The sequence below is a fragment of the Nocardioides maradonensis genome (assembly GCF_054777115.1).
This window is the reverse complement of record NZ_BAAHAZ010000005.1, coordinates 112,317-224,743: the sequence shown is the minus strand read 5'-3', so window position 1 is coordinate 224,743 and position 112,427 is coordinate 112,317. Positions and strand designations below refer to the sequence as shown.

104 protein-coding genes and 2 tRNA genes (2 of these 106 cut by a window edge) are annotated in these 112,427 nt (G+C 72.1%); 68 read left to right on the top strand and 38 right to left on the bottom strand.

Annotation, left to right across the window (positions count from 1 at the left end; genetic code table 11):
* On the bottom strand, positions 1-658 hold the beginning of the coding sequence (locus tag ACYVAQ_RS07785; RefSeq protein WP_460787944.1) for a sensor histidine kinase. 1,493 nt of this gene lie to the left of the window's left edge; only the first 658 of its 2,151 coding nucleotides appear in the window; it begins with the start codon at positions 656-658; the stop codon falls past the left edge of the window.
* 257 nt (positions 659-915) lie between these two features.
* Here ACYVAQ_RS07785 and ACYVAQ_RS07780 point away from each other — a divergent pair, with 257 nt between their 5' ends.
* From ACYVAQ_RS07780 to ACYVAQ_RS07760, 5 genes are all read left to right on the top strand, one after another.
* A complete protein-coding gene (locus tag ACYVAQ_RS07780; protein WP_460787943.1) occupies positions 916-2,655 on the top strand; it encodes a serine/threonine-protein kinase in 1,740 nt (579 codons plus the stop codon).
* Between the two features lie 47 nt (positions 2,656-2,702).
* The gene (locus ACYVAQ_RS07775) at positions 2,703-3,848 is read left to right on the top strand and encodes an acyl-CoA dehydrogenase family protein (RefSeq protein WP_460788103.1); all 1,146 of its coding nucleotides are present in this window, start codon (positions 2,703-2,705) and stop codon (positions 3,846-3,848) included.
* Positions 3,849-4,141: 293 nt separating this feature from the next.
* A complete protein-coding gene (locus tag ACYVAQ_RS07770; protein ID WP_460787942.1) occupies positions 4,142-4,882 on the top strand; it encodes a VIT1/CCC1 transporter family protein in 741 nt (246 codons plus the stop codon).
* Positions 4,882-5,454, top strand: a complete 573-nt coding sequence (thpR, locus tag ACYVAQ_RS07765; protein ID WP_460787941.1) for an RNA 2',3'-cyclic phosphodiesterase — start codon at positions 4,882-4,884, stop codon at positions 5,452-5,454. The genes ACYVAQ_RS07770 and thpR overlap by 1 nt, the downstream gene beginning before the upstream one ends.
* 97 nt (positions 5,455-5,551) lie before the next feature.
* Complete coding sequence (locus ACYVAQ_RS07760; protein ID WP_460787940.1) at positions 5,552-6,904, top strand: cytochrome P450; 1,353 nt, start codon at positions 5,552-5,554, stop codon at positions 6,902-6,904.
* A gap of 187 nt (positions 6,905-7,091) precedes the next feature.
* On the opposite strand, the gene pntB is transcribed toward ACYVAQ_RS07760, so the two are convergent.
* The 3 genes from pntB to upp all read right to left on the bottom strand — a co-directional run bounded on the left by pntB (position 7,092) and on the right by upp (position 10,805).
* On the bottom strand, positions 7,092-8,507 hold the full coding sequence (gene pntB / locus ACYVAQ_RS07755; protein WP_460787939.1) for a Re/Si-specific NAD(P)(+) transhydrogenase subunit beta: 1,416 nt from the start codon (positions 8,505-8,507) through the stop codon (positions 7,092-7,094).
* Between the two features lie 2 nt (positions 8,508-8,509).
* Positions 8,510-10,042, bottom strand: a complete 1,533-nt coding sequence (locus ACYVAQ_RS07750; RefSeq protein WP_460787938.1) for a Re/Si-specific NAD(P)(+) transhydrogenase subunit alpha — start codon at positions 10,040-10,042, stop codon at positions 8,510-8,512.
* A gap of 121 nt (positions 10,043-10,163) precedes the next feature.
* Positions 10,164-10,805: a uracil phosphoribosyltransferase gene (gene upp / locus ACYVAQ_RS07745; RefSeq protein WP_460787937.1), complete on the bottom strand. Its 642-nt coding sequence runs from the start codon at positions 10,803-10,805 to the stop codon at positions 10,164-10,166.
* Between the two features lie 142 nt (positions 10,806-10,947).
* Here upp and ACYVAQ_RS07740 point away from each other — a divergent pair, with 142 nt between their 5' ends.
* Positions 10,948-11,439, top strand: a complete 492-nt coding sequence (locus ACYVAQ_RS07740; protein ID WP_460787936.1) for a tRNA adenosine deaminase-associated protein — start codon at positions 10,948-10,950, stop codon at positions 11,437-11,439.
* A 23-nt stretch (positions 11,440-11,462) separates the two neighbouring features.
* Positions 11,463-11,894 carry a nucleoside deaminase gene (locus tag ACYVAQ_RS07735; RefSeq protein WP_460788099.1) on the top strand — a complete coding sequence of 144 codons (432 nt, stop codon included), beginning with the start codon at positions 11,463-11,465 and terminating at the stop codon, positions 11,892-11,894.
* On the opposite strand, the gene ACYVAQ_RS07730 is transcribed toward ACYVAQ_RS07735, so the two are convergent.
* From ACYVAQ_RS07730 to ACYVAQ_RS07720, 3 genes are all read right to left on the bottom strand, one after another.
* The gene (locus ACYVAQ_RS07730; protein WP_460787935.1) at positions 11,878-12,255 is read right to left on the bottom strand and encodes a DUF779 domain-containing protein; all 378 of its coding nucleotides are present in this window, start codon (positions 12,253-12,255) and stop codon (positions 11,878-11,880) included. The genes ACYVAQ_RS07735 and ACYVAQ_RS07730 overlap by 17 nt on opposite strands.
* Positions 12,255-13,778, bottom strand: a complete 1,524-nt coding sequence (gene exaC / locus ACYVAQ_RS07725; protein WP_460787934.1) for an acetaldehyde dehydrogenase ExaC — start codon at positions 13,776-13,778, stop codon at positions 12,255-12,257. The genes ACYVAQ_RS07730 and exaC overlap by 1 nt, the downstream gene beginning before the upstream one ends.
* A 94-nt stretch (positions 13,779-13,872) precedes the next feature.
* Positions 13,873-15,072: a GAF domain-containing protein gene (locus ACYVAQ_RS07720; RefSeq protein ID WP_460787933.1), complete on the bottom strand. Its 1,200-nt coding sequence runs from the start codon at positions 15,070-15,072 to the stop codon at positions 13,873-13,875.
* A gap of 141 nt (positions 15,073-15,213) precedes the next feature.
* On the opposite strand from ACYVAQ_RS07720, the gene ACYVAQ_RS07715 reads away from it, so the two are divergent.
* The 4 genes from ACYVAQ_RS07715 (at position 15,214) to ACYVAQ_RS07700 (ending at position 18,424) form a co-directional block, all read left to right on the top strand.
* Positions 15,214-15,303: transfer RNA gene (locus ACYVAQ_RS07715), tRNA-Ser, on the top strand.
* 251 nt (positions 15,304-15,554) lie between these two features.
* Entirely contained in the window at positions 15,555-16,514 is a 960-nt protein-coding gene (locus ACYVAQ_RS07710; protein WP_460787932.1) for a hypothetical protein, read from the top strand.
* A complete protein-coding gene (locus ACYVAQ_RS07705; protein WP_460787931.1) occupies positions 16,468-17,391 on the top strand; it encodes a class F sortase in 924 nt (307 codons plus the stop codon). Before ACYVAQ_RS07710 ends, ACYVAQ_RS07705 begins: the two co-directional genes overlap by 47 nt.
* Before the next feature lie 88 nt (positions 17,392-17,479).
* Positions 17,480-18,424, top strand: coding sequence for a matrixin family metalloprotease (locus ACYVAQ_RS07700; protein ID WP_460787930.1), 945 nt, complete (start codon positions 17,480-17,482; stop codon positions 18,422-18,424).
* Between the two features lie 160 nt (positions 18,425-18,584).
* Here ACYVAQ_RS07700 and ACYVAQ_RS07695 read toward each other — a convergent pair whose 3' ends face one another.
* Together ACYVAQ_RS07695 and ACYVAQ_RS07690 are read right to left on the bottom strand one after the other, a co-directional pair.
* On the bottom strand, positions 18,585-19,985 hold the full coding sequence (locus ACYVAQ_RS07695; RefSeq protein WP_460787929.1) for a sensor histidine kinase: 1,401 nt from the start codon (positions 19,983-19,985) through the stop codon (positions 18,585-18,587).
* The gene (locus ACYVAQ_RS07690; protein ID WP_460787928.1) at positions 19,982-20,674 is read right to left on the bottom strand and encodes a response regulator transcription factor; all 693 of its coding nucleotides are present in this window, start codon (positions 20,672-20,674) and stop codon (positions 19,982-19,984) included. Before ACYVAQ_RS07690 ends, ACYVAQ_RS07695 begins: the two co-directional genes overlap by 4 nt.
* 101 nt (positions 20,675-20,775) lie before the next feature.
* On the opposite strand from ACYVAQ_RS07690, the gene ACYVAQ_RS07685 reads away from it, so the two are divergent.
* Genes ACYVAQ_RS07685 through ACYVAQ_RS07670 form a run of 4 tightly spaced genes read left to right on the top strand, consistent with a single transcriptional unit; the run spans position 20,776 to position 23,952 of the window.
* Complete coding sequence (locus tag ACYVAQ_RS07685; RefSeq protein ID WP_460787927.1) at positions 20,776-21,387, top strand: DedA family protein; 612 nt, start codon at positions 20,776-20,778, stop codon at positions 21,385-21,387.
* Between the two features lie 36 nt (positions 21,388-21,423).
* Positions 21,424-22,374 (top strand): ABC transporter ATP-binding protein, encoded by a 951-nt coding sequence (locus ACYVAQ_RS07680; RefSeq protein ID WP_460787926.1) that lies wholly within the window; start codon positions 21,424-21,426, stop codon positions 22,372-22,374.
* Positions 22,371-23,177, top strand: a complete 807-nt coding sequence (locus ACYVAQ_RS07675) for an ABC transporter permease (protein WP_460787925.1) — start codon at positions 22,371-22,373, stop codon at positions 23,175-23,177. The genes ACYVAQ_RS07680 and ACYVAQ_RS07675 overlap by 4 nt, the downstream gene beginning before the upstream one ends.
* A gap of 1 nt (position 23,178) precedes the next feature.
* Entirely contained in the window at positions 23,179-23,952 is a 774-nt protein-coding gene (locus ACYVAQ_RS07670; protein WP_460787924.1) for a hypothetical protein, read from the top strand.
* A 1-nt stretch (position 23,953) separates the two neighbouring features.
* On the opposite strand, the gene ACYVAQ_RS07665 is transcribed toward ACYVAQ_RS07670, so the two are convergent.
* Positions 23,954-24,250, bottom strand: coding sequence for a metal-sensitive transcriptional regulator (locus ACYVAQ_RS07665; protein ID WP_460787923.1), 297 nt, complete (start codon positions 24,248-24,250; stop codon positions 23,954-23,956).
* Between the two features lie 51 nt (positions 24,251-24,301).
* Complete coding sequence (locus ACYVAQ_RS07660; RefSeq protein ID WP_460787922.1) at positions 24,302-24,664, bottom strand: hypothetical protein; 363 nt, start codon at positions 24,662-24,664, stop codon at positions 24,302-24,304.
* Between the two features lie 153 nt (positions 24,665-24,817).
* On the opposite strand from ACYVAQ_RS07660, the gene ACYVAQ_RS07655 reads away from it, so the two are divergent.
* A complete protein-coding gene (locus ACYVAQ_RS07655) occupies positions 24,818-25,687 on the top strand; it encodes an AAA family ATPase (protein WP_460787921.1) in 870 nt (289 codons plus the stop codon).
* 1 nt (position 25,688) lies between these two features.
* Positions 25,689-27,122, top strand: coding sequence for a VWA domain-containing protein (locus ACYVAQ_RS07650; protein ID WP_460787920.1), 1,434 nt, complete (start codon positions 25,689-25,691; stop codon positions 27,120-27,122).
* A 49-nt stretch (positions 27,123-27,171) separates the two neighbouring features.
* Here the strand turns inward: ACYVAQ_RS07650 and ACYVAQ_RS07645 are convergent, their stop codons facing one another.
* The 3 genes from ACYVAQ_RS07645 to ACYVAQ_RS07635 form a co-directional block, all read right to left on the bottom strand.
* The gene (locus tag ACYVAQ_RS07645; protein WP_460787919.1) at positions 27,172-28,086 is read right to left on the bottom strand and encodes a hypothetical protein; all 915 of its coding nucleotides are present in this window, start codon (positions 28,084-28,086) and stop codon (positions 27,172-27,174) included.
* A gap of 94 nt (positions 28,087-28,180) precedes the next feature.
* Complete coding sequence (locus ACYVAQ_RS07640) at positions 28,181-29,350, bottom strand: aminotransferase class I/II-fold pyridoxal phosphate-dependent enzyme (protein WP_460787918.1); 1,170 nt, start codon at positions 29,348-29,350, stop codon at positions 28,181-28,183.
* A gap of 4 nt (positions 29,351-29,354) precedes the next feature.
* Positions 29,355-30,818 carry an FAD-binding protein gene (locus ACYVAQ_RS07635; RefSeq protein ID WP_460787917.1) on the bottom strand — a complete coding sequence of 488 codons (1,464 nt, stop codon included), beginning with the start codon at positions 30,816-30,818 and terminating at the stop codon, positions 29,355-29,357.
* A 117-nt stretch (positions 30,819-30,935) separates the two neighbouring features.
* Here ACYVAQ_RS07635 and ACYVAQ_RS07630 point away from each other — a divergent pair, with 117 nt between their 5' ends.
* Positions 30,936-32,435, top strand: a complete 1,500-nt coding sequence (locus ACYVAQ_RS07630) for a potassium/proton antiporter (RefSeq protein ID WP_460787916.1) — start codon at positions 30,936-30,938, stop codon at positions 32,433-32,435.
* Position 32,436: 1 nt separating this feature from the next.
* Here the strand turns inward: ACYVAQ_RS07630 and ACYVAQ_RS07625 are convergent, their stop codons facing one another.
* Together ACYVAQ_RS07625 and ACYVAQ_RS07620 are read right to left on the bottom strand one after the other, a co-directional pair.
* Complete coding sequence (locus ACYVAQ_RS07625) at positions 32,437-32,958, bottom strand: LytR C-terminal domain-containing protein (protein WP_460787915.1); 522 nt, start codon at positions 32,956-32,958, stop codon at positions 32,437-32,439.
* Between the two features lie 9 nt (positions 32,959-32,967).
* Positions 32,968-33,264 (bottom strand): type II toxin-antitoxin system VapB family antitoxin, encoded by a 297-nt coding sequence (locus ACYVAQ_RS07620; RefSeq protein ID WP_460787914.1) that lies wholly within the window; start codon positions 33,262-33,264, stop codon positions 32,968-32,970.
* Between the two features lie 37 nt (positions 33,265-33,301).
* On the opposite strand from ACYVAQ_RS07620, the gene ACYVAQ_RS07615 reads away from it, so the two are divergent.
* Positions 33,302-34,870, top strand: coding sequence for a helicase HerA-like domain-containing protein (locus ACYVAQ_RS07615; protein WP_460787913.1), 1,569 nt, complete (start codon positions 33,302-33,304; stop codon positions 34,868-34,870).
* A gap of 116 nt (positions 34,871-34,986) precedes the next feature.
* On the opposite strand, the gene ACYVAQ_RS07610 is transcribed toward ACYVAQ_RS07615, so the two are convergent.
* A complete protein-coding gene (locus tag ACYVAQ_RS07610; RefSeq protein ID WP_460787912.1) occupies positions 34,987-35,178 on the bottom strand; it encodes a hypothetical protein in 192 nt (63 codons plus the stop codon).
* A gap of 178 nt (positions 35,179-35,356) precedes the next feature.
* On the opposite strand from ACYVAQ_RS07610, the gene ACYVAQ_RS07605 reads away from it, so the two are divergent.
* The 5 genes from ACYVAQ_RS07605 to ACYVAQ_RS07585 all read left to right on the top strand — a co-directional run bounded on the left by ACYVAQ_RS07605 (position 35,357) and on the right by ACYVAQ_RS07585 (position 41,007).
* On the top strand, positions 35,357-36,154 hold the full coding sequence (locus ACYVAQ_RS07605) for an esterase/lipase family protein (protein WP_460787911.1): 798 nt from the start codon (positions 35,357-35,359) through the stop codon (positions 36,152-36,154).
* Positions 36,151-36,939 carry a lysophospholipid acyltransferase family protein gene (locus tag ACYVAQ_RS07600; RefSeq protein ID WP_460787910.1) on the top strand — a complete coding sequence of 263 codons (789 nt, stop codon included), beginning with the start codon at positions 36,151-36,153 and terminating at the stop codon, positions 36,937-36,939. The genes ACYVAQ_RS07605 and ACYVAQ_RS07600 overlap by 4 nt, the downstream gene beginning before the upstream one ends.
* On the top strand, positions 36,936-38,537 hold the full coding sequence (locus ACYVAQ_RS07595; RefSeq protein WP_460787909.1) for an AMP-binding protein: 1,602 nt from the start codon (positions 36,936-36,938) through the stop codon (positions 38,535-38,537). The genes ACYVAQ_RS07600 and ACYVAQ_RS07595 overlap by 4 nt, the downstream gene beginning before the upstream one ends.
* A 119-nt stretch (positions 38,538-38,656) precedes the next feature.
* Complete coding sequence (locus tag ACYVAQ_RS07590) at positions 38,657-40,084, top strand: wax ester/triacylglycerol synthase family O-acyltransferase (protein WP_460787908.1); 1,428 nt, start codon at positions 38,657-38,659, stop codon at positions 40,082-40,084.
* A complete protein-coding gene (locus ACYVAQ_RS07585; protein ID WP_460787907.1) occupies positions 40,081-41,007 on the top strand; it encodes an alpha/beta fold hydrolase in 927 nt (308 codons plus the stop codon). Before ACYVAQ_RS07590 ends, ACYVAQ_RS07585 begins: the two co-directional genes overlap by 4 nt.
* Positions 41,008-41,038: 31 nt before the next feature.
* Here the strand turns inward: ACYVAQ_RS07585 and ACYVAQ_RS07580 are convergent, their stop codons facing one another.
* Positions 41,039-42,217 (bottom strand): flavin monoamine oxidase family protein, encoded by a 1,179-nt coding sequence (locus ACYVAQ_RS07580; protein ID WP_460787906.1) that lies wholly within the window; start codon positions 42,215-42,217, stop codon positions 41,039-41,041.
* Between the two features lie 59 nt (positions 42,218-42,276).
* Here ACYVAQ_RS07580 and ACYVAQ_RS07575 point away from each other — a divergent pair, with 59 nt between their 5' ends.
* The 5 genes from ACYVAQ_RS07575 to ACYVAQ_RS07555 are packed head-to-tail and all read left to right on the top strand — an operon-like array spanning position 42,277 to position 45,486.
* A complete protein-coding gene (locus ACYVAQ_RS07575; RefSeq protein WP_460787905.1) occupies positions 42,277-42,678 on the top strand; it encodes a phage holin family protein in 402 nt (133 codons plus the stop codon).
* 3 nt (positions 42,679-42,681) lie between these two features.
* On the top strand, positions 42,682-43,392 hold the full coding sequence (locus ACYVAQ_RS07570) for a prolipoprotein diacylglyceryl transferase family protein (protein WP_460787904.1): 711 nt from the start codon (positions 42,682-42,684) through the stop codon (positions 43,390-43,392).
* The gene (locus ACYVAQ_RS07565; protein WP_460787903.1) at positions 43,389-44,975 is read left to right on the top strand and encodes a radical SAM protein; all 1,587 of its coding nucleotides are present in this window, start codon (positions 43,389-43,391) and stop codon (positions 44,973-44,975) included. The genes ACYVAQ_RS07570 and ACYVAQ_RS07565 overlap by 4 nt, the downstream gene beginning before the upstream one ends.
* A complete protein-coding gene (locus ACYVAQ_RS07560) occupies positions 44,972-45,130 on the top strand; it encodes a hypothetical protein (protein ID WP_460787902.1) in 159 nt (52 codons plus the stop codon). Before ACYVAQ_RS07565 ends, ACYVAQ_RS07560 begins: the two co-directional genes overlap by 4 nt.
* Complete coding sequence (locus tag ACYVAQ_RS07555) at positions 45,115-45,486, top strand: hypothetical protein (protein WP_460787901.1); 372 nt, start codon at positions 45,115-45,117, stop codon at positions 45,484-45,486. The genes ACYVAQ_RS07560 and ACYVAQ_RS07555 overlap by 16 nt, the downstream gene beginning before the upstream one ends.
* 9 nt (positions 45,487-45,495) lie before the next feature.
* Here the strand turns inward: ACYVAQ_RS07555 and ACYVAQ_RS07550 are convergent, their stop codons facing one another.
* The 3 genes from ACYVAQ_RS07550 to icmF all read right to left on the bottom strand — a co-directional run bounded on the left by ACYVAQ_RS07550 (position 45,496) and on the right by icmF (position 51,440).
* A complete protein-coding gene (locus tag ACYVAQ_RS07550) occupies positions 45,496-47,016 on the bottom strand; it encodes a sulfatase-like hydrolase/transferase (RefSeq protein ID WP_460787900.1) in 1,521 nt (506 codons plus the stop codon).
* A 155-nt stretch (positions 47,017-47,171) separates the two neighbouring features.
* Positions 47,172-48,146, bottom strand: coding sequence for a formylglycine-generating enzyme family protein (locus ACYVAQ_RS07545; RefSeq protein WP_460787899.1), 975 nt, complete (start codon positions 48,144-48,146; stop codon positions 47,172-47,174).
* A gap of 129 nt (positions 48,147-48,275) precedes the next feature.
* A complete protein-coding gene (icmF, locus tag ACYVAQ_RS07540) occupies positions 48,276-51,440 on the bottom strand; it encodes a fused isobutyryl-CoA mutase/GTPase IcmF (protein ID WP_460787898.1) in 3,165 nt (1,054 codons plus the stop codon).
* A 92-nt stretch (positions 51,441-51,532) separates the two neighbouring features.
* Here icmF and ACYVAQ_RS07535 point away from each other — a divergent pair, with 92 nt between their 5' ends.
* Positions 51,533-52,033, top strand: a complete 501-nt coding sequence (locus ACYVAQ_RS07535; RefSeq protein WP_460787897.1) for a MarR family winged helix-turn-helix transcriptional regulator — start codon at positions 51,533-51,535, stop codon at positions 52,031-52,033.
* A 13-nt stretch (positions 52,034-52,046) separates the two neighbouring features.
* Here the strand turns inward: ACYVAQ_RS07535 and ACYVAQ_RS07530 are convergent, their stop codons facing one another.
* Positions 52,047-52,556: a low molecular weight protein-tyrosine-phosphatase gene (locus ACYVAQ_RS07530; protein ID WP_460787896.1), complete on the bottom strand. Its 510-nt coding sequence runs from the start codon at positions 52,554-52,556 to the stop codon at positions 52,047-52,049.
* Positions 52,557-52,645: 89 nt separating this feature from the next.
* Between ACYVAQ_RS07530 and ACYVAQ_RS07525 the strand changes: the two genes are divergently transcribed.
* From ACYVAQ_RS07525 to ACYVAQ_RS07485, 9 genes are all read left to right on the top strand, one after another.
* A complete protein-coding gene (locus ACYVAQ_RS07525; protein ID WP_460787895.1) occupies positions 52,646-53,527 on the top strand; it encodes a DUF2510 domain-containing protein in 882 nt (293 codons plus the stop codon).
* Positions 53,528-53,539: 12 nt separating this feature from the next.
* Positions 53,540-54,400: a hypothetical protein gene (locus ACYVAQ_RS07520; protein WP_460787894.1), complete on the top strand. Its 861-nt coding sequence runs from the start codon at positions 53,540-53,542 to the stop codon at positions 54,398-54,400.
* Positions 54,401-54,566: 166 nt separating this feature from the next.
* Positions 54,567-55,748: a pyruvate dehydrogenase (acetyl-transferring) E1 component subunit alpha gene (gene pdhA / locus ACYVAQ_RS07515; protein WP_460787893.1), complete on the top strand. Its 1,182-nt coding sequence runs from the start codon at positions 54,567-54,569 to the stop codon at positions 55,746-55,748.
* Positions 55,745-56,737, top strand: coding sequence for an alpha-ketoacid dehydrogenase subunit beta (locus ACYVAQ_RS07510; protein ID WP_460787892.1), 993 nt, complete (start codon positions 55,745-55,747; stop codon positions 56,735-56,737). The genes pdhA and ACYVAQ_RS07510 overlap by 4 nt, the downstream gene beginning before the upstream one ends.
* A 54-nt stretch (positions 56,738-56,791) precedes the next feature.
* A complete protein-coding gene (locus ACYVAQ_RS07505; protein WP_460787891.1) occupies positions 56,792-57,979 on the top strand; it encodes a dihydrolipoamide acetyltransferase family protein in 1,188 nt (395 codons plus the stop codon).
* 165 nt (positions 57,980-58,144) lie between these two features.
* Positions 58,145-59,170, top strand: a complete 1,026-nt coding sequence (locus tag ACYVAQ_RS07500; RefSeq protein WP_460787890.1) for a serine/threonine-protein kinase — start codon at positions 58,145-58,147, stop codon at positions 59,168-59,170.
* Positions 59,171-59,281: 111 nt separating this feature from the next.
* Positions 59,282-62,764 carry a (Fe-S)-binding protein gene (locus ACYVAQ_RS07495; protein ID WP_460787889.1) on the top strand — a complete coding sequence of 1,161 codons (3,483 nt, stop codon included), beginning with the start codon at positions 59,282-59,284 and terminating at the stop codon, positions 62,762-62,764.
* Positions 62,765-62,982: 218 nt separating this feature from the next.
* Entirely contained in the window at positions 62,983-63,801 is an 819-nt protein-coding gene (locus ACYVAQ_RS07490; RefSeq protein ID WP_460787888.1) for a helix-turn-helix transcriptional regulator, read from the top strand.
* A 57-nt stretch (positions 63,802-63,858) separates the two neighbouring features.
* Complete coding sequence (locus ACYVAQ_RS07485; RefSeq protein WP_460787887.1) at positions 63,859-65,478, top strand: AMP-binding protein; 1,620 nt, start codon at positions 63,859-63,861, stop codon at positions 65,476-65,478.
* Position 65,479: 1 nt separating this feature from the next.
* Here ACYVAQ_RS07485 and ACYVAQ_RS07480 read toward each other — a convergent pair whose 3' ends face one another.
* The gene (locus tag ACYVAQ_RS07480; protein WP_460787886.1) at positions 65,480-66,259 is read right to left on the bottom strand and encodes an IclR family transcriptional regulator; all 780 of its coding nucleotides are present in this window, start codon (positions 66,257-66,259) and stop codon (positions 65,480-65,482) included.
* A gap of 139 nt (positions 66,260-66,398) precedes the next feature.
* Here ACYVAQ_RS07480 and ACYVAQ_RS07475 point away from each other — a divergent pair, with 139 nt between their 5' ends.
* From ACYVAQ_RS07475 to ACYVAQ_RS07440, 8 genes are all read left to right on the top strand, one after another.
* Positions 66,399-67,805: a malic enzyme-like NAD(P)-binding protein gene (locus tag ACYVAQ_RS07475; protein WP_460787885.1), complete on the top strand. Its 1,407-nt coding sequence runs from the start codon at positions 66,399-66,401 to the stop codon at positions 67,803-67,805.
* 55 nt (positions 67,806-67,860) lie between these two features.
* Positions 67,861-69,450 (top strand): malate synthase A, encoded by a 1,590-nt coding sequence (aceB, locus tag ACYVAQ_RS07470; protein WP_460787884.1) that lies wholly within the window; start codon positions 67,861-67,863, stop codon positions 69,448-69,450.
* A complete protein-coding gene (locus ACYVAQ_RS07465) occupies positions 69,447-70,721 on the top strand; it encodes a DUF6986 family protein (protein WP_460787883.1) in 1,275 nt (424 codons plus the stop codon). Before aceB ends, ACYVAQ_RS07465 begins: the two co-directional genes overlap by 4 nt.
* 126 nt (positions 70,722-70,847) lie before the next feature.
* On the top strand, positions 70,848-71,315 hold the full coding sequence (locus tag ACYVAQ_RS07460; protein WP_460787882.1) for a helix-turn-helix domain-containing protein: 468 nt from the start codon (positions 70,848-70,850) through the stop codon (positions 71,313-71,315).
* A gap of 102 nt (positions 71,316-71,417) precedes the next feature.
* Entirely contained in the window at positions 71,418-71,927 is a 510-nt protein-coding gene (gene uraD, locus ACYVAQ_RS07455; RefSeq protein WP_460787881.1) for a 2-oxo-4-hydroxy-4-carboxy-5-ureidoimidazoline decarboxylase, read from the top strand.
* Positions 71,924-72,253: a hydroxyisourate hydrolase gene (gene uraH, locus ACYVAQ_RS07450; RefSeq protein WP_460787880.1), complete on the top strand. Its 330-nt coding sequence runs from the start codon at positions 71,924-71,926 to the stop codon at positions 72,251-72,253. Before uraD (ACYVAQ_RS07455) ends, uraH begins: the two co-directional genes overlap by 4 nt.
* A gap of 2 nt (positions 72,254-72,255) precedes the next feature.
* Positions 72,256-73,161 (top strand): factor-independent urate hydroxylase, encoded by a 906-nt coding sequence (gene pucL / locus ACYVAQ_RS07445; protein ID WP_460787879.1) that lies wholly within the window; start codon positions 72,256-72,258, stop codon positions 73,159-73,161.
* 11 nt (positions 73,162-73,172) lie between these two features.
* Complete coding sequence (locus ACYVAQ_RS07440; protein ID WP_460787878.1) at positions 73,173-74,582, top strand: nucleobase:cation symporter-2 family protein; 1,410 nt, start codon at positions 73,173-73,175, stop codon at positions 74,580-74,582.
* 89 nt (positions 74,583-74,671) lie between these two features.
* On the opposite strand, the gene ACYVAQ_RS07435 is transcribed toward ACYVAQ_RS07440, so the two are convergent.
* From ACYVAQ_RS07435 to ACYVAQ_RS07410, 6 genes are all read right to left on the bottom strand, one after another.
* Entirely contained in the window at positions 74,672-75,976 is a 1,305-nt protein-coding gene (locus tag ACYVAQ_RS07435; protein WP_460787877.1) for a guanine deaminase, read from the bottom strand.
* Complete coding sequence (gene xdhC / locus ACYVAQ_RS07430) at positions 75,973-76,812, bottom strand: xanthine dehydrogenase accessory protein XdhC (protein WP_460787876.1); 840 nt, start codon at positions 76,810-76,812, stop codon at positions 75,973-75,975. Before xdhC ends, ACYVAQ_RS07435 begins: the two co-directional genes overlap by 4 nt.
* Positions 76,809-79,115 carry a xanthine dehydrogenase molybdopterin binding subunit gene (xdhB, locus tag ACYVAQ_RS07425; protein WP_460787875.1) on the bottom strand — a complete coding sequence of 769 codons (2,307 nt, stop codon included), beginning with the start codon at positions 79,113-79,115 and terminating at the stop codon, positions 76,809-76,811. Before xdhB ends, xdhC begins: the two co-directional genes overlap by 4 nt.
* Positions 79,112-80,593: a xanthine dehydrogenase small subunit gene (locus ACYVAQ_RS07420; protein ID WP_460787874.1), complete on the bottom strand. Its 1,482-nt coding sequence runs from the start codon at positions 80,591-80,593 to the stop codon at positions 79,112-79,114. Before ACYVAQ_RS07420 ends, xdhB begins: the two co-directional genes overlap by 4 nt.
* Positions 80,590-82,506 (bottom strand): 2-oxo-4-hydroxy-4-carboxy-5-ureidoimidazoline decarboxylase, encoded by a 1,917-nt coding sequence (gene uraD, locus ACYVAQ_RS07415; protein ID WP_460787873.1) that lies wholly within the window; start codon positions 82,504-82,506, stop codon positions 80,590-80,592. Before uraD (ACYVAQ_RS07415) ends, ACYVAQ_RS07420 begins: the two co-directional genes overlap by 4 nt.
* 148 nt (positions 82,507-82,654) lie before the next feature.
* A complete protein-coding gene (locus ACYVAQ_RS07410; protein ID WP_460787872.1) occupies positions 82,655-84,187 on the bottom strand; it encodes a PucR family transcriptional regulator in 1,533 nt (510 codons plus the stop codon).
* Between the two features lie 171 nt (positions 84,188-84,358).
* Here ACYVAQ_RS07410 and ACYVAQ_RS07405 point away from each other — a divergent pair, with 171 nt between their 5' ends.
* The 14 genes from ACYVAQ_RS07405 (at position 84,359) to ACYVAQ_RS07340 (ending at position 99,192) form a co-directional block, all read left to right on the top strand.
* Entirely contained in the window at positions 84,359-85,081 is a 723-nt protein-coding gene (locus ACYVAQ_RS07405) for an aspartate/glutamate racemase family protein (protein ID WP_460787871.1), read from the top strand.
* A gap of 65 nt (positions 85,082-85,146) precedes the next feature.
* Positions 85,147-86,718, top strand: coding sequence for an NCS1 family nucleobase:cation symporter-1 (locus ACYVAQ_RS07400; protein WP_460787870.1), 1,572 nt, complete (start codon positions 85,147-85,149; stop codon positions 86,716-86,718).
* Between the two features lie 202 nt (positions 86,719-86,920).
* A complete protein-coding gene (locus ACYVAQ_RS07395) occupies positions 86,921-87,742 on the top strand; it encodes a hydroxypyruvate isomerase family protein (protein WP_460787869.1) in 822 nt (273 codons plus the stop codon).
* A 22-nt stretch (positions 87,743-87,764) separates the two neighbouring features.
* Complete coding sequence (locus tag ACYVAQ_RS07390; protein ID WP_460787868.1) at positions 87,765-88,667, top strand: 2-hydroxy-3-oxopropionate reductase; 903 nt, start codon at positions 87,765-87,767, stop codon at positions 88,665-88,667.
* Between the two features lies 1 nt (position 88,668).
* A complete protein-coding gene (gene gcl / locus ACYVAQ_RS07385) occupies positions 88,669-90,444 on the top strand; it encodes a glyoxylate carboligase (protein ID WP_460787867.1) in 1,776 nt (591 codons plus the stop codon).
* Positions 90,445-90,454: 10 nt separating this feature from the next.
* On the top strand, positions 90,455-91,588 hold the full coding sequence (locus ACYVAQ_RS07380; RefSeq protein ID WP_460787866.1) for a glycerate kinase: 1,134 nt from the start codon (positions 90,455-90,457) through the stop codon (positions 91,586-91,588).
* Complete coding sequence (locus ACYVAQ_RS07375) at positions 91,585-92,442, top strand: fumarylacetoacetate hydrolase family protein (protein WP_460787865.1); 858 nt, start codon at positions 91,585-91,587, stop codon at positions 92,440-92,442. Before ACYVAQ_RS07380 ends, ACYVAQ_RS07375 begins: the two co-directional genes overlap by 4 nt.
* 84 nt (positions 92,443-92,526) lie before the next feature.
* Positions 92,527-93,867, top strand: a complete 1,341-nt coding sequence (gene allB, locus ACYVAQ_RS07370; RefSeq protein WP_460787864.1) for an allantoinase AllB — start codon at positions 92,527-92,529, stop codon at positions 93,865-93,867.
* Entirely contained in the window at positions 93,864-94,697 is an 834-nt protein-coding gene (locus ACYVAQ_RS07365; protein WP_460787863.1) for a bifunctional allantoicase/(S)-ureidoglycine aminohydrolase, read from the top strand. The genes allB and ACYVAQ_RS07365 overlap by 4 nt, the downstream gene beginning before the upstream one ends.
* A 1-nt stretch (position 94,698) precedes the next feature.
* Positions 94,699-95,433 carry an SDR family oxidoreductase gene (locus tag ACYVAQ_RS07360; protein ID WP_460787862.1) on the top strand — a complete coding sequence of 245 codons (735 nt, stop codon included), beginning with the start codon at positions 94,699-94,701 and terminating at the stop codon, positions 95,431-95,433.
* A 221-nt stretch (positions 95,434-95,654) separates the two neighbouring features.
* Complete coding sequence (locus tag ACYVAQ_RS07355; RefSeq protein ID WP_460787861.1) at positions 95,655-95,885, top strand: hypothetical protein; 231 nt, start codon at positions 95,655-95,657, stop codon at positions 95,883-95,885.
* Between the two features lie 119 nt (positions 95,886-96,004).
* Entirely contained in the window at positions 96,005-96,523 is a 519-nt protein-coding gene (locus ACYVAQ_RS07350) for a toxin-antitoxin system HicB family antitoxin (RefSeq protein ID WP_460787860.1), read from the top strand.
* Positions 96,524-96,533: 10 nt separating this feature from the next.
* Positions 96,534-97,247, top strand: a complete 714-nt coding sequence (locus ACYVAQ_RS07345) for a DUF4097 family beta strand repeat-containing protein (protein ID WP_460787859.1) — start codon at positions 96,534-96,536, stop codon at positions 97,245-97,247.
* A gap of 70 nt (positions 97,248-97,317) precedes the next feature.
* Complete coding sequence (locus ACYVAQ_RS07340) at positions 97,318-99,192, top strand: CocE/NonD family hydrolase (protein WP_460787858.1); 1,875 nt, start codon at positions 97,318-97,320, stop codon at positions 99,190-99,192.
* Positions 99,193-99,210: 18 nt separating this feature from the next.
* Here the strand turns inward: ACYVAQ_RS07340 and ACYVAQ_RS07335 are convergent, their stop codons facing one another.
* Both ACYVAQ_RS07335 and ACYVAQ_RS07330 read right to left on the bottom strand, forming a co-directional pair.
* Complete coding sequence (locus tag ACYVAQ_RS07335) at positions 99,211-99,591, bottom strand: VOC family protein (protein WP_460787857.1); 381 nt, start codon at positions 99,589-99,591, stop codon at positions 99,211-99,213.
* A 106-nt stretch (positions 99,592-99,697) separates the two neighbouring features.
* Positions 99,698-100,333: an NAD(P)-dependent oxidoreductase gene (locus tag ACYVAQ_RS07330; RefSeq protein WP_460787856.1), complete on the bottom strand. Its 636-nt coding sequence runs from the start codon at positions 100,331-100,333 to the stop codon at positions 99,698-99,700.
* Between the two features lie 104 nt (positions 100,334-100,437).
* Here ACYVAQ_RS07330 and ACYVAQ_RS07325 point away from each other — a divergent pair, with 104 nt between their 5' ends.
* Positions 100,438-101,292 (top strand): helix-turn-helix domain-containing protein, encoded by an 855-nt coding sequence (locus ACYVAQ_RS07325; RefSeq protein WP_460787855.1) that lies wholly within the window; start codon positions 100,438-100,440, stop codon positions 101,290-101,292.
* Here the strand turns inward: ACYVAQ_RS07325 and dcd are convergent.
* Complete coding sequence (gene dcd, locus ACYVAQ_RS07320; protein ID WP_460787854.1) at positions 101,285-101,860, bottom strand: dCTP deaminase; 576 nt, start codon at positions 101,858-101,860, stop codon at positions 101,285-101,287. The two genes, ACYVAQ_RS07325 and dcd, sit on opposite strands and share 8 nt — an antisense overlap.
* A gap of 17 nt (positions 101,861-101,877) precedes the next feature.
* Between dcd and ACYVAQ_RS07315 the strand changes: the two genes are divergently transcribed.
* On the top strand, positions 101,878-102,639 hold the full coding sequence (locus tag ACYVAQ_RS07315; RefSeq protein WP_460787853.1) for an SGNH/GDSL hydrolase family protein: 762 nt from the start codon (positions 101,878-101,880) through the stop codon (positions 102,637-102,639).
* Positions 102,640-102,641: 2 nt separating this feature from the next.
* Here ACYVAQ_RS07315 and ACYVAQ_RS07310 read toward each other — a convergent pair.
* Together ACYVAQ_RS07310 and ACYVAQ_RS07305 are read right to left on the bottom strand one after the other, a co-directional pair.
* A tRNA-Gly gene (locus tag ACYVAQ_RS07310) sits at positions 102,642-102,717 on the bottom strand.
* Between the two features lie 96 nt (positions 102,718-102,813).
* Positions 102,814-103,626, bottom strand: coding sequence for a class I SAM-dependent methyltransferase (locus ACYVAQ_RS07305; RefSeq protein WP_460787852.1), 813 nt, complete (start codon positions 103,624-103,626; stop codon positions 102,814-102,816).
* A 23-nt stretch (positions 103,627-103,649) separates the two neighbouring features.
* Here ACYVAQ_RS07305 and ACYVAQ_RS07300 point away from each other — a divergent pair, with 23 nt between their 5' ends.
* From ACYVAQ_RS07300 to ACYVAQ_RS07290, 3 genes are all read left to right on the top strand, one after another.
* Complete coding sequence (locus tag ACYVAQ_RS07300) at positions 103,650-104,456, top strand: isocitrate lyase/PEP mutase family protein (RefSeq protein ID WP_460787851.1); 807 nt, start codon at positions 103,650-103,652, stop codon at positions 104,454-104,456.
* A 38-nt stretch (positions 104,457-104,494) separates the two neighbouring features.
* Positions 104,495-105,559 (top strand): winged helix DNA-binding domain-containing protein, encoded by a 1,065-nt coding sequence (locus ACYVAQ_RS07295; protein WP_460787850.1) that lies wholly within the window; start codon positions 104,495-104,497, stop codon positions 105,557-105,559.
* A 141-nt stretch (positions 105,560-105,700) separates the two neighbouring features.
* Complete coding sequence (locus ACYVAQ_RS07290) at positions 105,701-106,330, top strand: DUF2461 domain-containing protein (RefSeq protein ID WP_460787849.1); 630 nt, start codon at positions 105,701-105,703, stop codon at positions 106,328-106,330.
* 11 nt (positions 106,331-106,341) lie between these two features.
* On the opposite strand, the gene ACYVAQ_RS07285 is transcribed toward ACYVAQ_RS07290, so the two are convergent.
* Positions 106,342-107,133, bottom strand: a complete 792-nt coding sequence (locus ACYVAQ_RS07285; RefSeq protein ID WP_460787848.1) for a class I SAM-dependent methyltransferase — start codon at positions 107,131-107,133, stop codon at positions 106,342-106,344.
* A gap of 92 nt (positions 107,134-107,225) precedes the next feature.
* On the opposite strand from ACYVAQ_RS07285, the gene ACYVAQ_RS07280 reads away from it, so the two are divergent.
* Positions 107,226-107,987: a helix-turn-helix transcriptional regulator gene (locus ACYVAQ_RS07280; protein ID WP_460787847.1), complete on the top strand. Its 762-nt coding sequence runs from the start codon at positions 107,226-107,228 to the stop codon at positions 107,985-107,987.
* 7 nt (positions 107,988-107,994) lie between these two features.
* Here the strand turns inward: ACYVAQ_RS07280 and ACYVAQ_RS07275 are convergent, their stop codons facing one another.
* Positions 107,995-108,447: a nuclear transport factor 2 family protein gene (locus tag ACYVAQ_RS07275; protein WP_460787846.1), complete on the bottom strand. Its 453-nt coding sequence runs from the start codon at positions 108,445-108,447 to the stop codon at positions 107,995-107,997.
* A gap of 94 nt (positions 108,448-108,541) precedes the next feature.
* Between ACYVAQ_RS07275 and ACYVAQ_RS07270 the strand changes: the two genes are divergently transcribed.
* A complete protein-coding gene (locus ACYVAQ_RS07270) occupies positions 108,542-109,204 on the top strand; it encodes a hypothetical protein (protein ID WP_460787845.1) in 663 nt (220 codons plus the stop codon).
* On the opposite strand, the gene ACYVAQ_RS07265 is transcribed toward ACYVAQ_RS07270, so the two are convergent.
* Both ACYVAQ_RS07265 and ACYVAQ_RS07260 read right to left on the bottom strand, forming a co-directional pair.
* A complete protein-coding gene (locus tag ACYVAQ_RS07265; RefSeq protein WP_460787844.1) occupies positions 109,201-111,825 on the bottom strand; it encodes a hypothetical protein in 2,625 nt (874 codons plus the stop codon). The genes ACYVAQ_RS07270 and ACYVAQ_RS07265 overlap by 4 nt on opposite strands.
* Positions 111,826-112,004: 179 nt before the next feature.
* On the bottom strand, positions 112,005-112,427 hold the 3' portion of the coding sequence (locus ACYVAQ_RS07260) for an RrF2 family transcriptional regulator (RefSeq protein WP_460787843.1). The gene runs 36 nt beyond the window's last position; 423 of the gene's 459 nt are visible here — the last part of the coding sequence; the start codon falls outside the window, past its right edge; its stop codon occupies positions 112,005-112,007.

The following is a 112,427-nucleotide window of genomic DNA, read 5'->3' as shown; positions in this document are numbered from 1 at the left end:
CACCCACCGCCAGGGCGATGAGCGCGGGGATCACGTCGTCGTGCAGCGCGGACGTCGCCTCGATCTCGGCGCGGGTCTGACCCTCGGCGAGGTGCCGGTGGCTGCGCAGGGTGGCGTCCGCGTGCTCCCAGGCCGACCTCACCTGGTGGACGAGGACCACGACGGCGAGGACGGTGCCCGAGATGAAGACGGCCTCCTGGACGCCGTACTCGAGGCCTCGGGAGCCGCCCGTCGCCCAGCGCAGGCCGACGAACAGCAGGTCGAGCGCGGCGATGAGCACCCACGGGTGCCGCCGGGTGACGACCGCGAGCAGCATCGGTTCGACCAGGTGCAGGATCGGGGAGTCGGCGGCGCCCGGGAGCGGGACGTGGTCGCGCGGCAGGACGGATCCGGCGACGAGCGCCAGCGTGGCCAGCGCCACCGCGATCGGCCCGGCCCGGCCGAGCAGGCAGAGGACCGCCGCGGTGCCGAGGCAGAGGACCACGATGGTGGCGAGCCCGAGGACCGAGGAGGTGCGGTCCCCGCGGGCCGCGATCTCGAACCCGAACACGACCGTCTTCGCCGCGATGACGAGACCGACCACCAGCTGCAGCCCGCGCTCCAGCGAGGAGCCGTTGGTGGGCGTCCGGTGCGCGGTGCTCGCCCGTCGTCCCCCCATGCTCGGAGGGTAGGCCCGCCGGCCGGCCCTCGTCCGGCGTACGGCGATCTCCACCGGCTGTCCCCCGATCCGTGGACTGTCGTGGCCGGTCGGTCGGGCGTTTCATGAAGATGGGCACGTGTTGTGGGGATACGGCCCACCCGGGATGCGTCCCGCCCGGTCTGGCTGGTTCCCGTTCTGGGGGGCAGGAGCCCGGCGGCCGGCGGGACGCCCCCTCGGCAGGCATGAAGGCCCGCCTCTCGGGTAGGAAGGTCGGCGTGACGTCCCCGCCTGGCTTCCCGGTCGCCGGCTCCCGCATCGGGCGTTTCCTGCTGCTGGAGCAGATCGGGCTCGGTGGGATGGGCATCGTCTTCCGCGCGCGGGAGGAGAACCTCGGCCGCGACGTCGCGCTCAAGGTGATAGCTCCGCTGTACGCCCACGACCCCGAGTTCCGCGAGCGGTTCACCCGTGAGGCGCGGGCCCAGGCCTCACTCGAGTCGGCCCACGTGGTCGCGGTCTACGCCCACGGCGAGGAGGACGGCTACCTCTACCTGGCCAGCCAGCTGATCCCCGACGGCGACCTCGGAGCGCTGATCAACCGCGCCGGCGTACCCCCGCTCGCGGATGCGCTCGATGTCATCGAGCAGACGGCGAGCGGCTTGTACGACGCGCACACCGCCGGGCTGGTCCACCGCGACATCAAGCCGGGGAACGTGCTGGTGCGGTTGCGCGCCCACGGCGTGCGCGCCTACCTGTGCGACTTCGGGATCGCCCGCCGGATGAACGCCGCCGCGACGCGGTTGAGCCGCTCCGGGGTCGGTACGCCGAACTACATGGCCCCCGAGCTGCACGCCGGCGCGCCCGCGGGCGTGGCCACCGACCTCTACTCGCTCGGCTGCGTGCTCTGGGCGGCGGCGACCGGCACCACGCCGTACGCCGGAGACACCGAGTTCCAGGTCATCAACGGCCACCTCCACGAGCCGCCGCCCCAGCTGCCGGGCGCGGACGCGATGACCCAGGCGACTAACCGGATCCTCCGGATCGCGCTCGCGAAGGACCCGGCGGCCCGCTACGACTCGGCCGCCGCGATGCGCGACGACCTGCAGGCGGCGCTGCGGATGCCCGCGCCGCGGTCGGCGCCGGTCCGCACGATGGTGCGCAGCGCCGACGTACCGAGCCGGAGCCCGAGCCCGCCGTCGCCTCCCGCGCCTCCCGCAGCCCGGCCCGCTGCCCCGCCCGCGCCGGCGCCGGCACCGCGCGGCCCGGCCGGCCGGCGCAGGCTCTGGTGGGCGCTCGGCGCCCTCGGCGCGCTGGTCGCCGTCGGCGGCGGCTCCGCGGCCGCACTCCTGACCGGCCACCACCCGGCGCCGCGGGCGTCGGGCTTCGCCGACCTGGCGCCGCGCGCGATCGTCATCGCGGCCGACAAGGAGATGGCGGTCCTCAACTCCGCGCGCGTCACCGGCGAGGTGGCCACCAGCACGCACGGGAAGATGCAGGTCGACATGATCGCCACGGGCGACGGCGACTGCCGCGGCTCGATGACCCAGCAGGACGGCGGCAGCGCCGAGGTCATCGCGATCGGCCGCGACTTCTACGTCAAGCCGAACGCGAAGTTCCTCGAGGGGGACAAGCCCGGTTCGGCGGACGCCCTGCTGCGGCTGGTCGGCGACAAGTGGCTGCTGATGAACAGCCTGCGTGGCACCTTCGACGACGTCTGCGACCTCGACAAGCTGCTCGAGCGCGACGGTCGCGACCACGCCACCGACACCAACGAGGGCATCGTCCAGGTCAACGGCGAGGACGCGGTCAAGGTGCGCGAGGAGGACAACCGGAGCGACGCGTGGGACATCGTCTACGTGCGCGTCGCGGAGCCCCACTACATGGTCCGCACGACCGACGACCAGGACGACACCTTCACGTTCTCGGAGTTCGACGCGCGACCGGCGATCACCGCTCCGCGCAAGGGCGAATTCATCGATCTGGACAAGCTGCTGAGGCGTCTGCACAACGGTGGCTAGCGCGGTTCGCCGGCAGGCTACCGGCCGGTAGAGTGCGCCGCATGAGCATGAAGCGCGACATCTACGACGAGGACCACGAGGCGTTCCGCGAGTCGGCGCGGACCTGGATCGAGCGGTCCGTCCTCCCGCACACCGACGAGCACATCGCCGCCAAGGCGCTGCCGCGTGAGTTCTGGCTCGACGCCGGCAAGAACGGCATGCTCGGCCTGCAGATCCCCGAGGAGTACGGCGGCTCCGACGCCGGCGACTACCGCTTCCAGGCGATCCTCCAGGAGGAGCTGGCCCGGGTCGGTGCGGCGTACCCCACCTGCCACGGCATCCACGCCGACATCACCGTGCCCTACATCGTCGAGCTCGGCACCGAGGAGCAGAAGCAGCGCTGGCTGCCCGGCTGTGCCTCCGGCGAGATCCTGACCGGCATCGGCATGACCGAGCCCTCCGGCGGCTCCGACCTCGCCGCGCTGAAGACCACCGCGGTGCGCGACGGCGACGAGTGGGTCATCAACGGCTCGAAGACCTTCATCACCAACGGCTACTCCGGCGACCTCTTCGTCACCGCCGTGCGCACCGACCCCGAGAAAGGCCCGAAGGGCATCACCCTGTTCGGCATCGAGGCGACCATGGAGGGCTTCAGCCGCGGTCGCAAGCTCGACAAGGTCGGCATGGAGGAGTCCGACACCGCCGAGCTGTTCTTCGAGAACGTCCGGGTGACCGACGCCGAGATCATTGGTGAGCTCAACATGGGCTTCATCCACATGATGCAGAAGCTGCCGCAGGAGCGCCTCGGCTGCGCGGTCGCGAACGTCGCCCACGCCAAGCAGATCCTGGTCGAGACCCTGCAGTACGCCAAGGAGCGCCAGGCCTTCGGCGCCCCGATCGGCACCTTCCAGCACAACAAGTTCCTGCTCGCCGAGCTGTTCACCAAGATCGAGGTGGCCGAGGCGTACATGGACAAGTGTGTCCTGGCGCACTCGAAGAAGGAGCTCACCGCCGTCGAGGCGGCCAAGGCCAAGTGGTACTCCTCGCAGATCCAGTCCGAGGTCCTCGACCACTGCGTGCAGCTGCACGGCGGCTACGGCTTCATGAACGAGTACCGCGTCGCCCGCGCCTGGCGCGACGCCCGGGTCACCAAGATCTGGGCCGGCTCGAACGAGATCATGAAGGAGCTCATCGGCCGCGAGCTCGGCCTGTAATTCTGCGCGAGCGCGTCGCCGCTGGTCGACGTCTCCCGGGGTTCACCCGCGCCCTCGCTCCGCTCGGTTGCGGGTGAACCCCGGCTCGACATCGGCGGCGCCGCGCTGCCGCGCACGCGGTCGCCTCGCGTAGGTGGCAGCTTCGCGTGGCGGCAAGCCTTGCGCGCCCGCGTCGTACCTGACGAAGTGGCCCCGAATTCGTTCGAATTCGGGGCCATTTCGTCAGGTACGACACGGCTCAGCCCAGCCTCACCTTTCTTGCGAGGGCCGTGCGCGCCGACGACGATGGAGCCATGACGTCCGCCCCCACGACCGACCCGACCGGCCCGCACGAGGTCGTCCACGAGCACGGCGACACCGAGGGTCTCGGCAACCGCCTCAACTGGCTGCGCGCGGGCGTCCTCGGGGCCAACGACGGCATCGTGTCGACGGCCGGCATCGTGATGGGTGTCGCGGGTGCGACGAGCAGCCGGTCGGCGATCCTGATCGCGGGCGTCGCCGCCCTCGTGGCGGGTGCGCTGTCGATGGCGGCGGGCGAGTACGTCTCGGTCTCCACCCAGCGCGACGCCGAGCTCTCCCTCATCGAGAAGGAGCGCCACGACCTCGAGCGGATGCCCGAGGAGGAGCTCGAGCACCTCACCTCGATCCTCGTCGACAAGGGCCTCTCGCACGACGTCGCGCGCGAGGCCGCGGAGCAGCTGACCGAGAAGGACGTGCTGCGGGCCCACGCGGAGTTCGAGTTCGGCATCGACCTCGACGACGTCACCAAGCCGTGGAACGCCGCCCTGGCCTCGATGGTGTCGTTCTCTATCGGCGCGCTGCTGCCGCTGCTCACCATCCTGCTGCCCTCCCCGGAGCGGTTCTACATCACCGGCGTCGCCGTCGCCGCCGCCCTCGCTGCCACCGGCTTCGTGTCGGCGAAGCTCGGCTACGCCCACCCGCTCCCCGCGGTGATCCGCAACGTCCTCGGCGGCGTGTTCGCCATGGTCGTGACCCTCGCGATCGGAAGCCTGCTCGGCACCAGGGTCGGGTGATGACCAGCCGTCTCTTCGCGGCGATCGTCCCGCCCGAGGACGCCGTCGAGCACCTCGACCACTTCCTCGACCCGCGTCGTGACACCGACGACGGCTTGCGCTGGACCCGGCCCGAGCAGCTCCACGTCACCCTGGCGTTCATGGAGTCCGTCGAGGACCACCTCGTCGATGGGTACGTCGATCGGCTGGCCGACGGCCTGAGCGGTACGCCGGTCCCCGAGCTCCGTCTCGCCGGCCCGGTCGCCTTCCCCGACGTCGCGAGCGCCCGGGTCCTGGCGCTCGGCGTGCAGCCGGTGAGCGAGGCCGCCGACGTCGTGCTCGAGCGGCTGGCCGGCCGCGCCCGCAACGCCGCGGTCGTCTCCGGGATCGAGGTCGACGGTGGCCGCTTCCGCCCGCACCTCACCGTCGCGCGGCTGCGGCACAAGGCCGACGTCACCCGGTGGTTCCACGTCCTCGAGACGTATGACGGCCCGTCGTGGCCGGTCTACGAGGTCGCGGTCATCGCCTCGCACCTGGGCGAGGGCCCGAACGGCACGCCGCGCCACGAGGTCCTGGCCGAGATCCCGCTCTGAGGCGCGGAACCGAGGGTGCCAGCACCCTTGTCCCGCCGGTTTTGACGGCTCTACGCTCACGAGGCGCTCGCGCGCCACGACGCAGAGGAGACGTCCCGTGACAGCTGAGGCCATCGCTCCGCCGCTCCACCCGACGCGGGGGCTGAACCGCGGCGTCGGGGAGTTCCTCAACGACCGGGTCGGCTTCCTAGCAGCGACCCGCGCGACCGGTCCCGTCGTACGGCTCGAGGTCGGTCCGCCGGTGCTGCGCAACTCGATCTACGTCGTCCACACGGCCGCCGCGGCCGAGACGGTGTTCAGCGCGAGGACCGCGCCCAACTTCCGCAAGGACAACACGCTCTACCAGGAGTTCCGCCAGGTGCTCGGCAACGGGATCCTCACCGCGCAGGACGAGGACTGGCTCCGGCAGAAGCGCTTCGTCCAACCGGTCTTCACCAAGGCTCGCGTTGACGGCTACCTGCGGATCATGCTCGAGGAGGTCGAGGCGCTCGCCGCGCAGTGGCGCACCCGTGACGAGGTCGAGCTGCACGCCGCGATGACGCACCTGACCCTGCGGATCGTCGGGCGGGTGCTCTTCGGCGAGGAGCTGGACGAGCTCGAGGAGGTCATCTCGGTCGAGTTCCCGATCGCCCAGCACGGCATCCTGAAGCGGGCCGCGCTCGGTGGGAAGGTGCCGCTGTCGTGGCCGCTGAGCATCAACCGAGCGACCAGGTCCGCCCAGCAGGGCCTCTACGACGTCGTCGACCGGATCATCGCCTCCCGGCGGGCCAGCGGGGAGCGTGGCGACGACCTGATCTCCCTGCTGCTCAACGCCCGCGACGGCGACGAGCGGCTCACCGACTCCGAGGTCCGCGACCAGATCCTGATCTTCCTGCTCGCCGGTCACGAGACCACCTCGGCCGCGCTGACCTTCGCGCTGCACCTGCTGGGTCGACACCCGGAGGTCCAGCGGGAGGTCCGCGGCGAGGTGCGCGCGGTCGCCGGCGGCGCCCCGTTGACGGCGGCCCAGGTCCACTCCGAGCTGCCCGTCGCGACGGCCGTCCTGCAGGAGGCGATGCGGATGTACCCCGCCGCGCCGTTCGTCGGCCGCCGGCTCTCGCAGGACTGCGTCGTCGACGGCTACGCCATCCCCGGTGGGGCCGACACGGTCGCCTCGATCTGGTCGATCCACCACGACCCCGCGCTGTGGCCGGACCCGGACTCCTTCCGCCCCGAGCGCTTCCTCGAGGGCGAGCCGGCGAACCGCTACGCCTGGATGCCGTTCGGGGCCGGCCCGCGCGCGTGCATCGGCCAGCACTTCTCGATGCTGGAGTCGGTGGCGGCGCTCGCGATGCTGGCCGGCGAGTTCGAGATCGAGTCCCGGATCGCCTCGGACCACGTCCCGGTCAACTCCGCGGTCACGCTCTTCCCGACCCGGCCGGTCCTCGCCGGCGTACGGGCTGCGGGCTGAAAAGCACATCGCACCTGGCGCTCTGGTCGGGATCTCGGGGAGATCCCAGCCAGATTGCCAGGTGCGATGAGAGCCTGGTCAGCCCAGGTGGCGGGTCTCGATACACCGAGGGCACCTGCAGCGCTTCGCTCGCAGGTGCCCTCGGCACTCGACCTTCTCGCTCAGCTTGCCTGAGCTCGTTCCTCGCTCAGCCGAGCGCTCGAACGATGTCCTCGACCCGGTCCTTCGCGTCGCCGAACAGCATCTGGCTGTTGTCGCGGAAGAACAGGGGGTTCTGGACGCCGGCGTAGCCGGGGGCCATGGAGCGCTTGAAGACGATGACGTCCTTGGCGTTCCAGACCTCGAGGACCGGCATGCCCGCGATGGGGGAGCCGGGGTCCTCGGCGGCGGCCGGGTTGACGGTGTCGTTGGCGCCGATGACGAGGACGACGTCGGTCTCGGGGAAGTCCTCGTTGATCTCGTCCATCTCGAGCACGATGTCGTAGGGCACCTTGGCCTCGGCCAGCAGCACGTTCATGTGGCCGGGCAGGCGACCCGCGACGGGGTGGATGCCGAAGCGGACGTCAACGCCCTTGGCGCGCAGCTTGGCGGTCAGGTCAGCGACCGGGTACTGCGCCTGCGCCACGGCCATGCCGTAGCCGGGGGTGATGACGACCGACTTGGCGTTGGCCAGCAGGTCGGCCGCGCCCTCGGCGTCGATCTCGCGGTGCTCGCCGTAGTCCACGGCGTCGCCACTGGGGGCCTCGATGCCGAAGCCGCCCGCGATCACGGAGATGAACGAGCGGTTCATCGCCTTGCACATGATGTAGGACAGGTAGGCACCGGAGGAGCCGACGAGCGCGCCGGTCACGATGAGCAGGTTGTTGTCGAGCAGGAAGCCCGAGGCGGCCGCGGCCCACCCGGAGTAGCTGTTGAGCATCGACACGACGACCGGCATGTCACCGCCGCCGATCGAGGCGACCAGGTGCCAGCCCAGGAACAGCGCCAGCGCGGTGATCACCGCGAGGATGATGCCCTGCGTCGGGTGGTCGCCGTCGACGACGTACAGGACCGTCAGGACCGCGAACGCCACGAGCGAACCGAGGTTGATGAGGTTCTTGCCCGGCAGCATCATCGGGGCGGACTTCATCCGGGCCGAGAGCTTGAGGTTCGCCACGATGGAGCCGGTGAAGGTGACGGCACCGATGAAGATGCCGATCGCGACCTCCGCCTCGTGGATGTTGACCAGGCTCGAGGTGGCGACGTAGTCCTCTAGATGGCCGTTCCAGCCGATGAGAACTGCCGCGAGGCCGACGAAGGAGTGCAGCATCGCGATGAGCTCCGGCATACCGGTCATCTCGACGATGCGGGCGCGCCACAGGCCGATCGCGCCACCGATGACGACGGCGCCGATCATCAGCCCGATGGCCAGCCCCGGGCTGTCGGAGATCTCGCGCTGCTTGATGACCAGGGCGATGGTGGCGACGAGGGCGATGCCCATGCCGACCATGCCGTAGGTCAGGCCGTTCTTGGCCGACTCGTGCTTCGACAGGCCCGCCAGCGAGAGGATGAACAGCAGGGAGGCGACGATGTACGCCGCGCCGGTGATCGAGAAGACATCCATGGTCAGTGCCCCTTGCTGAACATCGCGAGCATGCGACGGGTGACGGCGAAGCCACCGAAGACGTTGATCGACGCGAGCAGGATCGCGATCGTGGACAGGACCCGGATCGGGGTGTCGTTGGCGGTCACGGTCAGGAGCGCGCCGACCACCACGACGCCCGAGATCGCGTTGGTCACCGACATCAGCGGCGTGTGCAGCGCGTGCGCGACCTTGCCGATGACGTAGTAGCCGATCACGATCGAGAGCATCAGCACGTTGAAGTGTGCAGGGATCGGGTCCGGAGCGGTCGCGTTGACCAGCCAGAAGAGCACGATGCCCGTGAGCACGAGGCCGACCTTGGTGCCCGCGGAGAGCGGGGCCTTCTCCGGCTTCGCCTCGACCGCGGCAGCGGCCGGAGCGGCCGGGGCGGCGGAGACCTGCACCGGCGGCGGGGGCCACATGCCCTCGCCGTTGCGGACCACGGTGATGCCGCGCTGGACGACGTCGTCGAAGTCCAGCGTCAGGGCGCCGTCCTTTTCCGGGGTCAGCAGCTTGAGCAGGTTGACGATGTTGGTGCCGTACAGCTGCGAGGTCTGCGCGGCGAGGCGACCGGCCAGGTCGGTGTAGCCGAGGATCGTGACGCCGTTGGCGGTCACGACCTTCTCGTCGGCCACGGTGCCGGCGACGTTGCCGCCGTTGGCCGCGGCCATGTCGACGATCACCGAGCCGCCCTTCATGCCGGCCACGGTCTCGGCCGCGATCAGCTGCGGGGCCGGGCGTCCGGGGATCAGCGCGGTGGTGATGACGATGTCGGCTGCGCGCGCCTCCTCGTCGTACATCGCGGCCGTGGCGGCGACCTGGGCCTCGGTCATCTCCTTGGCGTAGCCGTCGGAGGAGACCTCCTGCTCCATGTCGACCGACACGAAGCGGGCGCCCATGGACTCGACCTGCTCGGCGACCTCGGGACGTACGTCGAAGGCGAACACCTCCGCACCCATCGCGGACGCGGCACCGATCGCGGCCAGACCGGCCACTCCGGCACCGACGACGAACACGCGCGCCGGCGGGATCTTGCCGGCCGCGGTCACCTGTCCGGTGAACATCCGGCCGAACTCGTGGGCGGCCTCGACGACCGCGCGGTAGCCCGCGACGTTCGCCATCGAGGACAGCACGTCCATGGACTGCGCGCGCGAGATCCGCGGCACGGCGTCCATGGCCAGGGCGGTCACACCCTGGGCCTCGAGCTTCGAGACCAGCTCGGGGGAGCGCGCCGGAGCCATGATCGAGATGACCGTGGCGCCCGGGCGCAGGCGGGCGATCTCCTCGTCGGTGGGGGCGTTGACCTTCACGACGACGTCGGCGGCCCACACCTCCTCCGAGCTGCCGACACGGATGTCGGCGGCTTGGAACGCGCTGTCAGGCTGGTCAGCAGCGTCTCCGGCGCCCGACTCGACGATGACGTCGTAGCCGAGGCCCGTGAGCTGGGTCGCGGTTTTCGCGGTCGCAGCGACGAGGGTCTCGCCGGCCTTCGACTCGCGGGGGATGCCGATGAGCACCGATTCCTCCAGGTGGCAGGGGCACAAGTGCGCCTCAACCTACACAGGACTGGGCCTGTTGAGGACCTGTCTTACGTGTGACGTGAGCCCGTGAGCCAGGCCACATCTTGTTACCGCACGGTCACTGGGCCAGGCCGTAGAGGCGGTCGCCCGCGTCGCCCAGACCGGGCACGATGTAGCCCTTGTCGTTGAGCCGCTCGTCCATCGCGGCGGTCACCACGGCGATCGGGATGTCGAGGTCGGCGAGCTCCTGCTCGAGCCGCTCGCAGCCCTCCGGTGCCGCGAGCAGGCAGAGCGCCGTGATGTGGTCGGCCCCGCGGTCGATGAGGAAGCGGATCGCGGCGGCGAGGGTGCCGCCCGTGGCGAGCATGGGGTCCAGCACGTAGCACTGGCGGCCGGTCAGGTCGTCGGGCAGCCGCTCGGCGTACGTGACGGCCTCGAGGGTCTCCTCGTTGCGGACCATCCCGAGGAACCCGACCTCGGCCGACGGCAGCAGCCGCATCATCCCGTCGAGCATGCCCAGGCCCGCCCGCAGGATCGGTACGACGAGCGGGCGGGGGTAGGACAGCTGGGTACCCGTCGTCGTGGCGACCGGGGTGACGACCTCGGCGTCCTCGACCCGGACGTCGCGCGTGGCCTCGTAGGCGAGCAGGGTGACGAGCTCGTCGGTCAGCAGCCGGAACGTGGGGCTCGGGGTGGACCCGTCGCGCAGGACGGTGAGCTTGTGGGCGACCAGGGGGTGGTCGACGACCTGGATCCGCATGCACGCACCCTATTCCCCGCTGCTCGCGCTCCGCGCTCGCTGATCCGATGTCGAAAGCCTCTGGCCCGGGGGCCTTCCGCATGTCACGCTGGACACCAGCCGTGCAGTGTCCGATGCAGTACCCCCGCTGGAGGAGGCCGTGGTGAGCGAGACGTTCAGCGACGAGCTCGACTTCGCGGTCGCGGCGTACCAGGACCACGACGGCTGGCAGGTCGCCGAGATGATCCCCGAGCACCTCGCGGACGTCGAGGCGCTCAGCCACGCGTTGCGCCGGTTCCCCAGCGAGTCCGGGGCGGTCGGGATGGTCGCCGTGGACGAGGACTTCTTCGTCATCGTGCGCGTCGACGCGCACGAGACCCGGGTGCTGCTCTCGGACGTGACCGCCGCGACCGACTGGGAGTTCGCGGCGTCGGTCGTCTCCTTCCTGGGCCTGCCGCTGCCTGAGGACGGCGAGGACGACCCCGAGCCGGCCGGGGACCTCCACCTGCTCAGCGACCTCGGCGTCGACGCCGCCGCCCTCGCGGAGCTGCTCGACGATGACGAGGCCTACCCCGACGAGCTGCTCTCGGACGTGGCACGGCTGCTGGGCTTCGGCGAGCGGTTCGACGACGTCGTGGGGCTCGCCTCCGCGTGAGCCACTCGGAGTGGGGCGCGGCCATGGGTGCCGCGCTGGACGAGGCGCGCGCCGCGCTGGCCACCGGCGACGTACCGATCGGCGCCGTGGTGCTCTCGCCCGAGGGCGAGGTCATCGGCACCGGCCGCAACGTGCGCGAGGCCGACGCCGACCCGACCGGCCACGCCGAGGTCGTCGCCCTGCGGGCTGCGGCCCGGCACCGGGGCGAGTGGCGGCTCGAGGGCTGCACCCTCGTCGTGACGCTGGAGCCGTGCACCATGTGCGCCGGTGCCCTGGTCCTGGCACGCGTCCAGCGCCTCGTCTTCGGTGCGTACGACGACAAGGCCGGCGCGGTCGGGTCGCTCTGGGACGTCGTGCGCGACCGTCGGCTGAACCACCGACCGGAGGTGCTGGCCGGGGTCCGGGCCGAGGAGTCGGCCGCCCTGCTGGCCGACTTCTTCAGCGCGCAGCGCTGATCGCCTCGGCCTCGACGTCGGTGAACAGCCGGGACCGGATCAGGAAGCGCACGCCCTCGGGAGCCTCGAGCGAGAACCCCGCCCCGCGGCCCGGGACCACGTCGATCGTCAGGTGGGTGTGCGACCAGTAGCCGAACTGGGCCCGCGACATCCACACCGGCACCGGGCGCTCCAGCCCGATGTCGAGGTCGCCGAGGTGGATGTCGGCGTCGCCGGTCAGGAACTCGCCCTCCGGGTAGCACATCGGCGCCGACCCGTCGCAGCACCCGCCGGACTGGTGGAACATCACCGGCCCGTGCCGGCCGACGAGGCGGCGGAGGAGCTCCGCCGCCTCGTCGGTGACCGCCACGCGATCGGGCATCAGAAGAACCCCAGTGCGTTGTCGTCGTACGAGACCAGGAGGTTCTTGGTCTGCTGGTAGTGGTCGAGCATCATCTTGTGGGTCTCGCGACCGATGCCGGACTGCTTGTAGCCGCCGAAGGCCGCGTGCGCGGGGTAGGCGTGGTAGCAGTTGGTCCAGACCCGGCCGGCCTGGATCTCCTTGCCGGCGCGGAAAGCCTGCGAGCCGTTGCGCGACCACACGCCGGCGCCGAGGCCGTAGAGCGTGTCGTTGGCGATCTTGAGGGCGTCCGCCTCCTCGTCGAAGCCGGTCAGCGAGACGACCGGGCCGAAGATCTCCTCCTGGAAGATCCGCATCGAGTTGTCACCCTCGAAGACGGTCGGCGCGACGTAGTAGCCCTCGGCGAGGTCGCCCTCGAGGATCGTGCGCTCGCCGCCGGTGAGCACCTTGGCGCCCTCGTCGCGGCCGATCTCCAGGTAGGAGAGGATCTTCTGCAGCTGGTCGTTGGACGCCTGGGCGCCGATCATCGTCGTGTCGTCGAGCGGGTTGCCCTGCTGGATCTGCTCCACGCGCTTGATCGCGTCGTGCACGAAGTCGGAGTAGATGGAGCGCTGCACGAGCGCGCGGGACGGGCAGGTGCAGACCTCGCCCTGGTTGAGGGCGAACATCGTGAAGCCCTCGAGCGCTTTGTCGTAGAAGGCGTCGCGCCGGTCGGCGACCGACTCGAAGAAGATGTTCGGGCTCTTGCCGCCGAGCTCCAGGGTGACCGGGATGATGTTCTGGCTGGCGTACTGCATGATCAGTCGGCCCGTGGTGGTCTCGCCGGTGAAGGCGACCTTCGCCACCCGCGAGGAGGAGGCGAGCGGCTTGCCGGCCTCGACGCCGAAGCCGTTGACGACGTTGAGCACGCCGGCGGGCAGCAGGTCGCCGACCAGCTCGACGAGCTTGAGGATCGACCACGGGGTCTGCTCGGCGGGCTTGAGCACGACGGCGTTGCCGGCGGCGAGGGCGGGCGCGAGCTTCCACACCGCCATCAGGATCGGGAAGTTCCAGGGGATGATCTGGCCGACGACGCCCAGCGGCTCGTGGAAGTGGTAGGCGACGGTGTTCTCGTCGATCTCGCCGAGGGTGCCCTCCTGGGCGCGCAGCGCGCCGGCGAAGTAGCGGAAGTGGTCGACCGCGAGCGGCAGGTCGGCGGCGAGGGTCTCGCGGACCGGCTTGCCGTTCTCCCAGGTCTCGGCCACGGCGAGGGACGGGAGGTTCGCCTCCATCCGGTCGGCGATCTGCAGCAGGATGTTCGCGCGCTCGGTCACCGAGGTCCTGCCCCACGCGGGCGCGGCGGCGTGGGCGGCGTCGAGCGCGGCCTCGATGTCCTCCTCGGTGCCGCGGGCGATCTCGGTGAACGGCTTGCCGTTGACCGGGGAGATGTTCTCGAAGTACTGACCCTTGACCGGGTCGGCCCACTGGCCACCGATGAAGTGGCCGTAGCGGGGCTGCACGGTGACGAGGGAGTCCGGCTGTCCGGGGGCTGCGTAGACGGTCATGCGACGCTCCTGAGAGTCGTGGAACGGTCACTCCTTGTGACCACGCTCACACGCTAGGAAGCGCCACGTTGCAGCGACGTTGCGGAAGCCCGGATCAGCCGAGCTCGCGGTCCAGCCGGTCCAGCTGACCGTCGACGAGGGCGCGCAGCGGGGAGGACGCCGGGACGGCGCGACGCTGGGCCTGCCACATCTCGTAGTCGTCGCGCCCCCACGCCGAGCGGGTCCACGCCGACATCAGGTCGGCCGCGCCGCTGCTGAGCACCGCGCGCCGCAAGGTCGCCTCGAGCTCGTCGCGCATCGCCACGACGCCGGGTGCGGTCGAGCGGGGGAGCAGCGGACCGCCGTACGCCCGCATCGCCGCGCGGACGTCGCCCGCCGCGAGCTGCGCGCTGACCGCGAGCCAGTCGCCGGTGAGGCTGCAGGTGAGCCGGTACGGGCGGGACGCCAGCATCTCGTCGCCGAGCAGGCCGCGCAGCCGGTTGAGCTCGGCGCGCAGCGTGGACGAGGCGCCGTCGTCCTCGTACAGGAGGACGCCCAGCTCATCGCCGCCGAGCCCGGTCGGAGCGGCGGCGAGCAGCGCCATCAGCTCGCTGTGCCGGCGCGAGAGGCGCAGCCGGCTGAGCTGACCGTTGCCGTCGTCGACGGTGAGGATCGCCTCGGCCCGGCCGAGCAGCTCCAGCACGAGCCGTACGCCGGAGGCGGGCCCGCCCTCCGGTGCGGACGGCGTCGCGCGGGCCAGCTCGGCCTCGGCCAGCCGTGCGGCCGCGCGCAGCATCGCCATCGTCTGCGGCACCACGATCTTGTCGTCGCCGGTGACGTCGAGGACGCCGAGCAGCTGGGTGGTGCCCGGGTCGTGGATCGGCGTCGCGGCGCAGGACCAGCCGCGCACCGAGGACCGGAAGTGCTCCGCGCGGGTCACCGTGGAGGGTCGCCCGGTGGCGAGGGTGAGGCCGGGGGCGTTGGTGCCGGCGATCCGCTCGTCCCAGTTGCTGCCCTCCACGAACCCGATCCGCTCGGCCTGGCGCAGCGTGCTCGGCGACCCGCACACCCACAGCAGGTTCCCCTCGACGTCGGCCAGGGCCATGACGGCGCCGCAGTCGCGCACCGCCTGGCCCAGCACGTCGTCGAGCAGCGGATAGACCCGGGCGAGGGGGTGAGCCTCCCGCCGGCCGCGCACGTCGGCGGTGTCGAGGGTGATCGGCGCTTCCGGACGGTCGACCTCGACCCCGGCGGCGGCGGACCGCTCCCACGACGCCGCGACATCGGCACGCATCGCGGGTCGGTCGGTGGTCATGGCTCCAGTAGACATCGGCGGCTCCGGGGTGGCCAGGGTGTGACCTCCGACGGTTCCTCCGCGAACGTTGCAACCGCGTTGCACGCCGTCGCCGGGGGCTCGATTCGGAGCGGGAGAGGCCGCTCCGGTAACCTCAACGACGGTGCTGTGTCCGAGCGGCCTAAGGAGAACGCCTCGAAAGCGTTTGTGGGCGCAAGTCCACCAAGGGTTCAAATCCCTTCAGCACCGCCAGCGCGAGACCCCGTCCGGAGCGATCCGGGCGGGGTCTCGTCGTGTCGACGTCAGTGGGGGTCGCCACACGATTGACGTCCGCTGCGGGCGGTTGAGGACTTTCCGGGTAAAGAATCGGCGTACCAGGTAAAGAAATCCCGGTTTCGCGCTGCCGTGCCGGATTCGGGGTAACGCTGGAGGAGAGAAATTTCCCGGTCCGGGTCCGGGCGTTCCGATCCAGCTTCCCGATCGCCGACAGAAGGACCTGACCGATGGCTGCCAACTTCAGCCGCGTGCGCGCGTCGCGCCGCGCCAGCACCACCTCGGGCGTACGCCGGGGCTTCGCCGCCGTCGCCCTGACCGCCGGGATCGCCGGCATGGCGGCCCTCGGCATGGCCGGGATGATGAACTCCGCCTCGGCGACGCCCGGCACGCCGCACAAGACGAGCATCTGCCACCGCACGGCGTCCGACACCAACCCGTACGTGTTCGAGACCGTCGATGACGCGTCCCTGCAGGCGCACCTCAGCAACGGCAAGGGTCACCCCCCGACCCACTGGAAGAGCGACGGTACGTGGCGCGGGGTGCATCACAACGCGGGTGACCCGAAGAACGACTACCTTGCCTCCTCGCCGGCCGACTGCGAGGACACCATGCCGACCACGCCGGCCACCACGCCGCCGACCACGCCGGCCACCACGCCGCCGACCACGCCGCCGACCACGCCGGCCACGACGCCGCCGACCACGCCGGCCACGACGCCGGCCACGACGCCGCCGACCTGTCCGACCGCGACCGACACGGTGACCACCACCGTCACCGCGACGGTGACCGCCCAGCCGGCCGCCCCGCGTGCCGCCGTGGGCTGCGTCGCCACCGAGACCGTGACAGTGACCGACACCGTGACGGTCACGCCCACCGGCCCGACGAGCGCGCCGACCAGCGCGATGACCGGTACGCCGACCGGCGGCAGCCCGACCATCCCGACCCAGACCGGCGGCGGCAACCCGGAGAGCGTGTTCACGCCGACCGCCAGCGCCACCGAGTCCAGCTCGCCGCAGCCGGGCCACGTCGTCCCGACGCGCATCGAGTCCGGTCTGGTCACCCTGCCCACCTCTGCGAGCACGTCGCAGAAGACCGACCGCTGGCCGCTCTTCGCCCTCTCGGGCCTGTGCGCCCTCCTGGGTGGTATCGGCCTCCTGCCGCGGCGCCGCACCTCGCGCCGGAGCTGACCTGACCAACGCAACGCGCCGCACGATCGCCGCGATCGCCCTGATCCTGCTCTCCGCAGGCCTGGCGGTCGCGGCGATCATGCTGCCCGGACAGCCCGCGAACCGGCCCGTCACGGCGGCGACGCAGCTTCCGATCGAGCCCTTCGACCCGCCCGCCACCGGCGCCCCGATCGCACCGCTGCCGCACCCGTCGCGGCCGACCGGGCTGATCATCCCCGCGCTGGGGATCCGCGCGCCCGTCGTACCGCTGGTGGCGGAGGGTGAGGTCCTGACCCCGCCCGGAGACGTCAGCGAGGTCGGGTGGTGGCGGGCCGGCCGCAGGCCCGGGGCGCGGAAGGGCAACGTGCTCATCACCGGCCACACGGTGCACACCGGCGGCGGCGTGTTCGACAACCTCGGCCACCTCAGGATCGACGACCAGATCCAGGTCGACACCCGGACCGGGCCGATCGTCTACCGGGTCGTGGAGGTGCGGTACCTGAGCGTCCCGCAGCTGGCCGAGGAGGCCCCGGACCTGTTCGCCCACGACGGTCCGTCGCGGCTCGTGCTCGTGACCTGCGCGGGCTGGGACGGCGCGCAGTTCCAGTACCACGGGAACACGGTGGTGATCGCGGAGCCGATGGTGACCACGCGGCACGCCCACCTGCACCCCTCGCACAGCCCCGGGACGGCGCACGCGGCGCCGACGCGTACGCCGTCCGCCACGCCGACCCCGACGCCGACGCCGACCCCCACCCCCGCGCCGGAGGCCACCCCGAGCACCACCTCGCCGAGCGTGCTCGAGCCGCCGGGGCTGCCCTACTGGTACCCCTGCCAGGAGTGCTCCTCGACGGCTCCGAAGCGCGCGGACAAGGGACAACCGGCCGGTTCGGGCTAGTCCGTCGGGACCAGGTCCCGGAATCTTTGCGCCAGTACCGTGTGACGGATGCCACCGACCGGCATCTCAGCCCCTAGGCTGCGGCGCGATGAAGCGCTTGATGATCCTCCTGGCCGCACTGGTCCTGGGCTGCGTGCTCCAGGCCGCCCCGGGCCACGCCGCCTCGAACCTGGGTCTCCAGGTCAATCCGCTCCCGGCCTCGACGGAGGCGTTCTCCGGCCTTTACCTGACCGGCACCGCACCGAGCGGCCGCGTCGCCGTCATGCAGGTGCTGCGCGGTGGCAGGTGGCTGACCATCTCGGGTCAGTCCGGCGCTGGAGCGGCCTTCAGCTTCCGCGTGCCGACGGGCTACTACGGCATCCGGACGGTGCGCGCGATGTCTCCGCAGTCCGGTCTCACCGGAGAGATCGACGGTGACGCGATGACGGTCCAGGTGCTCCCGACGTACACGCCGAAGGGGACGCGGGGCCAGAGCATCACCGCGGACAACGGCTACCGCTGGAACCCGTGCGCGGTCATCCGGTACCGCGTCAACCTGGGCGGCCTGCCGAGCACGAACCTGAAGCTGATCAGGGCCGCCCTGCAGAAGGTGCACGTCGCGACCGGCCTCAGCTTCGCGTACGCAGGCAGCTCGCGGGTCGCGCCGTTCGGTGGCGGCTGGAACCGCAGCGTGCCCGGCTCCGGCCTCTACTTCGCCTTCGTCACCGCCAAGAACGTCCCGGCCATCCGCGGCATCGCGGGCCTGGGCGGCGAGGGCGCGCTGGTCACCACCGGGTCCGGCTCGAAGGTCATCGCGTCCGGCGGCGTCTCGCTCGAGAAGGGCTGGTGGAAGAAGCTGGACGCCGGCTTCAAGAACGGCCCGTCGCGCGGCTCGCTGCTGCTGCACGAGATCGGCCACGCCATGGGTCTCATGCACGTCGGTGCCAAGCCGGAGGTCATGTACCCCGTCCTCGGCCCGTGGTCCTACGGCCGCTACGGCTGGGGCGACCTCACCGGTCTGCAGCAGCTCGGCGCCGACCAGGGCTGCCTCTAGTGGTGCGTCCGAGAAGTTCTGAAGCGCTTCGCGCACCCACAGCACGCACCTCGCGGCGTTGCCGGCGCTTGCGAGACGACCCGGTATGGCTGCGCACCGGCGCCTTGCGATCCACGCACCGTGAGCACGCCAACCGTTCCACAACTTCTCGGACGCACCACTAGGCACGCGGGAGCAGGACAGTGGCGGTCATGGTGGCGCCGTGGTCGCACGCGATCGGGGCAGGTACGCCGTGGGAGACGTGCCGTCCTCCCGCGCACAGCCGGAGCTGACCGCCTGCGGCGACGACCAGCTGCTCGACCAGCGCGAGGCCCAGACCCGCGCCGGGGCGTGACCGCGCCTCGTCGGAGCGGGTGAACCGCCCGGTCGCGCGGTGCAGCAGGTCCGCGGTCATGCCGTCACCGGCATCGACGACCTGGATCCGCACCCAGTGCTCGTCGGCGGCGGAGACCGTGACCGCGACCGGCGGCCGGCCGTGCAGGAAGGCGTTCTCGACCAGGTTCGTGATGATCCGCTCCAGCGCGGAGGACGACGTCGCGGCGTGCACGGGGACCGGCGGGACCGCGACCTCCAGCTGCGCCGCCCGGCGCGGGTCGGCCACACGTCGGTGCTCGACGACCGCGGCGGCCACCCGGCCCGCGTCGACGCTCGCGCCCTGCTGGGCGGCAGCCGACCCCAGTGCGAGCAGGTCCTCGGCCAGGGCCGCGAGGCGGCCGACGTCGATGGCCAGCTCGTCGAGGATCTTCTCGTGCTCCTCGACCGTGCGGACCCGGCGACGGGCGAGCTGGATGCGGGACTTGAGCAGCGTCAGCGGCGTGCGCAGCTCGTGGCTGGCGTCGTTGACGAAGTGCCGCTCGCGCTCCACCGCCTCCTCGAGCACGGCGAGCATGTCGTTGAGGGTGTGCCCGAGCCGGGTCACCTCGTCGTCGCGCTCTTCGGGCACGTCGAGCCGGAGGTTGCCCGCGCCGCCGGCGATCTCCTCGGCGCGGCGGCGGTAGCGCTCCACCGGCCGCAGCGCGAAGCGGGCCAGCAGGTCGCCGACCACGGAGGTCACCAGCAGTGCGCCGATGCCGGCCAGGGCGAGCTGCAGGAGCAGCTCGCGCAGGGCCTCGTCGCGGTGGTCCCGTCGCACGGCCACGACGAGGTACGTCGATCCCAGCGGCGTGATCTGCACCCGCCAGGTCGCCGCCGTGTCGAGGATGTCGCCGATGTCGATGATGCGCTGGTGCTGGGCGCGCTCGAGCTGGCGCGGGGTGACGAGCAGGTGGGTCGGCGCCTCGCCACCGCGGCTGAGCGGTCGGCCGTCGCCGTTGACCACCTGCCACCCCACGCCGGTGGCCTCCGCCTCCGCCAGGTTGCTCACGGTCGTGCCCCGCAGCAGCGGCCGGATCGTGGTGGTCGCCTGCACCAGCTGGGTGTCGAGCTCGCGGTCCAGGGTGGACTCGACGCGCCAGTACACGAATCCGCCGGCCGCGACGAGGACCACCAGCATCGCCGCGGCGAAGCCGGCCACCAGCCGCATCCGCAGCGGCAACCGGCGGAGCCTCCGGCGTACGGTCACGAGCCGACGGCCGTCGGCAGCTCGACGCGGTAGCCCGCACCGCGCACGGTGGTGATGGTGCTGGTGTCGAAGGGCTTGTCGATCTTGGCGCGGATGGTGGCGAGGTAGACGTCGATGACGTTGCTGCGCAGGTCGGTCTCGCCGTCCCACACCTCGTCGAGGATCGTGAACCGCGACACGACCTTGCCCGCCCGGCTGACCAGCAGCTGAAGGATGTCGAACTCGCGCGCGGACAGCTCGATCTCGGTCTCGCCCCGGAACACCTGGCGTGCGCCGGGATCGACGCGCAGGTCGCCGACCTGGAGGACCGCGCCCTCGTCGAACGCCGAGCGGCGGTGCAGCGCCCGCAGCCGGGCCAGCAGCTCGTCGAGGTCGAACGGCTTGGGCAGGTAGTCGTCCGCGCCCGCGTCGAGGCCGTCGATCCGGTCCCGTACGTCGCCGCGCGCGGTCAGCATCATCACCGGCGTCGCGACGCCGAGGTCGCGCAGCTTGCGGCACACGGTCACGCCGTCGGTCCCGGGCAGCATCCAGTCCAGCAGCAGCACGTCGTACGCGATGCCGCCCGGGAGGGCGCGCCCGTACGCCGACGTGCCGTCGTGCACGACCTCGACCTCCCACCCGGCCTCGGTGAGCGACTGCTCGAGCACCTCGGCCAGCCGGACGTCGTCCTCGGCCACCAGGATCCGCACGGGTCTTCCTCCTCAGCTGTTCGTCCACCCCACTCTGCACCGCGACGTGGCGTTTCATCGGGCCTTCATAGCGTGGCACGGACCTCCTCTACAGTTTCGACGTGACCGCCGTGATCACCGCAGCGATGCTGCACCTGCACGCGTGGGGTGCGCCGTTGCTGTTCGCGGTGCTGTTCACCGAGACCGGGCTGCTCGTCGGCTTCTTCCTCCCCGGCGACGCCGTGCTGTTCACCGGCGGGATCCTGGTCGCGTCCGGCGACCTGCGGCTCCCGCTGTGGCTCGTGGTGCTCGGCGCGTTCGTGGCCGCGAGCGCGGGCGACCAGGTCGGCTACCTGATCGGGTCGCGCTGGGGGCCGGGCCTGTTCGTCGGCAACAGGCGCTGGCTCAACACCCACCACCTCGAGGCCGCGCACCGCTTCTTCGAGCGGTTCGGCCCGCGTGCGGTGGTGCTGGCCCGCTTCGTCCCGCTCGCGCGCTGCTTCACCCCGCCGGTGGCCGGCGCGGCGGCGATGTCGCGGCGCCGGTTCACGACGTACAACGTGCTCGGTGGGTTCGTGTGGGTGGCGGCCTTCCTGGTGGCCGGCTACTACCTCGGGACGGTCGACTTCATCGCCGACCACGTCGAGCTGCTCTCGGTCGGGATCGTGGTCGCGGGGACGGTGCCCGTGGTGGCGGCGTACCTGATGCGCCGGAGGCGCGCGGCCGCGCCTTAACCCTCCCCTCATCCCGGTCTCCCTAAGGTCGCGGTCATGACGACGCAACCAGCGGTGGACGCGGTCGGGGTCACCAAGTGCTTCGGCTCGGTGCTCGCGGTCGACGACATCTCGGTCCAGGTCGCGCCGGGCGAGGTGTACGGCGTTCTCGGACCCAACGGCGCCGGCAAGACGACCTTCCTGCGGATGCTGTTCGGCCTGATCCGCCCGGACGCCGGGGAGATCACGGTCTTCGGGCGCACCTGGGACCGCGACGGCGTCGGGGTGATGGAGGGCGTGGCCGGCTTCATCGAGAGCCCGAGGTTCTACCCCTACCTGACCGGGCGGCAGAACCTCGAGGGACTCGCGCGGCTGGACGGCGGCGTCCGCCGCGGCCTCGTCGACGAGGTGCTCGCGATCGTCGACCTCGCCGACCGCGCGGACCGCAGGGTGGGCGGCTACTCCTACGGCATGCGGCAGCGGCTGGGGGTCGCTGCCTGCCTGTTGCGCGAGCCGAGGCTGCTCGTCCTCGACGAGCCGGCGAACGGCCTCGACCCCGGCGGCATCCGCGACATGCGGGCGCTGGTGAGGTCGCTCGCGGCGAGTGGTCTGAGCGTCCTGCTCAGCTCGCACCACATGGACGAGGTCGAGGAGATCTGCGACAACGTCACCATCATGAGCCGCGGCAAGGTCGCCTTCCACGGCACCGTCGACGCGCTGCGCGACATGGCGCCGGACCCCGGCTACACGCTGCGGACCAGCGACGACGACCGCGCGGCCACGCTCCCGGGACGTCCTTCGGACGTCACGGTCACCCGCGACCCGGACACCCACGGGCTCACGGCGGTCGGGCCGGAGCACTCGGTCTCGGCGTACGTCGCCGCACTCGTCGGCGCCGGCATCGAGCTGCGCGAGCTGACCCCGCTGCAGACCCCTCTGGAGCACCTCTTCTTCATGCTGACCGACGGGGTCTCGACAGGCTCGACCACCGGAGGAGAGACCCGATGAGGGCCGCGCTGACCTTCGAGCTGCGCAAGCTCGCCGCCCAGTGGCGGACCCGCTGCGTCCTCCTCGGCGCGCTGCTCGCTCCGCTGCCGATCGCTCTCGCGATCCACGCCCAGGGCAACCCGCCCAAGGACACCCTCTTCGGGCGCTACGCGACCACCAACGGCTTCGCACTCGCCCTGCTGGTGCTGGGGTACGCCGCCCAGTGGGCCCTCCCGCTGCTCACCGCGGTCGTCGCGGGGGACATCTTCGCCAGCGAGGACCACCACGGCACCTGGAAGACGATCCTCACCCGGTCGGTCAGCCGCACGTCGGTGTTCTCGGCGAAGACGGTGGCCGCGATGGGCTTCGGAGTGTTGTCCGTGCTCGTGCTCGGCGCCTCGACGATCGTCACGAGCGTGCTCGTCGGCGGCCACGGCGCTCTCCCCGGGCTCACCGGGCAGCTCATCCCGGCGTCGGAGGCCTGGCGGCTGGTGGCGTTCTCGTGGCTCAACGCGATCCCGCCGATCATCGCGTTCACCGCCCTCGCCCTCCTGCTCTCGGCCTGGTCGCGCAACGCGGCCATCGGCATCGCCGGGCCCGTCGTCATCGGCTTCGTGCTCCAGCTCGTCGGCGCGATGGGTGGCGCGGAGGCGCTGCGCCCCTACCTGCCGAGCACGGCCTTCGAGGCGTGGCACGGCTTCCTCACCGCACCCCGGTTCTTCGGGCCGTTCGCCCACGGGCTGATCGCCTGCGCGGTGTGGACCGTGCTCGCGCTCGCCCTGTCCTGGACCATCGTCCGCCGTCGCGACATCACCGGAGGCTGACATGCGACGCATCCTCACCACCTTCGCCGTCGTCCTGCTGCTGGCCTGCGGCCTCGCCGGGGTCGCCATCGCCACCGGTGGTGGCAGCGCGATCACCCGGCCGCGCCTGGAGGACGCCGTGACCGCGGCCTTCGACAACGTCTACTCGCGGGAGGCCGCGCTGCTCGGCCACCAGGGCGTCACGCCGGCGAGCATGGGCACGAAGACCTACTGCGACAAGGGTCCCGGCATCCCGCAGTCCGGTCCCGGTACGACGTGGAACTGCCTCGCCAGCTGGAAGGACCCGAGCGTCCCGATGCCGTCCACGGGCTACGGCAAGCTCGAGGTCACCGTGCACACCAACGGCTGCTTCACGGTCGGTGCCCCCTCGAGCCTGGTGGGCTACCAGACGATCACCGACGCGTCGGGACGCACGGTCCCCAACCCGGCGTACGAGTTCGACGGCTGCCTCGACCCGAACGGCGAGAACACCCCCAACGGCGTGGTCTTCCCGCCGGAGCTGAAGATCACCAACACCACGGTGACGCCCGACGCCTCCGGGCACGTCGGTGCCGACCTGCTCTGCGCGCCGGGCCACGGCGGGTGCTCCGGGGTCGTGACCGCGGTCGCCGGAGGTACGTCGCTCGGGTCGGTCCCGTTCTCCATCACCGAGACCGCCACGGCTCAGCTGATGCTCCCCAGGGTGCTGCCGGCCGGCGCGACCGACGTGACCTACACGGTGCGGGGCAAGGACGAGGTGCTGCCCTCACCCACCGACGTGACGGTCCAGAGGTAGGTCAGCTGCGCACCAGGCGGGTGATGGCGTCGACGGCCTCCTTGAGCTTCGCGTCGGCCTCGGGGCCGCCCGCCCGGGCGGCATCGGCGACGCAGTGCTCGAGGTGGTCCTCGAGCAGGCCGAGGGCGACCGACTGGAGCGCCTTGGTGGTGGCGCTGACCTGGGTGAGGATGTCGATGCAGTACTGGTCCTCCTCCACCATCCGGTGCAGGCCGCGGACCTGGCCCTCGATCCGGCGCAACCGCTTCAGGAAGGCGTCGCGTTCGGCGGAGTAGCCGTGCTGGTGTTCCTCGCTCACGGCACCCAGGATACCCCGGGGCGGTATGCCGGGAGGGCGGTCAGCGGGTGATCAGCGGGTGTGGTCGGGGCCGAGGCACACCGCCACGAGCTCGCCGGTCTTCTTGCCGGTGAACACCGCCCAGCCGTCGTCGAAGCTGACCAGCCGGTTGCGCCCGGCGGCGTCGCGGACGATCGCCTTGCTCGGGATCACCGAGGAGTCGAAGCCGGTGTAGGAGCAGCGGTTCTTCGTCATCAGGTGGCTCAGCGGCCGGGCGGAGAGGCCCAGCTCCTGGGTCTTCGCCGGGGGCTGGGCGAGCACGCTGATCGCACCGAGGCCGAGCAGCAGCACCAGCGCGCCGGTGGTCAGCGCCGTGCGGGCGGACAGCGCCAGCGTCGCCCAGAGGGGGCGTTCGGCGCGGGACAGTGCGGTCACGGCAACCTCGCTCTCGGGGGGATCTGTGCTCGTCGGCAGTGCGGGGGCCGGACATGCATCTCAACGACCTGTCGTCGCCCTGGTCACGGCGCGGAGGGTGTGATCTGCAACCGTCTGGACCACCTGCGGATCCGCTGTTGGCAGGATGGCCCCATGACCTGGTTCGCCTCCCCGTCCGACGCCGCCGATCGACTCACCGCGACCGGCTACCTCGCCGACGCGGCGACCGCCACGACGGCGTACCTCGCCGGGAGCCTGGAGAAGCCGCTCCTGCTCGAGGGGCCGGCCGGTGTCGGCAAGACCGAGCTCGCCAAGGCGGTGTCGCGGGCGACGGGTGCGGAGCTGATCCGGCTGCAGTGCTACGAGGGCCTCGACGAGGCGCGCGCCCTCTACGAGTGGAACTACAAGAAGCAGCTGCTCGCGATCCAGGCGGTCAACCACGACCAGGCCTGGAGCGAGACCCACGACGCGATCTTCACCGACGAGTTCCTGCTGACCCGACCGCTGCTCACCGCGATCCGGCGGGAGGAGCCCACGGTGCTGCTGATCGACGAGGTCGACAAGACCGACATCGAGGTCGAGGGCCTGCTGCTGGAGGTGCTGTCGGACTTCCAGGTCACGATCCCCGAGCTGGGCACGGTGGCAGCGGTACGCCGACCCTTCGTGGTGCTCACCTCGAACGCGTCCCGCGAGCTGTCCGAGGCCGTCAAGCGCCGCTGCCTCTACCTGCACCTGGACTACCCCGACGCGCATCGCGAGCGGGAGATCCTGCAGTCGCAGGTGCCGGACCTCGACGACGCGATCGCCGAGCAGCTCGTGGCGACGGTCGGCCGGCTGCGCGAGCTGGAGCTGAAGAAGGCGCCCTCGATCGCGGAGTCCGTCGACTGGGCGCGCACTCTCATCGCGCTGGAGATCCGCAACCTCGACGAGTCGGCCATCGCGGCGACGCTGGGTGCGGTGCTCAAGCACCAGTCCGACCACGAGCGGGCGATCAAGGAGCTGCGGCTCGGGGCGCGGCGCTGACATGGTCTCGACAGGCGCGACCGACGACGGGGACGGGTCCGGCCTGCTCGACCGCCACCTCGCCTTCGTGCACGCGCTGCGCGGGGCCGGGTTGTCGGTGTCGCTGGCCGAGGACCTCGACGCGGTCGCTGCGCTGGCCGCGATCGGCTGGGGGTCGCGCGAGACGGTCCACGACGCGCTCGCCGCGACGCTGCTGAAGAAGCAGTCGCACCGGACCACCTTCGACGCGCTCTTCGACGTCTACTTCCCGGCGCTGGTGGGGGACGGGGCGTCGCCGGGCGAGGAGGGGGTCTCGACGAGCTCGACCACCGACGAGGAGCGCGACACGTCGACGACCCTGGACGCCCAGGCGCTGCGGGAGTTCCGCGACCGGCTCGCCGACGCCCTCCAGGACGAGGAGTACGACGACGCGCAGATGCTGCGCATGGCCGCGGAGATGGTCGGCCGGTTCGGCGCGATGCCGGGTCGCGGGCCGGGCATGTCGTCGTGGTCGGCGTACACGGCGCTGCAGCGGGTGGCGCCCCAGGAGCTGATCGACCAGATCGTGCAGGGGCTGCTCGGCGAGATGGACGTGCAGTCCGCGGAGCGGATCGCGAACCGGCGGATCGGCACGTTCACCGCGCAGGTCGAGGCCGACGCCCGCCGGCGGATCGCGGAGGAGAAGGGCCCCGACCACATCGCCGACGTGGCGATCCGGCCGAGCATCGACAAGCTCGCCTTCATGTCCGCGCGGCGGACCGACCTGGAGGAGATGCGCCGCGAGATCTTCCCGCTCGCCCGTCGCCTCGCGACCCGGCTGGCCAAGGAGCAGCACGCGAAGCGGCGCGGGCCTCTGGACTTCCGTCGTACCGTCCGGGCGTCGATCGCGACCGGCGGCGTGCCGATCACGACGCACCACAAGCCGAAGCGGCCGCACCGCACCGACCTGGTCGTGCTCTGCGACGTCAGCGGTTCGGTGGCGAACTTCGCCCAGTTCACGCTGCTGCTGGTGTTCGCGCTGCGTGAGGCGTTCGCGTCGATGCGGGCGTTCACCTTCATCGACCACGTGCACGAGGTGACGCCGTACTTCCGTCCCGGCGCGGACCCTGCCGACGTCCTCGCCGACCTCGCCGCCAGCACCGCGCACGCCGCGCTGTGGGGCCGGACCAACTACGGGCGGGCGTTCGGGAAGTTCCACGAGGGCTTCGCCGACACGCTGACGCCGAAGACGACCCTGCTCATCCTGGGCGACGCCCGGAGCAATTACAGCGACCTGCACGAGGACACCCTGCGCCGGCTCGCGGGGTCGGTACGCCGGACCTACTGGCTCAACCCCGAGCATCAGCGCAACTGGGGGACCGGGGACTCGGCCGCGCCGACGTACAGCCAGATCGTCGAGATGATCGAGTGCCGCAACCTGGAGCAGCTGTCGGACTTCGTGCACGACCTCGTCTGAGGAGTTGTGAGTGTGGGAGTGACCCATGGGTCACTCCCACACTCACAACTCACGCCGCCGGGACGCCGAGGAGGCGCAGGTCCCGTGCCAACCGGTCCGGCTCGTCGCGGAGCTCGCGGGCGGTGCAGCGGACGGTGAGCCGCCGTGGCGAGGTCAGCGCCCTCTGCCGGGCGATGTCGTCCTCCCAGTGCTCGACGTCCATGTGGAAGGCGCCGTCGACCTCCAAGACGAGGGTCCGCCCATCGCCGAGCGGCCACTCGCAGTCGGTGTAGCGCATGCGTCCGCTGGAGTCCCGGCGCCTCACCTGGCGCTGCGGAGGTGCGAGGCCGAACGCCTTGCACATCCGCTTCACGTCGAGCTCCGCCGCGGAGTGAGCGCCGCCGGCCACGTCGACCAGCAGGCGGCGGAACCGGTCCGCCTGGCGCAACGGGCTGAGCCGTTCGATCCACTCAGCAAGCGCATCGGGCGCCGCCAATCGCTGCTGGACCACCGCAGCGACGATGCCGTCCGCGGTGCGCGGGGAGCTCTGCCGCGACGCCCATAGGAGGACGGCGGGCTCGATCCGGCTGGCGGGCAGGCCGCGCACCATCCGGGTCATCGCTGACAGGTCGCGGCGTGACCGGCGGAAGACGACACCGGGCAGGGACGCGGGCGTTCCGTTGGGGTAAGGCACCACCACGGTCACCTCGTCACGCAGCCAGTTCCGCAGGCCAGCGACCTCGGCGGCGGTGATCTCGCCGACATGGGCGCCGGGCCCTGCCTCGAGAACAGCCGCCCACATCAGCTGGAGCCGGGTGAGCGGACCCGTGGTCGTGGAGATCACGGTCGGGGTGAGGGCGAGCCACCTGCCGGTGTCGACGCGGTGGCTGACCGCCCATCGGTTGATGCCGTGCTCCCGGAGCTGCGCGCGGGTCAGGAGGCCTTCCTGCAGCGCCGCCGTCCGCCGCCACCGTGCCGAGTCCACCCGGAGAGGATCGCTCAGATGGCGGCAGCGCGTCCTTCGTCCTCCACAGGGTCGAGTTGTGAGTGTGGGCGTGACCCCTGGGTCACTCCCACACTCACAACTGGGCGCGGAGCCGGGCCAAGCCCTCCTCGATGTCCGCGGTGGTGCCGGCGAAGCTGAACCGCAGGAACCGGTCGCCGACGGCGGTGTCGAAGTCGATGCCGGTGGCCACCGCGACGCCGGTGCGCGCCAGCAGCGAGTGGGCGAAGGCCATCGAGTCGTCGGTGAGGTGGCCGACGTCGGCGTACACGTAGAAGGCGCCGTCGGCCGGGGCGAGCCGCGTGATGCCGAGGTCGCGCAGGCCGTCGAGCAGGAGCCCCCGGTTGTGGGCGTAGCGCTGGACGTGCCCGTCGAGCTCGGCGTACGACGCCTCGTCGAAGGCCGCGATCGCCGCGCGCTGGGCGAGCACCGGCGGGCAGATCGAGAAGTTGCCCGTCAGCACGTCGACCGCCCGGCGCAGCCGCTCGGGGGCGAGCATCCAGCCGAGCCGCCAGCCGGTCATCGAGAAGTACTTCGAGAACGAGCCGAACACGACCGCCTCGCGGCTGGTCTCCCAGGCCGAGTGCGTGCGGCCGGCGGCGTAGGTGATCCCGTGGTAGATCTCGTCGGAGATCAGCTGGACGCCCTCCGACGCGCACCACGACGCGATCGCGGCCAGCTCCTCGGGCAGCAGCATCGTCCCGGTGGGATTCGCCGGGCTGGCCACCACCAGCGCGGTCAGCGGCGAGGACGCGTGGACCTCCTCGAGCTGCGCCACCGTCGGCTGGAACCGGGTCGCCGGGCCCGCCTCGATCTCCACGACCTCGCAACCGAGCGCGGCCAGGACGTTGCGGTAGCAGGGGTAGCCCGGCCGCGCGATCGCCACCCGGTCACCGGCCTCGCACGCCGCCAGGAACGCGAGCAGGAATCCGCCGCTGCTCCCGGTCGTCAGCACCACCGATTCCGGCGAGACGTCGAGGTCGTACCACCGGCCGTAGTGACCCGCGACCGCCTCGCGCAGCTCGGCGATCCCGATCGCCGGCGTGTAGCCGAGCGGGTCGCCGGACGCCAGGAGCCGTGTCGCCTCGGCGACCACGGGAGCAGGCGCGCCCGTCGAGGGCTGGCCCGCACACAGGTTCACCAGGTCGCCGTGCGTCCGCGCGCGCTCGGCCGCTGCCGCCAGCAGGTCCATCACGTGGAACGGCGGGACGTTCGCCCGCTGGGCGGCGGCGAGGCGCGAGATCACTCCCTCATCTTGCCCCGGCCGCGTGCCGACCGGCCCGCCGCCCGAAGAACGAGCCCTCGCCGAGCTGGGTGCCCGAGCAGTAGCCGGCGCCGTCCTGCGCGATGTTGGAGGCACACGCGCCCGCGGCGTACAGGCCCGGGATGACCGAGCCGTCGGGCCGCCGCGCCTCGCCGTCGACGCTCACCGAGATGCCGCCGAGGGTGAAGCCGGCGTACAGCGCGACGCCGAGCGTGAGGTCGAGGACCGCCCACGGCCCCTGCGTCTGCGGCGCCAGCCAGTCCGGGTGCTTGTGCAGCTCGGTGTCCTCGCCGGCCGCCGCGTCGGCGTTGTAGCGCTCCATGGTCGCCACCAGCGACCCGGCCGGCAGCCCGAGCCCGGCCTCCATCTCCTCGACCGTCTCGTAGCCGTCCTTCAAGGGCACCAGGGGCATCGTCGACTCGGCGTAGTGCGCGCTGTCGACGATGAGGTACGCCGACTGCCCGGGCTGCTGCATCACCGCGTACGACGTCCGCGCGTGGTAGCTGTCCTCGCTCACGAACCGCTTCCCCTCGCGGTTCACGATCAGCCCCTTCACCAGCGAGGAGGGCGGGTAGAACGGCGCGGTGATGAACGGCTCGTCCATGTTCTCCAGGGCCGCGCCCGCCGACTCGCCGAGCCGGATGCCCAGCCCGTCGTCGTACGTCGATCCCAGGGTGAACAGCTTCGAGCCGAGCGCCGGCGTGTGGCGGGCCACCATGTCTGGGTTCATCACGAACCCACCGGCCGCGATCACGACGGACCCCGCGCGGACCAGCCCGGTCTGCTCGAACGACCGCCACGCCAGCCCCACCACGGCTCCCTCAGGGGACACGACGAGGTTCGTGGCACCGGTCTCGAAGCGCACCTCGACCCCGGACTCCTCGACCCGCTCGCGCAGCAGGTCCATGACGATCCGGGTGCCCTCGGTGTCCCCGGGCACGGGCACCTTGTGCCCGCGCGGCGCCGGCGTCACCTGGTCGCGGAACGGCCACACCTTCTCGTTGCCGGTGAACATCAGGCCCTGCGTGCCCGGCTGGATGACCGCCTTCTCCGGGTAGTAGGACCGCTCGAACTCGAACCCCAGTGACTCCAGCCAGTCGAAGTGCTCGACCGACCCCTCGCAGTAGGCGCGGATCTTGTCCTTGTCGGGGTCCTTCGTGGAGGCGACGAGGTAGTCGATCATCGCCTCGACCGAGTCCGGGTGACCGGTGGCGACCTGGACCGCCGTACCGCCGCCGAGGTAGAAGTGCCCGCCGGACATCGACGAGGTCCCTCCGTGGACCGCGGCCTTCTCCAGCAGCAGCACCCTCGCGCCGGCCCGCGCTGCCTCGAGCGCCGCGCACCCGCCGGCGATGCCGAAGCCCACCACCACGACGTCGTACGACGGGGCGCCGGCGGGCAGCTCGCTCGCGGGGACGGTGGTGGGGACGGTCAGGCCGGAGACGGTCATGGACCCAATGTAGAACACGTTCTATGTCTCGATGAAGCCCCGCTCGTTCCTCGCGGGGCCACTCGACAACCGCCGCTAGACTAGGACTCCTGCCACCCGACGAAAGCCGAGTGACTCGTGACCTTCGACGTCCACCAGCTCGACGACTTCGTGCTGGTCGGGGCGAGCGTCACGTTCCTGGCCGTGCTGGCCGTGCGGATCTCCTCGCGTGCGGGGCTCCCGAGCCTGCTGCTCTACCTGCTCATGGGCGTGGCGCTGGGGGAGTCCGGCATCGGGATCCGGTTCGGCAACGCCGAGCTCGCGCACGCCCTCGGCTTCGCCGCGCTGGCGATCATCCTGGCCGAGGGCGGTCTCACGACCAGCTGGCGCGAGGCCCGTCCGGCCATGCGGATGGGGCTCTCGCTGGCGACGGTCGGCGTGCTCGTCTCGATCGCCGTGGTCGCGGTCGGCGCGCACTTCTTGCTCGGCTTCTCCTGGGAGCTCGCCGTGCTGCTCGGCGCCGTCTGCTCGCCGACGGACGCGGCGGCGGTCTTCTCCGTGCTGCGCGTGGTGCCGCTGCCGAAGCGGATCACCGGCACGCTCGAGGCCGAGTCCGGCCTGAACGATGCCCCGACGGTCGTCCTGGTCACCCTGGTGTCCTCGGGCGCCGTCGGCGAGCACGGCCTGATCGGCACCACGGGGATCGTCCTCTACGAGCTCGTCGCCGGTCTGGCGATCGGCCTCGCCGCCGGCTTCGGCGGCGGCTGGGTCATGCGCCGCGCGGCGCTGCCCTCCTCCGGCCTGTACCCGATCGCGGTCCTGTGCCTCACCCTGATCGGGTACGGCGCCGCCGCGGCCGTCCACGCCAGCGGCTTCGCGGCGGTGTACGTCGCCGCGCTCGTCCTCGGCAACGCCGAGCTCCCGCACCGGGCCGCGACGCGGTCGTTCGTGGAGGGACTCGCGTGGCTGGCCCAGATCGGGCTGTTCGTGATGCTCGGCCTGCTGCTGTCCCCGGGCCGGATCACCTGGGGCACGATCGGCACCGCCCTCGTGGCGGGCGTGGTGCTGACCTTCCTGGCGCGCCCGCTGTCGGTCGTCGTCAGCGCGGCCGTGCGGCCGATGCCGTGGAACGAGCTGGGCTTCCTGTCCTGGGCCGGCCTGCGGGGCGCGGTCCCGATCGTCCTCACCACGATCCCGCTGGCCGGGGCCGTCCCGGGCGCGACCCGGCTCTTCGACGTGGTCTTCGTGCTGGTGGTCATCGACACCCTGGTCACGGCGCCGACACTGCCGTGGCTCGCGCGGGTCCTCCGGGTCGCCCGGCGCTCCGAGCCGCGCGGCATCGACGTCGAGGCCGCGCCCCTGGAGCGGGTGGCCGCGGACCTGCTGCTCGTCACGATCAGCCCGGTCTCGAAGCTGCACGGCGTCGAGGTCGGCGAGCTGCGGCTACCGGTGGGCGCGAGCGTCTCGATGGTGGTGCGGGAGGGCGAGACGATGGTCCCGGAGCGTCGTACCTCGCTCCGGCACGGGGACGACCTGATCGTCGTCACGCCCCGCCGGCTGCGCGAGGACACCGAGAAGAGGCTGCGCGCCGTGAGCACGCACGGTCGCCTCGCCCGGTGGGTCGGCGACAGCCCGTAGCTCAGTACGTCGCGGTCGGCTCGCAGACCGTCGTGTCCGCGGCCGCGCGGATCGAGGGCAGGCCGTGGCGGATCTTGCCGAACGCGTCGCCCACGACCACGGTGATCCCCGGGTAGTCGGAGAAGCGGTGGATGACCCGGACGTCCGAGCCGAGGTACGACGCCACCAGCTGCGTGGCGGCCCCCTTGGGGCCATCGGTCCAGATCTCGGCGGTCAGCCGCTTGCGCACGTGCGGGGTGTTGCCGCGCTCGCCGGGGGCGAACCCCAGGTCGGCCAGCTTGGCCTGGGTGTTCTGGGCCAGGCCCACCGTCGTACCGGCGTTGAGGACGTTCACCAGCACGTCGCTGGGCTTGATCCGCTCGCCCGCGCTCACCGAGGTGTCCTGGCAGATCGGCGTCGCGGCGACCGTGTTCGTGGGGAACGGCTGGGTGACCTTGTGCCAGGCCCATGCGGTGGCCAGCACGAAGACGAGCACGAGCGCGCCGAGGGTCGCAGTCGACCGACTGCTCGTCCGGAGATCCATGCGGGTGTCCTACCCCTCCATCCGCACGACACGCGCGTGCAGCACATTTCTCTGCTGCAGGGCCGCGCGGAGCGCACGGTGCAGGCCGTCCTCGAGGTAGTACTCGCCCCGCCAGAGGACGACGTGCGCGAAGAGGTCGCCGAAGAAGGTCGAGTCCTCGTCGAGCAGAGAGGACAGCTGCAGGGTGTCCTTCGTCGTGACCAGCTCGTCCAGGCGGACCTGGCGCGGCGGCACCTGGGCCCAGGCCTTCGCCGTCAGCCCGTGCTCGGGGTACGGCCGACCGTCCCCCACCCGCTTGAAGATCACCGTCGGATTCTACGTGGGTGCTCTTAGGCTGTGCGCCATGACCGAAGCGCAGACCCCGCAGCAGAGCCCGATCGAGGCTGCCGTCGCTCCTGGCTACCAGTTCCAGGGGCCCGCCCTCGAGCTCGGCGGGCTGATGCTCGACGCCACCACGCTGACCGGGACCCACATCCGGATCCCGCTCGCGATGCTCAACCGGCACGGCCTGGTCGCCGGCGCCACCGGCACCGGCAAGACCAAGACCCTGCAGCTGCTCGCCGAGCAGATCTCGGCGGCCGGCGTGCCGGTGTTCGCGGCCGACATCAAGGGTGACCTGTCGGGTCTCGCGGTGCCGGGGACGGCCAGTGACAAGCTGACCGAGCGCGCGAGGTCGGTCGGTCAGGACTGGCAGGCGAAGGGCTTCCCGGTGGAGTACTTCGCGCTGGGCGGCCAGGGCACCGGCGTACCGATCCGGGTGACGGTGTCCGCCTTCGGCCCGCTCCTGCTGTCGCGGGTGCTCGGGCTCAACGCGACGCAGGAGTCCTCGCTGGGCCTGGTCTTCCACTACGCCGACCAGGCCGGGCTCCCGCTGCTCGACCTGGCCGACCTGCGCGCGGTCGTCCAGCACCTGACCAGCGACGAGGGCAAGGCGGACCTCAAGGAGCTCGGTGGGCTGTCGTCGGCCACGGCCGGGGTCATCCTGCGCGAGCTGATCGCCTTCGGCGACCAGGGTGCCGACGCGTTCTTCGGCGAGCCCGAGTTCTCCTCGGCCGACCTGCTCGCGGTCGCGCCCGACGGCAGGGGCGTCATCAACCTCGTCGAGCTGCCGAACCTGCAGGACAAGCCGGCGGTCTTCTCGACCTTCCTGATGTGGCTGCTCGCGGACCTCTTCCACGACCTGCCCGAGGTCGGCGACTCCGACAAGCCCAAGCTGGTCTTCTTCTTCGACGAGGCGCACCTGCTCTTCCACGACGCCTCGAAGGACTTCCTGGACCAGATCGCCCAGACCGTGCGGCTGATCCGTTCCAAGGGCGTCGGTGTCTTCTTCGTGACGCAGTCGCCGACCGACGTACCGGACGACGTGCTGGCGCAGCTCGCCTCGCGCGTCCAGCATCAGCTGCGCGCCCACACGCCCAACGACGCCAAGGCGCTCAAGGCGACCGTCAGCACCTACCCCAACAGCGCGTACGCCGACCTCGGCGCGGTCATCACCGGCCTCGGTATCGGCGAGGCGATCGTGACCGTCATGGACGAGCGCGGAGCCCCGACCCCCGTCGCGTGGACCCGGCTGCGGGCGCCCGAGTCGTTGATGGGTCCGAACACCGCCGACGCCATGACCGCGGCGGTGCAGGCGAGCCCGCTCAACGGGAAGTACGGCCAGGTCGTCGACCGGGAGTCGGCCCGCGAGATCCTCGCCAAGAAGCTGGATCAGGGTGCGGCCAAGGCGCAGGAGGCTCCGGCGGGCGCACCCGCGCCGGCGGCTCCCGCACCCGCGCCCGCCGGCCCCTCGCGGGGCGAGCAGGCCGGCGAGCTCGTGATGAACGTCGTGAAGTCCTCGGCGTTCAAGCAGTTCATGCGCACCGCGGCGTCCGAGGTCGCGCGGGGCATGTTCAAGACCGGCCGCCGATAGGGCGTCGTTGGTTTCGATACGCGCTCGCTCGTTCCTCGCTCGCGCTACTCAACCAGCGACGATCGTTGGTTGAGTAGCCGCGAGCGCCAGCGAGCGGCGTATCGAAACCAACAGGGTCAGGCGGTCCAGCGGAGGGACTCGTCGACGAAGTCGGCGAGGGCGTTGACGCCGCGCAGGTCGCTGCGCTCCTCCATCAGCCGGGCCACGCCCTGGCGGTGCTTCTCGCGCAGCGCGGCCCGGCGGGCGACGGCCTCGTCGATGAACGTGGGGTCGGTGGACGTGGGGTTGGTGGCGTTGTTCGTGCTCATGTGCCCAACTCTGAGCGCGTTGATGTTCCGCCAGGTTGAGCGTGGGTTACCGCTCGGTGACACGGCCCGTGAGGCCGCTCACGTCGGCCGGGGCTGGCGTCCGGAACGAAACCCGTTCATACTTCGAGGAAGGTAGAACGTGTTCTAGTTTCGACTGTTTCCACGACCCGGGGGACCGATGTACGACTTCGAGGGCGAGAAGCCCGGCAACCACCAGCGCGGTGGGGCGCCGCACCGCGCGCTGTTGCTGCTCGAGCTGCCGCGGGTCGTCGGTGAGCTCACCGCCTCGAAGGTGGTCGACGTGCTCGCCCCGCGCCGCCCGAGCGGTGACGGTCGCCCCGTCCTGGTCATCCCCGGCTTCCGAGCCACCGACGGCATGACCGGCCGGCTGCGCGGTCACCTGAAGCAGCACGACTTCCGGGTGCACGGCTGGGGCCAGGGCGCCAACATCGGCCTCACCGACACGCTCGTGGACGGGCTGATCGAGCGGTTCGAGGCCCTGCGTGAGGGGTACGACGAGCCGATCAGCATCGTCGGCTGGAGCTTCGGCGGGGTGCTGGCCCGTTGGCTGGCCCACACCTACCCCGACGACGTCCGGCAGGTCGTCTGCCTCGGCTCCCCGTGGCGGGCCGACGGCGAGAGGACCCGTGCCACCGCGATGTTCGAGCGATCCCGCCAGAAGCACGGCATCTCCGAGCGCGCCCGGCCGATGGTCGACCTGCTGCGCGGCCCGGTGCCGGTGCCGTGCACGGCCGTCTGGTCGAGGACCGACGGCATCGTGCCGTGGCGGGGGTGCGCGGTCGACGCCGCCACCGAGCCGCGGGCCGAGAACGTGGTCGTCGCGAGCAGCCACGTCGGGATGGTCGCCAACCCGCTCGTGCTCGACGTCGTCGTCGACCGGCTCTGCCAGGACCCGGCCGACTGGCACGACTTCTCCTGGCGCGCCACCCTCACCCGCAAGTGGGTCGGGGCATGAGCAGCGGGCCGCTCGACGAGCGCGACCCGGCGTACGTCGCCGCGGCGCTGCCCCTCCTCAAGCTGGCCATGAAGGGCTGGTTCCGCTCCCGGGTCCGCGGGATGGAGCGCGTGCCCGAGGGTGGGGTGCTGATGGTCGGCAACCACTCCGGCGGGATGCTCGCCATGGACGTGCCGATCATCGCCGTGGCCTTCGCCGAGCAGTTCGGGGCGGAGCGGCCGCTGTACTGCCTGGCCCACGACATGCTCTTCACCGGCGTGGCCGGGCCGTTCTTCCGCAAGTTCGGCTTCGTGCCGGCCGACCGCGCCAGCGCCCACGAGGTGCTCGAGTCCGGCGCGGTGACCATCGTCTTCCCGGGCGGCGACTACGACACGTTCCGGCCGACGCTGAAGGCCAACCGGATCGACTTCGCCGGCCGCACCGGCTACGTGCGTACGGCGATCCGGGCCGGCGTGCCGATCGTGCCGGTCGTGTCGATCGGCGGTCAGGAGGCCCAGTTCCACCTCACCCGTGGCCAGTGGCTCGGCCGGTTCTCGCCGCTGCGCAAGGTGATGCGGACCGACCTGCTGCCGCTCACCATCGGCTTCCCGTTCGGGCTGGTGCCGGCGGGCGTCGGCAACATCCCGCTGCCCACCAAGATCGTCACCGAGGTGCTGGACCCGATCGACCCGGCCGACTTCGGGCCTGACCCGGACGTCGCCGAGATCGACGCGCTCGTGCGGGCCCGGATGCAGGAGGCCCTCGACCGGCTCGCGCGCGAGCGGAAGCTGCCGGTGCTGGGATGAAGACCCAGTTGTGGGCGACCGGCCACCTGCTGCGCAGCGGCATGATCGGCCCGATGCGCCCCGACCGGTACGTCGGGATGGCCCGCATCCTGCGCCGCTACGGGCCGCACGCCACGACCGGGTTCGCGCTGGCCGCCAACCGCTGCCCGGACGCCGTCGGCCTGATCGACGAGCGCGGCGCGCTCACTTGGCGCGAGATCCAGGTCCGCGCGGACGCGCTGGCCGTGGGTCTGGTGGCCGCGACCGGCACGACGCCGACGTCCGTGGCCATCCTGTGCCGCAACCACCGCGGCTTCGTCGACGCACTGCTGGCGGCCGGCCGGCTCGGCGTACCGGCCCTGCTGCTGAACACCGGCTTCTCCGGCCCGCAGCTCGCCGACGTCCTGGAGCGCGAGCAGAGCACGCTGGTCGTGTACGACGAGGAGTTCGCGGGGCTGGTCGCCGAGGCGCGGGAGCGGATCCCCGGGCTGACCGAGATCATCGCGTGGACGGACTCGCCGCAGCCGACCCTGGCCACGGTCGACGGGCTGATCGGGGCGCTCCGCGGGCAGACCGCGCCCGTCGTACCTCCCGGCAAGGTGGTGCTGCTGACCTCGGGGACGACCGGCACGCCCAAGGGCGCGCGCCGTGGCGGCGGCGGTCCCGAGGAGCTCGCCGCGATGCTGGAGCGGATCCCGTGGCGCGGCCGCGAGACCGTCGTCGTGGCGGCGCCGACCTTCCACGCGTGGGGCTTCGGGCAGCTGGTGATCGCGGCGACGATGGCGTGCACCGTCGTGCTGCGGCGGAGGTTCGAGCCCGAGGCGACGCTCGCGCTCGCCGACCGGCACGGCGCCGCGGGGATCTCGCTCGTCCCGGTGATGCTCGAACGGATCATGGAGCTGCCGTCCGAGGTGCTCGACCGCTACTCGCTGCGCTCGGTGCGGTTCGTGTCGGCCAGCGGGTCGCGGATGCGCGGCGAGGCCGTGATCGCCTTCATGGACCGCTTCGGCGACAAGGTCTACAACAGCTACAACGCCACCGAGGCCGGGCAGATCAGCGTGGCCTCGCCGGCGGACCTGCGCCACGCCCCGGACACCGCCGGCCGCCCGGTCACCGGCACCACCCTGCGCCTCGTCGACGACGCCGGCCGGGACGTCCCGGTCGGCCAGGTCGGCCGGATCCTCGTCAAGGGCGCCTCGGAGTTCGACGGCTACACGGCCGGCGGCGGCAAGGAGTCGCTCGACGGGTTCATGGTGTCCGGCGACGTCGGGCGGCTCGACGCGCAGGGCCGGCTCTCTGTCGTCGGCCGCGACGACGACATGATCGTGTCGGGCGGCGAGAACGTCCACCCGGTCGAGGTCGAGCGGGTGATCGGCGAGCTCGCCGAGGTCCGCGAGGTCGCGGTCGTGGGGGTCCCCGACGAGGCGTTCGGCCAGCGGCTGGCGGCGTACGTCGTCCCCGTGGCGGACGACGCGGTCGACGCCGACGCCGTGCGGGGCCACGTGAAGGCGCGGCTCGCCAGCTACAAGGTGCCGCGCGACGTGGTGCTGATGGACGAGCTGCCGCGCAACGCGTCGGGCAAGGTCGTCGTACGGGACCTTCCTGGGGTGTCGGCATGAGCGGCAGCGCGGCGGGAGGCCGCGCGGGCGGAATCCCGCCTCTGGCTGAGAGCGGTTCTGTGCCGCCCGCCCGCGTTGCCGGAGACGCGCTCGCTCGGGGTGGACGCGGGATCAGCCGGATGGCGGGTGGGGACGCGGGGTTCCTGTACCTGGAGACCCCGTCCATGCACATGCACACCCTCAAGATCGCGGTGCTCGAGGCGTCCCCCGACAACACCTACGACCGGCTCGTGCGGCTGATGACCGAGCGGCTGCGGATGCTGCCCGCCATGCGCCGGCGGGTCGTGCCCGTGCCCTTCGGGCTGCACCACCCGGTGCTGGTGACGCAGCGGACGATCGACCCGCGCAAGCACTTCTTCCGGCACCAGGTCGGCGGCGACGGCTCGATGCGCGAGCTGGAGAGGCTGATCGGCCGGATCTGCAGCACCCCGCTCGACCGCAGCGTGCCGCTGTGGGAGCTGCACATGTGCGAGGGGCTGGCCGACGGGAGGATCGCGATCGTCGGCAAGATCCACCACGCGATGGCCGACGGGCTCGCCGCCAACGCCATGCTCGCCAACATCATGGACGTCAGCTCCACCGAGGTCAGGACCGGCGTCTACGTCGAGGACGACGAGGGCGCCGACGTACCGAGCCGGAGCCTGCTCGTGCGGCACGCGCTGCGCGACGGCGCGCGGCAGCTGCTCGTCCTGCCGCGGCTGGTCGCGAGCACCGCCGGGCGGCTGCGGGCCGTCCTGCGCTACCGCCGGGGGATGGACGGACGGGTTCCGCTGCCCGTCAAGGACGCGCCGCGCACGTCGTTCAACGGCCCGCTGACCCCACGCCGCAGCTTCGCCACGGTGAGCATGCCCATCGCCGACCTGAAGCGGGTGCGGCAAGTGCACGGCGACATCGCAGGCCTGACCCTCAACGACGTCGTGCTCGGCGTGACGTCCGGTGCGCTGCGCCGATGGCTGGAGCTGCACGACGAGCACCCGCGCTCCTCGCTGCTGGCGGGTGTGCCGGTGGGCCTGGACGCGAGGGACATCGAGCCCAGGCTGATGGGCAACAACGTCTCCAACCTGTTCACCACGCTCGCCACCGACATCGACGACCCGGCCGCCCGGCTGCGGGCGATCTCGGTGACGACGAAGCACGCCAAGGCGATCTCGCAGACCCTCGGCTCGGCGCTGATGGAGTGGTCGCAGTTCAGCCCGCCGGCGCCGCTCGCGGCCGCGGTGCGCGGCTACTCCCGGATCCGCGGGGCGCGCTTCCACCGGCCGCCGTTCAACGCGATCGTGTCGAACGTCCCGGGCCCGCGCGAGCGGGTCAAGATCGCCGGCACCCAGCTGGCCGACGTGTTCAGCGTCGGCCCGCTCACCGAGGGCATCGGCCTCAACGTCACCGTCTGGTCGTACGTCGACCGGATGAACTTCTCGCTGCTCGCCTGCCCGGACCTGCTGCCCGACATCGAGGCGCTGGCCGCGCTGTTCCCGGCCGCGTTGGCCGAGCTGCTCGGATCGCCGGAGCCGAGTGCCTCCTCCGATGCCTCCCGGGAGTCCGCATGACCTTCCAGCTCGTCGGTCGGTACGCGCTCGCGGGCTTCCGCCGGCTGACCGAGGACGCCGTGCCTGACGTGGCGGTCCCGCCCGCCGGCGTACCCCTCGAGCTGCCGGGCCGCGGCACGACGTACGTCGTCGACCTGCCGGGTCCGACCCCGGACGCGCCGGTGCTGCTGCTCATGCACGGCATCGCGACGACCGGTCCGCTCACCTGGTTCGCGGTGCTGGCCGAGCTCGCCGAGCGCTACCGCGTGGTGACCTTCGACCAGCGCTGGCACGGACGGGGCATCCGCTCGGGGACCTTCTCGCTGGAGGACTGCGCCGACGACGGTGCCGCCGTGCTCGACGCCCTCGGCATCGCCTCCGCGGTGGTGGTCGGCTACTCGATGGGCGGTGCGAGCGCGCAGGTGCTCTGGCACCGGCACCCGGACCGGGTGGCCGGCCTGGTGCTCTGCTCGACCGCGGGGGAGTGGCAGGGGCACCTGGGGGAGCGGGTCTTCTTCGCGACGCTGCGAGCGCTCAACCTCGGGCTGGCCGAGGTCGCCGCCGACCGGGTACGCGCCCACGTCGAGGGACTCGAACCCCCTGTCGCCGAGCTGGCGCTGCGCGACTGGTGCCTGGCCGAGCTGCGCACCACGAGCCTCTGGTCGCTCCCGGTCGTCATGGCCGAGCTCGGGCGCTTCGACTCGGCCTCGTGGATCGGCGGGGTGGACGTCCCGACCGGCGTCCTCGTCACCGCGCGCGACCACGCGATCCCGACCGCGCGGCAGCGCGCGCTGGCGGGACGCATCCCGGGCGCGGTCGTGCGCGAGGCGCCCGGCGGGCACACGTCGCTGATCTTCGACCTGGAGCGCTGGAAGCCGCTCTTCCTCGGACTCGTGGACGAGGTCGTCGCGCTCAGCGAGCCCTGCTCCGACCGCTCCGCCTGAGAGCGGGCCGCGGACCACTCGACCGTTCGGTTCAGCCCACCGACAGGGCGGCCCGGACCCCGCTGGCCAGGGCACCGTTCATGGTCCCGGAGTCCTCGGCGTCGGTGTACTCCCCGGCGAGGGCGAGGTTGCCGATCGGCTCGGTGAGCAGCGCGTTCGCGGCGGAGCCGTGCCCGACGAGGACGTGCGAGTAGCCGCCCGCGGTCCACGGCTCGGTGGCCCAGTCGGTGAGCAGGGCGTGCTCGGGGTGCGCGCGGAGGTCGTGGCGCAGCCGGCGGACCTCCTCGGTCCACCGGCCGGGCCCGTGGGCCACGTCGAGCGCCGTGCGCGCCGCGTCGCCGCCGGCGAACGCGGAGACCGCCGCGATCCCGGCCCGCCCGGAGTAGTCGAGCGAGTTCCAGGCCCACCAGGCGTGCTCGGGGTGCTGGACGCCGCGCGGCCGGTCGCGCAGCGCGGGCAGTGACAGCTTCGCGGCTGTGCCGGTGGCGACGTGCGCCAGCCCCTCCCGCCATGCGTCGGGGAACCCGGGGTCCCAGGTGAGGGAGTCCAGCAGCGCGAGAGGTACGGCGACCACGACCCGGTCCGCCGGCACCGTGCTGCCGTCGGCGAGCCCGACGCCGTCCCGGCCGATCGTCTGCACGGGGGTGCTCAGCCGGACGGTGCCCAGCCGATGCGCGAGCTCCTGGCTGATCCGCTGGTTGCCGCCGACGACCCGGCCGGCGCCGTCGATCCCGGCCGCCTCGGCCCGCGCCACGTGGAAGCGGGCGCTCGCCCGGGTCGGGTCGCCCGCGGTCGACGTCACGATCCGCAGGTACGCCGGGTCCTCGGCGTACCGCTCACCCAGGGCGGCCTCGAACGCCTCGGCGACCGAGCAGTCCTCCGGCGGGATCTCCTTGCTGACCGCCTCCAGCGTGCCCTCGAGCTCGTCCAGCCCGGGCAGCCGACCGCGGACCATCCGGCGGTGGAAGCTCACCCCGTGCGGGGCGATCGGCAGGTCGAGGTCCGCGCAGAACCGGCGGATGACGTGCTGGTCGGCGTCGATCCACTCGCCGCCGCGCTCGACCACGACCCCGGGAGCGATCTCGTGCGACCAGGTCCGCCCACCGACGCGGTCCCGCGCCTCGAGGACCGTGACCTCGTGTCCTGCGGCGCGGGCGGTCCAGGCCGCAGCCAGTCCTGCGAGGCCGGCACCGACAACCACGATCCGCATCTGCCGATTATGACGTGCCGAACCACAATGGGAACCCCGCCGACTGATAGGAATGAGCGATGGTGAGGTTCCTGGCCCGGTGGGCCATCACGGCCGTGGCGCTCGCCGCTGCCGCCCAGGTCATGGACGGCATCTGGTTCGACGGCCCCACGAAGGGGTCGGCCGAGTGGCACCACAAGCTCGTCCCGCTGCTCGTCGTCGCGCTCATCTCGTGCGCCGTCACCGCGTTCGTGAAGCCCCTGCTGACGATCCTGTCGATCCCGTTCATCCTCGTGACGCTCGGGTTCTTCCTGATCGTGCTCAACGCGCTGCTGCTCAAGCTGACGGCCGCGCTGGCGGGTGGCTTCGGCGTCGACTTCCACGTACGGGGCTTCTGGCCCGCGGTCGGTGGGGCCATCGTCATCAGCGTCGTGACCTGGCTCCTCGACGCGCTCCTCGGCCCCGACGACGATCGCCGCTGACGGATGGTGCCGCGGATCGGGCCGCTGCCCACCCACCAGCTGTTCGTCGGCCTCGGGGTGGCCGTCGCCGTGGTGGTGTTCGTCGTCGAGGCACGACGTCGCGGCCAGACCGACGAACGGCTGATCCACGTCGTCGCCGGGGGCCTGGTCGGTGGTGCGCTCCTCATGCGGCTCGGCACCTGGGCCCAGCACCTGCACCTGCGCGACAACGCCACGCTGGCCGAGCAGTGGGCGTACGGCAACCGCTCGATCCTCGGCGGGCTGCTCGGCGCCTGGCTCGGCGTCCACGTCGCCAAGCGGCTCACCCGCTACCGGCTGCGCACCGGGGACCTGTTCGCGCCCGCGGTCGCGCTCGGCATGGCCGTGGGGCGCATCGGCTGCCTGCTCACCGAGCCGACCCGCACCGGCGGCACCAACTGGTCGTTCCTCGACGAGGTCGTCTTCCAGCTCGCCTGCTTCCTGGTGCTCTGGCTGTGGCTGCGCCACGTCGCCCTGCCACCCGGCACTCTCTTCGTCTGGTACGTCGCGGCGTACGGCGTCTTCCGTTTCCTCATCGAGTTCGTGCGGGGCAACGAGGTGGCGTGGCAGGGCCTCACCCGGCCGCAGCTGTTCCTGCTCGTCACCATCCCGGTGGTGCTGACCCGGATCGTTTGGCAGTGGCGGCGCGGGGCATACCGGAGTCTCGAGGCCGACAGGCAGGAGATCGCCGCGTGAGCACGCCGAAGGGCGCCGGGATGCCGCTGCGCGACGCGCGCATCCACCGCTACGTCAACGCGTTCTGCCCGCTGTGCCACGAGGAGCAGCCCGACCGCCCGCTGGCCGAGGTGCAGCGGCTCAGCGGCTGGCTCGCGATCCGCGACGACCGGGTGTTGCTGGAGCGCGGCTGCGCGACGCACGGCCTGGTCCGCACGCTGTACGACGAGGACCCCGACATCCTGCGCTACCTCGAGCAGTGGACCGCCCCGACCAAGGTGCACACCCCCGATCTCGAGGGGAACTTCAAGCCCGTCCCCGCCGCCTACGAGGACGGCCTGCCGGAGATGCAGACCCAGCACACCTGCATCCTGCTCGAGGACCTCCTCGACCACTGCAACCTCAAGTGCCCGACCTGCTTCGCGGAGTCCGCGCCGGCGCTCGGGAGCGTCGCGCCGCTCGACCAGGTGCTGGCGAGCATCGACCAGCGGCTCGCCCGCGAGAACGGCCGCATCGACGTGCTCATGCTCTCCGGCGGCGAGCCGACGCTCTATCCGCACCTGCGCGAGCTGCTCGCCGAGGTCACCCGCCGCCCGATCGTCCGGGTCCTCATCAACACCAACGGCCTGCTCATCGCCCGCGACGACGCCCTCCTCGACCTGCTCACCGAGCACCGGGAGCGGGTCGAGGTCTACCTGCAGTACGACGGCCGCTCGGCCGAGGCGTCGACGTACCACCGCGGCGCGGACCTGCGCCGGTTCAAGGAGGACGCGATCGCGCGGCTCTCCGAGCGGTGCATCTTCACCACGCTCACCATGACGGCCGCCCTCGGCGTCAACGACGACGAGATCGGGTTCGTCGTCAAGCGCGCCCTGGACACCCCGTACGTCGGCGGTGTCACCGTCCAGCCGGTCTTCGGCAGCGGTCGCAGCGCCGGCATCGACCCGCTCGACCGGCTCACCCACACCGGCGTCCTCGCGCGGCTCGGCGACCAGACCGGCGGGCTCGTCACCTGGCAGGACCTGACCGCGCTGCCGTGCAGCCACCCGCACTGCTGCTCGGTGGGCTACCTGCTCAAGGACGACAGCGGGGCCTGGCGCTCGCTGGTGGGTCTGGTCGGCCACGAGCGGCTCAAGCAGTGGCTCGACCTCGAGCCCGACCTGCTCGCGAACCGGATCGCCGACGACGCCATCCCCGCCGCCCTGCGCACGGTGGTCAAGGACGCGCTGCTCGACCTGCTGTCGGAGCAGTCCAGCCTCAGCCACCCTTCCATGGCGTCGATCTGGCGCGACATCTGCCAGAGCTGCGACCTCGGCATCAGCACCCTGACCACGCTCGCGACCTCGCGGCTCCCGGGCCGGCACGAACGGCTCCGCCGGCTGCTCGGCGAGCGGGTCCTGCGGGTCACCGTGAAGCCGTTCATGGACATGAACACGATGATCGAGGAGCGGCTCACCCAGTGCTGCGTGCACGTCGCGACCGTGGGCGCCGACGGCGCCCATCAGTGCGCGCCGTTCTGCGCGCTGCAGGCCTGGGCGCCGCTCGCCCGCACCCGGATCTCCACCGCCACCGGGCAGATCCCCATCGAGGAGGTACGCCGATGACCGACTCGCGTCTGGTCCGACCGCAGCGCGTGGAGGCCGTGGAGGCCGCCACCGGGAGCTGTGCCCCGCACCGGTACTGGTGCTGGAAGCGGATCACCGGCGCGTCGCTGCTGGGTGCGGCGGTGCTCGGCCTGGTCTGGTGGGCGGTCCGGTGAGCTACCCGGGCTACCCGCCGTCTCCGCCACCGCCGCCGGGATGGCAGCCGCCACCGAGGAAGAAGGTCCGCTGGGTCGGGTACGTGCTGGGGGCGCTCGTCGGAGCGCCGGCGGTGGCCGCCCTGATCGGTGGCATCGACGCGCTGGCCGGCTCGATCAGCCGCCAGCTCGGCAGCGTCGTCGGCGTCCTGAGCGTGGTGCTCCTCATCGGCATCCCGGTGGGCCTGATCATCCCCGAGCGCACGCGGCCGTGGGGGATCGGCATCCTCATCGGCTTCGCGCTGTGGGCGATCATCGCCGCCGGCGCCTGCGTGGTGCTGATCGCGATGCTCGCACACAGCGAGTCCCACCCCTGACCGCGAGGGTCAGCCGCTGCTGAGCCGCCGGCAAGTCGCGCCCCTGCAGGCGGCGTACTGCCGGTCGAGCCGGCGCAGCACCTGCAGCAGCCGCTGGATCGCGGGTCGTCGCGAGTGGATCAGGTTGTGCAGCTCGTAGGGGTCGGTGCTGTGGTCGAAGAGGCCCTCGCGGCGGCCGTCGGTGTAGCGGAAGTAGGTCCATCGGGTGCCGTAGCGGAGCCCGGTGTAGAGCTTGGCGTCGCCGTTGCGGACCTTCCATCCCTCCAGCGGCACGACGCGCTGCACCGTCGGCTCCGACAGCAGCGGCAGCACGTTCGAGCCGTCCACGACCCGCCCGGTCGGCGTCGCGCCCGCCACCGCGGCGATGGTCGCCGCGATGTCGGGGTTGGAGACCAGCGTGCTCACGGTGGTGCCCTGCGGGACGCCGGGGCCGTGGATCACTGCGGGGATGTTGGAGATCTCGCGCCAGAACCACAGCTTGCCGACGACGTTGTGCTCACCGACGGCGTACCCGTTGTCGGAGGTGAGGATGACCAGCGTGTTGCGCCACTGGTGCGTCCGCTTCAACTCCGCGACGTGGCTGGCGACCGCGCGATCGACGGCCTGCAGCGCCTCGATCCGCTGGTCGTAGACCTTGCGCAGCCCTCCCCGCTGGAAGGCGTCGTACGGCGACGGCCCGCCGGCCCACCGGTGGAACATGTCCGGCGTGCGGGGGAGCGGCAGCCACGAGAACGAGCCGACGTCCTGCGGGGCGGGGTGGGTGGTCGCGAAGCCGGGCGGGTCGTTCGGCTCGACCGGGTCGCCCCGGTGCGGGGCGACGTAGTTGGCCCAGAGGTACCACGGCCGCGTGGTCCGCGCCGGCTTCGCGAGCAGCCGGTTGATCCGGTCGCGCAGCAGGTAGGTGTTGTAGCGGTGGTAGCGGGTGAGGCGCCCGTTGTCGTTGAGCTCGGGCCGCATGAAGTTGTACGTCGACGGGTCGACCGTCGCGTGCCACTGGTCCCACCCCGGCGGGATGTAGGTAGGGTCGTGCTCGCCGTACCCGTTGAGGTACTTGCCGACGAACAGCGTGGTGTAGCCGGCCTTCTGCAGCCAGACGGGCAGGGTGTTGCGGTCGTCGAAGGACGCGAACCCGCCGTGCGGCCCGGAGATGGTGCGGGCGCCGTGGTTGTGGGCGTACTGCCCGGTGAGCAGCGAGGCGCGGGCCGGGACGCAGATCGGCGAGGGGGCGACCGCGTTGCTCAGCGTGACGCCGCTGTCGGCGAGCAGGTGCTGGACGTGCGGCATGTACCGGAAGTCGCCACCGGAGGCGTCGTCGACGGTGATCATGAAGACGTTGGGTCGACCCGCGCGGCCGGCGGCGTCGGGTGTCGCACGGTGCGCGGTCCGGGAGGCCGCGGCGCTGTGCAGGCTCTGGGTCAGGTACGACTCCGCGCGCACCGGCGACGCGTCCACGGCGTGGAACGCGCACACGCCCAGCACGCTCGCTGTCGCGGCGAGCACGGCTCCGGCGGCGTGGTGGCGCGATCTCACGGCGGGGACCTCCTGGAACGGGACTGCCAGGGTCGCCGGGTTGCCGATGAGACGTCCGTGCCTGGATCGCGGCAAAGGTAGCCACGGTCGCGGCGGCACCGGGAGGCTTCGACCCGGAGTGAGGAATTCGCCGTACCTACGGGGGATTCAGGGACTCAGGCGTCGTTCGCGCAGCGGAAGCCGAGGTTCCCCGCGGTCGAGTCCGGGGCGGCCGAGGACCGGCCGGCGACGCGGTAGCGGTTGCAGTAGGACTCGTGGCACAGGTAGGAGCCGCCGCGCATCACCCGGGTGGCGCCGTGCGGCGGCCCCGCGGGCGCGTCAGTGACGCCGTCGCTCCCCGGGTCGGGGTGCGCCGCGGAGAACCAGTCCGAGCACCACTCCCAGACGTTGCCCGCCATCTGCCACAGACCGTGACCGTTCGGGGCGTAGGACTTGACCGGCGCGGTGGTCAGCCAGCCGCTCTCGCCGCTCGCGCGGTCGGGGAACTCGCCGTCGAAGGTGTTCGCCATCCACCTGCCCCGCGGACGGAAGTCGTCGCCCCACACGTAGCGCCTCCCCACCAGCCCGCCGCGCGCCGCGGCCTCCCACTCGGCCTCGGTGGGCAGCCGCTTGCCCGCCCAGGCGCAGTAGGCGAGCGCGTCCTCGTGGGACACGTGCACCACCGGGTGGTTCTGCCGGTGCGCGACGTCGGAGCCCGGGCCCTCCGGACGCCGCCAGTCGGCGCCGCGGACCAGGAGCCACCACGGCGTCTCGCGCGGCCGGCCGACCACGTAGCCGGCAGGCCCGTCGTACGCGAGGTGGAACACCATCGAGGTGCCCAGCCGCTCGGCCGTCGTCGTCCAGCCGGTCTCCTTCACGAACCGCGCGAAGGCCGCGTTGGTCACGGTCGTCTCGTCCATCCGGTACGCCGGCAGCCGGACCTGGCGGACCGGCCCCTCGCCGTCGTGCGGATACCCCTCGTCGAAGTGGTCGCCCAGGGCGTGCACGCCCGCCGGGATCCGGACCTGACCCCGGTACGACGGCGCCGCCGCCGCGAACGGGTGCGGCTCGCGGGCCGACGGCGTGACCGGCTGCAGGGTCAGCGGCACGTCCTGCGGGTGGCTGCCACCGACGCAGGAGGGGGAGGTCACGGCTGCAGCCTCGCACGGCCGGCCAACCCAGGTCTCGCTACGTCGGGTCGCGGGTTCGTTCCTCACCCGCGCCGCCACTCGACCTCTTCGCGCGACGCGGTCCGCTCGCAAGCTCGCGGACCGCTGCGCTCAGACGTTACGCCGGTACTGACCCCCGACCTCGAAGAAGGCCTCGGTGACCTGGCCGAGCGAGCACACCCGGGCGGCGCCCATGAGGACCGCGAAGACGTTCTCGCCGGTGGTGGCGGCCTCCTTGAGCCGCGCGATGGCGGCGGCGGACTCGCCGGCGTGGCGGGCCTGGAAGTCGCGGACCCGGCGCAGCTGGGACTCCTTCTCGGCCTCGCTCGCGCGCATCAGCTCGACCTCGACCGGCTCCTCGCCGTCGGGGGCGCGGAAGGTGTTGACGCCGATGATCGGCAGTGTGCCGTCGTGCTTGCGGTGCTCGTAGAGCATCGACTCGTCCTGGATCCGGCCGCGTTGGTAGCCGGTCTCCATCGCGCCGAGCACCCCGCCGCGCTCGGAGATCCGGTCGAACTCCTTGAGCACGGCCTCCTCGACCAGGTCGGTGAGCTCGTCGACGATGTAGGAGCCCTGCAGCGGGTTCTCGTTCATCGCCAGGCCCCACTCGCGGTTGATGATCAGCTGGATCGCCAGCGCCCGGCGTACCGACTCCGCGGACGGGGTGGTCACCGCCTCGTCGTAGGCGTTGGTGTGCAGCGAGTTCGCGTTGTCGTACGTCGCGCACAGGGCCTGCAGGGTGGTGCGGATGTCGTTGAAGCTCATCTCCTGCGCGTGCAGGGATCGACCCGACGTCTGCACGTGGTACTTCAGCTTCTGCGAGCGCTCGTTGGCGCCGTACCGCTCCTTCATGGCGACCGCCCAGATCCGCCGGGCGACACGGCCCATGACGGTGTACTCGGCGTCCATGCCGTTGCTGAAGAAGAACGACAGGTTGGGCGCGAAGTCGTCGATGTCCATCCCGCGCGCGAGGTACGACTCCACGTAGGTGAAGCCGTTCGCGAGCGTGAACGCGAGCTGGCTGATGGGGTTCGCCCCGGCCTCGGCGATGTGGTAGCCGGACACCGACACCGAGTAGAAGTTGCGCACCTGGTGGTCGATGAACCACTGCTGCACGTCGGCCATGCAGCGCAGCGAGAACTCGGTGGAGAACAGGCAGGTGTTCTGGCCCTGGTCCTCCTTGAGGATGTCGGCCTGGACCGTGCCGCGCACCGTCCGCAACGCCTCGGCGGGGTCGATCCCTCGCTCCTTGGCCTGGTCCAGCACGGTGTTCAGGAAGAACGCCAGCACCGTGGGGGCGGGGCCGTTGATCGTCATCGAGACCGACGTCGTCGGCGCCAGCAGGTCGATGCCGTCGAAGAGCTCCTTCATGTCGTCGAGCGTCGCCACCGAGACGCCGGAGGTGCCGACCTTCCCGTAGATGTCGGGGCGCTCGTCGGGGTCGCGGCCGTAGAGCGTCACCGAGTCGAACGCGGTCGACAGCCGCGCCGCCGGCTGGCCCTCGATGAGCAGCTTGAATCGCTTGTTGGTGCGACCCGGGTCGCCCTCGCCCGCGAACATCCGGGCCGGGTCCTCGCCCTGGCGCCGGAACGGGAACACCCCGGCGGTGAAGGGGTAGTGGCCCGGCAGGTTCTCCCGCCGCAGGTAGCGGACCAGCTCGCCGTGGTCCTCGTGCCGGGGTACGGCGACCCGGGGGATCCGGTTGCCCGTCAGGGTCTCGCGTCCGTTGGTGGCCGTGTCCTCGTCGTACGACGCGACGGTGGTGGGCCAGGCCTCGAGCTGCTCGGCGACCTCGCGGGGCAGGTCGCGGGCAGCGTCCTCTGCGGCCTCCTCGAGCTCGCCCACCCAGGTCATCTCGCCCGCGACGGTCGCGAACGCCTGGGCCCGCCGGGCCTTGCCGACCAGCTCCAGGGTGGTGGCGTGGTAGCCGCGCACGGTGTCGGCGATCTCGGCCAGGTAGCGGGTGCGGTCGGCCGGCAGCACCTGCTGGATCCGGGTCGAGGCCTTCGTGGTGACCAGCGGCAGCCGCCCCTCGGCGAGGGCCAGCCCGTGGCCGGCCAGCTGGCCGCACAGGAACTGGTAGAGGGCCGTCACGCCGTCGTCGTCGAAGGTGGCGGCGGAGGTGCCGAAGACCGGCATCTCGTCGGGGCCGGCGCCGAACGCCCCGCGGTTGCGGACCAGCTGCCGCCCCACGTCGCGCAGCGCGTCGGCCGCGCCGCGCCGCTCGAACTTGTTGATCGCCACCGCGTCGGCGAAGTCGAGCATGTCGATCTTCTCCAGCTGTGACGCGGCGCCGAACTCGGGCGTCATCACGTAGAGCGAGGTGTCGACGAAGGGCACGATCGCCGCGTCGCCCTGGCCGATGCCGGGCGTCTCGACGACCACGAGGTCGAAGCCCGCCGCCTTCACCAGGTCGATGACGTCGGTGAGGTGCTCGGGCACCTCGTGCGCGCCCCGGGTCGCGAGGCTGCGGAAGTAGACGCGGTCGCGGTCCAGCCCGTGTCCGGAGAGGTCGAGGCTGTTCATCCGGATCCGGTCGCCCAGCAGTGCGCCGCCGCCGCGACGCCGCGTGGGGTCGATGGCGAGCACCGCGACGCGGACCTTGTCCTCCTGGTCGACCCGCAGCCGGCGTACCAGCTCGTCGGTGAGGGAGGACTTGCCGGAGCCACCGGTGCCGGTGATGCCGAGCACGGGCACCTCGCGCCGGGCGGCGGCCGCCCGCACCGTCGTCAGGAAGGCCTCGTCCAGCTGGCCGGTCTCGGCGCCGCTGATCGCCCGCGCCAGCGCCCCGCGCTGCCCCGCGACGACCTGGTCGGCCGTCACCGGGCCGGCCTCCCACGGGTCGAAGTCGCAGTCGGCGACCACGGTGTTGACCATGCCGGGCAGGCCGAGCCGCTGGCCGTCCTCGGGGGAGAAGATCGTGACGCCGGACTCCCGCAGCCGCGCGATCTCCTCGGGCACGATCACGCCACCGCCCCCGCCGACGACCCGGACGTGGTCGGCGCCGCGCTCGCGCAGCATCGCGACCAGGTACTCGAAGTACTCCACGTGCCCGCCCTGGTACGACGACACGGCGATGCCCTGCACGTCCTCCTCGATCGCGGCCTCGACGACCTCGGCCACCGAGCGGTTGTGGCCCAGGTGGATGACCTCGCACCCCTGCGACTGGAAGATCCGTCGCATGATGTTGATCGACGCGTCGTGACCGTCGAACAGGCTCGACGCGGACACCAGGCGGACCGGGTGGGTGGGCTCGTGCAGGCGGTGCTCGGACAACTCGGCTCCCCGAATCAGTAGGACTTCCTACTATTATTACTAGGTCGTCCAAGTAATTTCAACGCGCGCCGTTCGTCGGTAGGCTCCCGCCCATGACCGAGCGGCCACCCCTCCCGTTCGACCCCATCGAGCGCGCGGGCGCCGTGTGGGCCGAGCGCATCGGCGACGCCTCGGGCATGCGCCTGGCCACCTCGATCATGCGCGTCCAGCAGCTGCTCCTCGCCGAGTTCGACCGCGTGCTGCGGCCCTTCGGCATCACCTTCGCGCGGTACGAGGTCCTCGTGCTGCTCTCCTTCAGCCGGACCGGCCGGCTCGCGCTGAGCCGGATCGGCGAGCGGCTGATGGTGCACCCCACGTCCGTCACCAACGCGATCGACCGGCTGGTCGAGCAGGGGCTGGTCCGGCGCGACGTCGACGACACCGACCGGCGCCGCGTCCTCGCCTCGCTCACGCCCGAGGGCAAGCGGGTCCTCAAGCGGTCGACGGCGGCGCTGATGGAGATCGACTTCGGGCTCGGCGCGCTCGGCGAGCCCGAGCGCGAGCAGGCCTACGCGCTGCTCCGCCTGGTGCGGGCCCCCGACTTCGACGCCTGAGCCCCGGGGCCGGTCAGCCCAACGCACCGGTGATGGCGTCGAGCAGCGCGTCCGCGGTCCGCTCGACCATCGTCAGGACGTCGTCGAAGCCGCTCGGCCCGCCGTAGTAGGGGTCGGGCACCTCGGCGCCCGGGTCGACCGGGTCGAAGTCGCGGAACAGCCGGATCCGGTCGGGCTCGGCCGCCGCGCCGGCGAGCGCGCGCAGGTCGGCCAGGTTGCTGCGGTCCATGGCCAGCACCAGGTCGCACTCGGCGAACCAGGTGGTGGCCACCTGCTGGGCCCGGTGCCGGGTCGCGTCGTACCCGGCACCGGTCAGCGTCGCCGCCGACCTGCGATCCATGGGCTCGCCCGCGTGCCAGTCGCCGGTGCCCGCGCTCACCACCTCGACCACCCCAGCCAGGCCGGCCTCGCGGACCCGCGCGGACAGCACGACGTCAGCCACGGGGGAGCGGCAGATGTTGCCGAGGCAGACGAGGGCGATGCGGTAGCGGCCGGGGGTGCGGGGCTGCGGGGCGATCGGCACGGGCAGGAGTCTCCCAGGCGTCTGTCGGGCCGGATCCGCCTGCCCCTCGTGCAATGATGCGGCCTCACGACCGATCGAGGAGGCCTGTGATGTCGGACCCGAACCAGCCCGCGGTGCCCCCGGGGTGGTACCCCGACGGACAGGGCGGCCAGCGGTGGTGGGACGGCACCCGGTGGACCGAGCACACCCAGCCCGCAGCGCCTCAGCAGCAGGCCCCGGCGGCTCCGACGGCTCCCGCGCGGCCTGCGGCGTCCGCGTCTCCCGGAGCCCCCGGCTCGGACCTGCCCACGGTCATCGCCCCTCCGTCCGGCCAGCAGCCCGGCCAGCCCCCGCAGCCGACGTACGGTCAGGCGCCCGGCTACGGCCAGCAGCCCCCGTTCGGTGCACCCCCCGGGCAGCCGCCGTACGGCATCCCCGGTGTGCCGCCGCCCACGAAGAGCCACGACAAGCGGGTGCTGATCATCGTGGGTGCCGTGGTCGGCGTGCTCGTCGTGCTGGGCGCGATCGCCGGCATCCTGATCGCGGTCCTCGGCGGCAACGGTCCCGACGACGTCGCGAAGGACTACGTCAACGCCTACCTGGACGACAACTACACCAAGGCGTGCGAGCTGCAGTCCAAGGCGCACCAGAAGGACTCCCTCGACCAGGCCGGCGTCAGCGACTGCAAGGCCTACGGGAAGAAGGAGGCGGCGGACCTCGCCGGCAACAAGGCGCGCTACCAGTCCGAGTTCGGCGAGTCCTACGACAGCCTGCAGGGCGACATGCACTACTCGGTCAAGCCGACGAGCACCAAGGTCGACGGCACCACCGCGACGGTGAAGCTGGACCTGTCAGAGTCCTACTCCGGCAGCAACCAGAAGTACGTCGACGAGGTCCTCGACGGGCAGAAGTCGAAGACCGAGCACCTGACCGTCACCCTGGTCAAGGAGAAGGGCCACTGGAAGGTCTCCGACGAGTCGTCGGAAGGCTGAGCGGGTCGGTCGATGCGCATCCTCGCGGCCGCACTCGGCCTGCTGCTGGCGACCGTGCTCGCCCCGCTCGTGATCACCGGACGGTGGACGGCGAGCAAGGTCGAGCACACCGATGCGTACGTCGCCACGGTGGCGCCGCTCGCCTCCGACCCGGCGCTGCGCCAGCAGTTCGGGCAGGCGCTCGGCACCGCGGCGGCCGAGCAGCTCGCCCAGCGGCTCCCGGTCGGGGTGCCGTCCTCGGTCGGTGACCTGATCCGCTCCACGGCCGTCGCGGTGGTCAACCAGCCGGGGTTCCCGGCGTACTGGCGCAGCGCGAACCGCCAGGTGCACCGGCAGTTCCTGGCGATCATGGACGGCCACGGCGACCCCTCCGGCTACGTGTACGTCGACGCCACGCCCCTGCTGCACGAGATGTTCGGCAAGCTGCAGGAGCAGGGTCTCCCCGTCCAGACGCTCGTCGACGTCCGGCTGCAGATCCCGGTGGCCAGCGACGCCCGGCTCGCCCAGCAGCGCAGCCGCTACCACCTGGTGACCGGCCTGGCGGCGTACGGGCCCTGGCTGTGGGGGCTCGTCGTGCTCGCGTCCATCGCGATCGCCCCGGGCTGGCGCGGCCGGCTGCGCGCCCTGGCCGGCGCGGCGCTGGCGGTCGCCGTCGGTGCGGTCGTGGTGATGGTGGCCCGCGCGCCCCTGACGTCGTACGCCGCTGACCACGCGGGCGTCGGCGACACCGAGCTGGTGCGGCTGATCCTGCGGGTCGTGCTCGACAGCCTCGGTCCGTACGCTCGCGGCTTCGCCGTCGTGGCGCTGCCCGTCGCGATCGCCGCGCTGCTGATCTCGCTGGTGCCGGCGGGCCGCCGCGACGAGGTGGTCTGACACCGCCGACCCGGCGGACATCGGGGCCGCCCGGGTTGTACGTTTGTCCTACCCCCATGGCGTGCTCCACGTCACACGCACCACCCCCGCGCGCGACCGGTGCACGTCGGTCCAACCGTCGGTGCTGCGGTGACCCCGCTCGCGCCGCAACCGAGGAATGGTGCGCATGCAGGATCACTTCGCCCTCGACCGAGAGATGATCGACGCGGTCTTCGGTCCGCCGGTCGCGAGTGAGCCGGACCAGGGGCTGGTCCAGCTCCTGACGCCGGAGGGGGAGCGCGTCGAGCACCCCGACTTCCACGTCGACTTCGACCCCGACCAGCTGCGCACCTTCTACCGGGACATGTACCTGGTGCGCCGGCTCGACACCGAGGCGACCGCGCTGCAGCGACACGGCGAGCTGGGGCTCTGGGCCCAGCTGCTGGGCCAGGAGGCGGCGCAGGTGGGCGCCGCCCACGCCCTCGCCCCGCAGGACTACGTCTTCCCCACCTACCGCGAGCACGGCGTCGCCTGGGTGCGCGGGATCGACCCGGTCGACCTGCTCGGCCTGTTCCGCGGCGTCGACTACGGAGCCTGGGACCCGCACGAGAAGCGGTTCAGCCTCTACACGATCGTGATCGGGGCGCAGACCCTGCACGCGACCGGCTACGCGATGGGCCTGCAGCGCGACGGTCTGGTCGGCACCGGCGACGACACCCGCGACACCGCGGTGCTCGCGCACTTCGGCGACGGGGCGTCCTCGCAGGGCGACGTCAACGAGGCGTTCGTGTTCTCCGCCTGGGCCAACGCCCCGGTCGTCTTCTTCTGCCAGAACAACCAGTGGGCGATCTCCGAGCCGATCGACAAGGTCTCCCGGATCCCGCTCGCGCGTCGCGCCGACGGATTCGGCTTCCCCGGCATCCGGGTCGACGGCAACGACGTGCTGGCGACGTACGCCGTGACCAAGGCGGCCATGCAGCGGGCGCGCGAGGGGCAGGGGCCGATGCTGATCGAGGCCTACACCTACCGGATGGGCGCGCACACCACCACCGACGACCCGACCCGCTACCGGCTGCTCGACGACGTCGAGCGGTGGAAGCTGAAGGACCCGCTGGCCCGTGTCGAGGCCTACCTGCGGCGCAACGGCGCCGCCGACGACGACTTCTTCGCCGAGCTCGCGGTCGAGGCGGACGCGCTGGGCGACCGGATGCGCCGCGAGTGCAAGGCGCTGCCGGACCCGACGCCCGCCGCGATCTTCGACGGCGTGTACGCCGAGCCCACGGCCGAGCTGCTCGCGCAGCGCGACGAGGTCACGGCGTACCTCGGCTCCTTCACGGACGAGCCCACCGATGAGGAGGCGCGCGCATGACCACCACGACGATGACGCTCGCGAAGGCGCTCAACGCCGGGTTGCGCCGCGCCATGGAGGACGACCCGAAGGTGCTGGTGATGGGGGAGGACGTCGGCCGGCTGGGCGGCGTCTTCCGGGTCACCGACGGGCTGCAGAAGGACTTCGGCGACGACCGGGTCATGGACACCCCGCTCGCGGAGTCGGGCATCCTCGGCACGGCCGTCGGGCTGGCCATGCGCGGCTACCGGCCGGTGGTGGAGATCCAGTTCGACGGGTTCGTGTACCCGGCGTACGACCAGATCGTGTGCCAGGTCGCCAAGCTGCACGGGCGCAGCAAGGGCCGGCTGCCGATGCAGCTGGTCATCCGGATCCCGTTCGGCGGCGGCATCGGCGCGGTCGAGCACCACAGCGAGTCGCCGGAGGCGCAGTTCGCGCACACCCCGGGCCTCAAGGTCGTCGCCTGCTCCAACCCGGTCGACGCCTACTGGATGCTGCAGCAGGCGATCGCCGCCCCCGACCCGGTCGTCTTCCTCGAGCCCAAGCGGCAGTACCACTCGACCAAGGCCGAGGTCGACGACGACATCACCACCGCGGCCCCGCCGCCGCTGTGGACGTCGCGGCTGGTGCGCTCCGGGGACGCTGCCACCCTGATCGGCTACGGCCCCTCGGTCGGCACCTGCCTCGACGCGGCCACGGTCGCCGCGGACGAGGGTCGCTCGCTCGAGGTCATCGACCTGCGCACCCTCTCGCCGTTGGACCTGGGTCCCGTCGTGGAGTCGGTACGACGCACCGGCCGCGCCGTCGTCGTCCACGAGGCGCACACCAACCTCGGGCTTGGCGCCGAGGTCGCCGCCCGGCTGACCGAGGCCTGCTTCCACGACCTCGCGGCCCCGGTGCTGCGGGTGGGCGGCTGGGACACGCCGTACCCGCCGGCCCGGGTCGAGGAGGCGTTCCTGCCCGACCTGGACCGCGTGCTCGACGCCGTCGACCGCTCGCTCGCCTTCTGAATCTCGATACGCGCTCGTTCCTCGCGCTACTCGATCACCGAAAGAGGATTACCGATGCCTGAGTTCAAGCTGCCCGACGTCGGCGAGGGCCTCACCGAGGCCGAGATCGTGACCTGGCGGGTCAAGGTCGGCGACGTCATCGCCGTCAACGACATCGTCGTGGAGATCGAGACCGCCAAGTCGATCGTCGAGCTGCCGTCGCCGTACGCCGGCGAGGTCACCGCCTTGCTCGTCGAGGAGGGCGAGGAGGTCACCGTCGGCACCCCGATCATCGCGATCGGTGAGCCCGGTGCCGCCGCGGCCGCCGCCGCTGCCGCGCCGCCCGCGCCGGTGGAGACCCCCGAGCCCGCCGACGAGGAGCTCGCGACCCGGCGCGCGATGCCCGGCGAGGTGCGCGACCCGATCGACACCAACGTGCCGCCGGTGGGGCAGGCCACCCTCGTGGGCTACGGGCCGCGGCAGCGAGAGCTGAAGCGGCGCCCGCGGGTGCGCACGACCACCGACCATCCCGATCAGGGCCGGGGCCGGCGGCGTACCTCCGGACCGGCGGAGACGCGGGAGCCGGTCAAGGGCGTGCGCAAGCAGATGGCGGCCGCGATGACCACGTCGGCGTTCTCCGCGCCGCACGCGGGTGAGTGGATCACCATCGACGTCACCCGGACGGTCGAGGTCGTCGAGCGGCTGCGGGCGCGGCCGGAGTTCGCGGAGGTGAAGGTCTCGCCCCTCCTGGTGGCGGCGAAGGCCGTGCTGCTGGCGATGCCGCGGCACCCGCTGCTCAACTCGTGGTTCGACGACGCGGCCCAGGAGGTCGTCGTCAAGCGCCGGGTCAACCTCGGCATCGCCGCGGCCACGCCACGCGGCCTGATCGTGCCGAACATCAAGGACGCCCAGGACCTGTCACTGGTCGAGCTCGCGGGTGCTCTGAACGAGCTGACGGCCGTCGCGCGGGACGGGAAGACGCCGCCGGCCGACCAGGCGGGCGGCACCTTCACCATCACCAACGTGGGCGTCTTCGGCGTCGACGGCGGTACGCCGATCATCAACCCCGGCGAGTCCGCGATCCTGTGCCTCGGCGCGATCAAGCGGCAGCCGTGGGTCGTGGACGAGCAGGTGGTCCCGCGCGACGTGATGACGCTGGCCCTCTCCTTCGACCACCGCCACATCGACGGTGCGACGGGGTCGCGCTTCCTCGCCGAGGTGGCCGGGCTCCTGCACGACCCGTCTCTGGCGCTCCTGTTCTGACGCGGTCGCTGGTTTCGATACGGCCTCGTTCGTTCCTCGCTCGACCTACTCAACCAACGACGTGTCGTTGGTTGAGTAGCCGCGAGCGCCAGCGAGCGGCGTATCGAAACCAACCCCTGTGGAGGAGTGGCCGCATCCGGCTCCGCACGCGGTTAGGTTCGAGCGGTGCCTCCTCCGCTCGGCCCGGGTGACCGGCTCGGCCCGTACCGGGTCGTGCGCCGGCTGGGCGCCGGTGGGATGGGGACGGTGCACGAGGCCGTCGAGGAGGTCCTGGGCCGCTCGGTCGCGGTGAAGGTGATCGCGCCGGCGCTGGCGGGCGACCCTGCCTTCCGCGCGCGGTTCACCGCCGAGGCCCGGGCCATGGCGGCGCTCGACTCGCCGCACGTCGTCCAGGTGCACGCGTACGGCGAGATCGACGGCGTCCTCTACCTCGCGACCCAGCTGGTGCCCGACGGGGACCTGGCGGGGCTGGTCCGCGACCACGGCCCGTTGCCCCGCCGCGTCGCGCTCGACGTGGTCGCCCAGGTCGCCGAGGGCCTCGCGGAGGCCCACCGGGTCGGGCTGCTGCACCGCGACATCAAGGCCGCGAACGTGCTGCTGCGCGACCGCGGTGAGGGCTGGACGGCGTACCTGGCGGACTTCGGGCTCGCCCGTCCGGCGGGCGGGCCGGGCGACGGGGCCGGCACGCCGGCGTACCTCGCGCCGGAGGTGGCCGAGGGCGGCCCGAGCACCGTGGCCTCCGACGTCTACGCGATGGGCTGCCTGCTGCGCCTCGCCCTCACCGGCCGGCCGGACGGCACACCGCGGGCCGGGCGCGGTGTCGATTCCATCCTCGAACGTGCGCTCGCCGTCGACCCCGCGGCGCGGTACGCCGACGTGCTGGCACTGCGCGACGACCTCCGCGCGGCTGCGATCCGGCGGCCGCGGCGGTGGCCCGCCGCCGTCGCGGCGCTCGGCCTCGTCGCGGGCGGCGGGTCAGTGCTGGCTCGCTCCGCCGAGCCCGCCGCCGCGCCGCGGGTCGGGCAGCTGGCCGGCCAGCTGCAGCGACGTACCCACCTGGACGCGTCCACGGCACGCTGCGTGGCGGCTCGGCTGATCGCGACCCGCCGCGATCCGGACTCCACGGCGGACGTGTTCGCCGCCACCGCCGGATGCCTGTGGCCGGCTGCGCGCCAAGTTACCGACCGGTAGTATCTGTCCGGTAAGGCAAGCCTTGGCAGTGCGCACCCGTGCAGTGGCCCTAGGCTCGCCGATGCGCGTGCTGTGCCACGCGCGATCCCCGGATGACGAGGAGCCGCTCAAATGCAGACCGTTGCGATCGTGGTGTCACTGGCCTTCACGGTGGTGGCCATCGCGCTGATTGCCCGCGCCGTGAGCGCGATGCTCGGCGTGATCAGGCGCGGACAGCCCGCGCCCGGCCGGAGCGGGAACCCCGCCGGCCGCACGCTGACCATGCTCAAGGAGACCTTCCTCCACACGCGCATGCTGCAGTGGACGTGGGTCGGCATCCTGCACTGGTTCGCCTTCGCCGCGTTCCTCTTCCTGTCGACCGCGGTGGGCTCGGCCTTCTTCCAGCTCTTCTCGCCGACCTGGACGATCCCGCTGATCGGCAAGTGGTACCTCTACGAGTACCTCGCCGAGTTCCTCGGCCTGCTGGGCACCATCGGGATCATCCCGCTGATCATCTACCGGCTCACCCACCTGCCCGAGCGGCTCGGTCGGCAGAGCCGCTTCTTCGGCTCGACGATGTGGCAGGCGTACTTCGTCGAGGCGATGGTGCTCCTGGAGAGTGTCGCGATCCTGTTCATCCGCGGTGCGGAGTACAACCTCGGCCAGGCGTTGGGCGGCGAGCACGCCGACCACGCCATCGCCGCGCACTTCCCGATCGCGCACCTCTTCGGCCACCTCTACCCGACCGGTCCGGATGCGATCGGCACGCTGAAGAACATCATCTACGTCATCGCGACGATCAAGATCGTCTCCGCGATGGTCTGGCTGATCGTGATCGCCACCAACCTGACGATGGGGGTGGCCTGGCACCGGTTCCTCGCCTGGTTCAACATCTGGTTCAAGCGCGACGCCTCGGGCGGTACGGCGCTGGGTGCGGTCAAGCCGCTCACCTCGGGTGGCAAGCCGATCACCCTCGACGACGTCGACGACCTCGACGAGGACTCGGTCCTCGGTGTGGGCTCGATCTGGGACTTCTCGTGGAAGGACATCCTCGACTTCACGACCTGCACCGAGTGCGGTCGCTGCCAGTCGCAGTGTCCCGCCTGGAACACCGAGAAGCCGCTCTCGCCGAAGCTGATGATGATGGGCCTGCGCGAGCACGCGTACGCCGTCGCGGGTGGCGTCGAGGGCGCTGCGGAGAAGTCCCTGGTCGGCAAGGCCGACGAGGGCGAGTGGTTCTACAACCCCGAGGGCGGCGACTTCGTCATCGACGAGGACGCGCTCTGGTCGTGCACCAACTGCGGTGCGTGCGTGCAGCAGTGCCCTGTCGACATCGAGCACGTCGACCACTTCGTCGACATGCGGCGCTACCAGGTGCTCGTCGAGTCGAACTTCCCCTCCGAGCTCAACGGCCTGTTCAAGGGTCTGGAGAACAAGGGCAACCCGTGGAACATGTCGCCGAACGCGCGGCTGGACTGGGCCAAGGACCTGCCCTTCGAGGTCAAGGTCGTCGGCGAGGACCTCGAGTCGCTCGAGTCCGTCGACTGGCTGTTCTGGGTCGGCTGTGCCGGTGCCTACGAGGACCGGGCGAAGAAGACGACCCGCGCCGTGGCCGAGCTGCTCGACATCGCGGGTGTGTCCTTCGGCGTACTCGGCAACGGGGAGACGTGCACCGGTGACTCCGCCCGTCGTGCGGGCAACGAGTTCGTGTTCCAGGGCCTGGCCCAGCAGAACATCGAGACGTTCAAGGAGTTCAAGGTCAAGAAGGTCGTCTCGACCTGTGCGCACTGCTTCAACACGCTGAAGAACGAGTACAAGGACTTCGGCATCGAGCTCGAGGTCGTGCACCACACCCAGCTGCTCAACCGCCTGGTGCGCGAGGGCAAGCTGACCCCGGTCACCTCCGGTGCTGGCGCTCACCAGCGCTCGATCACCTACCACGACCCGTGCTTCCTGGGTCGGCACAACCAGGTCTACAGCCCGCCGCGCGACCTGCTGCAGATCCTGCCGGGCGCGGAGTTCAAGGAGATGGAGCGCTCGGGCGAGCGGTCCTTCTGCTGCGGCGCGGGCGGTGCGCGGATGTGGATGGAGGAGAAGCTCGGCGAGCGGATCAACCTCAACCGCACGGCCGAGGCCGTGGGCACCGGCGCCGACCAGATCGCCGTGGGTTGCCCGTTCTGCCGCGTGATGCTGGCTGACGGCCTCACCAAGATGCAGGCCGACGGCGAGGCGCGCGAGGAGGTCGAGGTCCTCGACGTCGCGCAGATGCTGCTCGCGTCGGTCAAGGGCGAGCAGGCGACCAAGCTCAAGCCGGGCGAGGGTACGCCGGCGGGTGCGGTCGCCAAGCAGGCTGAACCGGTCGCCGAACCGGTGGCCTCGGGGACGGCCGTGGACGAGCCGGCGAAGGCTCCGGAGTCGGGGTCGTCGCTGTTCGGGGAGGCGCCGGCGGCGGAGACGGCTCCGGCCGCGCCTGCTGCGCCTGCTGCTCCGGCGTCGGGTGGGTCGCTCTTCGACGACGCTCCTGCGTCCGGTGGGTCGCTCTTCGACGAGGCGCCGGCCGCTCCTGCGGCTCCTGCGGCTCCTGCCGAGTCGAAGCCGGCTCCGGCCGCGGAGACCAAGCCCGCCGAGGGCGGTTCGCTCTTCGACGTGGGGTCGGGCGGGTCGCTGTTCGACACCCCGGCGCCCGAGGCTGCGCCTGCTGCCGCGGAGGCTCCGGCTGCTCCGGCGGCCGAGGAGAAGCCTGCCGCCGCTCCGGCGGCGGGCCTGTCGGGTGGTGGGTCACTCTTCGACATCGCTCCGACCGAGGCTCCGGCGCCCGCGCCGACCGAGCCTGCTGCGGAGAAGCCGGCCGAGCCTGCTGCCGAGAAGCCGGCCGAGCCTGCTGCCGAGAAGCCGGCCGAGCCTGCTGCCGAGAAGCCGGCCGAGCAGGCCGCCCCGGCGGCGCCCGTCGCGGACCTGTCGTCGGGCTCGCTGTTCGACATCCCCGCCCCCGAGGCGGCCCCGGCCGCTCCGGCCGCAGCGGCGCCTGCCGAGCCGGCGCCGAAGCCGGTCGAGGAGCAGGTCGTCGAGGCCGAGACCGACGGTGGCGTAGCCGCCGCGGCCCCGGCCGAGGCAGCGGCGGAGCCCGCTCCGGCGGCTCCCGCCCCGGCCGCCTCGCCTGCTCCCGCCGCTCCGGCGGCGAGCAGCGGCGCCGCCAGCGCGCCGCGCACCGACGTCGACATCCACAGCGCCGGTTCGCTCTTCGACATCGACGCCCCCGAGGGTTCGGTTGCGGCGGCCTCCGCCCCGGCTCCGACCCCGGCAGCGCCGGCTGCCGAGTCGGCGCCCGCCCCGGCCCCGGTCGAGGAGACCGAGCCGGTCGAGGCTGAGGCCCGTGCCGAGGAGGCCGCGGTCGTCGAGGAGGCGCCCGCCGCCGAGCCGGCCACGGAGGAGCCCGAGGCGTCCGCCGCCGAGGAGACTGCCGCCGAGGCGCCCGCCGCCGAGGAGCCTGCTGCCGCCGCGCCCGAGGAGAAGCCGGCGCCCGCTGCCCCGGCGCCCGCCGCGTTGTCCGGCGAGGCCCACCAGCCCCGCACCGACGCCGACATCCACAACGCCGGGTCGCTGTTCGACCTCTGATCCACCGCTTGCTTGCCGGCAGGTAAGTACTTACCTGCCGGCAAGCAAGCGGTCAGTTGCGTGCCCACAAGCTGCGCGCCGTCGTGGCCGCGAGCGAGCCCGCGTTGCACGTGCGCCCTCGGCAGGCGACACGCAGGCAGGCGACACGCAACCACTACCCCGCAACGGGCAGATGACGAGCCCATCCCGCCCCCAACCCCGCCGGATATCCTCACGGGATGCAGACCGGTGAGGCCGAGGAGCGCGCGTGGGCGGTCGCCCTCGGGCGGCTGCGGGGCCTGTCCGGCGCCGGCATCGGCTTCGGCGGGGCCGTGGACGGCCATGCCCTGCGGCTGCGCCACTTCGACGGCGCCCGCACCGGCGCACTCGCCGGCCTCGAGGTCGTGCGCGGCCTGGGCCTCGGTGGGCGGGCCTGGCGTGAGCGGAGCACCGTGGGCGTCGCCGACTACGGCCGCTCCGCCGACATCTCGCACGACTACGACGGCCCGGTCCTCGCCGAGGGCCTGCGCGCGGTCGTCGCCACACCGGTGGTCGTCGGCTCCAGCATCCGGGGCGTGATCTACGCGGGCACCCGCGAGGCCGCGGGCTACGGCGACCGGCTGCTCGACGCCGTCTCCCGCACCGGGGACTGGCTCGCCCGCGAGCTGGCGCTGGAGGACGAGGTCAACCGCCGCCTGCGCGAGCGCACCGCCCAGCTCCGCAGGCTGGAGGCGACCGCCAGCGAGCGGCTCCGCCGCGCCCACGCCGGCCTCCGCCAGCTCCGGGCCTCCGCCACGGACCCCGCCACCCGCACCGAGGTCACCCGCCTGCTCGCCGAGCTCACCCCGGACGCGCCGCCGACCGTCGAGCTCACCCACCGCGAGCTCGACGTCCTCGCCCAGGTCGCCACCGGGGCGTCGTACGCCGAGACCGCCGCCCGCCTCGGCCTCGCTCCGCAGACCGTGAAGTCCTACATGCGCGACCTGCTCACCCGGCTCGGCGCGCACTCCCGCCACGAGGCCGTGGTCGTCGCCCGCCGCCAGGGCCTCATCCCCTAGACACCGGGCCCCCATCAGGGGGTGTGACCCGCGTCACCCGGGGGCGACAATGGCCGCATGACCGCGTCGTACGCCGCCGGCGAGACCACCACGCCCCTGCTCGACGCGACCATCGGCGCCAGCCTCGAGCGCACCGTCGCCGCCCACCCGGATCGCGAGGCCCTGGTCGAGGTGCAGACCGGCCGCCGGTGGACCTGGCGCGAGCTCGACGACGCCGTGAACCAGGTCGCCCGCGGCCTGATCGTCCTCGGCATCGCGAAGGGCGACCGGGTCGGCATGTGGGCGCCGAACCGCGCCGAGTGGACCATCGTCCAGCTCGCCAGCGCGAAGGTCGGCGCGATCCTGGTCAACGTCAACCCGAGCTACCGCACCCACGAGTTCACCTACGCGGTCAACCAGTCGGGCTTGCGGCTGCTCCTCACCCAGACCGAGTTCAAGACCAGCGCCTACCGCGAGATGGTCGAGGCCACCACGAGCGAGACCCCCGACCTCGAGCGCGTCCTGTACGTCGACACCGACGACTGGGCCGCCCTCACGACCGCCGGCACGGACCTGCCCGCCGACGCCGTCGCGCAGCGCATGGCCACGCTCGCACCGGACGACCCGATCAACATCCAGTACACCTCCGGCACCACCGGCTTCCCCAAGGGCGCCACGCTCAGCCACCGCAACATCCTCAACAACGGCTACTTCACCACCGAGCTGATCGGCTTCACCGAGCACGACCGGCTGGCGATCCCGGTGCCCTTCTACCACTGCTTCGGGATGGTCATGGCCAACCTCGGCTGCGTCACCCACGGCTCCACGATGGTCATCCCCGCCCCCGGCTTCGACCCCGAGGTCACCTTGCAGGCCATCGAGGACGAGCGCTGCACCGCGGTGTACGGCGTCCCGACCATGTTCATCGCCATGCAGAACGCGCCCCGCTTCGCCGACCACGACCTGTCCAGCCTGCGCACCGGGATCATGGCCGGCTCGATCTGCCCGGTCGAGGTGATGAAGCGCTGCGTGAACGACATGCACATGGCCGAGGTGTCCATCGCCTACGGCATGACCGAGACCAGCCCCGTGTCCTGCCAGACCCGTGCCGACGACGACCTCGACCGGCGTACCAGCACCATCGGGCGTGCAGCGCCCCACGTCGAGATCAAGATCGTCGACCCGGTCACCGGCGAGACCGTCGAGCGCGGTGAGACCGGGGAGTTCTGCACCCGTGGCTACTCGGTGATGCTCGGCTACTGGAACGACGACGCGAAGACGCACGAGGCGATCGACGACGACGGCTGGATGCACACCGGCGACCTCGCCGTGATGCGCGAGGACGGCTACTGCAACATCGTCGGCCGGATCAAGGACATGGTGATCCGCGGCGGGGAGAACATCTACCCCCGCGAGATCGAGGAGTTCCTCTACGCCCACCCCGACGTCGAGGACGTCCAGGTCATCGGCGTGCCGGACGCGAAGTACGGCGAGGAGCTGTGCGCCTGGATCCGGATGCGGGCCGGCGCGACGCCGCTGGACGCCGACGCGGTCCGCGCCTACGCCACGGGCAAGCTGGCGCACTACAAGATCCCGCGCTACGTGATGGTCGTCGAGGAGTTCCCGATGACGGTCACCGGCAAGGTGCGCAAGGTGCAGATGCGCGAGGAGTCCGCGAAGGCCCTCGGCCTCGACTGATTCAGCGCAGGTCGGCGGACAGCGCGCGACCGGCCTCGACCAGCAGCGGCACCGCGCGCTGCACGAGCTCCTCGGTCATCCGGCCGGTCGGGCCGGAGACGGAGAGCGCCAGCCGGCTCGGTACGTCGGGCACGGCGACCGCCACGCAGCGCACGCCGGCCTCCTGCTCGCCCTCGTCCATCGCGTAGCCGCGCGCGGCGGCCGTGGCGAGCTGGGCCGCGAAGGTGTCGGGGTCGGTGAGGGTCGTGTCGGTGTGCCGCGGCATGCCGGTGCGCTGCAGGATCTCGCGCACCTCCTCGGGGCGCATGTCGGCCATGATCGCCTTGCCGACGGCGGTGCAGTGCGGGAGGACCCGCCGGCCGACCTCGGTGAACATCCGCATCGACTGGCGGGACTGGGCCTGGGCGACGTAGACGATCTCGTCTCCGTCGAGCATCGCCAGGTTCGCGGACTCACCGAGGTCGTCGGCCAGCCGGCTCAGGTAGGGGCGGGCCCACACGCTGAGCATGTGCGAGGACGCCTCGCCGAGCCGGATCAGCCGCGGACCGAGGACGTACTGCCGCGAGGTCTCCTGCCGCAGGTAGCCGAGGTCGACGAGGGTGCGCAGCAACCGGTGGATCGTCGGCAGCGGCAGCCCGGAGGCCTGGGCGAGCTGAGACAGCCCCAGCGCGCCGCCGGCATCGGCGAGGGTCTCGAGCAGGCCGAACGCGCGCTCGATCGACTGCACGCCCCCGCCGCTGCGCGCGCGGGTGGGCGCCGTGGTCTCGGCCGTCTCGGTCATGGCGTCTCCTGGGTCGACATTTTCCGGATGCCGGAAGTGTAGCGGGCACGTGGGCCGGAACCGCCTGGTCCGAGGCGGTTGCCGATTCCGACATGAGGATACTACTATCCGCAATACGGAATCAGAGAGAGGAAATGTCATGGCCGTCCCCAGCCCCGGCTACGCCATCACCGTGCGGGTGGACGCGCCCGCGTCGACCGGGGTGACCGGCGACCTGGTCGCCGCCGTCGCGTCCGCGGGCGGTTCGGTCACGGCCCTCGACGTCGCCGAGTCCCACGCCGACCGCCTCGTCGTCGACGTCACGTGCAACGCCTCCGACGCCGCGCACGCCGACCGGATCACCGAGGCCATCGACGCCGTGGCCGGCGTCTCGGTGCGCAAGGTCAGCGACCGCACCTTCCTCATGCACCTGGGCGGCAAGCTCGAGGTGGTGCCGAAGGTGCCGCTCAAGCACCGCGACGACCTCTCCCGCGCCTACACCCCGGGCGTCGCCCGGATCTGCCAGGCGATCGCCGCCAACCCCGCGGATGCGCGCCGGCTGACGATCAAGCGCAACACGGTCGCGGTCGTGACCGACGGCTCGGCGGTCCTCGGCCTCGGCAACCTCGGACCGGCCGCCGCCCTGCCCGTGATGGAGGGCAAGGCCGCCCTGTTCAAGCAGTTCGCCGGCGTCGACGCCTGGCCGGTCTGCCTCGACACCCAGGACACCGAGAAGATCATCGAGATCGTCAAGGCGATCGCGCCGGTCTACGGCGGCATCAACCTCGAGGACATCGCCGCCCCGCGCTGCTTCGAGATCGAGGCACGGCTGCGCGCCGAGCTCGACATCCCGGTCTTCCACGACGACCAGCACGGTACGGCGATCGTGGTGCTCGCCGCGCTCACGAACGCCCTGCGCGTGGTCGACAAGTCGCTCGCCGGCATCCGGATCGTCGTCAGCGGCGTGGGCGCCGCCGGGCACGCGATCATCCAGCTGCTGCTCGCGCAGGGCGCCACCGACGTGATCGCCTGCGACAGCAAGGGTGCCGTGCACGCCGCCCGGCCCGGCCTCGACCCGGCCCGGGCCTGGATCGCCGAGCACACCAACGCCGACGGGTTCGACGGCAGCCTGCAGAAGGCGCTCGCCGGCGCCGACGTCTTCATCGGCGTCTCCGCGCCCGACCTCCTCGACGGCGACGACGTCGCCACCATGGCGCCCGGCGCGATCGTGTTCGCGCTCGCGAACCCCGACCCCGAGGTCGACCCGGTGGCGGCGGGCCAGCACGCCGCGGTGGTCGCCACCGGTCGCTCCGACTTCCCCAACCAGATCAACAACGTGCTCGCGTTCCCCGGCTTCTTCCGCGGGATGCTCGACGCGGGCGCCCACGAGATCACCGAGGACGTCATGCTCGCCGCCGCCGGGGCGATCGCCGACGCGGTCGCGCCCTCCGAGCTCAACGCCAGCTACATCGTCCCGTCGGTGTTCGACCCGGAGGTTGCGACGGCGGTCGCCGCCGCCGTACGGGACGCGGCCGGTGCGCACGCGCCGTCCCCCGTCGCAGACTGACAACGACAACCGACCCAGCGTCGACCCAGACCCGACCCAGAGAGGCAGCAACCAGATGGACATCACCGTGACCGGGGAGCAGGTCGAGGGAGGCGAGCGGATCCTCACGCCGGAGGCGCTCGCGTTCGTGGCGGACCTCCAGCGCGAGTTCGGCGGCCGTCGCGACGAGCTGCTCGCCGCGCGTCGCCGTCGGCGCGAGGAGGTCGGCCGCACGGGCCGGCTGGACTTCCTGCCCGAGACCGCCGCCGTGCGCGACGCCGAGTGGTCGGTGGCTCCGGCGCCGGCCGACCTCGTCGACCGCCGGGTCGAGATCACCGGCCCCACCGACCGGAAGATGACCATCAACGCGCTCAACTCCGGGGCCCGGGTGTGGCTGGCCGACATGGAGGACGCCAGCACCCCGCACTGGGAGAACGTCGTGGGTGGCCAGGTGAACCTGTACGACGCCGTCCGGCGCACCATCACCCTCGACGGCCCCGGCGGAAAGGCCTACCGGCTCCGCGAGGACCAGCGCCTCGCCACCATCGTGATGCGCCCGCGCGGCTGGCACTTCGACGAGCAGCACCTGCAGGTCGACGGGGCGCCCGTCGTCGGAGCCCTGGTCGACTTCGGCCTCTACTTCTTCCACAACGCCCAGGAGCTGATCGCCCGCGGCAGCGGGCCGTACTTCTACCTCCCCAAGACCGAGAGCCACCTCGAGGCCCGGCTGTGGAACGACATCTTCACCTTCGCCCAGGAGCGGCTCGGCATCCCGCACGGCACCGTGCGGGCGACGGTCCTCATCGAGACCATCCCGGCCGCCTTCGAGATGGAGGAGATCCTCTACGAGCTCCGCGACCACGCCTCCGGGTTGAACGCCGGCCGCTGGGACTACCTGTTCAGCATCATCAAGTACTTCCGCGACTCCGGCGCCGAGTTCGTGCTGCCCGACCGCGGTGACGTGACGATGGCGGCACCCTTCATGCGCGCCTACGCTCAGCTGCTCGTGAAGACCTGCCACAAGCGGGGCGCGTTCGCGATCGGCGGCATGGCGGCGTTCATCCCGAACCGCCGTGACGAGGCGGTCAACACCCGTGCCTTCGCGAAGGTCCGCGAGGACAAGCAGCGCGAGGCCAACGACGGCTTCGACGGCTCGTGGGTCGCGCACCCGGACCTCGTGCCCGTCTGTCGCGAGATCTTCGACGCGGTCCTCGGCGACACGCCCAACCAGATCACCCGCCAGCGCGACGACGTCGACGTCACCGCGGCCGACCTGCTCGACCTCGCCTCCACGCCCGGCGCCGTCACCCGCGAGGGCCTGCGCAGCAACGTCGAGGTCGCGCTGCTCTACCTGGAGGCGTGGCTGCGCGGCAACGGCGCGGTCGGCATCCACAACCTGATGGAGGACGCCGCCACCGCCGAGATCTCGCGTTCGCAGATCTGGCAGTGGGTGCACAACCAGACCAAGCTCGAGGACGGTACGCCGGTCACCGCCGACCTGGTCCGCACGGTCCTCGACGAGGAGCTGGCCCGGATCCTCGCCGCCCAGGACGACCCGCAGGCCCGGTTCGCCGACGCCCGCCGGCTCTTCGAGCAGGTCGCGCTCGCCGACGACTTCGCGGACTTCCTCACCCTGCCCGCCTACGAGCTGGTGGCGGCCTCGTGAGCGCCACTACCGATCGGCTCGCGGGTCTGGTCGCCGACCTGGACCGCCGGCTCGCCGCGGCCGACGCGGCGCTCGCCGCCGGCTACCCGGGCGACCGCGGCGTGCGTCAGCCGGTGCACACCGTCTACGTCCCCGCCGACCGGTTCGACCAGGACACCGTGGCGTCGTGGGGCGCGACCGCGCTCCAGGTCCTCGACGAGCACGCCGGCACGACCGCCGCACTCGCGGAGGTCTTCGACCTCGCCCCGGCCCTTGCCGCGGTCGTCGAGGAGCGCGTACGCCGCAAGCTGGCGGCCGAGCCGATCGAGGACCTGCGCGTGGACTTCGAGGACGGGTACGGCGTGCGACCCGACGCCGACGAGGACGAGGCCGCCGGTGCGGCGGTCGCCGCGCTGGCCGCGGTCGTGGCGGCGGGTCGCGCACCGGCGTACCACGGCGTGCGGGTGAAGTGCCTCGAGGCGCCGCTCCGGGCCCGCTCGGTGCGGACCCTCGACCTCGTCGTCGGCGGGCTCGCCGCGGCCGCCGCCCTCGGTCCGGGTTTCGTGATCACGCTCCCGAAGGTCACCTCGGTCGACCAGGTCGAGGCGATGGTCGTGGTCCTGGAGGCGCTCGAGGCCGAGCACGGTCTCGCGCCCGGCACGCTGCGCTTCGAGATCCAGGTGGAGACGCCGCAGTCGATCCTCGGCTCCGACGGCTCGGCCCTGGTCGCGCGGATGATCCATGCCGCAGCGGGTCGGTGCACCGGCCTGCACTACGGCACCTACGACTACTCCGCATCCCTCGGCGTCTCGGCCCAGCACCAGAGCATGGAGCACCCGGTCGCCGACCACGCCAAGGCGGTCATGCAGGTGGCGGCCGCGGGCACCGGTGTCTTCGTGTCCGACGGCTCCACCAACATCATCCCGGTCGGCGACCAGGAGGCGGTGCTCGCCGCGTGGCGGCTGCACGCCCGCCTGGTGCGCCGCTCGCTCGCCCAGGGCATCTACCAGGGCTGGGACCTCCACCCCGCCCAGCTGCCGAGTCGGTACGTCGCGACGTACGCCTTCTTCCGCCAGGGGCTCGAGCAGGCGGCGGCCCGGCTGCGCGCCTACGTGCACGGCGGCCAGTCCGGCTTCCTGGACGAGCCCGCCACCGCTGCGGCGCTCGCCGGCTTCGTGCTGCGTGGCGTCGAGTGCGGCGCGGTCGACCTCGCCGAGGTCGACGAGCTCATCGGCGTCGACCTGGAGGGCCTTGCCCGCCTCGCCCGCCGCCCTCCGGCCGTCGGTGGTTGAGTAGCCGACGAGCGCCAGCGAGGAGGCGTATCGAAACCACCGAGCTCACGTCGGTGGTTTCGATACGCGCTCGCTCGTTCCTCGCTCGCGCTAATCAACCAACGACAGATCGTTAGCCTCGGGTCCATGCGACTGGACGCCGAGTTCACCACCGAGCCCTTCCGCGGTGAGGACGAGCCTCCGGCGCACGCGACGGCCGCGCTGGAGGCCGCGCGTGCGGCCGGGCTCGACTGCGTCTTCGGCCCGCTGGGCACCTCGGTCAGCGGTGACCGCACGGCGCTGCTGGCGGCCCTGGCCGGCATCGTGGATGCCGCGCTGGAGCACGGCGCCGACCGGGTGACGCTGCAGGTCCAGGTCGAGGGCCACGTGCCGCCGGCGCCGGCCACGGCCGGTCTCGAGGGACTGCTGGCCCAGGTCGCCGCCGAGCTCGGCGGCGACCTCCGTGCGCTGCCGCGCGCCCAGAAGCAGCAGGCCGTCCGGCTGCTGGAGGAGCGCGGCGCGTTCGACTACCGCAAGTCCCCGGAGGTCGTCGCGGAGGCGCTCGGGGTCACCCGGTTCACCGTCTACAACTACCTGAACCGTGAGCGCGGCTGAGGCATCCGAAACTTTTTCAACAAACTGTTGACGTGACCTGGAACACATGACACGCTCTTCGTCATCCGGAACATTCCTTCCGCATGGCGAAAGAGGGAGAGCATGGGTCTCGACCACGTCAACACCGCTCCGGCGGCGGAGCTCCTGCCGGCGCTGCTCGCCTGCTGCGACGTACCGCGCTGGGCGGAGGCGATCCTCGCCGGGCGTCCGTACGCCGATCCGGCGGACGCCGTCGCCGTCGCCGACCGCGCCGCCCGTTCCTTCACGCCCGCCGAGGTCGAACGCGCCCTGGCGGCCCACCCGCGGATCGGCGAGCGCGCCCAGGGTGCCCACGCCGAGGCCGCCTGGTCGCGCCAGGAGCAGTCCGGCGTCGCGACGACCACCGACGTCCAGCAGGCGCTCGCCGACGGCAACCGTGCCTACGAGGAGCGCTTCGGTCGCGTCTTCCTGATCTGCGCCACCGGCCTCGGCGCCGACGAGGTGCTCGCCAACCTCCGCGCCCGGTTGGAGCATGACCCTGAGACCGAGGCTGGCATCGTCGCCGGGGAGCTGCGCAAGATCGCGCTGCTCCGCCTCGACCGGGTCCTGACCAGCGAGGAGCAGCCTGCATGAGCGCCATCACCACCCACGTCCTCGACACCGCGCTGGGGCGTCCCGCCGCCGGCGTACCGGTCCGGCTCAGCCGGATCGCCCCCGACCAGACCGTTCTCGCCGAAGCCAACACGGACGACGACGGCCGGGTGACCGATCTCGGGCCGGACCAGGCCGAGCCGGGCACCTACCAGCTCCGGTTCGACATCGCCGCCTACTGCGCGGCGACCGGCCAGAGCTGCTTCTTCCCCGAGGTCACCCTCACCTTCGCGGTGACCGACGCGCGGCACCACCACGTGCCGCTCCTGCTGAGCCCGTTCGCCTACTCCACCTATCGAGGGAGCTGACCATGTCCATCCGCCTCGGACCCAACCAGTACGGCAAGGCCGAGAACCGTGTCGTCCGCATCTACCGCGACACGCCTCGCCACCAGATCCGCGACCTGAACGTCTCCACGTCCCTGCGCGGCCGCTTCGAGGCCGCCCACACGACGGGCGACCAGGCCGACGTCCTGCCCACCGACACCCAGAAGAACACCGTCTTCGCCTTCGCCAAGAAGATCGGGGTCGCCTCCATCGAGGAGTTCGCCCTCGCCCTCGCCGACCGCTACCTGGAGGCGGCGCCCGCCGCCGACGGCGCGCGGGTCGAGGTCGAGGAGTACGCCTGGGACCGCATCGAGGTCGACGGCACCGGCCACGACCACTCCTTCGTCCGCTCCGGTGGCGGCGTGCGCACTACGGTCGTCAACGTCGACGGCCGGGGCGAGGACCGGGTCGCCCACGTCGTCTCCGGCATCAAGGACCTCGTCGTGCTGAAGTCCACCGGGTCGGAGTTCCACGGCTTCCTCAAGGACGAGTACACGACCCTGCAGGAGACCGACGACCGGATCCTCGCCACGTCGCTGGTCGCGCGCTGGCGCTACCAGGGCACCGACGTCGACTGGGACAAGTCCTACGACTCCATCCGCGCCCTGCTGCTGCAGCGCTTCGCCGAGATCCACAGCCTCGCCCTGCAGCAGACCCTGCACGGCATGGGCACGGCGGTGCTCGAGCAGCACCCGGACGTCGCCGAGATCAAGTTCTCCGCGCCCAACAAGCACCACTTCCTCTCCGACCTCTCGCCGTTCGGGCTCGACAACCCCGGCGAGGTCTTCTTCGCGGCCGACCGGCCGTACGGCCTGATCGAGGCCTCCGTCGTACGCGACGACGCCGTGGATCCGGGCAACGCCTGGCACGCGACGCCGGGATTCTGCTGAGAGGGGGCGTCGTGCGTCTTCCACGCCGACAGCGCCGACAGCACGCCGGCGGCCACGAGGCCGCCGGCGCCCGCCCCGAGGACGAGAAGCTGCCCTTCCCGCAGCTCGCCGTCTACGGCACCCAGCACATCCTGACGATGTACGGCGGCCTCATCGCGCCGCCGCTCATCGTCGGCTCGGCCGCCGGCCTCTCGCCGGTCGACATGGGCCTGCTGGTCACGGCCGGCATCTTCATCAGCGGGCTCGCGACCCTGCTCCAGTCGCTCGGGCTCGGCCCGTTCGGCGCCCGGCTGCCCATCGTCCAGGGCATCTCCTTCGCGAGCGTCTCGACGATGGTCACCATCGCCAGCCACGACGGGATCCGGTCGGTGTTCGGCGCGATCCTGGTCGCGGGCGTGATCGGGGTCCTCATCTCGTCCTTCTTCGCCCAGCTGGTGCGCATCTTCCCGCCGGTGGTCACCGGCTCGATCATCACGATCATCGGGCTGTCGCTGCTACCGGTCGCGTTCGACTGGTCGCTGGGCGGGGTGGGCGCCTCCAGCTACGGCCTGCCGAGCAACATCGCCCTGGCGGGCATCACGCTCGGGGTCATCCTGCTCATCAGCCGGCTCTTCCAGGGCTTCGTGTCCCGGCTCTCGATCCTGATCGGCATGGTCGTCGGCACCCTCGTCGCGGTTCCCTGGGGCAAGGCCGACTTCTCCGCGGTGGGCACCGGCACCAAGGTGTCCTTCCCGCCGATCTTCTCGCTCGGCTCGCCCACCTTCCACGTGGGCGCGATCGTCGCGATGACGATCGTGATGCTCGTGATCATGACCGAGACGATGGCGGACCTGATCGCCATCGGCGAGGTCGTCGGCACCGACGTCGACAGCCGTCGCGTCGCCCGCGGACTGCGCGCCGACATGCTCTCGAGCACCGTCGCGCCGGTCTTCGGCGCCTTCCCGGCCAGCGCCTTCGCGCAGAACGTCGGCCTGGTCGCGATCACCGGCATCAAGTCACGCTTCACCGTGGCGGTTGGCGGCGGCGTACTCGTCCTGCTCGGGCTGGTACCCGTCTTCGGCAGGGTCGTCGCGGCGATCCCCGCGCCGGTCCTGGGCGGTGCCGGCATGGTCCTGTTCGGGTCGGTCGCGGCGAGCGGTATCCGCACGCTCTCGCGGGTGGAGTACGCCGACAACCTCAACCTGGTCATCGTCGCAGTCACCCTCGGCATGGGCCTGATGCCGATCGCGCGGCCGATGTTCTGGGACCAGTTCCCCTCCAGCGTGCAGGTCGTGCTCGACTCCGGGATCAGCGCGGCCGCGATGACAGCCGTCGTGCTGAACCTCTTCTTCAACCACTGGAAGGCGTTCCAGCGCGACAAGCCGTCGGTCTTCGCCGCGGCTCCCGACGAGCGGGGCCGGCCTCTGCGCGTCACCGGCTGACCCCACCCACCCTCCGCGAGTTGCCAGTTGTGGTCGACCGAAACCCGGGTTTCGGTCGACCACAACTGGCAACTCGCGGAGGGGGAGGCTCAGCGGGCCAGCTCGAGGTCGTCCGAGGACGTTGCGATCGGGCGGCCGTCCACCCAGACCCCGGCGACGTCGGCGGGCGTGCCGAGCGCGAACGCCCGGGCCAGGGCCTGCTCGCCGTCGACCGCGTGCTCGAGACCTGCGGCGAGCGGGGTGCCGGCGGCCGGCCGCAGCCAGACCGCGTCGAAGCGCCGGCCCACCGAGAAGTCGCCCACCTCGTCCAGGCCCAGGGCGGCGGCCCCGGCCGAGGTCGCCAGGTGCAGCAGGTGGGCCGGGCCGAGCGGGTGGCCGTCCGGTCCGAGGAGCTGCTGCACGAAGTACGCCTGCAGCCCCTCCTTGAGCAGCGAGAAGCCGGTGCCGGCGCCGACGTCCGACCCCAGCGCCACCGGTACGCCGTGGGCCAGGTGCCGCGCGAGCGGGAACAGCCCGCTGCCGAGGGCGGCGTTGCTGGTCGGGCAGTGCGCGACGGAGGTACGCCGGGCCGCGAGCAGCTCCAGCTCGGGGTCGGTCGGGTGCACGTCGTGGGCGAGCACGCTGTGCGGGCCGCACAGCCCGTGCCGGTCGTAGGACCCGACGTAGTGCGTGCCGCAGAGCCGGCCCACCTCCTCGATCTCGCGCGGGTTCTCGTTGACGTGCGAGGTGAACAGCGCACCCGGCACCTCCGCCACCACCGCACCGCACGCGGCGAGCAGCTCGTCGGTGCAGGAGAGGGCGAAGCGCGGGGTCACGGCGTACCGGTTGTGCCCGACGCCGTGCCAGCGGTCGGCCAGGGTGAGCGACTCCTCGTGGGCGCGGGCCGGGGTGGTGAGCAGGTCCTCGCGGAGCCCGCGGTCGCTCACGACCAGGCCGCTGGTGATCCGCAGCCCGGACCGCGACGCCTCCTGGAACAGCAGGTCGACCGCCGAGGCGTAGTGCGCGCCGAAGACCAGCGCGCTCGTGGTGCCGGCGGAGGCGAGCCCGCGGACGAACTCGGCGGCCACCGCCCCGGCGTACGCCGCCTCGTGCATGCGCGCCTCCTCGGGGAGGGCGCAGCGGTCGAGCCAGTCGAGCAGCGGCATGCCGAGCCCACCGATGACCCGCACCTGCGGGAAGTGCACGTGCGTGTCGACGAAGCCCGGCAGCACCAGGCCCTCGCCGAGGTCGACGACCTCCTCGTCGGGGTGGCTGCGCCGCAGCGCGGCGTACGAGCCGCGCTCGGTGACGACCCCGTCGCGGACCAGGAGCCCGGCGTCGGGGGCCACCCGCAGCGTGCCGCCGTGGAACGGGTCGGTCGGGGTGTCGAGGAAGGTGCCTCGGAAGAGCGTCATGCGGTGACCTCGGGTCGTCGGGCGGCGGTCGGTCGTTCGGCGGCGAACAGCTGCAGCAGCTGGGCAGCCACCCCGACGGCGATCGTGGCGGGCTCCTTGCCGGTGAGCCCGGGAAGCCCGATGGGCGTGGTGATCCGGGCGATGGTCGCGGGGGAGTGGCCCTGCTCGGCGAGCTGCTTGCGGAAGCGCGTCCACTTGGCCGACGAGCCGATCAGGCCGATGCTCGCGGCGCGTCCGTCGCGCAGGGCGGCGTCGCACAGGGCGATGTCCTCGGCGTGGTCGTGGGTCATCACCAGCAGGTGGCTGCCGGCCGGCAGCTCGCCGATGACGAGCTCGGGCAGCACCGGCACCTGGTGCACGTGCACGCTCGCCACCGCGTCGTCGAGACACGCGAGCACCTCCGGCGTCAGCTGCTCGGCCCGCGAGTCGACCAGGTGCAGCTCGAGGTCGTGCCGGGCGAGGATCCGGGCGAGCTCGAGCCCGACGTGACCGGCGCCGAAGATCGCGACGGCGGGTACGACGGGCAGCGGCTCGAGCAGCAGGGTGACCTCGCCGCCACAGCACTGCACGCCGTGCTGGTACGGCGCCTTGTCGGACAGCGCCATCTCGAAGGTGACCGGCTCCGTGGCGCCGTCGGCGAGCATCTGCCGCATCCGCTCGACCGCCACGGCCTCGAGGTTGCCTCCGCCGACCGTCCCCCAGGCGCGTTCGGCGGAGACCACCATCTTCGCCCCCGCCTCGCGGGGGGCGTGGCCGCGCACGGCGGTCACGGTGCACAGCACACCCGCGGTGCGCTGCTCGCGCAGGCGGCGGGCGGCGTCCAGCCAGGTGGTCACGACCGGACCTCCTCGGGCTCGCGCGCCGGCACCTCGGCAGGTACGGCGGAGCGGGCGGCCTCGAGCGCCCAGTAGACCGCCTCCGGCGTGGCCGGTGAGGCCAGGTCGACGCTGGTGCCGGGAGGGCCGAAGGCCGCCGCGGCCTCGCGCAGCGCCTCGCGCACCGAGAAGGCCAGCATCAGCGGCGGCTCGCCCACCGCCTTCGAGCCGTAGACGGCGCCGTCCTCGTGCGCCTTCTCCAGCAGGGACACGTTGAAGACGCCGGGCATCTCGGAGAGGCTGGGCAGCTTGTAGGTGCTCGCCGACTGGGTCGCCAGCCGGCCGCGACGCGGGCCGTCGCCCTCGTCCCAGCGCAGGTCCTCCAGCGTCAGCCAGCCGGCGCCCTGGACGAAGCCGCCCTCGATCTGGCCGATGTCGACGAGTGGGCTCAGGCTGTCGCCGACGTCGTGGACGATGTCGACCCGGCGTACCTCGTAGGCACCGGTGAATCCGTCGACCTCGACCTCGGTCGCGGCGACGCCGTACGCGAAGTACTTGAACGGCTCGCCGCGCATCGCGGCGGCGTCCCAGTGCAGGCCCTCGGTCTTGTAGAAACCGGCGGCCCACAGCTGGATCCGCTGGAAGTACGCCGCGTTGACCAGCTCCTCCCAGGACATCGCCGACCCACCCTCGACCTCCGCGAGCCGTGCGGTGATCTGCTCGCAGGCGTTCTTGATCGCTGCGCCGTTGAGGTCGGCGCCGGAGCTCGCGGCGGTGGCCGAGGTGTTCGGCACCTTGTCGGTGCGGGTGGGCGCGAGCCGCACCCGCTCGATCGGTACGCCGAGGGCGGTGGCGGCCACCTGCAGCATCTTGGTGTGCAGGCCCTGCCCCATCTCGGTGCCGCCGTGGTTGATGAGCACCGAGCCGTCCTTGTAGACGTGCACCAGGGCACCCGCCTGGTTGAAGGCGGTCAGGTTGAACGAGATGCCGAACTTGACCGGCGTCATCCCGAGACCCCGCTTGCGGTGTGGATGCGCAGCGTTGAATGCGGCGATCTCCGCGACCCGTCGCTCCACCTGACCGGAGGTGAGCACGCCGCTCCAGCAGGCCTCGAGCCGCTCGGCGTGCCGGACCGGCTGTCCGTACGGCGTGGTGTCGCGGTCGCGGTAGAAGTTGCGCCGGCGCAGCTCGCGCGGGTCGACGCCGAGCAGCGGCGCGCACCGGCCGAGGACGTCCTCGATCACGAGCATCCCCTGCGGCCCGCCGAATCCGCGGAACGCGGTCTGCGAGGTCTTGTTGGTGCGCGCGATCCGCCCGTGGACCCGCAGGTTCGGGATCCAGTAGGCGTTGTCGATGTGGCACAGGGCCCGGGCGAGCACGGGCTCGGACAGGTCCAGGCTCCAGCCGCCGTCGGCGGTCAGCGTGGCCGCGAGAGCGACGAGGTGGCCGTCGGCGTCGAAGCCGACCTTCCACGTCGACGCGAAGCCGTGCCGCTTCCCGGACATGGTGATGTCCTGGGTGCGGTTCAGCCGCAGCCGCACCGGGCGGCCGGTGAGCCGCGCGCCGAGGGCCGCGATCGCGGCGTACCCGTGCGGCTGCATCTCCTTGCCGCCGAACGCGCCCCCCATCCGCAGGCACTGCACCGTCACCTCGTGGCTGGCCAGCCCGAGGACGTGCGCGACGATCTCCTGCGTCTCCGACGGGTGCTGGGTGCTGCTCTGCACGAACAGCTGGCCGGCCTCGTCGACCAGCGCCAGCGCGGCGTGCGTCTCCAGGTAGAAGTGCTCCTGCCCGGCGAAGTCGAAGTCGCCCTCGAACACGTGCGCCGCCGTGGCGAACGCCGCGTCGACGTCACCGCGCTCGAGTCGCCGGGGCGTGCCCTGGAAGCTGCCGGCCGCGATGGCCTCGTGGACGGTGACGAGCGCCGGCAGCTGCTCGTACTGCACGACGACCGCCTCGGCCCCGAGCCGTGCCGCCTCGAGCGTCTCGCCGAGCACCCAGCACACGGCGTGCCCGTGGAACATCACCTCGGTGGGGAACAGCGGCTCGTCGTGCTTGATCCCGGCGTCGTTGACCCCGGGCACGTCCGCGGCGGTGAGCACCCGCACCACGCCCGGTACGGCGAGCGCGGGCTCGACCCGCAGCTCGCGGACCCGCGCGTGGGCGTGCGGCGCCTGGACCGGCCACGCGTGCAGCACGTCGCGGGTGCGCACCACCAGGTCGTCGGTGTAGAGCGCGGCGCCGGTCACGTGCAGGGCCGCGCTCTCGTGGTTCAGCGACAGCCCGACGGTCGGGTTCTCGGGCCGCTGGGACAGGGCACTCATGCCGGCACCTCCTGCTGCTCGGGGTGGTCGGTGCTCTCGGCGTACAGGCGCAGCAGGGACTGGCCCAGCATCGCCGAGCGGTACGACGCGCTCGCGCGGTGGTCGTCCATCGGGGTGCCCTCCGTGGCCATCACGGCGGCGGCGGCTCGCACCGTGGCCTCGGTCCACGGGCGGCCGATCAGGGCGTCCTCGGTGACGGTGGCCCGCAACGGCGTGGCGGCCACTCCGCCGAGGCCGATCCGGGCCCGGCGCACGACGCCGTCGACGACGTCGATCGCGTAGCCCACGGCGACGCTGGAGATGTCGTCGAAGCGGCGTTTCGCGATCTTGTGGAACGCCGAGATCCGCGCCAGCGGCAGCGGCACGACCACCGCGCGGATCAGCTCGTCGGGCTCCTTCACGGTGGTGCGGTACCCCGTGAAGTAGTCCGCCAGCGGCACCTCCCGGTCGCCACGCAGCGAGGTGAGCACGACCCGCGCGTCCAGCGCGAGCAGGGCCGGCGGGGAGTCGCCGATGGGGGAGCCGGTGCCGAGGTTGCCGCCGAGGGTGGCGCCGTTGCGGATCAGCCGCGACGCGAACTGGGGGAACAGCGCCGACAGCAGCGGCACGCTGCCGTCCAGCCGGCGCTCGACCTCGGTCAGCGACAGGGCGGCCCCGATGCGGATCTCGTCGGCGGTGCGCTCGAGCTCGCGCAGCTCGGCCAGCCGGTCGATCGCGACCACCCGGCGGGCCCGGGCGCCACGCAGGTTGACCTCGACGCCCCAGTCGGTGGAGCCGGCGACGACCTGCGCGTCGGGGTCGTCGGCGAGCAGCGTGAGTGCCTCGGTCAGCGTCGCGGGACGCACGAACTCGGCACCGCCGAGCTCGAGCCGGGTCGGCCGCGGCTCCGGTGCAGGCGCCCCGCAGCGCCGGGCGAACACGTCGTCCTCGCCCGGCGTGCCGAGGGCGTACGCCGCGTCGCGGATCGGCCGGTAGCCGGTGCACCGGCACAGGTTGCCGCTGAGCGCGTGCAGGTCGAAGCCGTTCGGGCCGTGCTCGGCGTGGTCGGCTTCCTCGTCGCCGCCGCTCGACCCCCGGCCCGGCCGGTAGTACTCCGCCGCCATGCTGCACACGAACCCCGGCGTGCAGTAGCCGCACTGCGACCCGCCCCGCACCGCGAGCTCGGACTGCACCGGGTGCAGGTGCGCGCTGTCGCCGAGGCCCTCGGCGGTGACGACCTCCTGGCCGTCGAGCGCCGCCACCGGCACCAGGCAGGCGTTGATCGCGGTCCACTCGGTGGCGGCGTCGGTGCCCGGCCGGGCGACCAGGATCGAGCACGCACCGCACTCGCCCTCGGCACACCCCTCCTTGGCGCCGGTCAGGCCGCGCTCGCGCAGCCAGTCGAGCGCCGTGGTGTGCGGAGGTACGCCGGTCAGGTCGGCGGGGGCGCCGTTGACCTGGACCACGGGGCTGGTGGCGGTGGTCGGTGCGGTCGTCACGAGGTCACCTTCCTGCTGCGTGCGGTGTGGATCGGATTGGCCTCTGACAGGAAGTCGTCGAACCGGTGACCGGCGATCTTCGCGATCTCGATGAGGGCGGCCGCGTGCTCCTGCGTGGCGCAGTTGCCGAGCCGTTCGCGGCCCTGCTCGAGGATCCGGCCGAAGGAGTCGGCGTCGCGCACCGAGATCACCAGCGGGAACCCGAAGCGCTCGCGGTAGGCCTCGGTGACCGCGGCCAGCGCCTCCTGCTCGGTCTCGGCGAGGGTGGTGAGGCCCCGGGTGGACTGGTCGCGCAGCGACGCGGCACCGGTGAGGCCGTCGGCCACGGAGCCGAGCTGCGGGTAGGCCTCGATCAGCTCGCGCTGCCGCTCGGTCGACCCGGCGAACAGCGACTCCTGGAAGGCCCGGCGCAGCGCGTGGGTGTCGGCGAACGGCCGCTGGTCCCACGCACCCTCGACCATCCAGCGCGGGCCCTGGAACAGGCCGGCGAAGGTCTGCACGAACTCCTCGCGGCTCATCTGGTTGACCTGGTCGAGCCGCACCGCGTTGCCCGGCTGGCCGGCGACCGCGGGGCCGAAGTCGGTGCCGAGGTGGTGGAACACGACGTTCAGCACGATGGCGGTGATCGAGCCCAGGGTGATCCCGCTGCCGAAGATGATCCGCGCCCAGTGCGGCACCGCGTCGGCGACGCCCGGCTCGGCGGTGACGTACATGGCCAGGCCGACGCTGGTCGCCACGATCACCACGTTGCGGTGGTCGTGGAAGTCGACCTTGGTCAGGGTCTGAAAGCCCACGACCGCGACGGTGGCGAACATCGCCAGGGCGGCGCCGCCCAGCACCGGGGCGGGGATGCCCGCGACGACCGCTCCGGCCTTCGGCACGAGCCCGATCAGGACCATGAACAGGCCGGCCGTGGCGACGACGTACCGGCTCTTGACGCGGGTCAGCCGCACCAGGCCGACGTTCTCGGCGAAGCAGGTGTAGGGGAACGAGTTCAGGACACCGCCGATGGTCGTGGCGAGCCCGTCGGCCCGGAGCGCCCGGGCGATGTCCTCGCGGCCGACGCGCTTGTCGACGATCTCACCCGTGGCGAAGACGTCGCCGGTGGTCTCGACGGCGGTGATCATCATGACGACGACCATCGAGATGATCGCGGCCACGGAGAACTGCGGCCAGCCGAAGTAGAACGGCGTGGTCACGCCGGCCCACGAGGCGTCGCCGACCGAGCTGAAGTGCGCGTCGCCGAAGGCCCAGGCGACCAGGGTGCCGGCGACCAGGCCGACGAGGACGGCGATGGTGGCGAGGAAGCCCTTGAACACGCGCTGGATCACGACGATCAGCGCGAGCGTGCCGATCGCGTAGGCCATGTTGCGGCCGCTCCCCGGGTCCGAGGTGGGGCCGGCGCCACCGGTCGCGTCGGCGGCCGCGACGGGCAGCAGCGCCAGGCCGATGATGGTGATCACCGAGCCGGTGACGACCGGCGGGAAGAACTTGATGAGCCGGCTGAACCAGGGTGCGACGAGGAAGGTCGCGAGGCCCGCGACGATCACCGAGCCGTAGATGACGAGCAGGCCGTCGGTGCCGCCGCCCGCGGCCATCCCGATCGCGATCATCGGCGAGACGGCGGTGAAGGTGACGCCCTGCAGCAGCGGGAGGCGTACGCCGACCTTCCAGAACCCGACCGACTGGATGATCGAGGCGATGCCGCAGGTGAACAGGTCCGCGTTGATCAGGTGGATCAGCTGCGGCGTGCTCAGCCCGATCGCGCTCGCCAGCAGGATGGGCACGATGACCGCGCCGGCGTAGAACGCGAGCACGTGCTGCAGGCCGTAGACCGCGAGCTTCGGGATCGGCAGCACCTCGTCGACCGGGTGGCTCGGCCGGCGGCCGGTGGCGGGCGAGATCTTCTTCATCGCGGACCTTCCTCGGGGCTCACGGGTCGGGAGGTGACCCGGTTCACAGCATCCGTCCGTCGCCGGTCGCCCCGGCACCCTCCGAACCTCCGAAGATCACCGGCCATCGCCGCCCCCCTTCGTGTGATCACACAAGGCGGTGGGTCGCTCAGAGCGAGCCGAGGGCCAGGTAGACGTCGACCCGGTCGTCGAAGCGCCCGAGGTCGCGTCCGGTGAGCTCCTGGACGCGCTCGATCCGGTAGCGGACCGTGTTCACGTGCAGGTGCAGCGTCTCGGCGGTGCGGGTCCACGAGCCGGAGCACGCGAGGAAGGTCCGCAGCGTCTCGACCAGGTCCCCGCCGGTGCGCTCGTCGTGGTCGACCAGCGTGCCCAGCAGGCGCAGCGCGTAGGCCCGGCGTACGTCGTCGGGCACCGCTGCCAGCAGCATCACGTGCGAGGTCACCTCCTCCGAGCCGAGCACCGAGACCCGGCTGCCGCCCGCCCGGGCCGAGCGGGCCGCGAAGCGGGCCTCGTCCAGCGCGCCCGACAGCGCGGTGAGGGGAGTGGCGCCGCTGAGCCCCACGGCCACGCGGTCGTCGCGGGCGATGCCGGCCGCGAGCCGCCCGAAGGCGGCGCGGACCCGCGCGACGGGATCCGGGTGGGCGGGCAGCAGGGCGACGATCGGGCCGTCGTGCGCCGGGACGACGAACGGCGGGCCGAGCGTGAGCACCACGTCCTCGACCAGGGTCGTCGCCGCCTCGTCGGTCAGCCCGCCGAGGTGGGCGGCCAGCACCACGACCGGGAGCTCGGGATCCATGCCCGCCTGACGCAGCCGGCTCGCGACCTCCGGGCTGGGTGCGCCCGACTCCACCAGGCCGAGCACCTCGGCGGCGACCGGGCGCACGGCCCGGACGTGCTCGTCGCGCCGGGTGCGGTCCAGCGCCACGATCGCGCCGAGGTCGGCGATGGCGTCGGTGTGCTCGCGCGGCCACTCGTGGTGGTCGCCGTCGACGACGAGCATCCAGCCGGTCAGCCGCTGCCCGAGCCCCGAACCCACCGCGAAGATGCTGTACGTCGCCCCGTCGACCGCCACGACTGCCGGCAGCAGGTTGGTCGTCAGGTAGCGGTGGACGACCGCGTCCACCGTCGCGTCGTCGAGCTCCGGGTCGCCGCCCACCACGAAGCGCCCGGTCGGGGTGAGCACGCGGCACGGGTGGCCGATCTCCCGCGCCACCCGGCCCACGATCTCGGGCAGCGTGCGTCCGGTGGCCAGCGAGGCGAGCAGCTCGCGCTGACGGACGAGGCCGGCCGAGAGCCGGTCGCCCCCCTCGGCCGCCTCGACGCCGGCGAGGTGCTCGGTGACGTCGACGAAGGTGGTGCCGGACGGCACCTCGATCAGCGTGACAGCATGGGCCCGGCAGGCCTCCACCAGGTCGTCGGGGGCCGGCCCGAACAGCGCCGTACCGGAGATCAGGGTGGTGACCCCGCGCTCGGCGATCGACCGGACGAACGTCGCGCTGTCCTCCGGCGTACGTCGCCACGCGAGCTCGGTCAGGACCAGCTCGCTGCCCGCCAGGTAGTCGCCGGGCTCGAGCAGCGCGGTCGTGGCGACCCGGCCGACGGTGCGCTGCAGACCGCCGGGCGCCTCGTAGCGCAGGCGCAGGTCGAGGTGGGGCGTGGCGAGGAGGTCAGCGACGAGCACCGGGGCCTCCTCACACCATCGGCCGTTTGGATGAATCTACAGTCCGCGGCCCCGATCCGTGCCCGTTTTCTGTACTCATTCCAATGAACCTCCAACTCTTGACGACGCCGAGTGAGGGCGATCACACTCCTGACATTCGGAAAACCGTTTCCATTATACGGAAAGAGATCGATGAAGATCCTCGTCGTCAACGTCAACACCACGAGCTCCATGACGGAGGCCATCGTGGCCTCCGCGCGGGCCGTCGCGGCCCCGGGCACCGAGGTGGTCGGGCTCACCCCGACCTTCGGACCGGAGTCAGCCGAGGGCAACGTCGACAGCTACCTCGCCGCGGTCGGCGTGATGGATGCGGTCACCCGCTACGAGGGCGACTACGACGCCGTGGTCCAAGCGGGCTTCGGTGAGCACGGCCGCGAGGGCCTGCAGGAGCTGCTCGACGTCCCGGTCGTCGACATCACCGAGGCGGCCGCGCACGTCGCGTGCCTGATCGGGCGCAGCTACTCGGTCGTGACGACCCTCGACCGCACCGTCCCGCTGATCGAGGACCGCCTCGTGCTCGCCGGGCTGAGCGCCCGCTGCGCCTCGGTCCGCTCCAGCGGGCTGGGCGTCCTCGAGCTCGAGGAGGACCCCGGTCGCGCCGTGAAGCGGATCGTCGCCGAGGCGGAACGCGCCGTCACCGAGGACCGGGCCGAGGTCATCTGCCTGGGCTGCGGCGGCATGGCCGGCCTCGACGACGCGGTCCGCGGCGCGACCGGCGTCCCCGTCGTCGACGGCGTCCGCGCCGCCGTGAAGCTCGCCGAGAGCCTGGTCGGACTCGGGCTGACCACCAGCAAGACACGCACCTACGCCCCGCCCCGGCGGAAGCGGGTGTCCGGCTGGCCGTTGCGGTCCTGACCCTGGACCGAACGGCCCGTCCGCCCCACCACCAGCACCCCCTTCACCACCTTCGGAGACATGACATGGACCTGACCTCTGACGCCGCCGAGCCGACGCTGGCCGGCCCCCACCTGCAACGTCTCGACGACCGCGAGATGCACCACGGCGTCGCCGGTGACTCCGTCATCAAGCCGGGGTACGCCGACCGGCTCACGAACGAGGACCTGGCGCCGCTGGCCCGCCAGAACTGGCGGCAGTACAACATCTTCGCGTTCTGGATGTCCGACGTGCACAGCGTCGGCGGCTACCTCACGATGGGTGCCCTCTTCGCCCTCGGCCTGGCGGCCTGGCAGGTCTTCCTCTGCCTCATCGTCGGCATCTGCATCGTGCAGTACTTCGTCAACCTGGTCGCAAAGCCCAGTCAGGCGGCGGGCGTTCCGTACCCGGTCACGAGCCGGGCCTCGTTCGGCGTGCTGGGTGCGAACATCCCCGCGATCATCCGCGGCCTCATCGCCGTCGCCTGGTACGGCGTGCAGACGTTCCTGGCCGCCGAGTCCCTGAACATCGTCTTCGTCCGGCTCTGGCCGGGCCTGGCGGAGTGGGCCGACGTCACCCAGCACTCGTTCCTCGGGCTGTCGCCGCTGGGCTACGCGTCGTACGCGATCCTGTGGGTCCTGCAGGGCCTGTTGTTCTGGCGAGGCATGGAGATGATCAAGAAGTTCATCGACTTCGCCGGCCCGGCCGTGTACGTCGTGATGCTCGCGATGTGCGTCTACATGCTCTTCAAGGCCGACTTCAACATCGACCTCAACCTGTCCACGGTCTCCCTCTCCGGGTGGCCGCTGGTCTGGACGCTCTGCGCCGCCGTGGCCACCGTCGTCGCCTACTTCTCCGGCCCGATGCTCAACTTCGGCGACTTCTCCCGCTACGCCCGGAGCTTCAGCGAGGTCAAGAAGGGCAACTTCTGGGGCCTGCCGATCAACTTCATCATCTTCTCGCTCCTGACGGTGCTCACGGCCTCCGCGACGCTGCCCATCTACGGCACGCTGATCACCGACCCGATCGAGACCGTCAACCGGCTCGACAACACCTTCGCGATCGTCCTGGGCGGCATCACGTTCGTGACCGCCACCGTCGGCATCAACATCGTGGCCAACTTCATCAGCCCGGCGTTCGACTTCAGCCACGTCGCGCCGCAGAAGATCTCGTGGCGGATGGGCGGCATGATCGCAGCGATCGGCTCGGTGCTGGTGACGCCGTGGAACTGGTACGACAACCCGGACGCGATCTTCTGGACCCTGGGCCTGCTCGGCGGCCTGATCGGCCCGCTGTTCGGGATCCTGATCGCCGACTACTACCTGATCCGTGAGCAGACGATCATCGTCGACGACCTCTACACCCTCGACGAGGACGGCACCTACTACTACTCGAAGGGCTACAACCCCTCGGCCGTGATCGCGGTGGTCCTCGCCGGCGCGGTCTCGCTCGGATCGGTCGTCGTGCCGAAGCTCTTCGACGTGGTCTCCTGGCTGCCCAACTACTCGTGGTTCGTCGGGATGTTCGCCGGCCTGATCCTCTACACGCTCATCGCCCGGCGCAACAACGTCTCCGGCGCGGCGACCCGCCCCCTGGTGCTGAGCAAGCTCCGCGCCTGACCCCTCCGGGAGCCCGGTCGTCCGCAGGACCGGCTCCACCCGCGGCCCCGTGCGCCTCCGGCGTCACGGGGCCGCGGCGTCTCCGGCGCGGACATCCCGGCGCGATCCGGCCCTTGACGTGAGCCGGGTCACCTCCTACGCTCGTTCCATCATTCAGAAACTAGTTTCCGTATTATGGAAGTCGATTCGAAAGGCAGCGTCGATGAGCCACTCGCTCCGCTACGAGGTCAACTGCTCGATCCTGTTCACCGAGCTCCCACTGCTCGAGCGGCCCGCGGCCGCCAAGGCGGCCGGCTTCGACGGCGTCGAGTTCTGGTGGCCCTTCGCCGACGCGGTGCCGTCCGACGCTGAGGTCGACGCGTTCGTGGCCGCGATCGAGGACGCCGGGGTCCAGCTCGTCGGCCTGAACTTCGCGGCCGGCGACATGCCGGCCGGCGACCGCGGCCTGGTGTCCTGGCCGGAGCGGTCCGCCGAGTTCCGCGCCAACATCGACGTCACGGTCGGCATCGGCGAGCGGCTCGGCTGCCGGGCCTTCAACGCGCTCTACGGCAACCGTGTCGAGGGTGTCGTTGCGGCCGCCCAGGACGAGCTCGGCGCGGAGAACCTGGCGCTCGCGGCCCGCGCCGCCGCCCGGATCGGCGGCACCGTCCTGGTCGAGCCGGTCAGCGGCGCCGAGCGCTACCCGCTCCTCACCGCGGCCGACGCCCTGGCCGTGATCGACCGCGCCGGCGAGCCGAATATCGGCCTGCTCGCGGACCTCTACCACCTGGCCGTCAACGGCGACGACGTCGACGCCGTCATCGCCGCCCACGCCGACCGGGTCGCCCACGTGCAGATCGCCGACGCCCCCGGCCGCAACGAGCCCGGCACCGGATCCCTCCCGCTCGACCGGCAGCTCGCCGCCCTCGAGGCCGGCGGGTACGCCGGCTGGGTCGGCCTGGAGTACAAGCCGGCCACCACGACCACCGACAGCTTCGACTGGCTGCCCCGCGAGCGCCGCGGCGCCGGCGCGGCCACGCACTGACCACCCCGAAAGGACTCCTCCGATGACGAACATCGCCTTCATCGGCCTGGGCATCATGGGCAGCCCGATGGCCGTCCACCTCGCCGAGGCCGGCCACACCGTCGCCGGCTACAACCGCACCCCGGACAAGACCGCCGCGCTGGTCGCGGCCGGCGGCCGCGCCGCCGACTCGATCCAGGACGCCGTCGCCGACGCGAGCGTCGTGTGCGTGATGGTGCCGGACTCGCCCGACGTCGAGCGGGTCCTGGCCGGTGACGGCGGCGTCTTCGACAGCGCCAAGCCCGGCACGCTGGTCATCGACTTCTCCAGCATCCGCCCCGATGTCACCACTGCGCTCGCGGCCCAGGCCACCGAGCGGGGCCTCCGGCTCCTCGACGCCCCGGTCTCCGGAGGCGAGGCGGGCGCCAAGAACGCCGCGCTCTCGATCATGGTCGGCGGCTCGGCGGAGGACTTCGCCGAGGCGCAGCCGGTCCTCGAGGCCGTCGGGAAGACCATCGTGCACGTCGGACCCAGCGGTGCCGGCCAGACCGTGAAGGCGGCCAACCAGCTGATCGTGGCGGCGAACATCCAGGCCCTGTCCGAGGCGGTCGTCTTCCTGGAGGCGTACGGCGTCGACACGGAGGCCGCCCTCGAGGTGCTCGGTGGCGGGCTGGCCGGCTCGGCCGTGCTCACCCAGAAGAAGACCAACATGCTGACCCGCTCCTTCCAGCCGGGCTTCCGCATCGAGCTGCACCACAAGGACCTCGGCATCGTCACGGCCGCGGCGCGTGAGGCGGGTGTCGTCGTACCGCTCGGCTCGCTCGTCGCCCAGCTGATGGCCAGCGCCCGCGTCAACGGCGACGGCGGCCTCGACCACTCCGGCCTGCTGCGTGGCGTCGAGCGCCTCAGCGGCCGGTCCACCGACACGAACCACGAGGAGAACTGACATGGCACGGATGCGCGCGGTCGACGCCGCGGTCCTGATCCTGGAGAAGGAGGGCGCCACGCAGCTCTTCGGCCTGCCGGGCGCTGCGATCAACCCGTTCTACAGCGCGATGCGCAAGCACGGCAGGCTCAAGCACGTCCTCGCCCGGCACGTCGAGGCCGCCTCGCACATGGCCGAGGGCTACACCCGGGCCGCGGCCGGCAACATCGGCGTCTGCATCGGTACGTCGGGGCCTGCCGGCACCGACATGATCACGGGTCTCTACTCGGCCTCGGCCGACTCCATCCCGATCCTCTGCATCACCGGCCAGGCGCCGGTGGCGAAGCTGCACAAGGAGGACTTCCAGGCCGTCGACATCGCCGCCATCGCCCGTCCGCTCACCAAGATGGCGGTCACGGTGATGGAGCCGGCGCAGGTGCCGGGCACCTTCCAGAAGGCGTTCCAGCTGATGCGTGAGGGACGTCCGGGGCCGGTCCTCATCGACCTCCCGATCGACGTCCAGCTCGCCGAGATCGAGTTCGACATCGACACCTACGAGCCGCTGCCGGTGGCTCGTCCGACGGCGACCCGCGCCCAGGCCGAGCGGGCCCTGCAGCTGCTCGTCGACGCCGAGCGGCCGCTGATCGTCTCCGGCGGCGGCGTCATCAACGCCGACGCGGCCGACCTGCTCGTCGAGCTGGCCGAGGTCACCGGCGTGCCCGTCGTGCCCACCCTGATGGGCTGGGGCACGATCCCTGACGACCACCCGCTGATGGCGGGCATGGTCGGCCTGCAGACCTCGCACCGGTACGGCAACGCCACGATGCTGGCCGCCGACCACGTGCTCGGCATCGGCAACCGCTGGGCCAACCGGCACACCGGCTCGGTCGAGACCTACACCGAGGGCCGCACCTTCACCCACGTCGACGTCGAGCCGACCCAGATCGGCCGGGTGTTCGCGCCGGACTACTCGATCGTGTCCGACGCGAAGGCGGCGCTCGAGGTGTTCGTCGAGGTCGCGAAGGAGTGGGCCGCCGACGGGCGGCTGCCCGACCGCTCGGCCTGGGCGCAGGAGTGCCGAGAGCGCAAGCAGTCGCTGCAGCGGCGTACCAGCTTCGACGAGGTTCCGATCAAGCCGCAGCGTGTCTACCAGGAGATGAACCGCGCGTTCGGCCCGGAGACCCGCTACGTCACCACCATCGGCCTCTCCCAGATCCAGGCCGCGCAGCTGCTGCACGTGTTCAAGCCCCGGCACTGGATCAACGCCGGCCAGGCCGGCCCGCTGGGCTGGACGCTGCCCGCCGCGCTCGGCGTCGCGACCGCCGACCCCGAAGGGCAGGTCGTCGCGCTCTCCGGCGACTACGACTTCCAGTTCCTGCTCGAGGAGCTGGCCGTCGGGGCGCAGTTCAACATCCCCTACATCCACGTCGTGGTGAACAACTCCTACCTCGGCCTGATCCGTCAGGCCCAGCGCGGGTTCGAGATGGACTACTGCGTCCAGCTGTCCTTCGACAACGTCAACAGCCCCGAGGTCGGCGGCTACGGCGTCGACCACGTCAAGGTGGTCGAGGGCCTCGGCTGCAAGGCCGTCCGGGTGACGGACCCCGCCGACCTGGGCGCGGCGTTCGAGAAGGCCAAGGGCCTCGCTGCGGAGTACCGCGTGCCGGTCGTGGTCGAGGTGATCCTCCAGCGGGTCACGAACGTCTCGATGGGCACCGAGATCGACAACGTCGTCGAGTTCGAGCAGCTCGCCGAGCGCGGTGAGGACGCCCCGACGGCCATCGCCCTCCTCGACTGAGGCGGGCGGGATGCCCACCGTCCTGATCGCCTCCGACAAGTTCAAGGGGTCGCTGACCGCCGCCCAGGTCGCCGAGGCGGTCGGTGCGGGGGTACGTCGCACGCGGCCCGATGCCGACGTCGTCGCCGTCCCGGTCGCGGACGGCGGTGACGGCACCCTCGCGGCCGCCGTGGCAGCCGGCTTCGCGTTCGTCCCGGTGATCGCGACCGGTCCCACCGGGGACCCGGTCGCCACCGGCTACGCCCGGCGTGGCGAGGTGGCGCTCGTGGAGCTGGCCGACGCCTGCGGGCTCGTGCGCCTGCCCGGCGGCCCCGCACCGCTGACCGCGAGCAGCCGTGGCGTCGGCGAGGTCGTCGCCGCGGCGCTGGAGGCCGGCTGCACGCGGGTCGTGCTCGGCATCGGCGGCAGCGCGAGCACCGACGGCGGTGCCGGCATGGTCGCCGCGCTCGGCGCCCGCCTGCTCGACGCGGCGGGCGCGGACCTGCCGGAGGGTGGCGCCGCGCTGGCCGACCTGGCCGCGGTCGACCTCGAGCCGCTCGCGACCCGGCTCGCCGGTGTCGACGTGGTCGTGGCCTGCGACGTGGACAACCCGCTCATCGGGCCGGTCGGCGCGGCAGCGACGTACGGACCGCAGAAGGGTGCGGACCCCGACCAGGTCCGGCTCCTCGACGACGCCCTCGGCCACTTCGCCGACGTCGTCGCTCGGGCGACCGGTGACGACCACCGCGACGTGCCGGGCGCCGGCGCCGCGGGCGGTGTCGGCTTCGCCGCGCTGGCCCTGCTCGGTGCCCGTCTGCACCCCGGGATCGACCTGGTCCTCGACCTCGTCGGCTTCCGCTCGGCGCTCGCCGACGCCGACCTCGTCGTCACCGGCGAGGGCGCCCTCGACGAGCAGACCCTGCACGGCAAGGCGCCCGCCGGCGTGGCGGCGGCGGCCCGCGCTGCCGGCGTACCCGTCGTCGCGGTGTGCGGCGTCAACCACCTCGACGACGCCCGCCTCCGTGCGGCAGGCATCGGTGCGGCGTACGCGCTGACCGACGTCGAACCCGACCTCCAGCGGTGCCTCACCGACGGTGGGCCGCTGCTCGAACGGCTCGGCGCGCAGATCGCCGCCGAGCACCTGACCGTCAAGGAGAACGCATGAGGTTGCTGCGTGTGGGCCCGCCCGGCCGCGAGCGGCCGGCGGTGCTCGACGACGACGGCGCGCTGCGCGACCTGTCGTCGGTGCTAGCCGACATCGACCCGCTCACGCTGGCGGCGCCCGACGCCCTGGCCGAGGTACGCCGGGCCCTCGCGGCCGGCGACCTGCCCGAGGTCGAGCCCGGTGCGAGGGTCGGCGCCCCCGTCGCGCGGCCCGGCAAGGTCGTCGGCATCGGGCTCAACTACCGCGACCACGCGGCCGAGGCCGGCGTACCGCTGCCGGAGTCGCCGGTCATGTTCCTCAAGCCGTCCTCCAGCATCTGCGGCCCGTACGACGCCGTCGAGCTGCCGCCCGGTAGCGAGGCCACCGACCACGAGGTCGAGCTGGCGGTCGTCGTGGGACGCCGGCTGCGGGGCTGCGCGGACCCGGAGGTCGCCCTGGCGGCCGTCGCCGGCTACGTCGCGGCGAACGACATCACCGAGCGCGCCCTCGCGGCAGCCGGTCCGACCTGGACCAAGGGCAAGTGCTGCGACACCTTCCTGCCGCTCGGTCCGTGGCTCGTCACGCCCGACGACCTCCCCGACCCGCAGGGCGTCGTGCTCCAGCTGTGGGTGGACGGCGACCTGCGGCAGTCGGGCTCGACGAAGACGATGGCCTTCGGCGTGGCCGAGCTGCTGTGCGCGATCTCGGCGCTGATGACCCTCGAGCCCGGCGACGTCGTGCTCACCGGCACCCCGGGTGGGGTCGCGATGGGACGGCCCGAGCCGAAGCCCTTCCTGCGGGCCGGTCAGGTGGTCGAGCTCGAGGTCGCGGGGCTCGGTCGGCAGCGGACCCCGGTGGTGCAGCGGCATGCTTGACGCCGGAGGACACGCAGACTACTTTTCCTCTAGTCAAAATCTTTGTTCCGACATGTGGAAAACCAGCGGAAGGGGGCGAGCGGGATGACCGACCTGGACCTCGTGATCCGTGCGAAGCGGATCGTGACCCACGCCGGCGAGGTCGACCGGTGCGTCGGCGTACGGGACGGCCGGATCGTCGCCCTGGAGCCCTACGACGCGGGCCTCACCGGCGCCGAGAACGTCGACCTCGACGACGACGTGGTGCTGATGCCGGGCGTCGTCGACTCGCACGTGCACGTGAACGACCCCGGCCGCACCGACTGGGAGGGATTCGCGAGCGCCACGCGGGCCGCGGCCGCCGGCGGTGTCACCACGATCGTCGACATGCCGCTCAACAGCATCCCGCCGACCTGCGACGCCCCGGCGCTGGAGGTCAAGCGCAAGACCGCCGAGAGCCAGGCGTACGTCGACGTCGGCTTCTGGGGCGGTGCGATCCCCGGCAACGTCCCGGAGCTGCGCGGGCTGCACGACGCAGGCGTCTTCGGTTTCAAGTGCTTCCTGCTGCACTCGGGCGTCGACGAGTTCCCCCCGCTGGACCCGGCGCAGCTCGAGGCCGCCATGCGCGAGATCCGCTCCTTCGGCGGGCTGTTGATCGTGCACGCCGAGGACGACCACGCGATCGAGCGGGCGCCGAGCGCCCAGGGCGAGCACTACGACGCCTTCCTCCGCAGCCGTCCGCGCGGTGCCGAGAACCTCGCCGTCGCGCAGGTCATCGAGCTGGCGCGCTGGACCGGCTGCCGGGTGCACGTGCTGCACGTCTCCAGCTCGGACGTGCTCGCGATGCTCGCGTCGGCCAAGCGCGAGGGCGTCCAGATCACCGCCGAGACCTGCCCGCACTACCTGACCTTCGCGGCCGAGGAGATCCCCGACGGCGGCACGCAGTACAAGTGCTGCCCGCCGATCCGCGAGGCCGAGAACCGTGAGCTGCTCTGGGAGGGGCTGCGCAACGGTGTCATCGACCTCGTCGTCACCGACCACTCGCCGTCGACCGTCGACCTCAAGTGCTTCGACACCGGCGACTTCGGTGTCGCCTGGGGTGGCATCTCCTCGCTCCAGCTCGGCCTCTCCGCGGTCTGGACCGAGGCCCGGCGTCGCGGGTTCACCCTCTGCGACGTCTCGCGGTGGATGAGCCAGGCGCCCGCGGCCCAGACCGGGATGCGGCACAAGGGCCGGATCGACCTCGGGTACGACGCCGACTTCTGCGTCCTCGCGCCCGACGAGGCCTTCGTCGTCGACGTCCACAAGCTGCACCACAAGAATGCGGTGACGCCGTACCACGGCCGACCGCTCGCGGGCGTCGTCCGGTCCACCTGGCTGCGTGGTCGGCAGATCGACCTGGACGCCGAGCCCCGCGGCCGGCTGCTGACCCGAGGAGGAGCATGAACCCCCCGCGCTACTACGCACCCACCGGCGGCCTTCCCGGGCAGACGGAGCTGACCACCGATCGCTCCGTCTTCACCGAGGCGTACGCCGTCCTGCCGCGCCGCACGATGACCGACATCGTCACCAGCCGGCTGCCCTTCTGGGACGACACCCGGCTCTGGGTCATCGCCCGGCCGCTGTCGGGGTTCGCGGAGACCTTCTCGCAGTACATCGTCGAGGTGTCGCCGGGCGGCGGCAGCGACCGGCCGGAGACGGACCCGGGCGCCGAGGGCGTGCTCTTCGTGGTCGACGGCAGCCTGACCCTCACCATCGGGGAGGACACCCACGAGCTCGGCCCGGGTGGCTACGCCTTCCTGCCGCCGGGCTGCACCTGGACCCTGCGCAACGGCACCTCCGAGGCGGCGCGCTTCCACTGGATCCGCAAGGCCTACCAGCGGGTCGAGGGCATCGACGTACCGGAGCCGTTCGTCACCAACGAGACCGATGTCGTCGGCCGCGAGATGCCCGGCACCGACGGCGCGTGGACCACCCAGCGCTTCGTGGACCCCGACGACGTGCGGCACGACATGCACGTCAACATCGTCAACTTCGAACCCGGCGGCGCGATCCCGTTCCCGGAGACGCACGTGATGGAGCACGGGCTCTACGTGCTCGAGGGCAAGGCGGTCTACCTGCTCAACAAGGACTGGGTCGAGGTGCAGGAGGGCGACTTCATGTGGCTGCGCGCCTTCTGCCCGCAGGCCTGCTACGCCGGTGGCCCGGGGCGGTTCCGCTACCTGCTCTACAAGGACGTCAACCGGCACGCGACCCTCAGCCGCCAGCTGCTCTGACATGCCCGTCGCGGTCGTCACCGGTGCCGGGTCGGGCCTGGGCCGCGTCGTCGCCGAGGCCCTCGGCGAGGCGGGGTACGCCGTCGCGCTGCTCGGCCGCACCCGTTCCTCGCTGTCGGAGGTCGCGGGCAGCATCGCCGACGCGCTGGTGCTGCCGACCGACGTCACCGACCCGGCGCAGGTCGAGGCAGCCTTCGCCGCGGTCGACGAGCGCTGGGGGAGGGTCGACCTGCTCGTCAACAACGCCGGCCGCTTCGGGGTGTCCGGCGACGTCGACGAGATCCCCGTGGAGGAGTGGCTCGACACGGTGGCGGTCAACCTGACCGGCTCCTTCCTCTGTGCCCGCGCTGCCTTCGCGCGGATGAAGGCGCAGTCGCCGCCGGGTGGGCGGATCGTCAACAACGGCTCGATCTCGGCCCACACCCCGCGGCCGGGCAGCGCGGCGTACACCGCCAGCAAGCACGCCATCACCGGCCTCACCAAGTCGCTCGCCCTGGACGGCCGGGCGCACGGCATCGCCGTGGGCCAGATCGACGTCGGCAACGCCGCCACCGAGATGACCGCCGGCATCGCCCGGGGTGCCCGCCAGGCGGACGGCTCGCTGCGCCCCGAGCCGACCTTCGACCCCCGCCACGTCGCCGATGCCGTCGTCGCGATGGCCGCCCTCCCGCTCGAGGTCAACGTCCCGTTCCTCACGATCATGGCGACCGGCATGCCGTACGCCGGCCGGGGCTGAGCGCCCGCCGGAGCGTTGGTCTGCGGAGTTGGGCGGATTCGGAACCGAACGTGCTGCCAGCCGGTCAGTGTGGTGACCGGCAGGAGGTCCCATGGAGTTCAGCACGTACGTCGCCGCGCGCGGAACTGACGTCGCGACCCGCGGGCTGACCGGATCCGAGGCCGCCGATCCCCGGAGCTCGACGACCTGCTCCGCGTTCCTGCCACTCCGCGTTGGGCGGGGTGGCCGAGGTCGCCATCGGCGGACCGGGCTTCGACACCACCGCGTCGCTCCGGGGTTCGGTCGACGGCAGCTGTCACTTCCTCGCGCGAGCGCATCGGCCGCGCGGTGCCGAGGTCTGGCTGGAGTGGCCCCAGGACGGGATCTTCTTCTGCGGGTCGAGCTTCATCGTGCGCACCGACGCTGAGGGCCGGATCGCTGCGGTCACCTACGTCGCGCCGGCGGCACGGTAGAGATCGCTTGCTTGCCGGCAGGTAAGTACTTGCCTGCCGGCAAGCAAGAGGCGGAGCGGCCGGGCACGAGCCCCCGACTGACATTGACATGACATCATGATGATGTCATTGTGGTGCGCATGGACATCACCCCGTACGTCGACAACCTGCGCCGCGACCTGCTCGCGGCGGCCGAGAGCATCGGCGACCAGGCCCGGGAGGTCGCCGAGCGGCTCGGCTTCGCGCTCGACCCGGCCGCCCGGCTGGCGCTCATGGAGGCCGTCAGCCAGGCCTGTGCCGAGATCACCGCGGCGATGCCGGCCGGTGGCGTCGACGTACGGCTCGACGGTCGTGACCTGGACTTCCTGATCCACGGCGCGACGCCGGAGGCGGCCCCGGAGGCTCCGGCCGCGGTCGAGGCCGAGGAGGAGGGCGACCTCGCCCGGATCACCCTGCGGATCCCCGAGTCGGTGAAGGCCCGGGTCGAGGACGCGGCCGCGAAGGCGGGCCAGTCGGTCAACACCTGGCTGGTGAACCTGGCACGCGCCGCGACCAGCGACCGCGCCATCCACATCGACGTCGACCTCTCGTCGGTCCCGTTCGGCGCCGACTTCCCGTTCGGCAAGCGCGGGCCGCGCCAGATGCGCGGCTGGCAGTGAGGAGCACCCCATGAACGACATCGCCGAGCACGGCTTCGACACCCCCGAACCCACGGTCCTGGTCGTCGCGGTGCGCGACGGGCAGGTCGCCATCACCGCGGCCGACGTCGTGACCACCACGGTCCACGTCACCGGACCGCGTGCCGACGAGGTCCGCGTCGAGCAGCGTGGAGGTCGCGTGCTGGTCATCGGCCCGCGTCAGCGCGGCTTCTTCGCCGGCTCGCACCTGCGCTACGAGATCAAGGTCCCGACCGACAGCCAGCTCGTGGTGCGCAGCGGTAGCGCCGACGTCACGGTCACCGGCCGCCTCGGCACCACCCGGGTCAAGACCGGATCGGGTGACGTCGCGCTCGACGGCCTCAGCGGGCCCGGCGTCCTCGACTCGGGCTCCGGCGCGCTGAGCGTCGGCGACGCCGACGCGACGCTGCGGCTGCGCAGCGGCTCGGGCCGGGTCCGCGTGGGCAGCTCGCGCGAGGCGGTCGTCTCCACGGGCTCCGGCGACATCAGCGTCGGGACGCTGACCGGCAAGCTCGTCGCGAAGAGCGGCAGCGGCGATCTGCGGATCGGGGTCGCCTCCGGCCTGGCGGTCTGGACCGACATCAGCACCGGCTCCGGCCGGCTCAGCTCCGACCTGCCGCGGATGGGCGAGCCCGAGCGGGGTGCGCCGTACGTCGAGATCCGGGCGACCACCGGTTCCGGCGACATCGCGCTCACCTCGGTGTGAGCTCGGTCTGAGACGTCACCCACACGCCGAGAACTCGTTCTACCCTCCAGTAGCTTTCGGAGGGAGAACCATGAAGCTCGTCCACCTGCTCTGCGCCGCCTCGATCTCGACCACCGCGCTGGCCGCCGCCCCGGCGGTCGCCACCGCCGCGCCCGCGCCCGCCTCCGCGGTGACCGCCCGCGTGACGCCCCGTGCCGGCACCTGGACCCCGCGGCCCGCGCAGTACCCGAAGACGGTCGTGCGCAAGGACCTGAAGATCCCGATGAGCGACGGGGTGGTGCTGCGCGGCGACCTGACCCTGCCGGCCACCGCCGATGGCAGGCCGGTCCCGCACGTGCCGGTGATCATCACCATCACGGCCTACAACAAGACCGTCATCGCGGGCGGCGGCGGAGCCACGCTCGCCGGCGCCGACCCGGCGTACCTCGTGGCGCGCGGCTACGCCCAGCTCACCGTCGACGCCCGCGGCACCGGCAGCTCGCCGGGACAGTGGTGCGCCTTCTGCGCGCGCGAGGACAAGGACGCCGGCCAGATCGTCGCCTGGGCGCATCGCCAGCCCTGGTCCAACGGCCTCAGCGGCATGACCGGCGCGTCGTACATGGGGATCAGCCAGCTGTTCGCCGCCGAGCACCGCCCGCCCGGCCTCCGCGCGATCTTCCCGCAGGTGCCGGCGGCCGACGTCTACCGCGACGTCGTCGCCTCCGGCGGCCAGATCGACGTCGGGTTCATCCCGCTGTGGCTGGGCCTGGTCAGCCTGACCGGCGCCATCCCGCCGGCGTACGGCGCCACCGACCCGCAGTCGGCGCTGCAGATGGCTCTGGACCACCTGATGGCCGGCGCCACCTTCACCACGCCGCTGATGGTCCAGGCGCTGCTCGACGGCTACCCGGCGTACGACGGCTCCTTCTACCGCCGGCGTTCACCGATCACCGCCATCGACAAGGTGCAGGTGCCGACCTTCATCGTCGGCGGCGAGTACGACCTGTTCCAGCGCGGCGAGCCGCTCGACTTCGAGGCGCTCCAGCGCAACGGCGTCCCGGTCAAGCTGATCTACGGCCCGTGGGATCACCTGCAGGGCTCGTCCGGCGCGGCCGTCGGCGACGCCGGCTACGGCTCCCTCGCCGAGCTGCAGCTGCGCTGGTTCGACCACTGGATCAAGGGCAAGGACACGAAGCTCGGCCAGATCGCGCCGGTCACCTACTACGAGCAGGGCTCGGCGAAGTGGCGCAGGGCCGGCTCCTGGGTCGGCGGCGAGAGCGCCGCGCGCTACCACCTCAGCGGTACGGCGACGATGGGCGCCGACGACGGCCTCCTCACCAGCGGTACGCCGGCGGCCGGCTCCTCCACGATGGTGCCGCTGCCCGCCAGCGGTCTCTGCACCCGCTCGCTGAACCAGTGGACGGCCGGCATCCTGAACACGGTCGTCCCGCAGCTGCCGTGCTTCGGCGACAACACGCTCAACGACAAGAGCGTCCTGGTCTTCCAGACCGCGCCCGTCACCAGGACGGTGCGCATCCGCGGGCCGATCGACGCCCACCTGAGCGTGGCGACGTCGACCGGCGACGGCCTGCTCTCGGTGGCTGTCGAGGACGTCGCTCCGGACGGCACCGTCAAGCGCCTCACGGGCGGCTGGCAGATCGTGTCGCAGCGGGCGCTGGACCCGTCGAGGTCGCAGTACCTCGGCGGCGCGCTGATCCGGCCCTACCACCCGTTCACGCAGCAGTCGAAGGCGTCGCTGGCGCCCGGCACGATCGCCCCGGTCGACGTGGAGGTCTTCCCGACGGGTGCGGCGATCCTGCCGGGTCACCGGCTGCGCGTCGCGATCCAGGGCTTCGACGTACCGCACCTGCTCGCGCCGCTCACCGACCTCCTCGGGCAGCTCGGCCCGATGACGATCTACAGCGGTGGCGCGCACCCGTCGTACGTCACGCTCCCGGTCAACTGACGGTGGGGCGGCCGGGGCTCAGCCCTCGGTCGCCACCACCCAGATCCAGTTGCCGTCCGGGTCGTTGATCGCGAACATCGCGGGCACCGGTCCGCCGGCGGGCATCTCGTGAACGATCTCCAGGCCCTGGGCGACCGCCTTCTCGCGGGCTCCCGGCAGGTCGGTGGTCTCCAGGCCGATCGAGCCGCCGCCGGGCTCGCCCTGCATGGGCGGGTTGAGGGCGAGGCGGGCAGTGGATCCGGGCGGAGCCACCTCGACCCAGCGGCCGGCCTGGTCGCCCTCGCCCCACGAGACGTCGGAGCGGATCTCCCAGCCGAGCTTCTCGGTGTAGAAGGCGACCGCGGAATCCTGGTCGGCGATGGTGAACATAGCGACGGCGATGGTGGGGTGGTTGCTCATGCTCCGACCATCCCACTCACCGCCGACAGCCACAACGCCCTCCAGGTGAACCCTACGCTCCTGTTTCCGGTGATCGAGTAGCGCGAGGAACGAGCGCGTATCGAGATCAGTACGCGACCTGGAAGCGCCGGTTCTCGAACCGCGGCGCGGTGATCTCGTCGACGAACGCCTTGGCGAAGTCGGCGCCGCCGACCTGGGAGTCGCCGTTCGCGTCGGTCAGCAGCACGTCCTCGGACACCCGGTAGGAGCCGGTGGCCTCGCCTGGGGCCCACGCGCCGAACACGGCGGCGGGGGAGACGTAGAACCACTTCAGGTCGGACGTGTCGGCGCGCAGCGCGTCGAGCACCTCGCCGTGGGCCAGCGCCTCGGCCTTGTACTCGTCCGGGAAGCCGTCGGTGTCGACGAGGCGCGGACCGCCCTCGGCGACCAGCATCGAGCCCGCACCGCCGACGAAGGCGAGGCGGGCGCCGCCGGTGCGGGCGGCCTCGACGAGCGTGGGGAGCGCGGTGCGGAGGTCGGGCTCGCCGGTCGCGTGGACGGCGACGACGAGGACGTCGTGCTTGGCCGCCAGCTCGTTCACGAGCGCGGTGTCGGCGAGGCTGCCGACCTCGTGGGTGATGCCCGCGGGGGTGTCGGCGGCGGAGCGCGACACGGTCGTCACGTCGAGGCCACGGTCGGCGGCCTCCCGGGCGATGTGCGAGCCGGCGTAGCCGGTGCCGCCGATGATCGCGATGCTGGTCATGGTGAATCCCTTCGTCTGCTGTCCCCGGGTCTCGGGGCGATGGATCCATTCTTGTTGCCAGAGAGGCAGGATTCACGGTCGGGCAGCGACATAGGATGGTGAATATGCGACAGGACCCGATCGCGCCGATCGGCTACAACCCGCCGGAGGGCAAGGCCGGCGAGGTCGAGGCGACGACGGTGGCCCGGATGCTGGAGCGCGCGGGCGCCGCCGAGTTCGTGCACGTGCAGCGGCCAGAGTTCCACTTCCTGCTCAACCCCCGCCGCGGCCACGCCCACCACATGCTCGACTTCACCGACTACGACCTCGAGCCCGGTGGTGTGCTCTGGGTGCGTCCGGGGCAGGTCCAGCGGTGGGACGACCTGACGGCGTACGACGGCGAGGTGCTGATCTTCCCCGCCGGTCTGCTCGACCCGGTCACCGCGCGACTGACCGAGGCCGACGCACCCGCCGGCGCCTGCTGGTGGCCGGCCGCCGACGCCGAGGCGGCAGGTGCGACCGCGGCGATCGACGCGATCGCGGCCCTCGCGGCGACCCCGACGGTGCGCGAGCTGCGGGCGCCGGCGCTGACCCACCTACTGTCGGCGCTGCTGCTCCGGCTGACCGCCCAGGCCCGCACCCGACCGGGCGCGCCGTCGGGCTCCGAGCCGTGGCTCGCGTTCCGCGACCTGCTCGACGCCGAGCACGCCCGCCACCACGACGTCGCCTGGTACGCCGACCGCCTCGGCTGGTCCCCGCGCACCCTCGCCCGCGCGACGGCCGCCGCCACCGGCCGCACGCCCAAGCAGCTCATCGACGAGCGGGTGCTGCTCGAGGCGCGTCGGCTGCTGGCCCACTCCGACCTCACGGTCGCGCGGGTGGGCGAGAGCCTCGGCTTCGACGACGCGTCGAACTTCGGCGCCTGGTTCCGGCTGCGGGCGGGGGAGACGCCGGCTGCGTTCCGGGCCGGGACTAGATAGACGTGCGGTGGAAGTTCTGGAAGCTGCGCGACGGCGTCGGGCCGCGCTGGCCCTGGTAGCGGCTGCCGTACTTCTCCGAGCCGTACGGGTGGTCCGAGGGCGAGGTCAGCTTGAAGAAGCAGAACTGGCCGATCTTCATGCCCGGGTAGAGCTTGATCGGCAGGGTCGCGACGTTCGCGAGCTCGAGCGTCACGTGGCCGGAGAACCCGGGGTCCACGAAGCCCGCGGTCGCGTGGGTGAGCAGGCCGAGCCGGCCCAGCGAGCTCTTGCCCTCGACGCGCGCGGCGATGTCGTCGGGCAGGCTGACGACCTCGTAGGTCGATCCGAGGACGAACTCGCCCGGGTGCAGGATGAAGGGCTCGTCGCCGTCGGTCTCGACCATGTGGGTGAGGTCCGACTGGTCGGCGGCCGGGTCGATGGCGGCGTACTTGTGGTTGTCGAAGACCCGGAAGAACCGGTCCAGGCGCACGTCGATCGAGGACGGCTGCAGCATCGACGGGTCCCACGGATCCATCACGATCCGTCCGTTGTCGATCTCACCGAGGATGTCGCGGTCGCTCAGCAGCACGGTCGTAACCTACCCGCATGGCATTCCAGAGGTACGTCGCGCTCGGCGACTCGTTCACCGAAGGCGTCGGCGACCCCGACCCGGCCCGTCCCAACGGTCTGCGCGGCTGGGCCGACCGGGTCGCCGAGGCGCTGGCCGTCGACAACCCCGGCTTCGGCTACGCGAACCTCGCCATCCGCGGGCGCAAGCTGCCCGCGATCATCGACGAGCAGGTCGACGCGGCCGTGGCCCTGGGCCCCGACCTGGTGACCATCCACGGCGGCGGCAACGACGTGCTGCGGCCCAAGGTCGACCTCGACGCTCTCGCCGCCCGCTACGACGAGGCCGTCGGCCGGCTCTCCGGCACCGGTGCCAAGGTCGTCATGTTCACCATCGCCGACGTAGCCGACAGCGCCGTGTTCAAGCCGATCCGCGGGCGCTTCGCCATCTTCAACGAGTGGGTGCGCGAGATCGCCGACAAGCACGACGCGCTCGTCGTCGACATGTGGCGGATGCGGGGCTGGAGCGTCGCCGAGATCATGGACGAGGACCGGCTCCACCTCAACCCGGTCGGGCACCAGTCGATCGCGATCGAGGTGCTCGACACCCTGGGTGTGCAGCACGACCTGCAGCCGCTGCCGCCGATCGACAGGCCGGTCCTGACGCCGCGCCAGCAGCGCGCCGCGAACCTCGCGTGGGCCCGCACGCACCTGGGCCCGTGGGTCCACCGCCGGGTCACCGGCCGTTCGTCGGGCGACGGGGTGGAGCCGAAGCGACCCACCTTCGCGCCCATCGGTTGATCTGGAGCGGATGACGAGGCTCGAACTCGCGACATTCAGCTTGGGAAGCTGACGCTCTACCAACTGAGCTACATCCGCACGCACCGGTCGGCGTGGACCGCCGGGGCGGGATGGATGCTACCCCACGACCGAGGTCGTCGCGCGAGCCGCCCGCACGGATCGCTCAGCCGTCTCCTAGCCTCGCTCGGCCTCCATCAGGAACCAACGGGTCGGGGCCTCGAACTCGCCGGGCCCGTAGCGGCGTACCAGCGCCTCGGTGGCGAGCCGGGTCGCGCGGTCCAGATCCAGGGTGGGGTGCGCCTCGATCTCGGCGCGCAGCGGGGTGCCGTGGCAGTAGGCGATCGCACCGGTCTCGCCGGTGCAGCGGCTGGTGCCGTCGCCGGGCTCGGTGAACACCTCGGCGAAGCCCGCCTCGCGGAGCTCCCGGCCGAGCAGCTCGGTGTCGTAGTGGCCGTGCGGGGTGCGGGCGAGGAAGTCGACCGGACCCTCCGGCCCGGCTTCGCGCAGGGCCTCGGTGACGGTGTGCGCGACGCCGTTGGTCTCGATCCGGTCCCACACGGTGAAGAGGAGGTGGCCCCCGGGGCGCAGCACGCGGGCGGCCTCGCGGAACCCGCGCACCCGGTCGGGGAAGAACATCACGCCGAACTGGCACACGACCAGGTCGAAGCTGTCGTCGCCGAACGGCAGGTCCAGCGCGTCGGCCACCTGCCAGGTGATCCGCGGTGACGGCACGAGCTCCCGGGCCGCCGCCAGCATCGGCTCGTTGAGGTCCGACGCGACGATGCGTACGCCGACCAGGGGCTCCAGCAGGCGCGTGGCGACGCCGGTGCCAGCAGCCGTCTCCAGCACCTCGTCGGGACGCAGCACCTCGGCGGCGTGGGCCAGGTGCCGGGCCGGCTCCTCGAAGATCAGGGGGACCATCAGCCGCTCGTAGACCTCCGGGACGGATCCGACGAAGGCGGTGTCGGGATGCTCGTCAGCGACCATGGCGCGATCGTAGATTGGCGGACGTGACCACATCGAGCGTCGAGGACTTCCGCGCGCTGCACCGTCCCGGCGCCGGCTTCATCCTTCCGAACGCCTGGGACGGCGGATCGGCGCGGATGCTCGAGCAGGCCGGCTTCGCGGCGATCGCGACGACGAGTGCGGGCATCGCGTTCAGCCGCGGCCGCCCGGACACGGGGATGCCGCGGGACGAGATGCTCGAGGAGATCGAGCGGATCGTCGCTGCGGTCGGGTGCCCGGTGAGCGCCGACCTGGAGTCGGGCTACGGCCCGCGCCCGGAGGACGCGGCGGCCACGGTCGCCGCGGCGGTCGAGATCGGCGTCGTCGGGTGCAACCTCGAGGACGCCGGCCCCGATGGTCTCCTCGACGTCGAGGACGCGGTCGAGCGCCTGGTCGCCGTACGGGCCGCGGCGCCCGCTGACGCCCTCGTGCTCAATGCGCGCACGGATCCCTACATGACGCGCCACCCCGACGCCTTCGCGGAGACGGTACGACGGGCGCACCGCTACCTCGCCGTGGGCGCCGACTGCATCTTCGTGCCGGGCGTGAGCGATCCCGACGTCATCGCGCGCCTCGTCGCCGAGATCGGTGCGCCGGTCAACGTCGTCGCCGGCCTGACCGACCCGATCGTGCCGGCCGATGCCCTGCGCGAGGCCGGTGCCGCCCGGATCAGCGTGGGCGGCACCCTGACCCGAGCGGTGCTCACGCTGGTGGACCGGGCGGCCCGGGAGATGCTCGACGACGGCACCTTCGAGTTCGCGAAGGGCCTCATCTCCTACGGCGACTTCCAGTCCCGCTTCGCGGGTTCCTGAGCGGTCGCGCTGTCGGTGTGACGCGACATGATCGTCGGGTGACCCCCGCCGAGATCGCCCGCCGCCGCATCCACGCCCACGGTCTGGCCGCCCCGTCGCCGGCCACCGCGGAGGAGATCGTCGGCCGGCTCGTCGCGATGCAGGCCCAGGACTACCGGGGCGGTCTGTGGTCGGTCGGCGCCCGCAGCGACCACCTCACCGAGGCCGACGTCGAGACCGCCCTGGCGGAGCGACGGATCGTCCGCACCTGGCCGATGCGCGGGACGCTGCACCTCGTGGCGGCCGCCGATGCCCGGTGGCTGCCGGCGCTGCTGGGTCCGCGCGCGAGCCAGGCCGCCGCGGGCCGGCGTCGCGGCCTCGGTCTCGACGACGCCTCCGTCGCGCTCGTGCGCGATGCCTGGGAGGCCGCGCTCACGGGTGGCCAGACCCTGGGGCGGCCGGAGCTGTTCAAGGTGATGGACGCGGCCGGGGTCGACAGCGGCGACCAGCGCGGGCCGCACCTGCTGCGCTACTTCGCCGAGCAGGGCGTGCTCTGCTTCGGGCCGCACGCGGGCAAGCAGCCGACGTACGCGCTGATCGAGGAGTGGTGCCCCGACGCTCGCGTCCTCGACCGCGAGGAGGCGCTCGCCGAGCTCGCGCTGCGCTACTTCACCGGCCACGGGCCCGCGACGATCGACGACTTCGCCGGCTGGGCGTTCCTCACGAAGGGGGACGCGAGGGCCGGCCTGGCCGCGGTCGGCGCGCAGCTCGACAGCGCGGAGGTCGCCGGCCTCACCTACTGGTACGCCGACGGCCCGGACGCACCCAGCGGCACCCAGCTGCTGGCCGGCTTCGACGAGTACGTCCTCGGCTACAAGAACCGGTCCGCCTTCCTGACGCCGGAGATCTTCGACGCGGTGGTGCCCGGCGGCAACGGGGTCTTCCGTGCGACGGTCGTCGACGACGGTCAGGTCGTCGGCCTGTGGACCGCCAGGAGGCTGACCCGCCGCCAGGTCGTGACGGTGACCGGGTTCGAGGGCCGCAAGCCCCCGCGACCGGCCGCGCTGAAGGCCGCGCTCGGCAGGTACGCCGACTTCTGCGGCGTACCCACCGAGCTGGGGTGAGGGTCGCCCTCGGTCGGGGCATCCCGACGCCACCTCACTCACGTGTGAGTGAGCCGGATTCACTCACACATGAGTGAGGTCCCGGACACGGGTGGCGCGGACCGGCGGGAGGTGCGGCGGATGCGCAGGCAGAATGGGCCGGTGACGTTCAACGGTTTCCCGGTCGCGGCCCTCGACTTCTACGACGACCTCGAGGTCGACAACACCAAGTCCTTCTGGGATGCCCACAAGGACGTCTACAACGAGGCCGTCAAAGCGCCGATGGTCGAGCTCACCGACGCGCTGGCGCAGGAGTTCGGCACCGCGAAGGTGTTCCGCCCCTACCGCGACGTCCGGTTCGCGAAGGACAAGACGCCGTACAAGACCCACCAGGGCGCGTTCGTCGGCGTCGGCCCGGCGACCGGTTGGTACGTCGAGGTCGCCGCACCGGGTGTCCGCGTGGGTGGCGGGATCTACGAGGCGTCCGGCGAGCGGCTGGCCGCCCTGCGCGACGCGATGGCTGAGGAGAAGACGGCCAAGGTGCTCGAGCGGATCCTGCGCGACCTCGAGCGGGGCGGCTACGAGGTGACCGGCGAGCGGCTGAAGTCCGCGCCGCGTGGCTACGACAAGGACCACCCGCGCATCGAGCTGCTCAAGATGAAGACCGTGCTCGGCATGCGCTCCTACGGCTTCGAGCCGTTCGTCCACACCGCCGAGCTGCTCGACCGGGTCCGCGACGACTGGCGCCGCCTCCGCCCCCTCGTCGACTGGGTCTCCTCCGCCATCGCCTGATCACGCCCTGATCACACCCGGGCGAGGACCTCGCCGTGCAGGATCGACAGCCACCCGTCGGGGGCCTCGACCCAGCGGCGCCAGCCCGCACTGATCCGCTCCAGGTCGGCGCGGGTGGCGAGGCCCGTCTCCAGCACCTGCATCGCCATCGCCGACTCCAGGATCCGTGCCTCCCACATCCCGCCCCACCACTCCCGGTCGGCGGGGGTGGCGAAGCACCAGGTGCTCGAGGTCGCGGTGACGTCCTCCAGCCCCGCAGCCTGTGCCCATGACAGCAGGCGCCGGCCAGCGTCGGGCTCGCCGCCGTTTGCCCTCGCCGCGGCCTGGTAGAGGTCCATCCACACGTCCAGCTCGGGCAGCCGCGGGAACCAGCAGAACGCCGCGTAGTCGCTGTCCCGCGCGGCCACGATGCCGCCCGGCTTCGTCACCCGCGCCATCTCGCGGAGCGCCTGCACCGGGTCGCCGACGTGCTGCAGCACCTGGTGGGCGTGCACGACGTCGAAGGTGTCGTCGGCGTACGGCAGGGCGTGGACGTCGGCCTCGTCGAAGGCGATGTTCGTGACGCCCCGCTCGGTCGCCGTGGCCCGGGCCAGCGCGACCTCGGCCGGGCCGACCTCGGTCGCGGTGACCGAAGCGACGTGCTGCGCCAGGTCGGCGCTGATCGTGCCGGGTCCGGCGCCGACGTCGAGCAGGGTGTCGGTCGGACGCAGGTGGGGCAGCAGGTACGCCGCGGAGTTCTCGGCGGTCCGCCAGCGGTGGGAGCGCAGCACCGACTCGTGGTGCCCGTGGGTGTAGGTGGCCATGGCGCTAGCCTCGGTGCACCGCGTGCGTGCTGGAAGACCGCGTGCTTCCTAGGAGTCGCGCACCCACCCTGCGCGGCACGAGGAGGACGATCGTGAGCGAGCTCGGCGCCTTTCTGCGGGCGCGGCGGACCGACGTCGCGCTCGAGCCGCTGCAGCCCTCGCTGGGCGCGCGCCGGGTCAGCGGGCTGCGCCGTGAGGAGGTCGCCGCCGCGGCAGGGATCAGCGTCCATTACTACACGCGGCTGGAGCAGGGCCGGGAGACGAACCCGAGCGACGCGGTGGTCCACGCGCTCGCCGCGGTCCTCCGGTTGGAGCCGGACGCCGTGGAGCACCTGCACCGGTTGCGCGCGGGTGCGAGCGAGGTGTCACCGGCGGGGCTCGACCCGGACACCGGGGCGCGGATGCAGTCGCTCGTCGAGGCAGTGCGCCCGAATCCGGCGTACGTCCTGGACCGGCTGAGCAACGTGGTCGCCGCGAATCCCGAGGGCCTGGCGGTCTTCCCCGGCCTCGCCGACCTGCCGGCGGCCGAGCGGAACACGTGCCGCTACCTGCTCACCGATCCCCGGGCCCGCGACATCTTCCGCGACTGGGAGGACATCGCCCGCGGGGCCGTCGCCCACCTGCGCGCCGCCAACGCCACCGACCTCAACGAGCAGGGCCTGCGGCTGTTCGTCGCGGAGCTGTCCGCGCTGAGCCCGCTCTTCGCCGACTGGTGGAACGGGCACGTCGTGGAGCGCCGACGGTCCTCCATCCAGCGCATGACGGGCCCGGAAGGCACCGAGGTCGCCCGACGGTACGAGGTCCTCCACCTCCCCGACGAGCGGCTCCGGATGACCCTCTGGTTGCCGGCCTGACGGAGACTCAGGCCCTGGTGAAGCTGGCCATCGTGCGCTCGGGCTCCCAGAACGCCTTCATCGACTTCACCCGGCCGTCGTCGTCGACGACGTAGACCATGATCAGGTCGGTCGTGGTGGACGAGCCGTCCGGGAAGGACGTCCTGATCCGGCCGATGTTGGCGCAGGTGTTGGAACCCGGGTTCGCGAACGAGTCGTTGATCTCGAACTCGAAGGTCGCGATCGGCGCGATCGCCTGCTCCCAGAACGCGCTGATGCCCGCGTGTCCGTGGTGGCCCTTGCCCTCGGGGTCGAACATCGAGGGGCCGACCGGGTCCTCGAGGACCGCGTCCTCGGCGTACACCATCAGCCACTCGGCCAGGTCGCCCTTGGCGACGGCGGAGTAGGACCGCTGGGACGCCGCGCGGGCGGGGTGCGGGTCGTTGGGCGCGTTCCAGGTGATGGCGTCGGAGGTGATCACCCCGTCATCGTACGGCGCAGGTAGAACATGTTCTAGTAATGGTCGGTCACCGACGGTTCACCCGCTGCTCACCCGCGCGCGCCACGATGGCGCCATGCCGAAGAAGCGCGCGGCCTGGATCCACGTCGGAGTGCCCGGAGCGGGCGACGTCCTCGAGCCCGCGCTCGTCCACCACCGGCGAGCGCTGCGCGAGCTGGGCTTCGCGTCCGTCGCCCACACGACCGACGAGTCGTTCCGTGCGGCGGTCGAGGTGCTCGACAGCGGCCCGGAGTGGGGGCTGGACGTGCCTGCCGGCGAGCTCGCCGGGCTCGTCCACCGCGGCACCAGGTCCAAGGCCCACCTGATCTTCAGCCAGCCGATGCTCGCGGCCGCCACGGCTCCGCAGATCGACCGGCTCGTCGACGCCTTCGCCGAGCACCAGGTCAACGTCGTCGTCACCGCCGGTGGCGACGACGACGGCGAGGTGGCCGACCGCTGGCTGCGCGCCGTACGCCGCCCCGAGCGGCTGCACGTCCTCGAGGTCGACGGCGCCAGCCCGCGCTGCACGTGGCAGGCGTTCGGTCGCGTCGCCGGTTTCGGTACGGCGTCCCTGCCGGTCGACGGCGTCCCGCCGGTGGTGCCGCGGTGCGACTCCCTGGCCCACGCCGAGCGCGAGCTGGAGCGCCTCGCCCGCCGCAACGCCGCGCTCGAGGCCCAGGTCGCCGAGCTCGAGCGGAAGCGCCGCAAGCTCAAACGCCGCCTGCGGGCTGCCGGCTAGGTGACGGTGATCGTCAGCGGGGCGGCCGCGGACCCGGCGTACCCCGCGACGTCGACGATCCGCAGGGTCCACGTCCCGCTGGCTCGCGGCGCGACCCGGGCCGAGTAGGTCCCGGCAGCGACCGTGGTGGTCAACGTGACCAGCGTCGGCGTCGTCGCCCCGGCGGCCGTGAAGTAGACCGACACCTTGATCCCGCCCGCGGGCTGGGTCGCGCCGGCGTACGTCTTCGTGACCGTGCCGGTGAACGTGACCGTGCCGCTCAGCGCGACCGAGCTCGCCGAGGAGGTGGCGGTCGTGCTCGTCGTCCAGGTGCCGGCTGTGACGGTGCCGACGGCGGCCGAGGCCGCGGGCTGGCCCGGCACCTCGGTGAACCCGACCGAGAGCGCGCCCGAGACCCTCAGCGCCAGCGCCATGGTGTAGGTGCCGGACGCCGTCGTCGTCGCGGTGCCGATCTTGACGGGTGCGCCGCCGGTGGGCGTCACGTAGACCCCGACCGGCTTGCTGGCCAGCGGAGTGGTGGTCGAGCCGGCGACCTTCTGGAGCGTGCCGCTCACGTGGATCGTGCCGCCGTAGCCGACGTCGGTGGCGTCGACGGACCCGGTGATCGCGGTGTCGGGCAGCGTGACGGTCACGGTCCCGGCGGTCGCCGTCGCGGCGGCGTACCCGACCGAGGCGGCGAGGCCGACCGAGATCGTGCCGGACACGGTCGGCTTCGTGACGGTCGAGAAGCTGCCGTCGGCAGCGGTCGTCGCGGTGCCGAGGGTGACCGCGGCGCCGGTCGCGGGCGTCAGCTTCACGACCAGCTTCACGCCCGCCGCGGCGACGGGCGTCCCGGCCGCACTCGCGGTGAGGCGGCCGGACACCGTCACCGGGTCGGCGTCGTAGGTGGCGGTGTCGTCGATGCCCGCGGTGAGCGCGGTGGCGCACGTGGCCGGCACGGCGACGACCGTGGCCGGCCCTCCGGCGGAGTACACCGTGCCCGCGGCCGTCCTCGCGCGGTACGTCGTCGCCACCGTCGCCGTCTGGCTGTTCGCCGCCACCCCGTCGACCGTCGAGGTCGCGGTGCCGGCCGCACCGGCGGTCGTCGTGGTCGTCGTGGCCGTCTGCTTGGTGAACGCGGTGGTCAGGCCCTTGATCGGTGCGCCGCTCGCGGTGTCGGCGACCGTGGCCCGCAACGCGAACGGCGCTCCCGCGCAGACGGCTGCGTTGCCGCCGTCGGCCGGCTGCTGACCGGCCGCGCCGAGAGCCAGCGTCACCGGTCGGGCGGTGCCGGAGGCGAAGGTCAGCGGGCTGGTCACGCTCTTCGTGGCGCCGGTCGAGTCGGTCAGCGTGACCGTCACGGTCGTCGCCGACGTGGTCGACGCGTTGCAGGTGACGTCGGTCTGCAGGCCCGTCGGGCTGCTGAACGAGCAGTCGGTGCGAGCCGACCTCCACTGCACCGCGGTGATCGTGCGCCCGGTGGGGAGGCTCGGCGCCACGCTGGCCTGGGTCGCCAGACCCGGTACGGCGGGGTTGTTCACCGCGATCGTCGCGCCCAGGACCGTCGGGGCTCCGGCCGTCCCGCCTCCGGTGCCGTCGCCGCCGCCGATGAGGAAGCGTGAGTCCGCCGCGTCCCAGTGCCCGTCGAGGTAGCTGCCGGGATCGGCGTACGTGGTGAAGTAGTCGTCGCTGTTGCAGTCGTAGAAGTACTCGTGCTCCGGCGTGCAGACCTGCACCATCGTGTGGGTGCCGCCGTCGGCGTAGCACATGGTGTCCGACTCGTCCCAGCAGTGACCGGCGTGCGTGGAGTGCGGCGCGGTGTTCTGCACCCCGCCCAGCATGTGCATCAGCTCGTGCGCCTCGACGGAGTGCTGCGTGGCGCCGTCGCCGAAGCCCCAGCAGCCCGAGTCGATGCGCGCGTACTGCGGGTAGTAGCCGTTGTTGGGGTTGTCCTGGCCGGCGCCGTCGCCCGGGTAGAGCGTCGCGATGCCGCACTGCGAGGTGGCGTCGGTCCACATCAGGTACTTGCGGGTCGGGTCGGTGTAGCCGAGCGCCTGGATCGCCGAGATGGTCGCGTTGAACGACGCGAGTGCCCCGCTCGGCACCGTCACGTTGAGCACCTTCGCCACGCAGCCGCCCGATCCGGGCTCGGTCACGTAGCGGAGGTGACGTACGCCGCCGGTGAGTGCGGCGGAACGGTTCATCACGTCGTCGACGCCCGCCGCCCAGAGCTGGAAGCTCGACTGCAGGGCCGCGAACCGGTTGGCCCGACCGGCCTCCACGACGTACATGGCCTGGATGCGGTAGCCCGACGTACCGTCCCCCTCGCAGGGCACGAGCGGGCTGCTGGCCGCGACCGATGAGGGCGCGGCAACACCGAGGTCCTGCGCCACGGCGTACGCCGTCGGGCCGGCGCCCTCGCGGTCGCGCAGCTCGCTGGTGCTCACCGGGACGCTCGGGTCGACGCCCGGCGGCGGCTCGTCCTCGTGCGCGCAGGCGCCCGGGAGGACCGACGCGACCCGGTCCGTGAACGCGCACCACCCGCCGTTGTGGGAGTCGGCGTGCCCGGGCAGGGTCACGAACGCCCAGCACGCGACCACGATCGCGACGATGTTGAGACCGAGCAGCCGGCGAGACGTCACGGCGCCACCTTCCTGGCGGGGCCGACCGGTCGCATCCGTGCCACCGGCGCGTCACAGAGGACGCACGGCCGATGGGGCCCTGATCGACAAGGAACGCATCGACCTGAGCACACAAGGCCTGCCGCCATGCCAGCGAACCCCGGGAGGCACCGATCAGCGGCGACGGGCTCGCGCCAATGTCAGTGCGGCGCCCAGGCGTCGTCGTCGAGGGTGCGCGCCTTGACCTCGTCCGGCAGCGAGCCATCGGCCAGCTGCTGGATGGAGACGTGCTCGAAGACCTCGCGCAGCGAGCTGCGGGCGGCGATCCAGACGTGCTGGAGCACCTCGGCCGACTCGTTGTAGCTGACCGCCTCCGGACGCAGGCCGTAGACCGAGACCAGCGGGCCGTCGACGGCCCGGATCACGTCGGCGACCGAGACGTCGGAGGCCGCGCGCGCCATCCGCCAGCCGCCGGACTGGCCGCGCTGGGAGATGACCACGCCCGCCCGGCGCAGGTCGGCCAGGATCGCCTGGAGGAATCCGTGCGGGATCTCCTGGAGACGACCCAGCTCCTCCGCGCTGACGGCCCGGCCGTCCTTGCGGGTCGCCATCTCGATCAGGGC

What these genes read in the sequence shown, in the direction of transcription:
- ACYVAQ_RS07775 (WP_460788103.1), top strand. Translation starts at nt 2,703, where the DNA reads ATGAAGCGCGACATCTACGACGAGGACCACGAGGCGTTCCGCGAGTCG.
- ACYVAQ_RS07770 (WP_460787942.1), top strand. Translation starts at nt 4,142, where the DNA reads ATGACGTCCGCCCCCACGACCGACCCGACCGGCCCGCACGAGGTCGTC.
- thpR (WP_460787941.1), top strand. Translation starts at nt 4,882, where the DNA reads ATGACCAGCCGTCTCTTCGCGGCGATCGTCCCGCCCGAGGACGCCGTC.
- pntB (WP_460787939.1), bottom strand. Translation starts at nt 8,507, where the DNA reads ATGGATGTCTTCTCGATCACCGGCGCGGCGTACATCGTCGCCTCCCTG.
- upp (WP_460787937.1), bottom strand. Translation starts at nt 10,805, where the DNA reads ATGCGGATCCAGGTCGTCGACCACCCCCTGGTCGCCCACAAGCTCACC.
- ACYVAQ_RS07735 (WP_460788099.1), top strand. Translation starts at nt 11,463, where the DNA reads ATGGGTGCCGCGCTGGACGAGGCGCGCGCCGCGCTGGCCACCGGCGAC.
- ACYVAQ_RS07730 (WP_460787935.1), bottom strand. Translation starts at nt 12,255, where the DNA reads ATGCCCGATCGCGTGGCGGTCACCGACGAGGCGGCGGAGCTCCTCCGC.
- exaC (WP_460787934.1), bottom strand. Translation starts at nt 13,778, where the DNA reads ATGACCGTCTACGCAGCCCCCGGACAGCCGGACTCCCTCGTCACCGTG.
- ACYVAQ_RS07720 (WP_460787933.1), bottom strand. Translation starts at nt 15,072, where the DNA reads ATGACCACCGACCGACCCGCGATGCGTGCCGATGTCGCGGCGTCGTGG.
- ACYVAQ_RS07710 (WP_460787932.1), top strand. Translation starts at nt 15,555, where the DNA reads ATGGCTGCCAACTTCAGCCGCGTGCGCGCGTCGCGCCGCGCCAGCACC.
- ACYVAQ_RS07700 (WP_460787930.1), top strand. Translation starts at nt 17,480, where the DNA reads ATGAAGCGCTTGATGATCCTCCTGGCCGCACTGGTCCTGGGCTGCGTG.
- ACYVAQ_RS07680 (WP_460787926.1), top strand. Translation starts at nt 21,424, where the DNA reads ATGACGACGCAACCAGCGGTGGACGCGGTCGGGGTCACCAAGTGCTTC.
- ACYVAQ_RS07675 (WP_460787925.1), top strand. Translation starts at nt 22,371, where the DNA reads ATGAGGGCCGCGCTGACCTTCGAGCTGCGCAAGCTCGCCGCCCAGTGG.
- ACYVAQ_RS07670 (WP_460787924.1), top strand. Translation starts at nt 23,179, where the DNA reads ATGCGACGCATCCTCACCACCTTCGCCGTCGTCCTGCTGCTGGCCTGC.
- ACYVAQ_RS07655 (WP_460787921.1), top strand. Translation starts at nt 24,818, where the DNA reads ATGACCTGGTTCGCCTCCCCGTCCGACGCCGCCGATCGACTCACCGCG.
- ACYVAQ_RS07650 (WP_460787920.1), top strand. Translation starts at nt 25,689, where the DNA reads ATGGTCTCGACAGGCGCGACCGACGACGGGGACGGGTCCGGCCTGCTC.
- ACYVAQ_RS07635 (WP_460787917.1), bottom strand. Translation starts at nt 30,818, where the DNA reads ATGACCGTCTCCGGCCTGACCGTCCCCACCACCGTCCCCGCGAGCGAG.
- ACYVAQ_RS07625 (WP_460787915.1), bottom strand. Translation starts at nt 32,958, where the DNA reads ATGGATCTCCGGACGAGCAGTCGGTCGACTGCGACCCTCGGCGCGCTC.
- ACYVAQ_RS07615 (WP_460787913.1), top strand. Translation starts at nt 33,302, where the DNA reads ATGACCGAAGCGCAGACCCCGCAGCAGAGCCCGATCGAGGCTGCCGTC.
- ACYVAQ_RS07610 (WP_460787912.1), bottom strand. Translation starts at nt 35,178, where the DNA reads ATGAGCACGAACAACGCCACCAACCCCACGTCCACCGACCCCACGTTC.
- ACYVAQ_RS07605 (WP_460787911.1), top strand. Translation starts at nt 35,357, where the DNA reads ATGTACGACTTCGAGGGCGAGAAGCCCGGCAACCACCAGCGCGGTGGG.
- ACYVAQ_RS07600 (WP_460787910.1), top strand. Translation starts at nt 36,151, where the DNA reads ATGAGCAGCGGGCCGCTCGACGAGCGCGACCCGGCGTACGTCGCCGCG.
- ACYVAQ_RS07595 (WP_460787909.1), top strand. Translation starts at nt 36,936, where the DNA reads ATGAAGACCCAGTTGTGGGCGACCGGCCACCTGCTGCGCAGCGGCATG.
- ACYVAQ_RS07590 (WP_460787908.1), top strand. Translation starts at nt 38,657, where the DNA reads ATGGCGGGTGGGGACGCGGGGTTCCTGTACCTGGAGACCCCGTCCATG.
- ACYVAQ_RS07585 (WP_460787907.1), top strand. Translation starts at nt 40,081, where the DNA reads ATGACCTTCCAGCTCGTCGGTCGGTACGCGCTCGCGGGCTTCCGCCGG.
- ACYVAQ_RS07580 (WP_460787906.1), bottom strand. Translation starts at nt 42,217, where the DNA reads ATGCGGATCGTGGTTGTCGGTGCCGGCCTCGCAGGACTGGCTGCGGCC.
- ACYVAQ_RS07575 (WP_460787905.1), top strand. Translation starts at nt 42,277, where the DNA reads ATGGTGAGGTTCCTGGCCCGGTGGGCCATCACGGCCGTGGCGCTCGCC.
- ACYVAQ_RS07570 (WP_460787904.1), top strand. Translation starts at nt 42,682, where the DNA reads ATGGTGCCGCGGATCGGGCCGCTGCCCACCCACCAGCTGTTCGTCGGC.
- ACYVAQ_RS07560 (WP_460787902.1), top strand. Translation starts at nt 44,972, where the DNA reads ATGACCGACTCGCGTCTGGTCCGACCGCAGCGCGTGGAGGCCGTGGAG.
- ACYVAQ_RS07535 (WP_460787897.1), top strand. Translation starts at nt 51,533, where the DNA reads ATGACCGAGCGGCCACCCCTCCCGTTCGACCCCATCGAGCGCGCGGGC.
- ACYVAQ_RS07525 (WP_460787895.1), top strand. Translation starts at nt 52,646, where the DNA reads ATGTCGGACCCGAACCAGCCCGCGGTGCCCCCGGGGTGGTACCCCGAC.
- ACYVAQ_RS07520 (WP_460787894.1), top strand. Translation starts at nt 53,540, where the DNA reads ATGCGCATCCTCGCGGCCGCACTCGGCCTGCTGCTGGCGACCGTGCTC.
- pdhA (WP_460787893.1), top strand. Translation starts at nt 54,567, where the DNA reads ATGCAGGATCACTTCGCCCTCGACCGAGAGATGATCGACGCGGTCTTC.
- ACYVAQ_RS07510 (WP_460787892.1), top strand. Translation starts at nt 55,745, where the DNA reads ATGACCACCACGACGATGACGCTCGCGAAGGCGCTCAACGCCGGGTTG.
- ACYVAQ_RS07505 (WP_460787891.1), top strand. Translation starts at nt 56,792, where the DNA reads ATGCCTGAGTTCAAGCTGCCCGACGTCGGCGAGGGCCTCACCGAGGCC.
- ACYVAQ_RS07495 (WP_460787889.1), top strand. Translation starts at nt 59,282, where the DNA reads ATGCAGACCGTTGCGATCGTGGTGTCACTGGCCTTCACGGTGGTGGCC.
- ACYVAQ_RS07490 (WP_460787888.1), top strand. Translation starts at nt 62,983, where the DNA reads ATGCAGACCGGTGAGGCCGAGGAGCGCGCGTGGGCGGTCGCCCTCGGG.
- ACYVAQ_RS07485 (WP_460787887.1), top strand. Translation starts at nt 63,859, where the DNA reads ATGACCGCGTCGTACGCCGCCGGCGAGACCACCACGCCCCTGCTCGAC.
- ACYVAQ_RS07480 (WP_460787886.1), bottom strand. Translation starts at nt 66,259, where the DNA reads ATGACCGAGACGGCCGAGACCACGGCGCCCACCCGCGCGCGCAGCGGC.
- ACYVAQ_RS07475 (WP_460787885.1), top strand. Translation starts at nt 66,399, where the DNA reads ATGGCCGTCCCCAGCCCCGGCTACGCCATCACCGTGCGGGTGGACGCG.
- aceB (WP_460787884.1), top strand. Translation starts at nt 67,861, where the DNA reads ATGGACATCACCGTGACCGGGGAGCAGGTCGAGGGAGGCGAGCGGATC.
- ACYVAQ_RS07460 (WP_460787882.1), top strand. Translation starts at nt 70,848, where the DNA reads ATGCGACTGGACGCCGAGTTCACCACCGAGCCCTTCCGCGGTGAGGAC.
- uraD (WP_460787881.1), top strand. Translation starts at nt 71,418, where the DNA reads ATGGGTCTCGACCACGTCAACACCGCTCCGGCGGCGGAGCTCCTGCCG.
- uraH (WP_460787880.1), top strand. Translation starts at nt 71,924, where the DNA reads ATGAGCGCCATCACCACCCACGTCCTCGACACCGCGCTGGGGCGTCCC.
- pucL (WP_460787879.1), top strand. Translation starts at nt 72,256, where the DNA reads ATGTCCATCCGCCTCGGACCCAACCAGTACGGCAAGGCCGAGAACCGT.
- ACYVAQ_RS07435 (WP_460787877.1), bottom strand. Translation starts at nt 75,976, where the DNA reads ATGACGCTCTTCCGAGGCACCTTCCTCGACACCCCGACCGACCCGTTC.
- xdhB (WP_460787875.1), bottom strand. Translation starts at nt 79,115, where the DNA reads ATGAGTGCCCTGTCCCAGCGGCCCGAGAACCCGACCGTCGGGCTGTCG.
- uraD (WP_460787873.1), bottom strand. Translation starts at nt 82,506, where the DNA reads ATGAAGAAGATCTCGCCCGCCACCGGCCGCCGGCCGAGCCACCCGGTC.
- ACYVAQ_RS07405 (WP_460787871.1), top strand. Translation starts at nt 84,359, where the DNA reads ATGAAGATCCTCGTCGTCAACGTCAACACCACGAGCTCCATGACGGAG.
- ACYVAQ_RS07400 (WP_460787870.1), top strand. Translation starts at nt 85,147, where the DNA reads ATGGACCTGACCTCTGACGCCGCCGAGCCGACGCTGGCCGGCCCCCAC.
- ACYVAQ_RS07395 (WP_460787869.1), top strand. Translation starts at nt 86,921, where the DNA reads ATGAGCCACTCGCTCCGCTACGAGGTCAACTGCTCGATCCTGTTCACC.
- ACYVAQ_RS07390 (WP_460787868.1), top strand. Translation starts at nt 87,765, where the DNA reads ATGACGAACATCGCCTTCATCGGCCTGGGCATCATGGGCAGCCCGATG.
- gcl (WP_460787867.1), top strand. Translation starts at nt 88,669, where the DNA reads ATGGCACGGATGCGCGCGGTCGACGCCGCGGTCCTGATCCTGGAGAAG.
- ACYVAQ_RS07380 (WP_460787866.1), top strand. Translation starts at nt 90,455, where the DNA reads ATGCCCACCGTCCTGATCGCCTCCGACAAGTTCAAGGGGTCGCTGACC.
- ACYVAQ_RS07375 (WP_460787865.1), top strand. Translation starts at nt 91,585, where the DNA reads ATGAGGTTGCTGCGTGTGGGCCCGCCCGGCCGCGAGCGGCCGGCGGTG.
- allB (WP_460787864.1), top strand. Translation starts at nt 92,527, where the DNA reads ATGACCGACCTGGACCTCGTGATCCGTGCGAAGCGGATCGTGACCCAC.
- ACYVAQ_RS07365 (WP_460787863.1), top strand. Translation starts at nt 93,864, where the DNA reads ATGAACCCCCCGCGCTACTACGCACCCACCGGCGGCCTTCCCGGGCAG.
- ACYVAQ_RS07360 (WP_460787862.1), top strand. Translation starts at nt 94,699, where the DNA reads ATGCCCGTCGCGGTCGTCACCGGTGCCGGGTCGGGCCTGGGCCGCGTC.
- ACYVAQ_RS07350 (WP_460787860.1), top strand. Translation starts at nt 96,005, where the DNA reads ATGGACATCACCCCGTACGTCGACAACCTGCGCCGCGACCTGCTCGCG.
- ACYVAQ_RS07345 (WP_460787859.1), top strand. Translation starts at nt 96,534, where the DNA reads ATGAACGACATCGCCGAGCACGGCTTCGACACCCCCGAACCCACGGTC.
- ACYVAQ_RS07340 (WP_460787858.1), top strand. Translation starts at nt 97,318, where the DNA reads ATGAAGCTCGTCCACCTGCTCTGCGCCGCCTCGATCTCGACCACCGCG.
- ACYVAQ_RS07335 (WP_460787857.1), bottom strand. Translation starts at nt 99,591, where the DNA reads ATGAGCAACCACCCCACCATCGCCGTCGCTATGTTCACCATCGCCGAC.
- ACYVAQ_RS07330 (WP_460787856.1), bottom strand. Translation starts at nt 100,333, where the DNA reads ATGACCAGCATCGCGATCATCGGCGGCACCGGCTACGCCGGCTCGCAC.
- ACYVAQ_RS07325 (WP_460787855.1), top strand. Translation starts at nt 100,438, where the DNA reads ATGCGACAGGACCCGATCGCGCCGATCGGCTACAACCCGCCGGAGGGC.
- ACYVAQ_RS07315 (WP_460787853.1), top strand. Translation starts at nt 101,878, where the DNA reads ATGGCATTCCAGAGGTACGTCGCGCTCGGCGACTCGTTCACCGAAGGC.
- ACYVAQ_RS07305 (WP_460787852.1), bottom strand. Translation starts at nt 103,626, where the DNA reads ATGGTCGCTGACGAGCATCCCGACACCGCCTTCGTCGGATCCGTCCCG.
- ACYVAQ_RS07285 (WP_460787848.1), bottom strand. Translation starts at nt 107,133, where the DNA reads ATGGCCACCTACACCCACGGGCACCACGAGTCGGTGCTGCGCTCCCAC.
- ACYVAQ_RS07270 (WP_460787845.1), top strand. Translation starts at nt 108,542, where the DNA reads ATGCCGAAGAAGCGCGCGGCCTGGATCCACGTCGGAGTGCCCGGAGCG.